General features: G+C 54.4%; 96 protein-coding genes, 1 tRNA gene and 1 pseudogene (1 of these 98 only partly in view). 44 read left to right on the top strand and 54 right to left on the bottom strand.

What is annotated here, in order from left to right:
* Nucleotides 1-390 precede the first annotated feature (390 nt).
* Both VK738_04895 and VK738_04890 read left to right on the top strand, forming a co-directional pair.
* Nucleotides 391-564: a hypothetical protein gene (locus tag VK738_04895; protein HTD21966.1), complete on the top strand. Its 174-nt coding sequence runs from the start codon at nucleotides 391-393 to the stop codon at nucleotides 562-564.
* Between the two features lie 76 nt (nucleotides 565-640).
* A complete protein-coding gene (locus tag VK738_04890; GenBank protein ID HTD21965.1) occupies nucleotides 641-1192 on the top strand; it encodes a hypothetical protein in 552 nt (183 codons plus the stop codon).
* 13 nt (nucleotides 1193-1205) lie between these two features.
* Here VK738_04890 and VK738_04885 read toward each other — a convergent pair whose 3' ends face one another.
* The 3 genes from VK738_04885 to VK738_04875 form a co-directional block, all read right to left on the bottom strand.
* Nucleotides 1206-2498 (bottom strand): L-fuconate dehydratase, encoded by a 1293-nt coding sequence (locus VK738_04885; protein HTD21964.1) that lies wholly within the window; start codon nucleotides 2496-2498, stop codon nucleotides 1206-1208.
* A 24-nt stretch (nucleotides 2499-2522) separates the two neighbouring features.
* Nucleotides 2523-4424, bottom strand: a complete 1902-nt coding sequence (locus VK738_04880) for an ABC transporter ATP-binding protein (GenBank protein ID HTD21963.1) — start codon at nucleotides 4422-4424, stop codon at nucleotides 2523-2525.
* Nucleotides 4425-4961: 537 nt separating this feature from the next.
* Nucleotides 4962-5753, bottom strand: a complete 792-nt coding sequence (locus tag VK738_04875) for a hypothetical protein (protein ID HTD21962.1) — start codon at nucleotides 5751-5753, stop codon at nucleotides 4962-4964.
* A 341-nt stretch (nucleotides 5754-6094) separates the two neighbouring features.
* On the opposite strand from VK738_04875, the gene VK738_04870 reads away from it, so the two are divergent.
* Complete coding sequence (locus tag VK738_04870) at nucleotides 6095-6418, top strand: hypothetical protein (protein HTD21961.1); 324 nt, start codon at nucleotides 6095-6097, stop codon at nucleotides 6416-6418.
* A gap of 921 nt (nucleotides 6419-7339) precedes the next feature.
* Here VK738_04870 and VK738_04865 read toward each other — a convergent pair.
* Together VK738_04865 and VK738_04860 are read right to left on the bottom strand one after the other, a co-directional pair.
* Nucleotides 7340-10705: a TonB-dependent receptor gene (locus VK738_04865; protein ID HTD21960.1), complete on the bottom strand. Its 3366-nt coding sequence runs from the start codon at nucleotides 10703-10705 to the stop codon at nucleotides 7340-7342.
* A 623-nt stretch (nucleotides 10706-11328) separates the two neighbouring features.
* The gene (locus VK738_04860; GenBank protein HTD21959.1) at nucleotides 11329-11619 is read right to left on the bottom strand and encodes a hypothetical protein; all 291 of its coding nucleotides are present in this window, start codon (nucleotides 11617-11619) and stop codon (nucleotides 11329-11331) included.
* Between the two features lie 341 nt (nucleotides 11620-11960).
* On the opposite strand from VK738_04860, the gene VK738_04855 reads away from it, so the two are divergent.
* Nucleotides 11961-12707, top strand: coding sequence for a hypothetical protein (locus VK738_04855; GenBank protein HTD21958.1), 747 nt, complete (start codon nucleotides 11961-11963; stop codon nucleotides 12705-12707).
* A gap of 11 nt (nucleotides 12708-12718) precedes the next feature.
* On the opposite strand, the gene VK738_04850 is transcribed toward VK738_04855, so the two are convergent.
* Complete coding sequence (locus VK738_04850) at nucleotides 12719-13882, bottom strand: NAD(P)/FAD-dependent oxidoreductase (protein HTD21957.1); 1164 nt, start codon at nucleotides 13880-13882, stop codon at nucleotides 12719-12721.
* A gap of 171 nt (nucleotides 13883-14053) precedes the next feature.
* On the opposite strand from VK738_04850, the gene VK738_04845 reads away from it, so the two are divergent.
* The gene (locus tag VK738_04845; protein HTD21956.1) at nucleotides 14054-14680 is read left to right on the top strand and encodes a YkgJ family cysteine cluster protein; all 627 of its coding nucleotides are present in this window, start codon (nucleotides 14054-14056) and stop codon (nucleotides 14678-14680) included.
* 562 nt (nucleotides 14681-15242) lie between these two features.
* On the opposite strand, the gene VK738_04840 is transcribed toward VK738_04845, so the two are convergent.
* Together VK738_04840 and VK738_04835 are read right to left on the bottom strand one after the other, a co-directional pair.
* On the bottom strand, nucleotides 15243-16109 hold the full coding sequence (locus tag VK738_04840; GenBank protein HTD21955.1) for an alpha/beta hydrolase: 867 nt from the start codon (nucleotides 16107-16109) through the stop codon (nucleotides 15243-15245).
* Nucleotides 16110-16135: 26 nt separating this feature from the next.
* Nucleotides 16136-16918: a TrmJ/YjtD family RNA methyltransferase gene (locus VK738_04835; GenBank protein ID HTD21954.1), complete on the bottom strand. Its 783-nt coding sequence runs from the start codon at nucleotides 16916-16918 to the stop codon at nucleotides 16136-16138.
* A 72-nt stretch (nucleotides 16919-16990) separates the two neighbouring features.
* Here VK738_04835 and VK738_04830 point away from each other — a divergent pair, with 72 nt between their 5' ends.
* Nucleotides 16991-17191 (top strand): hypothetical protein, encoded by a 201-nt coding sequence (locus tag VK738_04830; protein ID HTD21953.1) that lies wholly within the window; start codon nucleotides 16991-16993, stop codon nucleotides 17189-17191.
* A gap of 191 nt (nucleotides 17192-17382) precedes the next feature.
* Here VK738_04830 and VK738_04825 read toward each other — a convergent pair whose 3' ends face one another.
* Together VK738_04825 and VK738_04820 are read right to left on the bottom strand one after the other, a co-directional pair.
* Complete coding sequence (locus tag VK738_04825; protein HTD21952.1) at nucleotides 17383-18657, bottom strand: DUF4349 domain-containing protein; 1275 nt, start codon at nucleotides 18655-18657, stop codon at nucleotides 17383-17385.
* 7 nt (nucleotides 18658-18664) lie between these two features.
* On the bottom strand, nucleotides 18665-19300 hold the full coding sequence (locus VK738_04820; protein ID HTD21951.1) for an RNA polymerase sigma factor: 636 nt from the start codon (nucleotides 19298-19300) through the stop codon (nucleotides 18665-18667).
* A 393-nt stretch (nucleotides 19301-19693) separates the two neighbouring features.
* Here VK738_04820 and VK738_04815 point away from each other — a divergent pair, with 393 nt between their 5' ends.
* The 4 genes from VK738_04815 to VK738_04800 all read left to right on the top strand — a co-directional run bounded on the left by VK738_04815 (nucleotide 19694) and on the right by VK738_04800 (nucleotide 22723).
* Nucleotides 19694-20188, top strand: a complete 495-nt coding sequence (locus VK738_04815; protein HTD21950.1) for an STY0301 family protein — start codon at nucleotides 19694-19696, stop codon at nucleotides 20186-20188.
* A gap of 70 nt (nucleotides 20189-20258) precedes the next feature.
* A complete protein-coding gene (locus tag VK738_04810) occupies nucleotides 20259-21071 on the top strand; it encodes a YbaY family lipoprotein (protein HTD21949.1) in 813 nt (270 codons plus the stop codon).
* 262 nt (nucleotides 21072-21333) lie between these two features.
* The gene (locus tag VK738_04805) at nucleotides 21334-21900 is read left to right on the top strand and encodes a hypothetical protein (GenBank protein HTD21948.1); all 567 of its coding nucleotides are present in this window, start codon (nucleotides 21334-21336) and stop codon (nucleotides 21898-21900) included.
* 52 nt (nucleotides 21901-21952) lie between these two features.
* A complete protein-coding gene (locus tag VK738_04800; protein ID HTD21947.1) occupies nucleotides 21953-22723 on the top strand; it encodes a hypothetical protein in 771 nt (256 codons plus the stop codon).
* A gap of 58 nt (nucleotides 22724-22781) precedes the next feature.
* Here the strand turns inward: VK738_04800 and VK738_04795 are convergent, their stop codons facing one another.
* The 13 genes from VK738_04795 to VK738_04735 all read right to left on the bottom strand — a co-directional run bounded on the left by VK738_04795 (nucleotide 22782) and on the right by VK738_04735 (nucleotide 36314).
* Nucleotides 22782-26051, bottom strand: a complete 3270-nt coding sequence (locus tag VK738_04795) for a CHAT domain-containing protein (protein ID HTD21946.1) — start codon at nucleotides 26049-26051, stop codon at nucleotides 22782-22784.
* Nucleotides 26052-26654: 603 nt separating this feature from the next.
* Nucleotides 26655-27026: a hypothetical protein gene (locus VK738_04790; protein ID HTD21945.1), complete on the bottom strand. Its 372-nt coding sequence runs from the start codon at nucleotides 27024-27026 to the stop codon at nucleotides 26655-26657.
* Between the two features lie 99 nt (nucleotides 27027-27125).
* Nucleotides 27126-27950 (bottom strand): hypothetical protein, encoded by an 825-nt coding sequence (locus VK738_04785; protein ID HTD21944.1) that lies wholly within the window; start codon nucleotides 27948-27950, stop codon nucleotides 27126-27128.
* Between the two features lie 80 nt (nucleotides 27951-28030).
* Nucleotides 28031-29512 carry a radical SAM protein gene (locus VK738_04780; protein HTD21943.1) on the bottom strand — a complete coding sequence of 494 codons (1482 nt, stop codon included), beginning with the start codon at nucleotides 29510-29512 and terminating at the stop codon, nucleotides 28031-28033.
* Nucleotides 29513-29641: 129 nt separating this feature from the next.
* Entirely contained in the window at nucleotides 29642-29965 is a 324-nt protein-coding gene (locus VK738_04775; protein HTD21942.1) for a DHCW motif cupin fold protein, read from the bottom strand.
* A gap of 93 nt (nucleotides 29966-30058) precedes the next feature.
* On the bottom strand, nucleotides 30059-30760 hold the full coding sequence (locus VK738_04770) for an aspartate/glutamate racemase family protein (protein ID HTD21941.1): 702 nt from the start codon (nucleotides 30758-30760) through the stop codon (nucleotides 30059-30061).
* A 55-nt stretch (nucleotides 30761-30815) separates the two neighbouring features.
* Nucleotides 30816-31070, bottom strand: coding sequence for a hypothetical protein (locus VK738_04765; protein ID HTD21940.1), 255 nt, complete (start codon nucleotides 31068-31070; stop codon nucleotides 30816-30818).
* Between the two features lie 393 nt (nucleotides 31071-31463).
* Nucleotides 31464-32846 carry a hypothetical protein gene (locus VK738_04760; protein HTD21939.1) on the bottom strand — a complete coding sequence of 461 codons (1383 nt, stop codon included), beginning with the start codon at nucleotides 32844-32846 and terminating at the stop codon, nucleotides 31464-31466.
* 10 nt (nucleotides 32847-32856) lie between these two features.
* Nucleotides 32857-33240 carry a hypothetical protein gene (locus VK738_04755; protein ID HTD21938.1) on the bottom strand — a complete coding sequence of 128 codons (384 nt, stop codon included), beginning with the start codon at nucleotides 33238-33240 and terminating at the stop codon, nucleotides 32857-32859.
* A 71-nt stretch (nucleotides 33241-33311) separates the two neighbouring features.
* Complete coding sequence (locus VK738_04750) at nucleotides 33312-34514, bottom strand: pyridoxal phosphate-dependent aminotransferase (GenBank protein HTD21937.1); 1203 nt, start codon at nucleotides 34512-34514, stop codon at nucleotides 33312-33314.
* Between the two features lie 114 nt (nucleotides 34515-34628).
* Nucleotides 34629-35288, bottom strand: coding sequence for a hypothetical protein (locus VK738_04745; protein HTD21936.1), 660 nt, complete (start codon nucleotides 35286-35288; stop codon nucleotides 34629-34631).
* Between the two features lie 89 nt (nucleotides 35289-35377).
* Entirely contained in the window at nucleotides 35378-35716 is a 339-nt protein-coding gene (locus VK738_04740) for a hypothetical protein (protein HTD21935.1), read from the bottom strand.
* 10 nt (nucleotides 35717-35726) lie between these two features.
* The gene (locus VK738_04735) at nucleotides 35727-36314 is read right to left on the bottom strand and encodes a sigma-70 family RNA polymerase sigma factor (protein HTD21934.1); all 588 of its coding nucleotides are present in this window, start codon (nucleotides 36312-36314) and stop codon (nucleotides 35727-35729) included.
* Nucleotides 36315-36366: 52 nt separating this feature from the next.
* On the opposite strand from VK738_04735, the gene VK738_04730 reads away from it, so the two are divergent.
* From VK738_04730 to VK738_04715, 4 genes are all read left to right on the top strand, one after another.
* Nucleotides 36367-38301: a hypothetical protein gene (locus VK738_04730; protein HTD21933.1), complete on the top strand. Its 1935-nt coding sequence runs from the start codon at nucleotides 36367-36369 to the stop codon at nucleotides 38299-38301.
* A gap of 177 nt (nucleotides 38302-38478) precedes the next feature.
* Complete coding sequence (locus VK738_04725; protein ID HTD21932.1) at nucleotides 38479-39030, top strand: sigma-70 family RNA polymerase sigma factor; 552 nt, start codon at nucleotides 38479-38481, stop codon at nucleotides 39028-39030.
* A complete protein-coding gene (locus tag VK738_04720) occupies nucleotides 39027-39503 on the top strand; it encodes a zf-HC2 domain-containing protein (GenBank protein ID HTD21931.1) in 477 nt (158 codons plus the stop codon). The genes VK738_04725 and VK738_04720 overlap by 4 nt, the downstream gene beginning before the upstream one ends.
* Nucleotides 39487-39945, top strand: coding sequence for a zinc ribbon domain-containing protein (locus tag VK738_04715; protein ID HTD21930.1), 459 nt, complete (start codon nucleotides 39487-39489; stop codon nucleotides 39943-39945). The genes VK738_04720 and VK738_04715 overlap by 17 nt, the downstream gene beginning before the upstream one ends.
* Nucleotides 39946-39996: 51 nt before the next feature.
* Here the strand turns inward: VK738_04715 and VK738_04710 are convergent, their stop codons facing one another.
* Nucleotides 39997-40788, bottom strand: a complete 792-nt coding sequence (locus VK738_04710; protein HTD21929.1) for a helix-turn-helix domain-containing protein — start codon at nucleotides 40786-40788, stop codon at nucleotides 39997-39999.
* Nucleotides 40789-40931: 143 nt separating this feature from the next.
* On the opposite strand from VK738_04710, the gene VK738_04705 reads away from it, so the two are divergent.
* Entirely contained in the window at nucleotides 40932-41234 is a 303-nt protein-coding gene (locus tag VK738_04705; protein ID HTD21928.1) for a DUF962 domain-containing protein, read from the top strand.
* A 56-nt stretch (nucleotides 41235-41290) separates the two neighbouring features.
* Here VK738_04705 and VK738_04700 read toward each other — a convergent pair whose 3' ends face one another.
* On the bottom strand, nucleotides 41291-42304 hold the full coding sequence (locus VK738_04700; protein HTD21927.1) for a zinc-binding dehydrogenase: 1014 nt from the start codon (nucleotides 42302-42304) through the stop codon (nucleotides 41291-41293).
* Nucleotides 42305-42497: 193 nt separating this feature from the next.
* Between VK738_04700 and VK738_04695 the strand changes: the two are divergent.
* Together VK738_04695 and VK738_04690 are read left to right on the top strand one after the other, a co-directional pair.
* Nucleotides 42498-42932, top strand: a pseudogene (locus VK738_04695) (DUF6526 family protein).
* Nucleotides 42933-43461: 529 nt separating this feature from the next.
* The gene (locus VK738_04690; protein HTD21926.1) at nucleotides 43462-46389 is read left to right on the top strand and encodes a hypothetical protein; all 2928 of its coding nucleotides are present in this window, start codon (nucleotides 43462-43464) and stop codon (nucleotides 46387-46389) included.
* Between the two features lie 631 nt (nucleotides 46390-47020).
* Here VK738_04690 and VK738_04685 read toward each other — a convergent pair.
* The 12 genes from VK738_04685 to VK738_04630 all read right to left on the bottom strand — a co-directional run bounded on the left by VK738_04685 (nucleotide 47021) and on the right by VK738_04630 (nucleotide 65409).
* The gene (locus VK738_04685) at nucleotides 47021-47314 is read right to left on the bottom strand and encodes a hypothetical protein (GenBank protein ID HTD21925.1); all 294 of its coding nucleotides are present in this window, start codon (nucleotides 47312-47314) and stop codon (nucleotides 47021-47023) included.
* A gap of 389 nt (nucleotides 47315-47703) precedes the next feature.
* Nucleotides 47704-47778 (bottom strand) — tRNA-Ile (locus VK738_04680).
* Between the two features lie 113 nt (nucleotides 47779-47891).
* The gene (locus tag VK738_04675) at nucleotides 47892-48401 is read right to left on the bottom strand and encodes a carbonic anhydrase (GenBank protein HTD21924.1); all 510 of its coding nucleotides are present in this window, start codon (nucleotides 48399-48401) and stop codon (nucleotides 47892-47894) included.
* A 171-nt stretch (nucleotides 48402-48572) separates the two neighbouring features.
* Nucleotides 48573-51284 (bottom strand): HEAT repeat domain-containing protein, encoded by a 2712-nt coding sequence (locus tag VK738_04670; protein ID HTD21923.1) that lies wholly within the window; start codon nucleotides 51282-51284, stop codon nucleotides 48573-48575.
* Between the two features lie 110 nt (nucleotides 51285-51394).
* Nucleotides 51395-52774 carry a sigma-54 dependent transcriptional regulator gene (locus VK738_04665; protein ID HTD21922.1) on the bottom strand — a complete coding sequence of 460 codons (1380 nt, stop codon included), beginning with the start codon at nucleotides 52772-52774 and terminating at the stop codon, nucleotides 51395-51397.
* A gap of 938 nt (nucleotides 52775-53712) precedes the next feature.
* Entirely contained in the window at nucleotides 53713-57525 is a 3813-nt protein-coding gene (locus tag VK738_04660) for a carboxypeptidase-like regulatory domain-containing protein (GenBank protein ID HTD21921.1), read from the bottom strand.
* 544 nt (nucleotides 57526-58069) lie between these two features.
* Entirely contained in the window at nucleotides 58070-59890 is a 1821-nt protein-coding gene (locus VK738_04655; GenBank protein HTD21920.1) for a HAMP domain-containing sensor histidine kinase, read from the bottom strand.
* Nucleotides 59887-61326: an ABC transporter substrate-binding protein gene (locus tag VK738_04650; protein ID HTD21919.1), complete on the bottom strand. Its 1440-nt coding sequence runs from the start codon at nucleotides 61324-61326 to the stop codon at nucleotides 59887-59889. The genes VK738_04655 and VK738_04650 overlap by 4 nt, the downstream gene beginning before the upstream one ends.
* Nucleotides 61292-62602 (bottom strand): hypothetical protein, encoded by a 1311-nt coding sequence (locus VK738_04645; protein ID HTD21918.1) that lies wholly within the window; start codon nucleotides 62600-62602, stop codon nucleotides 61292-61294. The genes VK738_04650 and VK738_04645 overlap by 35 nt, the downstream gene beginning before the upstream one ends.
* A 266-nt stretch (nucleotides 62603-62868) precedes the next feature.
* Nucleotides 62869-64245 (bottom strand): SPFH domain-containing protein, encoded by a 1377-nt coding sequence (locus VK738_04640; protein HTD21917.1) that lies wholly within the window; start codon nucleotides 64243-64245, stop codon nucleotides 62869-62871.
* 149 nt (nucleotides 64246-64394) lie between these two features.
* Entirely contained in the window at nucleotides 64395-64577 is a 183-nt protein-coding gene (locus tag VK738_04635; protein ID HTD21916.1) for a hypothetical protein, read from the bottom strand.
* A 76-nt stretch (nucleotides 64578-64653) separates the two neighbouring features.
* On the bottom strand, nucleotides 64654-65409 hold the full coding sequence (locus tag VK738_04630; GenBank protein HTD21915.1) for a L,D-transpeptidase: 756 nt from the start codon (nucleotides 65407-65409) through the stop codon (nucleotides 64654-64656).
* Nucleotides 65410-65620: 211 nt separating this feature from the next.
* Between VK738_04630 and trpE the strand changes: the two genes are divergently transcribed.
* From trpE to VK738_04580, 10 genes are all read left to right on the top strand, one after another.
* The gene (gene trpE, locus VK738_04625; GenBank protein ID HTD21914.1) at nucleotides 65621-67105 is read left to right on the top strand and encodes an anthranilate synthase component I; all 1485 of its coding nucleotides are present in this window, start codon (nucleotides 65621-65623) and stop codon (nucleotides 67103-67105) included.
* Nucleotides 67106-67247: 142 nt separating this feature from the next.
* Nucleotides 67248-67922: a VWA domain-containing protein gene (locus VK738_04620; protein ID HTD21913.1), complete on the top strand. Its 675-nt coding sequence runs from the start codon at nucleotides 67248-67250 to the stop codon at nucleotides 67920-67922.
* Between the two features lie 30 nt (nucleotides 67923-67952).
* On the top strand, nucleotides 67953-68738 hold the full coding sequence (locus tag VK738_04615) for a PP2C family serine/threonine-protein phosphatase (protein HTD21912.1): 786 nt from the start codon (nucleotides 67953-67955) through the stop codon (nucleotides 68736-68738).
* A 12-nt stretch (nucleotides 68739-68750) separates the two neighbouring features.
* A complete protein-coding gene (locus tag VK738_04610) occupies nucleotides 68751-71312 on the top strand; it encodes a hypothetical protein (GenBank protein ID HTD21911.1) in 2562 nt (853 codons plus the stop codon).
* Nucleotides 71313-71578: 266 nt separating this feature from the next.
* Nucleotides 71579-72523: a bifunctional 5,10-methylenetetrahydrofolate dehydrogenase/5,10-methenyltetrahydrofolate cyclohydrolase gene (locus VK738_04605; GenBank protein ID HTD21910.1), complete on the top strand. Its 945-nt coding sequence runs from the start codon at nucleotides 71579-71581 to the stop codon at nucleotides 72521-72523.
* Nucleotide 72524: 1 nt separating this feature from the next.
* The gene (coaE, locus tag VK738_04600; GenBank protein ID HTD21909.1) at nucleotides 72525-73151 is read left to right on the top strand and encodes a dephospho-CoA kinase; all 627 of its coding nucleotides are present in this window, start codon (nucleotides 72525-72527) and stop codon (nucleotides 73149-73151) included.
* 5 nt (nucleotides 73152-73156) lie between these two features.
* The gene (locus VK738_04595; GenBank protein ID HTD21908.1) at nucleotides 73157-74311 is read left to right on the top strand and encodes a trypsin-like peptidase domain-containing protein; all 1155 of its coding nucleotides are present in this window, start codon (nucleotides 73157-73159) and stop codon (nucleotides 74309-74311) included.
* Nucleotides 74312-74452: 141 nt separating this feature from the next.
* On the top strand, nucleotides 74453-74794 hold the full coding sequence (locus VK738_04590) for an MmcQ/YjbR family DNA-binding protein (protein ID HTD21907.1): 342 nt from the start codon (nucleotides 74453-74455) through the stop codon (nucleotides 74792-74794).
* Between the two features lie 124 nt (nucleotides 74795-74918).
* Nucleotides 74919-75584 carry a hypothetical protein gene (locus VK738_04585; protein HTD21906.1) on the top strand — a complete coding sequence of 222 codons (666 nt, stop codon included), beginning with the start codon at nucleotides 74919-74921 and terminating at the stop codon, nucleotides 75582-75584.
* Between the two features lie 153 nt (nucleotides 75585-75737).
* Nucleotides 75738-76772, top strand: a complete 1035-nt coding sequence (locus tag VK738_04580; GenBank protein ID HTD21905.1) for a HEAT repeat domain-containing protein — start codon at nucleotides 75738-75740, stop codon at nucleotides 76770-76772.
* Between the two features lie 121 nt (nucleotides 76773-76893).
* On the opposite strand, the gene VK738_04575 is transcribed toward VK738_04580, so the two are convergent.
* Both VK738_04575 and VK738_04570 read right to left on the bottom strand, forming a co-directional pair.
* Nucleotides 76894-77400, bottom strand: a complete 507-nt coding sequence (locus VK738_04575; protein ID HTD21904.1) for a nuclear transport factor 2 family protein — start codon at nucleotides 77398-77400, stop codon at nucleotides 76894-76896.
* 157 nt (nucleotides 77401-77557) lie between these two features.
* The gene (locus VK738_04570; protein HTD21903.1) at nucleotides 77558-79306 is read right to left on the bottom strand and encodes a protein kinase; all 1749 of its coding nucleotides are present in this window, start codon (nucleotides 79304-79306) and stop codon (nucleotides 77558-77560) included.
* Nucleotides 79307-79579: 273 nt separating this feature from the next.
* Between VK738_04570 and VK738_04565 the strand changes: the two genes are divergently transcribed.
* From VK738_04565 to VK738_04555, 3 genes are read left to right on the top strand one after another with little or no spacing between them, the layout of a single operon-like run.
* Entirely contained in the window at nucleotides 79580-79978 is a 399-nt protein-coding gene (locus VK738_04565; protein ID HTD21902.1) for an anti-sigma factor antagonist, read from the top strand.
* A gap of 45 nt (nucleotides 79979-80023) precedes the next feature.
* Complete coding sequence (locus VK738_04560) at nucleotides 80024-80881, top strand: response regulator (GenBank protein ID HTD21901.1); 858 nt, start codon at nucleotides 80024-80026, stop codon at nucleotides 80879-80881.
* 21 nt (nucleotides 80882-80902) lie between these two features.
* Nucleotides 80903-81643 (top strand): DUF4197 domain-containing protein, encoded by a 741-nt coding sequence (locus tag VK738_04555; protein HTD21900.1) that lies wholly within the window; start codon nucleotides 80903-80905, stop codon nucleotides 81641-81643.
* A gap of 189 nt (nucleotides 81644-81832) precedes the next feature.
* On the opposite strand, the gene VK738_04550 is transcribed toward VK738_04555, so the two are convergent.
* From VK738_04550 to VK738_04540, 3 genes are all read right to left on the bottom strand, one after another.
* Entirely contained in the window at nucleotides 81833-83824 is a 1992-nt protein-coding gene (locus VK738_04550) for a VWA domain-containing protein (GenBank protein ID HTD21899.1), read from the bottom strand.
* Nucleotides 83825-83965: 141 nt separating this feature from the next.
* The gene (locus VK738_04545) at nucleotides 83966-84427 is read right to left on the bottom strand and encodes a hypothetical protein (protein HTD21898.1); all 462 of its coding nucleotides are present in this window, start codon (nucleotides 84425-84427) and stop codon (nucleotides 83966-83968) included.
* Between the two features lie 58 nt (nucleotides 84428-84485).
* The gene (locus VK738_04540; GenBank protein HTD21897.1) at nucleotides 84486-84944 is read right to left on the bottom strand and encodes a TonB family protein; all 459 of its coding nucleotides are present in this window, start codon (nucleotides 84942-84944) and stop codon (nucleotides 84486-84488) included.
* 832 nt (nucleotides 84945-85776) lie between these two features.
* Between VK738_04540 and VK738_04535 the strand changes: the two genes are divergently transcribed.
* Together VK738_04535 and VK738_04530 are read left to right on the top strand one after the other, a co-directional pair.
* Nucleotides 85777-89001: an Ig-like domain repeat protein gene (locus VK738_04535; GenBank protein HTD21896.1), complete on the top strand. Its 3225-nt coding sequence runs from the start codon at nucleotides 85777-85779 to the stop codon at nucleotides 88999-89001.
* A gap of 394 nt (nucleotides 89002-89395) precedes the next feature.
* Entirely contained in the window at nucleotides 89396-91240 is a 1845-nt protein-coding gene (locus VK738_04530; GenBank protein HTD21895.1) for a TIM-barrel domain-containing protein, read from the top strand.
* 5 nt (nucleotides 91241-91245) lie between these two features.
* Here VK738_04530 and VK738_04525 read toward each other — a convergent pair whose 3' ends face one another.
* From VK738_04525 to VK738_04490, 8 genes are all read right to left on the bottom strand, one after another.
* A complete protein-coding gene (locus VK738_04525) occupies nucleotides 91246-93003 on the bottom strand; it encodes an ABC transporter permease subunit (protein HTD21894.1) in 1758 nt (585 codons plus the stop codon).
* Nucleotides 93000-94811: an AAA-associated domain-containing protein gene (locus tag VK738_04520; protein HTD21893.1), complete on the bottom strand. Its 1812-nt coding sequence runs from the start codon at nucleotides 94809-94811 to the stop codon at nucleotides 93000-93002. The genes VK738_04525 and VK738_04520 overlap by 4 nt, the downstream gene beginning before the upstream one ends.
* A 721-nt stretch (nucleotides 94812-95532) precedes the next feature.
* Complete coding sequence (locus VK738_04515) at nucleotides 95533-95835, bottom strand: hypothetical protein (protein ID HTD21892.1); 303 nt, start codon at nucleotides 95833-95835, stop codon at nucleotides 95533-95535.
* 112 nt (nucleotides 95836-95947) lie between these two features.
* The gene (locus VK738_04510) at nucleotides 95948-96202 is read right to left on the bottom strand and encodes a hypothetical protein (GenBank protein HTD21891.1); all 255 of its coding nucleotides are present in this window, start codon (nucleotides 96200-96202) and stop codon (nucleotides 95948-95950) included.
* An 86-nt stretch (nucleotides 96203-96288) separates the two neighbouring features.
* Complete coding sequence (locus VK738_04505; protein HTD21890.1) at nucleotides 96289-96489, bottom strand: cold shock domain-containing protein; 201 nt, start codon at nucleotides 96487-96489, stop codon at nucleotides 96289-96291.
* Nucleotides 96490-96755: 266 nt separating this feature from the next.
* Nucleotides 96756-97664 (bottom strand): hypothetical protein, encoded by a 909-nt coding sequence (locus VK738_04500; GenBank protein HTD21889.1) that lies wholly within the window; start codon nucleotides 97662-97664, stop codon nucleotides 96756-96758.
* Between the two features lie 32 nt (nucleotides 97665-97696).
* The gene (locus VK738_04495; GenBank protein ID HTD21888.1) at nucleotides 97697-98284 is read right to left on the bottom strand and encodes a hypothetical protein; all 588 of its coding nucleotides are present in this window, start codon (nucleotides 98282-98284) and stop codon (nucleotides 97697-97699) included.
* Nucleotides 98272-98910: an RNA polymerase sigma factor gene (locus VK738_04490; GenBank protein HTD21887.1), complete on the bottom strand. Its 639-nt coding sequence runs from the start codon at nucleotides 98908-98910 to the stop codon at nucleotides 98272-98274. The genes VK738_04495 and VK738_04490 overlap by 13 nt, the downstream gene beginning before the upstream one ends.
* Before the next feature lie 279 nt (nucleotides 98911-99189).
* On the opposite strand from VK738_04490, the gene VK738_04485 reads away from it, so the two are divergent.
* Nucleotides 99190-99873 carry a response regulator gene (locus VK738_04485; GenBank protein HTD21886.1) on the top strand — a complete coding sequence of 228 codons (684 nt, stop codon included), beginning with the start codon at nucleotides 99190-99192 and terminating at the stop codon, nucleotides 99871-99873.
* A 46-nt stretch (nucleotides 99874-99919) separates the two neighbouring features.
* Here VK738_04485 and VK738_04480 read toward each other — a convergent pair whose 3' ends face one another.
* The 3 genes from VK738_04480 to VK738_04470 are packed head-to-tail and all read right to left on the bottom strand — an operon-like array spanning nucleotide 99920 to nucleotide 103828.
* Nucleotides 99920-100288, bottom strand: a complete 369-nt coding sequence (locus VK738_04480) for a response regulator (GenBank protein HTD21885.1) — start codon at nucleotides 100286-100288, stop codon at nucleotides 99920-99922.
* A 6-nt stretch (nucleotides 100289-100294) separates the two neighbouring features.
* Entirely contained in the window at nucleotides 100295-102832 is a 2538-nt protein-coding gene (locus VK738_04475) for a response regulator (GenBank protein HTD21884.1), read from the bottom strand.
* A 9-nt stretch (nucleotides 102833-102841) separates the two neighbouring features.
* Nucleotides 102842-103828, bottom strand: coding sequence for an HD domain-containing phosphohydrolase (locus VK738_04470; GenBank protein ID HTD21883.1), 987 nt, complete (start codon nucleotides 103826-103828; stop codon nucleotides 102842-102844).
* A 553-nt stretch (nucleotides 103829-104381) separates the two neighbouring features.
* Between VK738_04470 and VK738_04465 the strand changes: the two genes are divergently transcribed.
* From VK738_04465 to VK738_04430, 8 genes are all read left to right on the top strand, one after another.
* On the top strand, nucleotides 104382-105116 hold the full coding sequence (locus VK738_04465; protein ID HTD21882.1) for a PilZ domain-containing protein: 735 nt from the start codon (nucleotides 104382-104384) through the stop codon (nucleotides 105114-105116).
* 33 nt (nucleotides 105117-105149) lie between these two features.
* Complete coding sequence (locus tag VK738_04460) at nucleotides 105150-105536, top strand: response regulator (protein ID HTD21881.1); 387 nt, start codon at nucleotides 105150-105152, stop codon at nucleotides 105534-105536.
* A 240-nt stretch (nucleotides 105537-105776) separates the two neighbouring features.
* Entirely contained in the window at nucleotides 105777-107216 is a 1440-nt protein-coding gene (locus tag VK738_04455) for a TonB family protein (protein HTD21880.1), read from the top strand.
* 741 nt (nucleotides 107217-107957) lie between these two features.
* Nucleotides 107958-108317 carry a hypothetical protein gene (locus VK738_04450; GenBank protein HTD21879.1) on the top strand — a complete coding sequence of 120 codons (360 nt, stop codon included), beginning with the start codon at nucleotides 107958-107960 and terminating at the stop codon, nucleotides 108315-108317.
* A 397-nt stretch (nucleotides 108318-108714) separates the two neighbouring features.
* Entirely contained in the window at nucleotides 108715-109278 is a 564-nt protein-coding gene (locus VK738_04445) for a hypothetical protein (GenBank protein HTD21878.1), read from the top strand.
* Nucleotides 109279-109290: 12 nt separating this feature from the next.
* A complete protein-coding gene (locus VK738_04440; GenBank protein HTD21877.1) occupies nucleotides 109291-110886 on the top strand; it encodes a hypothetical protein in 1596 nt (531 codons plus the stop codon).
* A gap of 30 nt (nucleotides 110887-110916) precedes the next feature.
* Entirely contained in the window at nucleotides 110917-111348 is a 432-nt protein-coding gene (locus tag VK738_04435) for a hypothetical protein (GenBank protein ID HTD21876.1), read from the top strand.
* Between the two features lie 41 nt (nucleotides 111349-111389).
* Nucleotides 111390-111977 carry a DUF416 family protein gene (locus VK738_04430; GenBank protein HTD21875.1) on the top strand — a complete coding sequence of 196 codons (588 nt, stop codon included), beginning with the start codon at nucleotides 111390-111392 and terminating at the stop codon, nucleotides 111975-111977.
* A gap of 1022 nt (nucleotides 111978-112999) precedes the next feature.
* Here VK738_04430 and VK738_04425 read toward each other — a convergent pair.
* Nucleotides 113000-113122, bottom strand: coding sequence for a hypothetical protein (locus tag VK738_04425; protein HTD21874.1), 123 nt, complete (start codon nucleotides 113120-113122; stop codon nucleotides 113000-113002).
* Between the two features lie 230 nt (nucleotides 113123-113352).
* Between VK738_04425 and VK738_04420 the strand changes: the two genes are divergently transcribed.
* From VK738_04420 to VK738_04410, 3 genes are all read left to right on the top strand, one after another.
* Nucleotides 113353-113715 carry a hypothetical protein gene (locus VK738_04420; GenBank protein HTD21873.1) on the top strand — a complete coding sequence of 121 codons (363 nt, stop codon included), beginning with the start codon at nucleotides 113353-113355 and terminating at the stop codon, nucleotides 113713-113715.
* Nucleotides 113715-114497: a hypothetical protein gene (locus tag VK738_04415; protein HTD21872.1), complete on the top strand. Its 783-nt coding sequence runs from the start codon at nucleotides 113715-113717 to the stop codon at nucleotides 114495-114497. The genes VK738_04420 and VK738_04415 overlap by 1 nt, the downstream gene beginning before the upstream one ends.
* 105 nt (nucleotides 114498-114602) lie before the next feature.
* A protein-coding gene (locus VK738_04410) for a hypothetical protein (GenBank protein ID HTD21871.1) crosses the window boundary here: on the top strand, nucleotides 114603-115343 show its 5' portion. The gene runs 756 nt beyond the window's last position; the window shows 741 of its 1497 coding nt (coding positions 1-741); its start codon is at nucleotides 114603-114605; its stop codon lies beyond the right edge, outside the window.

Raw genomic sequence — 115343 nt, 5'->3', positions numbered from 1 at the left:
TCCTGACACCTAGACTAAGGGATAGTATCCCGCTCCCGCTCTTCCGCGATATATTCCGCACGCTTTGAATACCCTCATCGCAATTGCGATTAAGCTGCTTGAAACGATGTTCGTGATCGGCGCAGTGGGTTGTATTCTGACAGTGATCCCCACTACGGCCTACCGGCTCGTCATGGTTCTCTTCGAGCCAACTACTCCCGAAGAAGACGTTCAAATGCAAACGCCAGCAAAGCACGAGGGCGTGGCATCATCTTCCCTAGACTCGCCCTTGCGGCGCAGAGCTTGAAAAACAATCTAAGAACCCTGACATTTTCCAAAGCTCACCGGCACAAAACCATGCTGTGGAGATAAACTTGTCGGCTAAACTGGTGTAGGGCTGAACTCCATCGAATGAAAAAATATGCGTGGGCCATCGCACTCGCACTCATAGGCGTAGCCGTGGCTGCGGTCCGCTCCAAGTGGAACATCCTGGAAATCCTCTCTGGGGCTTTTTGGGGTGCGGTTCTCGGTTTTCTCATCGGTGTGGTTGCGGAATTAGAGGAGGAGATCAAGGGGAAAAAATGATTTTGCAGGTTCCTTCGCAGGTACCATCTGCAACTTCGACTGCAGCCGGCAACTTCCTGATGTAATCTACTCGCACATGAACTTCCCTGCGCTCACCGGCGTGCAGATTGAAGCGGTAGCAACCGCCGTAGCTGACTATATTGCGCAGCAACGGTCGAATTATGTGAAGGAGAGCATCCCCTTGACAGCCACGCAGAAGGAGCCTCTCCGCGCCTTTTTCCCCGCATTCATTCTGGAATCGGCTCGATTTGTGGAATTGATGCCTGGCCGGTATATTACCAATCCTATTTTTTACGGGGATCTCAACTCCATGGGCTTCAGCTCGAGCGTGCTCCCCAATTTTCGCGAGATGACCGCGGTAACGTTTCTGGATGTTGTTGTCTCCTATGGCGTCATCAGCGAGCAGACCAGGTTTCATGAGCTGGTACACGTTGTCCAGTTCCAGAAAATGGGGCTTCACAGATTCGCATCAAAGTACGTCACAGGATTCCTGGGTGGTGGCGGCTACGACGGCGTACCTCTGGAACGCAATGCTTATGAGTTGGACGCCCGCTTCGCTGCTGATCCCTCCAGGTCGTTTTCTGTAGACGCTGAAGTCCAGTCGTGGATCACCTCCGGCAGGTTCTGAGATATTGTCGGCCTCAGCCGCGAGCCCATGCGGGACCATTAGGGAACTCATACTCGTCAAGCGATTCCGGTTTCATGGTCGCGCTGTACCCCGGAGCTGTGGGCGCAACGTAGCGACTGTTGACGACCTTGACTGGATCTACGAAGTGCTCGTGCAAGTGATCAACGTATTCGATGATCCGGTCCGCGAGCGATGCCGAGACGGCAATATAGTCAAAAATGGCAAGGTGTTGTACGTACTCGCATAATCCCACGCCGCCTGCGTGTGGACACACTGGCACACCGAACTTGGCGGCCATCAGCAGGACAACCAGCACTTCGTTGACGCCACCCAGCCGGCAGCTATCAATCTGGCAAAACCGGATCGCGTTAGCCTGAAGCAGTTGTTTGAAGACCACGCGATTCTGGCACTGCTCGCCAGTTGCAACGCCAATCGGTGCGATGGCGCGCGCGATGGTTGCGTGGCCCAATACATCATCGGGGCTGGTGGGCTCCTCAATCCACCAAGGATCGAACCTCGCCAACTGCTTCATGTTTTCGATGGCCTCGTTCACACCCCAGACCTGGTTCGCATCCATCATGAGTTTGCGCTGCGGCCCGATTTCTTCGCGCATGATTGTGCAACGGCGGATGTCATCCGCAAGATTTGTGCCCACTTTGATTTTGAAGTGGGTCCAGCCATCGGCAACTCCTTCGCGGCATAGGTTGCGGAGTTTTTCGTCGGAATATCCCAGCCACCCGGCGGAAGTTGTGTAGGCTGGGTATCCCTGCTGGCGCATCTCAGCTTCACGGGCTGCACGTGTGGGCGAATTCTTTCGCAGGATTTTCAGCGCATCTTCGGGTGTGAGGGCATCTGTGATGTAGCGAAAGTCAATGCAGGCAACAAGTTCCTCGGGAGTCATATCTACCAGGAGCTTCCACAGCGGCTTTCTTTCCCGTTTTGCATACAGGTCCCAAACCGCATTTACGACTGCCGCCGTGGCGAGGTGTAGCGCACCTTTTTCCGGACCGATCCAGCGCAGTTGGCCGTCGCTGGTGAGTGAGCGCCAAAATGCTCTCAGGTCAGCGACGATTGATTCCAGAGTCTTCCCCAGCACGAAGGGTTTCAGCGCCTCAATGGCTGCCACGCAAACTTCAGTTCCGCGGCCGCAGGTGAATGTGAGGCCGTGTCCTTCGATTCCGCCATCTGTGAGCAGCACGACATAAGCGGCAGAGTAATCCGGGCTGGCATGCATGGCGTCAGAGCCATCAAGATTGCGGGAGGTGGGAAAGCGTATATCGTGCGCAATGACTTGTGTGATTTTCATACGCGATGAAGTGACGCAAAGATTTTACCGGACATCTCCGCGCACAACACGGGATAAGTTGGCGTCGTCTCCGCCATTTCGTGTTTGGCCGTTCTCATCCAATGCAGGCGGAACCACGTCGCCCTCGCCCGGGGCGAGAAACAAGTTGCTCTCGACGCCGTGCTGCTTGGTATAAAGATCGTAGTAACGCCCCTGAGCAGCATAGAGTTCTTCATGTGTGCCGCGTTCGACAATTTTTCCCTGTTCGACGACCAGGATCTGATCGGCCCGCCGGATGGTCGAAAGCCGGTGCGCAATCACGAAGGTGGTGCGCCCCTGCATAAGATAAGAGAGGCCTTGCTGGATCAGCGCCTCGGATTCCGAATCAAGGCTCGAAGTTGCTTCGTCAAGAATCAGTATCCTCGGATCGGCGAGAATCGCCCGCGCAATAGAAATTCGCTGGCGCTGCCCGCCGGAGAGCTTTACACCGCGTTCTCCCACAACGGTGTCATATTTGTCGGCAAATGTCTCGGCGAACTCATCTACGCGCGCAATGCTGCAGGCGCGCATGATCTGCTCTTCGCTGGCTTCGGGGCGCGAAAAGGCCACATTCTCGCGAATGGTGCCGTCAAACAGAAATGATTCCTGCAGAACTACTCCTAACTTCGTGCGGTAAGAATCAAGGCGCACGGTGCTCAGGTCCACTCCATCCAACAGAATGCTTCCCGCACTCGGCTTATGAAATGCCGTAATCAATCCGATGGTGGTTGATTTGCCCGAGCCGGAGGAGCCTACGAGAGCGGTTACCGTCCCGTGCTCGGCGTGAAATGAAACATCCTGCAGCACGGTCCGTTTGCCGTCATAGCTAAAGCTCACGTTGTGGAAATCTACATCGCCAACAATCTCCGGTAGCGCCACAGTGCGCTGGGGATCTTCATCTTCAGGATGCTGGGTGAGAATCTCGTGGGTACGCTCCAATCCCGCTAACGCTTCAGTGAGTTGGGTACCGATGTTGACGATTTGAACGATGGGTATAACCAGGAAGCCCAAAAATAGAATATAGGTGATGTAATCCCCAGGCTGCAGAGTGCCCGCGATAATGTGGTGCGCGCCCACGTACATGATCACCGTTCCCACCAGACCAATCAGAAGGCTGGAAGAAAGGCTCATCACCGAAGTAGCGGTCAGCGTGCGCATTACGTTATCGAGCAGGCGTTGCACGCCAGCGGAAAAGACATTATGTTCGCGCTCTTCGGCGTGGTATCCCTTGATCACGCGCACTCCGCCGAGCGATTCTGTGAGTCTTCCGGTGACCTCGGCATTGATCTTGCCCCGTTCGCGAAAGATGGGACGAATGGTGCCAAACGCTTTGCTCAGTGCAATCCCAAAACAGATCAGGAATGAGAACGTCAGCAAGGTCATCACCGCGCTGATTTTGAGCAATACCACGAGCGCAATACTCGCAGTGAGCAGGCCTCCGGCAAAGTCAACCAGTCCGGTCCCCAGCAGATTCCGAACGCCCTCCACGTCACTCATGATGCGCGAAACCAGCGTGCCCGCCTTATTGGAATCGTAAAATGCGACCGGCAGGCGCCCGATGTGTCCCTGCACCTTCTGCCGAAGGTCGGCAATCAGGCGTTGCGCCGCCTTGGAAAGCAGTTGCGTGAGCGCAAATGACGTAACGCCCTGAACGGCAGTAGCCAGCAGGACCAGCAGGACCAAGGACTTCAGCAGCTCAGAATGATGCTTGCCAATAACGTCATTGAACAGGAAACGGTTGGAATACGGCAGCACGAGCCCGGAAACGCGATTGATGATCATCAGCAGGAAACCAAGTGCGAGCAGGCCTCGGCGCGGACGTATCAGTTCCCATAAATCGGGGAGAACTGTACGAAGGGTTTCACGGTTGAGCTTCGGCTTGCCCGGCGGCTTTGAATTGGCACTCATTTACATTCCAATCACTTCTTCATTAAGACGTTTTCAGACCCATAGTCAGTGTACGGTTTGCTGCATCCTCGCACTGCACTCCCCATTCTGTTTTCCCGTCCAGGTAGTCGGAGCGAGGGGAATAAGCAGGTAGTCGATGGTCAGCCTTAAGTCATTGAAACCAAACAATATACGCATAAAATATGCACCACTTGCAGAGGTGGTGTTCCAAGTGTTGTCTTGACCCCGACTCGCGCTGCGCCCGCGCGATCTGGCGCCCGCTTCCCGCTCACCTTTTATTCTAATTATTCTAAAGGCTCCGCAACGCTTCTCTTGGTTTCGCTGCTGCGCCTTCGAATCCAAGCGCACCTCAAGAAAATGATAGACGACAATGTCTCGAAGACCAACAGTTTGATACCTCTTTGATATCTCTATTTTGATATCTCTATCTCATCGCCAACGTACAGCAACTGTAGAGGTTTTTAGACTCATCATTGAGCCACTTTGGTTCATTCTTTTGAGTATAGATAGAATGGATTGCGATTGGGAAATCGCCGCCTACGGCTTTATGCGGATTGTGCGCATAAACTCCTGGGTTGCAGCCCACCAGCCGGTTGTATCGTCCCAATCGTATCTGCTGGGGCTCCACAGCACAGCGCCGCCGGCCAGCCGGTGCGCCGTCTCCAACTGAAATTTCCAGTAGCTTGCGTCAACGTACTGGAATTGCTTCGCGGTGCCATCATGGTACTGTGGCCAAAGATAACAATACACAGGCTTATCGGGATCCAGCCGATGCGCTTCGGCCACGGCGTCTTCAGCGTGCTGCTGCCACGCCTGGCGGTCATCGTCAAAGGTGTAGAGAGGCGGGAAGAAAGCGTCAACGTGGCGGGCAAGCTCGTGTGCGTATCCAAAATCGGCCGCTGCTACCTTCGATAACGTGTTGGTCCCATAGAAACCAATCGTTTTCCCCGGTGCAGCCTCATGCGCCCATACCGCAAGAGTTGCCAGCACTTCCATATGCTGATGCGCTATTTCCGGAGAGCCTTTGAGAGGCAATTTCTCAATGTCAATCACCAACGGTCCGGGGTTGCTGATGTGCTGGCGCACAAGCGTCTCAAAAGTTTTCTTGTCAGGCAGCTTGCCGTAGTTTTCGTCGTTGGGCCAGATTTTGTTCTCGTAAAGGATGTTGGAGACCAGCAATCCGTTTTTCGTGGTGTCCGGCTTGCCGCGATAGAACATATTGTCGTAGACATTGAAGGAGCGGTCGTGCCCGGCAGCTATAACCTGGCTTCGGTAAAATGCGGCCAGAGCAGCGACAACAATCATCAATGAGAGAATCCGCGATTTCATGGTGTTTATCCTTCGCAGTTCCGCCGTGGGCAAATCAACAAAATAGTGATCGCCATCATCATATCGTTGCAGGGCCTGTTTCTGCCTCCCACATCCTTATGAAAGCCACCCTCTTCACCCAAACTCTTCAGAAAATGCCTTGATGCAGCCTGGGCAACTGAAGCATTCTCGGGGTGCTTCGACTCGGTACGTTTATCTAAGGCTCCGCAGCAAGCTGCTGCGCCCTCACCGTCTGTTCGCGCGGGACAGCGCTCACATCCGGCTCACCCATTCGCCCTCGCTCAGCATGACATTGAATTAAGAATAGAATACTGTCAACAAGGTTACGTAGTGAACAACTTATGGAGATCAAAGATATAGGAGCTGCAATCGCAACCAGAAGATATTTTGTGGTTGGAGATCGGCACAACGAAACAAAAATTGAGATTCTGGTCGGAAAACCACAACCTTTCCCAAATGCAAGCGACTTTTTTTGCCCTGTTCAATTGAAAGGGGCAGGCATCAATAAATTGAGTTATGCAGCCGGCGTGGATGAAGTACAAGCACTACAACTGGCTTTGAAGTTGATCGGAGCAGAGCTGGATATCCTAAATAAGGAATACCAGGGAACCCTGCGATGGATAGGAAATGAAGATGGGGACCTTGGTTTCCCAGGAATCGATTGACATGGTTGCTGCGGGCAAATTAACAGAATAGTGATCTACCCCATCCTATCGTTGCAGGCTTGGTTATCCGGCGATTGCATTCCCGCACCACCCGGCTTACTTTTCCATTTTTAAAACAGATTTTCATTTTAAGATGAGGATCAGCTTTGAACACATTCTTTTAATAGCCTGTAGCCCCACAATGGGCGTCTAACAGTTATTGTAGAGGCTCAATGTTACATGAAGGTTTCCCCCCAGCGCATGTGAGAGAAAAATGAGTATTCGATGAGGAAGGAGGGAAATATGTGCGGAAGTATTGTTGATAGAATCTGCATATTGTGTACATCAGGAGCGGTGCTTGCAGCGTTGTTGCTGATTGGGCTTACTTCGGCGCTATCACAAGAGACGGATTACTGTGCTGCTCGGATAGCGAAATTGCGGCAGGATCTTCCCGCAACAGATACTGTAGCGCAAGCCCTAGCTCGTGGCGAGACTGGTTCCAGCAAGAGGGAAGATTGGAACGACGAATTGCAAAAGCTTGGGATACGGGTTGCGATTGTGCACATGACCTACCTTCAATCATCATCCGCTCAAGCGTTTTGGATAAAAGACATTCAGTATTTGAGGACAAACAAGGGTACATTCGATCGAATTGACGCAGTAATAAAGGCCGAGCCGCCAGGTTTCGCGAAGCGGCTGGAGCAAGTAGCAAGGGTGGCCCTCGAGAAAAAGATGCCGAAGTACAACGGACCGCTCCACCAATTGGGCCTATTAGTTTACGTACACGAAGACGAGTGTCTACCAACCACGATTCGGGCATGGGAAGACTATTGCTTCCTAACAACTCGCTGCCCAAAGTTCTAAGGGTTCCGGCAAAGCAACCTTGTTAGAAAAGGGGAGCCCGGAAACCGAGCCCCCTTTGATTTATCGGTAGAAAGTTTCTTAGAAGGTCAAGCGCACGCCAAACTGCAGTTGGCGCCAGCCATCCAATGGCTGCAATGAAGTGAAGCCCAGAGGTGTGGTGGGCGACAGAGATTTGCTGCCTTGAACGTTAAAGGTGGTAAATGTGGGGACCGTGCTAAAGCTCGGGCCCACGGTGTTGTTTACGCTGGCGAAGTTTGAGCGGTTGAAGAGATTGAACCCTTCAGCAATCAACTGAACCGCGAATCTTTCTCCTAGCGGGATGCGCCGCGCGATGCGCATGTCAAAGGTCAGGAAGTCGGGACCGATGCCGCTGTTGCGCGGCGCGCCAATGGGACGATCGTTGGTAGGATGGCGATCATTGTTCACATCCGCTCCCGCCAGCAGATTGAAAGGGTGCGAACTGTTGTAGCGGACAATCGGCGCAATCGAGAATCCGCCGAAGATGCAGTCCGCCAGGTCAGCGCAGTCGTTCTTCCATGGGGTCTCAAGGACGCCGGCAACCACCAGCTTGTGCCGCTGATCAAAGTCAGAAACAGAGCGCTCCGGGCGCATGCTGCCGGTCTCGTCAAACGGCGAAAAATCGCTGTTGAAATCGGTTGTGGTATCAATTCCCTTGCTGTAGGTGTAATTCGCCATCATGGTGAAGTGATGACTGAAGCGTTTTTTGATTTCCAAAATACCGCCGTTGTAACCCGCCGACCCCAGCGAGGAGTAGACGTTGTTCTGCAGAATCACGGGATTGGCGAAACAAGGGTTATTCACCGCCACCGCGCATTGCGGCGCTCCCCAGTTGCGGAAGGTGACCATCTGGCCATTGCCCAAGGTTCGGCTGACGAGCGGCGCGGGCAGCAGGTTGGTATCAATCGCAACCGGAAGCTGGATGGTGTGAACGTAGATGTAGCTGGCGGAAACGGAAAGCCCGGGGAGAAGCTCACGCTCGACTCCGAGTGAAGCCTGCTGCGAGTAAGGACTCGGGTAGTTGGGCTGGGCAGAGAAAAGTACGGTAAGCGGCGGAAGCGGCCCTGTATTGCTCGTGCTGATGCCAAACTGGGCCAACATGGCGGGTGTAATGCAAGCCTGATTGGGAGCCACCGCGTTCGTACAGCCAAACACACCTTGTGCAAACAAAGTCTGGAAGACGGCTGCCGAGGTGAGCGCGGGATTTCCGGGAGCACCGGTGAGCGGGATCAGCAAATTGGCAATCTGCCGGTGGTTATTGATGTTGCCCAGGGTCTTGGCCACGTTGGGAATCTGGTAATAAACGGGAGAGTAGAAAATTCCATATCCTGCGCGGATGACCGTCTTGTGGTCGCTGAACGGATCCCAGGCAAACGAAAACCGGGGAGCAAAATTATCTTTATCCGTACTTACCGTCCCGTATTGCTTATCAACCTCATAGCGCAGGCCAAAGTTAAAGGTAACGTTGGGAAAAGCCTTCCATGTATCTTGCCAGTAGAAGGCAGTGAGCGGCCGCGTGTTCGCGTCAATGGGACCGATAGCAGGATCAACAAAACCCTGCTGATAGAACGACGGCAGCCCAAAGGAAAACGATTGCAAACCGTTGAGCGTGGCCGGGTTCACGCCGACGAGTCCGCAAGCTGCCGGAACCTGCAGGCAGGGGCTGAGAATGCCGCCGGGAAGCTGGCTAAATTGGAAACGCCCAGGCAAGAAGGTGTGTGACTCGGTATGGTTGCCGCGGAGCAGCTCGTAAGCACCAAACTTCATGGTGTGGTTGCCACGAATCATGGTGACGTTATCGGCAAACTCGTAGCGGCGCATGATGGTAAGGCTGGCCAGAAAGATGTTAGTTCCCAGGCTGGCGTAGCCAGGAAGATCGAAACCAGGTCCACCATTTACATTGGGAATTACGTTAAAGTTAGAGTAACTCGCCTGAGCCCGGGCTTCATTCAAAGTATTCGGGCTAAACTGGTGGAACCAGGCCGCCTGCAGGGTATGGTCAAGCGAACGGACACCGCTGCCCCGCGAAATGCCGGTCAGAGAGGTCACATCGGGATTGGCTTCGCGGTCGCGGCCATAGCTGTAGCGCAAATAAAGCAGGTTGCGATCGCTGAATTGATGGTCCCATCGCCCGGAGGCAAGATACTCTTCCGTGTTAAAGGGAAACACTCCACCGTTGGTTTCAAACTGGTTCACGAGAAAACTATTTCGCGGACTCGTGGCCGGATTGATGGTCAAAACGTTCTGCAAGATCCCCGCGCAAACGGCAGCGGGCAGTGCAGGCTGACCGGTGAGGCAGGGAACTGGGGTGCCGCCTTCGGCAGACAGTCCGTTTATGATCGCTATCTGATTATTCTGAGTCAGCACCCCGTTATCGGGAGCAAAAATACCCGAATTGGTCAGCAGCGGGACCGCGGTCTGCCTATGATCGCGCAGGCCTTCAAAAGACAGGAATACGAAGCTTTTGTCTTTTTGAAGAGGGAAGCCCAGGGTTGCGCCGAATTGCTGCCGGTTCAATGATTCTTTGACTGGCTTGCCTACAGCAGTGGTCGAAAACCCGGTGGCCGCCGACAACTGGCCGGGCTTCAGGGCGCTGCTTATGGCAAAGCGGTCACGGGCATCGAACATATCATTGCGGAAGAAACCATAAAGGCTGCCATGCAGGTTGTTCGTGCCGGACTGGGAAACAATGTTGATGCTGGCGCCCGAGGCCGATCCCAATTCCGCCGAATAATTGCTGCGATTAATTTGGAATTCCTTGACGGCATCCTGGCTCAGGGTCAGACGCACTCCGCCGGCGTCATCATTGGCTTCACCGCCATCTATGGTTACGGTGTTACCGCGGCCATTGCTTCCGTAGAAAGAGAGTCCGCTTTGCGGTGTCTGTTTTACGCGAAATTCGTGGTCTGAAGCCAACCGGGTGGAATCATTCACGCCCGGCATCAGCAAGGTATAAGTAAGATAGTCGCGGCGGTCAATCGGCAGGTCGGTAATGAGTTGCTGGTTTACCGTGTCTGCCTGGTGCCCTCGTTCGGTTTCCACTACCGGAGGTTCCGTAGTCACTTCTACGGACTCTCCCGCAGTCGAGACCTTCAGGTGAAAATCCAGGACCACGGTTTCGCCAACGTTAACTACAATGCCTTTCTCTACCTGCCCCTGGAATCCGCTCGCAGTCACGCTCACGTCGTAAATTGCCGGTGAAAGCCCGGCCAGGCGATATTGGCCTGTGCTGTTGGGGCTGGCGGTGCGCTTGATGCCTTTCTCCGCTTCGGTTGCGGTTACGGTCGCGTTGGTCAGAACTGCGCCAGAAGGGTCAGTTACGGTGCCGGTGATGTCACCCGAGGCACCCACTCCCTGTGCATAGCCCATGCCCGTAAGCAGCAACAACCCCAGAGCAACATTGCCCAGCAAATTGCAAAGTTTCATAGACTCTCCTTATGATTACGACAGCTCATACAGGCTTACTCCTGAGAGCAAACCGCAGTTACACACGTTCTGATTTCTTCAGTGAATCAAAGATTTTACCCTAACTATCACAAAACGCTCGGAGATTTTCTAACCAGCGCGGGGGGTTACTATCTGTGGACATTATTAAAATACCAGTACGGAACAGGTGCCAAAACGGATTTTTAGCCGCAATTTCTCAAATAATCTTGCGTTAAGCAGGAAAAATCCGCCTTGGTTTTGCGGCAAGCCAGGGGGGTTGGAAGGTCGGGAAAGAACTGCCCGGTCTCGTCTTGTGCGAGTTAAAGGAGCACAAGCCTTTGGAGCCGTGGCAAATGTCAGCCTCGGTCTGCAGAACCCGTATCTCTGCTTAATGGACGGCACAGTCCATACGCATCCATAATTTCTGCGCTGAGCGCCTTGATGGCTTTTTCTCTCTCAGCATTTCGAGCTTGCAGATTTCGATCGATTGCTTCGCTTCGAGATTGCACGTCTGCCTCCCTGCGAGATTGGATTGGTTCATCCATCTCTGCTTTGTTCTCCTACCTAGATGGTGCATTTAGAGATGGTTTCGTATCAGGCCGGCAGTTGTTTTCTGAAGGGTATTACGAAGGCCAGGCGATCACCAGGTAAACCAGAAACAACACGATGACCAGGGACCCGAAAGCATTGATCAACGCTCTCGACCGGTACTCCTGGGTCTCGGCGAGAAAGGATTCGACACCGGATTTTGGGCGGGCATTGATTCCGGTATACAAGTGGACCAGCCCGTAGGAAGACACACCCAAAATCGCAACCACGAGCAGCATACGAGTTGCCGCTGCATCTGAGAACCTGTGCTCAATGATCTTATAGGCGGCCACGAATAAGCCGATGACCGCAACACTCGCGGACATCAGCGTTGCGACCCAACGGGGCAAAGGCCTCGCGAAACATGGAGGACGCGCACTCCCGATTTTGAACAACCTCCTCTTGGGAACCAAACAGCCGTAGATTCCCATAGTGAAGAGGACACCACCGAGCGCATATCTCCACCATTGGTCAGAGAAATCCATCCTATAAGCCCTTGGACAGAAGCTTAGATCAGAAACCGCACTGTTTCATAAAAATTTATCCGAAAATACAGGGCTATGCGATAGGATAGCTACCCGCGTATGCACGCGGTAGCAGCTCCGGAAAAGGCGCCTCTGTAATGGGACTTGTAGATTATCCTGTGTGGTTTTTCATCTCTCTGTTTGTGCTTCTGCTGGCCGTGGAGGAGACAGGATTCCGGCTGAGATTTCGCTCCAAGGTGGAGGTGGATGATAAATTCCATGGCCAGATCGTGGGCGCGCGAGACGGCATTGTGGTGCTGCTGAGTCTTCTGCTTGGCTTTATGCTTCCCATGTCGCTGACCCGTTTTGATCTGCGTAAACAGTTAGTGGTCCAGGAAGCCAACGCCATCGGGACGGCGAGCCTGCGAGCGCAAATGCTGTCTGAGCCGGTCCGCAGCAAGTCGCAGGAGCTGCTTGCGCAATATGCCGATGCCCGTTTGAAGTTTTTTGTAGCCGCACTGGACACAAAAGAATTAGAAGCGGCTCAAGCGCGATCGAAGCAGCTACAAGACGCATTATGGCAACAGGTGCTGCCGGTCGCGCAGTCAACCCCGAACGCCATCACCAGCGTGTATATCCAGTCACTGAACCAGATGATTGATTTGAGTGAAGAGAGCCTTGCTGCCCGGGAGAACCGCGTGCCTGGCGCCATCTGGTTTATGCTTGCGTTCATCTCTCTTTTGGCATGTTTGACCTCCGGCTACAGCCACCGGAAAAGGTTCCTGTTGTCGATGTTGGTCACGCCGCTGATGATCTCCATTGTTATGGCACTCATTGCGGACCTGGATGCTCCGCGCAGGGGGCTGATCCTGGTTGGCCATCAAAGCCTGGAAAGAGTGCAATCTGATCTCAATGGATCTATTAAACCCTCGTTCCAGGCTGCACATTGAAGCGATCCCTTTCATAGCGCTCTGCCCGCCGCCGCGCCCGAGGCCCAGGCCCATTGGAAGTTGAAGCCGCCGAGATGGCCGGTGACATCTACCACTTCGCCGATAAAAAACAGTCCTGGTACCTTTCGGCTTTCCATCGTCTTAGCGGATAACTCATCCGTATCTATTCCGCCGGCCGTGACCTCGGCCTTGGCATAGCCTTCTGTGTCTGCGGGCGTGACCTTCCATTCGTGCACCTGCTGCTCAAGTTGCGCGAGCGCCTGATTGCTCCACGTGGAAGGTGCGTGCAGCTCAAGCCAACGCGCCGCCATCCGGTTCGGCAGCACTTGCTGAAAAGCAGAGCGCGCCGCGGTGAGATTTCTGGTCCTGGCTTCGCGAATCGCAGCCGTAACATCGCGCTCGGGCGCCAAGTCAATCTGGATCGGCTTGCCTGCATTCCAATACGAGGAGATTTGCAGAATTGCCGGCCCACTCAATCCCTTGTGCGTGATCAACATCTTCTCCCGGAATGAATGATGGTCGCTGGTGGCAATCACCTCTGCTGAAACACCGGTCAGATCGCAATAGCGGCTTTGATCTTCACTTCCAAGCACCAGCGGCACAAGTGCTGGCCTGGTTGGCTGGATCTTCAAGTGGAATTGGCGTGCCAGGTCATAACCTAACGTAGTAGCACCGATTTTCGGAATGGACAGCCCACCAGTCGCAATCACCAAAACCGCTGCACGAAATTCGGCGGTTTCTGTGCGCACCACAAATTCATCCGTGCGTTGCACCTCACGGATTTTGCTGTTGGTAAAAACCTGGACTCCCGCCTGGCGACACTCGGCTTCGAGCATGTCAGTTACATCGTGGGCTGAGTGGTCACAGAAAAGCTGTCCGAGGGTCTTCTCGTGGTAGGGGATGCGATGTTTTTCGAGCAGCGCGATGAAATCTGAGGGCGTATAGCGGGCCAATGCAGATTTTGCGAAGTGCGGGTTGGCGGAGATAAAGTTCTCCGGCTTGCAATCAATGTTAGTGAAATTGCAGCGGCCGCCACCGGAGATGAGTATCTTCTTGCCAATGCGATCGGCGTGCTCCAGCACGGCAACGCGGCGTCCACGTTTGCCGGCCTCGATGGCACACATCAATCCTGCGGCCCCGGCGCCGAGAACTAAAGCATCAAATTTTTGGATCAATGGACGCCCAAGTTTTGTTGATCAAAAGTTTTATTGATCGAAGTCTTATGGATCAAAGTAGCTCCCAGGTATGCTCGCCAATCTCCAAATTCTAATATGCGGCGCGCTGGCGGATGAAACTCGTGTGCTTTTTCATTCTGCTGATATCCTTCGATGCAGTATCCTCTTTAAATGCAGGTTGGCGCTCGTCCAACTCGGGACCATACCTTGGTCCAAATCGTGGATTCGGCGCTTGCCGATGCCACCCGGAGAAGCGGCCATTGGCTTGTCTGTCGTCCCGGTTGCACGCAGTGCTGTATAGGTCCCTTTCCTATCAACCAGCTCGACGCTGCCCGGCTGCAGCAAGGACTCCACGATCTTGAGAAGCAGGCACCTGAACGTGCCGCCCGAGTGCGAGAACGCGCACGCGAATCCGTCGCGCGGTTGTCACCTGAATTCCCCGGCGATCCGGTGACAGGCTTGTTGTATGAGGGCGACTTGCATAAGAGCGGCGGGGCTGCAGAAAAGTTCTTTGAATTTGCAGATAACGAACCTTGCCCCGCTCTCGATCCTCAAACGGGAACCTGTGAACTCTACGAAGCGCGGCCTATGACCTGCCGGGTTTTTGGACCGCCGGTGCGCTCGGAATCTGGATTAGGTGTTTGCGAACTTTGCTTCCGAGGAGCGACAGACGAGGAAATTGCAGCCTGCGAGATGCATCCCGACCCTAATGATCTGGAATCTGCCTTGGCACAGGAAATAGAGCAAACTAGCGGCCTGAGCGGGAATACGATTGTGGCCTTCTGCCTGGCGTCGTGAGCGAAGGACTTTTGCGGTTGCTTTTTCTGGGCCAGTTACTTTTCTAGTAAGGTCTGACTTGTACCGCAAAGTCGCCCCCCTCCCCCACTTGCTAGCAAGTAGTTTGAACCTCTGAAACAGCATGATCGCCGCGTATTTACTGGGGAAAGTCGTGGCTGCGGCGGGCACTAGCTGAGTCAGGCCGGGTATCAGGCGGCGTTCTCAAAAGCTGCATATTGCAGCCCTTGTTCTGAGTGCCGGTATCGAGACTGAGTACTTGTTTTCTGATTTTCAAAGACAGGGGTTATTGATGCGTGCATAAATAAATGTCCCTACCCAAAAAAGCCGGGACTCAAGCCCAAAATTCTAAGAACCTTACCCCCTGGCTAAAGCCGGGGGGCTCCCACCGTGCGCCGCAGGCGACGCAATAGGACATAACTTTTGCGGGCATCGATAAATCCGACATTCTGAAATGCTGACAAGAATGATGACACACAATGTGCGGGAAATCAGGGTTTGATATCACTGTGATATCACTTGTCGTTTCGCTCACCCATGGCTAAGAGTTTTGCGGGAAACAGCCCTAGTGGGCCGGCTTCAGCAAGCCCTGCAAGTCAAGCCAATCGCGAAACCGGTCGGGCCAGGTGTCTACGGGCAGGCCCTTCTTGTGCATACCGAATCCGTGGCCACCACGGGAATAAATGTGCAGCTCGGCTGAGATTCCTGCCTTTTTCCAGGCTTCATATAAATGAATGCTGTGCTCGAGCGGCGGCACGGTCTTATCGTCATCGGCTTGTACCATGAATAGCGGCGGCGCGTCCGCAGGAGCGGTGAGGTCGTCGGGGGTGCCGGGGTAGAGAAACGCCGCGAAATTCGGACGGCTCTCGGCGTCGTGCTGCACTGTCGCACCGGCGGCAACATATCCGCCCGCCGAGAAACCGAGGAGCACGATTCGGTCGCGCGCGATGCTCCACTCTGAAGCGTGCGCGCGCACCAGCCGCACCGCCTGTTGGCCGTCGGCGATGGCCAGGGGGATGACTGCCTTCTTGCGCTCTGCCGCCTTGGCAGGATCTTTTTCATCTTCATCCCCGGTGCGCATGACCCGGTACTTGAGGACGAACGCCGTCACACCAATCGAATTCAGCCAGCGCGCCAACTCGGCTCCTTCGTGGTCAAAAGACAGCCAGCGAAAACCTCCACCCGGGCAAATAATCACGGCGGTGCCGTTAGCGGTTGCGGCATCCGGAAGAAAAGCGGTCAGCGTAGGATGCGTCACATTGCTGATGCGCTTGGTTCCATCCTGCACTGTAATCTGGGTCTCTTCGTACTTCGAGTTTTCCGATCCCGGCGCAACACCCGGCCAGAGGGGAATCACCTTGGGCTCAGCCGCGAAGGCTACAGTAGCCAACAGCGTGCAGAAAAACGGTAGAGCACGGAAATACGGTTTCATAGCAGAAGGAGTCTACCATGCTCTCCTCACTCCTTCGTCTCTTTCCCGGGTCGCATCTTCCACAACATCTGCCGCAACATGCCGAGCCAGACCTCGGCGTCGCTGGCGGGTAGATTCAGCCGACGGACCAGACGGCGAATTTTTTCTTCTGACAGAGACGCAGAGCGCGGCTTCAGGTAGCCGCTGGCGCGTAAAGCCTCGAGCAGCACTTCAGTGATGCGCTCAAGCTGGCCGGCGGTCGCGGACTCCGGCTTCTTCGTTTGCCGTGTAGTTTGCCGTGCAGTTTTTAATTTCTCGGGTTGTCGTTCGCTTTGCGCATCGCGCACCAATTCATACAGGCAGATCGCCACAGCCTGTGCCAGGTTCACGGAGATATGCTCTTCATGGGTCGGAATGCGCATCAACCAATGGCAGTGGCTCAGGTCCTGGTTCGAGAGGCCGCGCTTTTCCGAACCGAACAAAAGTGCAACGCTGCCAGATGCAAGTTGCTTGCGGATAAGGCGAGCACCGTCTTCCAGACGCCTGAGGGGATGCTGCAATTCCCGATGGCGCACTGCAGTTGTTCCCACTATAAGGGTACAGTCGGCCACGGCCTCGGCTACGCTCTTATATTCTTTCGCGCTCTTGAGCAGCGCTGACGCGCCCACAGCGGAGCGGGCCTCGCGAAATGCCAGCTCGTACGGATTCACCACACGCAGATGGCGGAAGCCGAAGTTGCTCATGGCGCGAGCCGCGGCGCCGATGTTGAGCGGGTTGCGCGTAGCTACCAGAACAACACGCAGACGGTCATGTTCAGGCGGAACCGGCAAGAGTGCTTATTTTACGCCAGGCGGGGAACTTTGCCGCCAGAGTCGCCGTATCATATAAGTGAGGAGAGAACCATGTTCACCTTCCTGTTGTGGTGTATTTTGCTGGTGCTGTGCTGGCCGCTTGCGTTGCTGGCACTGGTGGCCTACCCGTTGATCTGGCTGCTGCTTTTACCCTTCCGCATTGTTGGAATTGCTGTGGATGGCGTGCTGGGCCTGGTGAAATCCATTATTCTGTTGCCGGCGCGCGTGCTGCGCGGCCCGGCGCGGGCGTAATGCTTCGAAAGAGGCTGCGGAAAGATATTTATTTTAGCGGCACGGCTGAAGCCGTGCCCTGACAACCACGCGCTAGCGCGCGTGAAACAGTTTTTTTCTCCATGGCAATCGTAAAGTTTTTCCGCAGCCTCTAAGGACGTCAACTGAGCCAGCTTGTTTCATGAATGGTCGCAGATTCACGGAGAAAAGCTCTAAGCATTCCTTCTTCGCCATCTTCTCCATGCGATGCGGACCGCAAAGAACAGCAGGCCGCCCCAGAGCAGAAGCACCGGTCCGTAGGAAAACAGGAACAACACTAAACTGACCACACTTCCTGTGACCGTGCTGTAGCCGTCTACGGCGGCGTTGCGAATGCGGGTGAAGGTTGAAACCGGAACTGCCTGAAGCTGGTTCTCGTATTCCTCCGTCAAGGTCGCGTTGAGCGTCGCAAAATCCACCTGGTGCGCCAAGTTCTTTCTTTCGGCTTCCATCTGTTCGATCTCGCCGCGGACACGCTCTATCTCGACCTCGACGGCCAAGACATCGGAGAGCTCCCCGGTGCGGTGGCGCAGAATCTCGGTCAAGCGCTGCTCACTGTTCCTGGCGTTCGCGAGCCTGGCCACCAGGTCGACATACTGTTGCGTGACTTCTTCGCCGCTTTGCGATTCAACATCTACCCGGCCCAGTTTCTTTAACTCCGCCATGGTGGCGTCGAGTTGATCGGCAGGCACGCGCAAAGTCGCATTCAGAGTGCGTCCGCTGCCGGAGGGGGCGGTGACGTTTAACTGGCCGACGTAGCCACCGTGCCGCTTCAGGATTTCTTCCAAACCGGTTCGCGTTTTGTCGAATTCTTTGGTCGTCAACGTGAGCCCTGCTGTACGTACAATCATGGGGCCAGCCGGGACCGTTGAGCTGCCTCTTTCGTGCTCGCCTCCGCCGCCCGTCCTGCCATCTTGTTCATCAGTTCCGCTTTTGGTTACGATTGTCACCCCAGCTTCCGGCTCCTTCAGCTCAGGCAACCCTGCGGGTTGTGGCGCTACGGTCTTATGCGTTTCTACAAGCAGCCCGCCAATTCTCTGCTGTGCGAGTTGTGTGGGAGCATACTGGGCTCTTGGAAAGAAGAACACGCCCAATATGAGCAGCAGCACAGCCAGACTGGCGACCCCGATACCAGAACCCCAGACCCAGCGCGGCAACCGGGGCATCTTTAAGGCATCGCGCCAACCCCGCCGGCCCACATTAGCAGCGTCAATCTTCTGTGCCCGTTCATCAAGCACGGCAGTAACACCTCGTGTGATCCGCGAATCTTCGGATGGTTCCACCTGCCACGCCATGAGTCTTCGCGAGACGCTTTGCAGATCGCCAGCAACGCTCTGGCACTCGCGGCATTTCTTGAGATGCTCGGCCGCGGTGGCTGCCCGGTCCAGCGAGAGTTCGCCATCCAGGTAGGCCATCAATTCTTCTTCTGCAATGGGATGTTTGCTCATGCTCATTTCACTCCTCGTCTTTCTCCGGCCTTACTTCTGCCGTTCTTACTGCTGTATTGCCCATTGCTCCGCTGGTTGCCACCGCGCCGTGACTTTTCATCTCCGGTTCCAGATAGCCTTTCAACGCCATGCGCGAGCGAAACAGCCGTGAGCGTACGGTGTTCACCGGAAGGCACAGCAATTCGGCAATTTCGGAGTAGCTGAGCTGCTCGTATTCCCTCAGCATCAGGATCTCGCGCTCCCCCGCGTCAAGCTTGCCCAGGGCCTGCCTGACCCACAGTGCTTCCTCGGTGGCATCATCGGTTGTGGGTTCTGCGTCGGATTGGTTTGCTGGAGTGTTCTTCTGTTTGCGCCGCTCGGCGGCCACCAGCTTCAAGGCAATGCCATAAAGGTAAGTCCGCACCAGCGCCCGCGGCTCGTAGCGTGCGGTGGCGCGAATCACCGCGAGAAAGGTTTCCTGCGCCAGATCCTCGGCACGCTCCTGGCTTTCCAGCCGCCGTCGGAAAAACCCATAAAGCGGTCCGCAATAGCGGGCGAAGAGTTCTTCAAACGCCTCTCGCGATCCGCGTTGAAATTCCAGCATTAAGGCTTCATCGCTGACCATGGTTGCCCGTGCATCTCCTTCCGCTATCCGGTAAGTCACTTCTATAACCTGTAATGTCTTAAGGAACGAAAAAGTTCCCGGAGGTTGCATTTTTTTGGGGCTGGCGGTGAGCTTTATCAGGGCTAGGCTAAGCGCCGACCTTCGGCTAGGTGCCGCCCCTCCGGGGCTCGGTCTCTCTGTTGCAGCCTACCCAGGGCTTCCGCCCTGGGCTAAAATCTACACCGCGCCTCTGGCGCTTGAGCATCACAAAAACGAGATACTGCAAGACCTAAAAAGGTATAAACGGTGCATGCAGCCATGTTCTTCTTTAAACATCATTTATAGAAAAACTCGATTTTCACGATTTTTTGGCGAAGCCATGCTTTGGTTGACGCCGTTCTGTGCCTCGCGAATAATGACTTGTACATTCACCTTAATTAACGAGGAAATCCCATGGCTTCAACCAGGCAGTGTTGTTTGCAACGCATTTGCTCACGCTCTTTTGATTTCGGTGTCAGGTATTGGCTCGCCGCATTCATTTTGGCTTCGCTTATCTTCGTCTCTCCCAGATTAGTAAGCGCTCAAGAGGGCTATTGCCCTGCGTCTATCTCGGTGAAACAGACGATCGAAAAGACTCCAGAGGGTTGGACTGCCGGGCAGGACAAAACACCCCACAACTTATCGGGGATAACGTTTTACGACGGGCCTCCCGAGCAAGAGGCCAGCCTGGCATACGATAGTTGGACGAAGCGCAATGGCTTGGCGTACGGGGTGTGGCATTTTACTGCCAACTCATCTCCCGGCACCTGGCTGAGCTGCCACTACTCATCGACCAGCGTCGTGCTTTCGAAAGGGCTTCCCGCAAGCACCTCCGAGTGTACCGTCACCTACAACCCAAAAGTATCCGTGGATGGCTTGCCGGAGGTCCAAAAGATAGCCTGCCACTAAGCGAGTCGCCCAACCCGCTGGATCGCATCTGACCATCGTTCCCGTTCTGGGATTGAAAGGAGAACTCCAAATGTTCCGACCAACAGTAATCGTTACGACTATGATCGCATCCGTCATTCTGGGTGCATCTGCCTGGGGCCAAAGCGGCAAAATACCGACTGCCGTTACCGGCACGGTCACATATCGGCAACGCAGTGTGCTTCCACCCGATGCAATTGTCAATCTGCAATTGCAGGACATCTTCCTGCAAGATGCACCGGCAAAGCTGATCGCAGAGGTCAACATTCCTACAAAAGGAAAGCAGGTGCCGATCGCCTTCCGCATCCCCTACACTCCGGCAAATATTGACCCGGTGCATACCTATGCCGTGGAAGCCACGATCCTAGTGAACGGAAAGATGTTGTTCACTTCCACGACATCGTATCCAGTCATCACGCATGGTGCGCCCATGGAGATCTCGATCATTGTGGAGCCGGTCGCTGCCGAAGCTGCTTCCAATACGAACAAAACACACCATAGTCATACAGCTAGAGCAAAGCTCGAGGGAACAGACTGGAAGCTGATCGAACTCGGCGGCGCTCCCTTCGTGGTTACGCTGGGAACTGGGAGCGCGGATTTACAGTTAAATCCTGAGGGGAAGAAGGTGGCGGGATCGGGCGGTTGCAACCGGTTTATGGGAACTTACGAAGCGGGCAAGAGCTCGCTGCACTTCTCGGCCATCGCATTGACGGAGATGGCTTGCCCGGAGCCTGCGACGAAGCAGGAGCACGATTTCGTCGAGGCCCTGCAAGCGACTACGCGCTATCGTATCATGGGCAATACGCTCGAGCTGCGTAATGGAAAGCGGGTGCTCGCGCGCTTGCAATCGCAAAGCGCCGAGTGACTCGGAGTCCGGCTGGCCAGATCAACAAAAGAAAATATGGCTGCAGTTTTTCTGCGCCACTCCATAATTCGGCGTTCATTTCTAGAATGGGAATTTCCGTGCATTTGTTACCGCTCAAAGAAAAAGGTTGTTCAGGCGGTATTTCGCGGTATTTCTATGTAGAATTTCAATACAGAACTCACGACCCCAATCGCAATATCCGAGAAAAGGGCTGGAAGCCATGCCCAACATAACAGGTGTTTTTTCTTAGGGAGCAGCGTTCATGTCCCGTCAGGAGTTTGGCCCTTCAACTCTTTCCCGAAGCGAGTTGCTCGCCATTTTTGATTCCGACCCTTGTCAGGCCGAGGAAAAATACATTGCCTTGTATCGCAGCCTGACAAGGTACTTCGAATGGAACCGAAAATCAGATCCCCAAGATATGGCGCAGGAGGTCCTGAAACGCGGCTTTAGCAGGCTTCAGGAAGGGAAGAAAATAACGGCGGAAAACCCCGCCGCCTATTTTTTTGGGATTGCACGGAACGTGGTGCGGGAGGGTTGGAAGGCACGCCAGCCCGAGCAACTCGCTGATGTGGATATACTCAAGCCGCCGTCTTCGTTCTACAACCTCGATCCAGCCGAGCAACGCGTCTTTCTGAGCGAGTGCCTGGGCAAGTTGCCGAATGAGGAGTTTGAAATGTTGATGGCATACGTTCAGGGGGAGGGAGAGGCGTGGAGTCGAAAAGCCGGTTTGCAGCCGGGAGCCCTGCGGCTCCGGGTTCACCGTATACGGAGGCGATTGGAAGAGCTGGCCAGCTTGCGTGCCAGGGGTTCAGGAAGAAAAGAATCATGAAACACAAGTACGTCTTGAGTTCATATATATGGTAGAAGGAGAACAAGACAGAGTGGCAACGCTCGATCCTGACGCACAAATCATCCGCTATCTCCTCGATGAAATGGAGCCCGAGGAACGCTCCCTACTGGAAGAGCGCTTCAGTCAGGAACCCTCCCTGGTGGAACAAGTTTCTTCGATCGAAGATGACCTGATCATGAAATACGCATGTTCCAGGTTGGAAGAGAGTCTGGTTCCTCGTTTTGAAGAGGTCTATTTGCAGACTCCTGCGCGGCGGGCCCGGGTTGACTCCGCGCGCATCTTGCGCCAGGCCCTGGATGCTGCAGCTTCAGCTAAGGAACAGCAGCACCCACGCCCGGTTCTTCGCTTGCGTTGGGGTTTTGCGCTGGCTTTTGCCGCAGCCATGATCTTCCTGGTGGCCGGTCTGCTGCCGCTCTGGAAGAGCACTCCCTCTCGGCCCATTACTACTTCGGGCGACAATCAACAGATTGCGTTTGTTCTTGAACCGGGCCGTGTTCGCTCAGACAGTGGAGTACAGATCACAGTACCGGGCACAACCCGTGAAGTTCAATTGAAGCTGATGTGGCCTTCTTCAACGGCAAATGAAAACTATCGTGTGATATTGGGAACACCGGAGCGGCCGGGGATTTGGAGCGGGGCCACGGTTCACAAAGACGCAGGTGTCGTCGCAACTGTACCGGCCAATGTGCTGACCGCTGGAGATTACACTCTCAAGCTTCAGATCGCACGCGCCGGCGCCCATTGGGAAGATGTAGCAAACTATTATTTCCGCGTAGCGAAACCAATCGCATCCGGAAAATGAGCCATCAACTCGCTGCAATGACACAATCTATAAGTGGCAAAATAATGACTGAATGCTCTTACTTCCACTCTCCGTGGATTTGGAAAGCAGCCCAGTAATAAGGCGCACGCCAGCGCTGCTGCTTCCACATCGCGATTTGGGCCTGTCGCAGTGCTGCTGCGGGCGGCATTCTTTGCTGCTCCATCGCTTTATAAAATTCACCCATAAGATTGGCTGTGGCAAGATCGTCAATCTTCCACAAACTCGCTACAACGCGAGAGGCCCCGGCATACATGAAACCCCGTGTCAGTCCTATCAGCCCCTCTCCTTGGATTTCTTTCCCCAGGCCAGTTTCACATGCGCTCAGTACGACCAACTCCGCCGGCAGATTCAAGTTATAAATATCCTGCAGTCCAAGAAAACCATTCTGCGGTCTTCCTTTTGCATTGACCAACGACAACACCAGGCCCGACAACTGCGGATGCTGGCTGTTCAGTATTCCGTGGGTGGCAAAGTGCACGATTCGATATTGCGCCAGACTTTTACTGACCGCGGTTGCGCGGCTCGCGTTAAAGTCGAGGGCCACCATGCCTTCTCCGGCAGGGGTCATTGTCATAATGCTGTCGGCCTCTTGCCGTGTCAGTGGCAGCCGTGGGAACGGTACTTTTCCTTGCGTTCCCAAACCTACGTCTGCTGCAGAGCGCGTCAACTGGCCGTCAGATAAATCTTCTTCATCATTTTCTTCTCCCCGCATGGCCATGCGGTTCGGCCCCTGCTCTTGATCTGTTGCTCGCTGCAGCCGTACGTCTGCGTCGTCAAAAACAGGGTCGGCGAGCACGGCAACTGCCTTGGGCGCCCTCTCCCGGCCCATCCTCTCCTGCCGCAGCACCGATAAAACTGACGCCGAAGGCAAATTTACAATTTCGTGTTTCACAATGAGCGGGACTGCTGGTCTGCTGACAGCCGTGGATGCTTTCGGAATCGGCAGAGCTGCAAAGGGAATGTAATGCAGCGCGCCATCACTGACGATCAGTAGCCGTTTCGCTTTGAGCTCGCCGGCTACAGGTCCCAGTATCATTCGGCTCAGCTCGCTCGCCGCCTTTGGATATTCTACTTCGGCTTTCTCCACCCGGGCCTGCCACTCCAGGAAGTCCTCGCCTTTCTTGCGGCTGTTTCGTGCGGTCAGAGAAGAGTACACTTGGCGCGCTGCCCCTTCGATCAAGGCGCGCTTGGGTAACTTGTACGCAACCAGCGTGTTTGGAGTTACAGCAAAAACATAGCTGCGCTCTTCACCCAGCGAGTATTCCAGCAAAAGTGTGCCGTCATCGAGCAATTGCTTCTGGATTTCCTTGGTGCTTAGAGGCCGCGGCTGGGTGAGCGCAGCATAGCCGGGGCTGCTCGCTCGAATTTGTCCTTCCACATCCTGGTATTTCTCCAGAAGCTCCTTGATCTCTTTGTCAATTGCAATGAGCTGCTCTTGTGAATGGGTACTGTTGAGAAACTGGAGTCGCCGGTTTGACTTGGCAGTATACAACTGTTGCAAGGAGCGTTCCTGTTCGAGCAGGTCCGGGGTCACTCCGGTGTGGATATCTATGCGACCCATAGCCAGGGTTTCCAGCAACGTTCGGGCCCGTGAGCGCTCGAGTACCTGAAAGGCAAGCTCAGGCTGTTGCTCGGCGATAAGGAGCTCTATGTAATCCTCGTAATAGCTGTCATATTTAGCGCGAAACCGGAATCGGTCTTCATCCACTCCACCCAGGCGGGCGGTTTGACTCTCCAGTGCAGTTAAGGCTTGATCGAACAGTTGCGCAGCAGCATCGGGCCGCTGTTTCTGACGCATGATGCTGGCTAGAGCAGCAAGTGTTGCGGCATGGTACTTACTGCCAGACGCCAGCTTTTCCTGGATCGCCAGAGCTTGACGGTAGTACTCCTCGGCTTTAGCCAGATCACCGCGGCTCTGAACTACATCGCCTAACCCCTTAAAGGTAAGGGCAATGTATAAGCTTCCAGGAGCTACTTTCTCCTCGATCGCCAGAGCTTGACGATAGTATTCTTCCGCCTTGGCTCCATTACTCCGGTATTGAGCAAGATCACCGAGACTCCCAAGACTCATTGCAGCAACCAGAGTTTCAGGCGCGAGCCTCTTTCGAATAGCGAGCCCTTGTTGGTAGTATTCCTCTGCCTTTGTTGGATCGCCTCGATCCAGAACAGCATCTCCAAGGTCCGTCAGAACGTGTGCAGCCCTGAGACCATTGGGATCCAATTTCTCCAGAATTCCCAAAGCTTGCTTTAAGTACTCTTCAGCTTTGGCTGGATCACCGCGTTGAAGAGCAATCAGTCCAAGATTGCTGATGCTTGCTGAGACACTGAGACTGCCAGGGGAAAGTTTCTTTTGGATTGCCAGCGCACGCCGATAGTAATCCTCTGCTTTAGCCAGATCACCACGTCCATAGTAAACATTCCCGAGGGCATTCAAGCTTGAAGCGGCGTAGAGGCTTTCTGGAACCAACTTCTCCATGATCGTAGAAGCCTGGCGGTAGTACTCTTCACAGCTTGCCAGATCGTTTTGATTCCACGTCGCCACGCCAAGATATTGGAGGTTTAGCGCGATACTGACAGTATCGGTTCCCAGCTTCTGCCTCTCTAGCAGTGCCTGTCGGTAATACTTTTCTGCATTTTCCCAATCGCTTCGATCTCTGTAAGTGCTGCCCCATTCCTGAAGTAATCGAGCCTTGAATGCCGCCCCGGCTTCTTGTGCCTGTTCAATAGCCTTTCGATAATAAGCATCGGCTTCCTCCCATTGCCGTTCTCCAGCTAAAAGATCGGCGGCATGAAACATCAACCAGGAGCTAACCCATACTGGTTGGGATTTTTGCGCCTCGACTGCGGCCACGCGCCAACGTTCCGCCGCCTGCGCCGGCTTGCCGGCCTTGGCCAATTCCTGGCCTTCTCGATAAATCACCAGCAGGACCTCGGGAAGATTCGGGCGCACCTTGATGCCCCAAGTATCAGTCTCCAATATCCAAACCCGGGTTTCCGTGCCTCTTAGTCCTTCAATGCTTACTGCTCCCCGGGAGGCCTGCTCGATTTGTATTTGGAGCAGATCAAAGGGCGAATCCATTTTGCCCTTGGCGTCATCACGGGTCCAATCTAACAGTATGTCGCCTTCCTTAAATCCCGCTTTGTCGGCAGTAGAGTTTTTGTCAACCTTTTCGACTACGATTCCCCTGGTGGGTTCTCCCAAAGCATCTGTAACCGAATGTTTCAGATTAGACGCAGTTTGGCCGAAAGTACAAAGAGTTAATAAAAAGAATACAGTCTGGGAAATGACGAGGTTGCGTAACTTCATTCGCATAATCTGCGTAGGAGAATATGTCTGAGCTTCCGTTTAAGCTATCTGTCTGGACGACCAGGCGCAAATCATCCCGGAAAACGGAAACTGGGTTGCCTTAATAAAAAGTTTGGGCCTCCATAGTTGGCTCACACAACTATCACCCTATTTTAGTTTAGGGTTTATGAACTGCCCTATGCGAAGCCCATTCCGAGAGCCTTTCCTCAGTGACAAGGGGGACACGGAGGTGGAATTTGGGGACAACCTTGTACGCTCGGATCACATTGTTGGTCGTCCGAATTGGGAGCGGTATCATAATACGCAGGATGCAGATGCGCACGAGGTTGCGGCTTCTGCGTTCCTGCCGTACCAGCCAGTAAAAGGATTAAAACAGATAGAACTACACCAAAGGTTCGTTTCATAGGAGCTCCTTAAAGTGCTGGGGATAAGTTTTACCTAAGACAGTAATGATGGTGCAGCAGAACTATGGAATTGTCAAAATATTGTAAATAATGTGTAAAGTCATGTAAATTTTGATGCTTTGGCAGCAAACTGGAGCCGGCGAAAGGAATGCTCTATTCCCATTCCCGATTTGGGCTCTAAACCAGAATGGGGCCACCTTTACGCTTGCTGCTGGGCGAGCCAAACTTCGGCTTCGTGGAAGTCCCGAAAGGGCCGGATTTGCGTTACTTCCGCCAGCAGGGTTTCCACCATACGCAGTATCCCGTAATTGACGTCACTGGAAACCACGATGGCGGTTGGCCCCAGCCGCTCCTGTTTCGCCAGGTTTTTCAGCACGTCAATCAGTTGATAGATTTCTTCGCAGGAAAGTGGAACCTTTGCGGCGCGTGCATCAACCAACTCGGGGTACGCCAAGCCGCGCGCGCGCCGTTCTTCTTCAAGGTGCTGTTTGATCTCCGCCAGGGTAATTGACCCTTCCGCCTTTACATACGCCCAGCTTCGGTCATGATCAACTTTGAGAGTTATAGACATTTGCGTCGTTCCGATGGAATGGATCTTTGATCAGGAATTTAGTTCTTTGTCTTCAGGGCATTCGTTCTTGCGTCAATGAGCTTTCAACCCAAGGACTGCTTAGAACGGTGAGCATCCGTGATCAATCAAGAATTGTTTGACAGGTCCCTTGCCCCCTGCAACCACGTAGAACATGCGATTGAATCGCGCTTCTCGATCAGCCTGGCTTGTGCCCTTGCCAGGAGGCAGCTTGAGGTAAAACATGTAAACATTCTTGCTGTTCTCAAGGTACAAACTTTCTTCAACTTGAGTCTGGGCAAGTTTGCATGCATCAGTGGCGGATTTGCCCTTATCGCTCTCGAGCTTTTCCTTGAGCCTCTGGGCCTCTTCTTTCATACGCTTGAGTCTTACTTCATATTGTTCAGTGTCGCCAATTTCACGCATTGCCTCGGCCATGCTTGAGGTAAAAAGGACGTGCGCTTCGGGAAGCGGTCCAAGAGCAAGCTGATATTCATGAAGAAGCTCATGGACGTCATACGGGCCCAGCTTTGAATCGGACCTGAATTTCACGGAATACTGGGAGAGGTAATCCACCGCGCAATGTAATGCCAGGCCGCCCTCACCTTTGGGGTGGGGCCAGTTGTCATCATCATAGATCGTAAACTTGAGTGAGGGGCAGATCTCTTCCAGCTTGATGCCGGTGATCTTGCGGTAGGCGGGAAAAACCTTGCACGCCTGATTTTCAATGAAGGGTCGGCAGAGTTGCTGCGTCGCCGTATCTTTAATGTGAGTGCAATCAATCTGGAAGGTGATTGGAATCTTCGTCTGTTTGAGGCAACTGGAAACTGTTATTTCACTCTGAGCTATAACACGGGAGGGAGCCATCCAGGTCACGCAGGCGATTGCGAGAAGGGCCAGGATTCGTCTTACGGTTGGCTGTCGCACAAGAACAAGTTATAAACTTTGTCCGCGACTTCCGCAACCAAACCCCCATCTGGCAAATTACTCACTCGTAGCATCAACTTCTAAACTCCGGCCGAGACCACCTGGCCGGACGTCGTGACGGGCGCTTCGCTCCGTGCGAGTTGTTGACGGAAGCGGACATGCCGCAAGCGAGTCAGCTCCACCAGCGGCGACCACACGCTATGCACAAGATCGTGCTTGATCAGTTGATGCCAGAAACGGTTCGAGCGCTTGTAGAGATATGACATGGCCAGATACAGAGGTGCTGCGCGCCAATCTTTGGGCCGGCGCCGCCAGATGGAGGCGTGCGAGAACAACCGTTCGTAAATCCAACCGTAACCCTGCTCCAATTCTTCTGGAGTCATGTGCTTGGGTTGGAATACGGTGTGACCCGTGTCGTAGAGGGTCCAATTCTTGTGCAGCAATCGTCCCTGGGCTTCCATCTGCCGGAACAGAGGCGTCGCCGGATACGGAGTGAGAATATGAAAAGTCGCGCACTCCAAGCGGTTTTCTTCAATCCATTCCGCGGTGCGCGCAAAAACATCTTTACGGTCATGGTCAAAGCCCAACACGAACGAGCCGTTCACCTGGATGCCGCAATCGTGCAGCATTTGCACCCGGCGGGCATAGTCTGAGGTCTTCGGAGTCTTTTTGTGCGCCTCGGCCAGATTGTTGTCGCTGAGCGATTCGAACCCGATAAAAACACCGGTACATCCTGCCAATGCCATGTTGCGGATGAGGCTGGGATCATCGGTAACATCAATCGAAACTGCCGCGCTCCATATCTTGTTCAACGGACGCAGCGCAGTGCACAGAGCGTGCAGATAGTCCCTGCGCGAGCCCAGGTTGTTATCAATAAACACGGCGTAGGGTTCCCGGTTTGCTGCAAATTCGTCCGCCACCTGCTGCGGGCGCCGCATACGATACGGCATGCGCAGCCCTTCGGTTGCCAGATAACAAAAGCCGCAACGGTTATGGCAGCCGCGCGTCGCAATCAAGCTGGTCGTGGTCAGGAAGCTATGACGCGGAAGAATAGAACGCCGTGGCGCGGGATCGTCGCAATAATCATTCTCATACGTTGCAATGTAGCATGGTTGCAGTTGGTCCGCTTCTACATCGCACAGGATTCGCGGCCAGAGTTGCACGCCGTCGCCCAAAGCTAAGGCATCGGCGTGAGGCGCACAGTCCTCGGGACAAGAAAGAACATGAAGCCCTCCGAGTATTACCTTCGCGCCCCGTGCGCGGTACCAGTCTGCCAGTTCGTATGCCCGCTGGGCGAAGGTGAGGTGAACGGTAATGCCCACCACCTGCGGCATCGGGTCAAACGGTGGACGTCCGTCCAGCAGGTTTTCGTCCCAATATTCCACCCGCCAATGCTCAGGCGTTGCCGCCGCGAAGCTGGTCAGCGCCAGGGTCGGCGTCAGTACGTGCTTGCCAAAGCTTGCGTGCGGGTCCTTGGGGTAGAACGGATTGATCAGCAAAGCGTAATGCTGCCGTATCGGCAGGCGCGAGGCGCTTGCCTCCAGCTTGGGCCCTATGATCATCTCTCGCGGAATCCAGCGCTTCTTGGGGGGTCGTTGGAATGGTTTGCCAGGAGGAATCATGATAAGTACTTTATGTTATAAAGTACTTATAGTCAACGTAATAAAATTCCTCCTTAAGTTTTAGGAATTTCAATCTACGATGAAGAGTTTTGCGCCGGCCCGGGTTGAGCTGCGGTGCGGTGAACTTCCGTCGCTCACCTGGTAGCTGAACCCGGGCTTCAAAGTGAAGCTCTGGCCATCGGCAGTTTTGGTTTCGAGCTCGCCTTCCAGGCAAAGGATGATGTGGCCTTTGGAGCACCAGTGGTCTGCGGTATAGCCCGGCGAATATTCCACCATGCGCACGCGAATCTCTCCCACGGTCTGGGTACGCCAAAGCGCAAAACCGCTTTCTCCCGGATGCTTTGTAGGAGAGACCTGGCTCCAATCAGTGGTTGATAATGGAAATCCGTCCATTTTCATGGATTCAGTATAAAAGGCACGGCTTATGGCAACAAACCAGTACCAGCCAAGTCATCGCTCTCGACGCCTACGTCTGACGACCGAGGACTAAGCACCATTCTCAACCGCCAGTTCGACGGCTTGCGCAGCATGAATCTGAGTTGTATCAAAAACCGGAAGTGACGAGTCGGCCGGTTTGATCAGCAGTGTGATTTCTGTGCAACCAAGTACGACACCCTCACAGCCATTTGCTTTCAGCCATTCAATAATCCGTTGATACTCTTTGCGTGAAGAGTCTAGAACCGTGCCGTGGCAAAGTTCGTCATAGATAATTCGATGCACGACGGCGCGGTCTTCCTGGTTGGGGATCACGGCTCCAATACCATGCCTGGACTCAAGCCGCTCCCGATAAAATTCATCTTCCATGGTAAAGCGGGTCCCCAGCAGGCCCACTTTTTTCATACCGGCGCTTTTGATCGCCTTTGCCGTCGCATCAGCAATGTGGAGAAATGGAATTTTGACTGCGCTCTCAATATTGGGTGTCAATTTGTGCATCGTGTTCGTACATAGCAGGATAAAGTCGGCCCCGCCGCCTTCCAGTTGGCGGGCCGCGTGAGCCATTTGAGCGCCCAGTTCCTCCCAGCGTCCTTCACGTTGCAATACTGCAATCTCGTCGAAATTCACAGTTACCATGAGGCTCCTGGCATTATTGTGCCCGCCCAGCCGTGCTTTCATTCCCTGGTTGATAAGCCGGTAGTACTCTACCGAAGATTCCCAACTCATGCCGCCGATGAGTCCAATTGTCTTCATGATTTCTAACATATCAGTTTTTGAGGTTGGTGGTTAGACCGTCACGCGGAAATGACTATGCGGCCCATAGAGTGAATAGCTCGGATCCTTTTTTACATAAAAAAACGGGCTGGAACTCACGATTCCAGCCCGTTTCAAAAACAACTTTGCCGCGATTAGCGGGAACCACGATCATAGTCGTGATCACGGAAATGATCACCATGGTCGCGGTCCCTGTCATGATCACGGTCCCTGTCGTGATCGTCGCGGTCCCAGTCGTGTTCATCGTGCCATTGACGGTCGTGGCCGTTCCAATAGCTATGGAATTCATTCCAGCAATGCTCTCGTTGTTCGTTCAGATCGCGTCGCCGGTCATTCGCTTGATGGCTATATTCGCCGTGTTTGCGGATCGCCTCATCAAGCTTCCATTCGGCTTTTTCCACGCGTTGCTGGCATTTCGCACGGTCCCTGTCCCTATCTCTGTCTCGGTCATCAGCATGTGCGCGCGGCACACCAACAAAGAAACAGAGTGCACCGAAGGTTGCAACAACCGCTATTCTTTTTGCGAATCTTGCAAAGTTGAATTGCATGTTCAAAGAGTTCCTCTCAATTCTCTCCGGCCATACTCTCTAAGATGCGTATTCCGCTTTTAAAAGTTGAAGAATTTGTAAAGTTTTACTGAAAATTTGATGAAGTTCCCCATAAAACGCTGAATACATTAAATTTAATGCGCGTTTTCCTGCGAACTCAAATGGTCTTGCTGACGAATAAAGAAATGCCACTTATCTATATTCGCCGGGACTGCAACGTCGAAGAATCCGACCATCATTTCGTTGTAAGTTTGGTCGCCCCACTCGACCGGGCTGTCTGGGTCCGGGTTATGCAGATTGTTCCTTGAATTGTCATACCACGCCACCGCTTGCAATTCGGTGCCTGCCTTGAGCACGCGTGGCTCCGCCAAGCGGTAGCTCAACTGCCAGTAGAAGTTGTAGTTCACGCGCAGCAGTGTCTCCACGCTGCGGTCCGGATGAATGATGTTGTACTCAAACCGCTTCCCGCGCAGATGCATATGCGGAAAAAAGCTGAGCAGTGTGGCGTCGTTGGGTAGAGTGCCGTGCACTTCCACGCGGTAGTTTTCTGCACCCGCTGGAATAGGGATGGCATCGTGATCGTTAGCCAGTTGCAATGTAAATATGCGTTGTTTGGGTGGCTGCCTGGCGAAAACAATTCCGACACTCGTCCGGTCGGTTGCGGCATGTCCGTTGGTTGTGTAATGCATCTGGAAAACCAGGTCGGAGTGCGCCGGAACAAATTTCGCCATGCCATCAGGCCAACGGTCAGGCGAGCTGCCGGGCGCGTAGACCAGAAGCATGTCGCTGGTGGTCGCGTGCGCCTCGCGCCGGAGTTTTTCATCTCGCAGACTTGACGCCGTAAACGGCACACCCAGCGGAGCACTGCGCAGCCACTCTGAATCTGGCGGACGGATATACACCACCGCATGATGCACATGCTCCCGGCTTGAGGGTTTGACCTCCGACATTTGTATCCACTTGTCTTCGCTGAAGCCGGTGGGCACGATCTCGTACGTATATTCCACGTCTCCGTGAGCAGGAATGGAGACCCGTTTTGGCATTTGCACTACAACGTCGGGCTGAGAAATGTTCCAGCCTTGCGTCCAGTGCAGCGCAGGTGGCGCGTCGTGGGGATCGCCCGCAGGCGCATGGGCATCAGCCCACACCGAAAGCGTAACAATCTGCTGTGGTGGTGTCAGTGACGGATCGTCGGAGAAGCTTCCGTATGCAGGATCGGCAAACCAAGGCGGCATCTTCTTCGCACTCACCTCTTCGCGGATCGCATCCGCCCAGCGCCGTGTTTGCTCGTAGCTCACGAGCGGCATGGGGGCAATCTCGCCCTGGCGGTGACACATCTGGCAGTGCTTCTGCAGGATGGGTAATACGTCGCGATAGAAAGTAGGCGTTGTTGTAGCAGTCTTGGCCGCTGGTGTGCTTCCCAACCGAAACAATGTCGCACTCAGCAAAATCACAAGCAATGATTGGCGGCCGTTTCTAAGGAACCTGGAAGCCGGAAACATTTTCCCGAGACTCATTCGACCTTCTCTAAGGTCGGCGTACGGGAGTTTGATTGGGGCTCGGAGGCAGAATCTTTGGTTCGCTGGAATCGAGGTGGGGGCTGGAGGTGGAACTGGATTCGGAGCTGGCATGCTGGCTGGTGATGAAAAGAACCGCGGCCGTCCAGGTTGGGAACAAATCGAGACCGGGCACGAGTTTTGCGAAGAACGAGGGCAGGAGGGCCCAGTGCCATCCCATGAGTTTGACGAGAATCGCACCGGTAATTACATCAAGGATGTCATCGGCGGGTGAAAGAGCGCCAGCCAAAAAAAACGGAAAGGCAATGATCTGAATGAAATCTGCAGCCGCGGCAACAATCCAGGCCGGGCGATTCTCTGGGGCCTTGAGGGCTTTAATAACAAGCTCAAACATCGGAGTACCACCATTCTCAGTTACACATTAAGAATACAGTGGTTGGGGGTTGGGAGGGAATAAGGTTTTGGCTATTTCTGTTTCTTGCCAGCTATCTTCAGCACAACCGGATCCAGGCGGTCGAAGGCCTCCTGTAAAATGCGCCGCGAGGTAGCAAAGCAGATGCGTACGTGTCCGCTGGCTCCCGGCCCAAACCAGCAGGGTGCGCCCGGAACCAGGGCAACGCGAGCCTGTTCACGCAACTGTTCACACAGGCGCTCCGCGTCGTCGCTGACACTTCGGACGCAAGGAAAAATGACGTACGTTCCCTTGGGCGGATCAACGGTCACCCCCGGCCATTTCGATAAGCGCTCAACCGCATAATCGCGCTGCCCCTGTAAATGCCTGATGAACTCTGAGAGCCACTCCCGGCCATCTCGAACTGCGGCGATCACAGCTACTTGTGACAGAACCGAGACGCCGAAAACAGTGCTCTCAGCGTCAGAAGCAGCTACGATCCCTTTCTTCCACTCCGGATCGGTGCATACAACGCAGCCTACTCGCAATCCCGCCAGGGCGAAGTTCTTGGAAAAACCATAGACGGTGACCGTGCTGCGAGCGATCTCAGGCGAGAGCGCAGCCAAGCTGGCGAACTGATGGGGTGGATACACAATATCTGACCAGATTTCATCCGAGAGAATGCGCAGGCCATGCCGTAGCGCCCACTCTGCGACTGGTTGCAGCCATGCGCGTGAGTAAACCGCTCCCAGCGGGTTATGCGGATTGCACAGCCACAACATCCGCGTGCGCGGCGTGAGGCGAGCTTCTAACGCGGCAATAAACTCTTCTGCGGTTGTTGCCGGCTTTACGCCCACACGTACCGGAATGCCGCCGGCGCGTTCGATGGTGTGCTGAAATAAAAAATCAACCGGATCAGGAATCAGCACCTCATCGCCGCTCTTCAAGCTGGCGCGTGCTACCACCGCGATTGCCGCAGCAGCGCTGTCCGTAGCGAAGACCGCCGCAGGTGAGCAATCTATCTGGCGCCTCGTACGCATCCAGTCGGCCACTGCTTCACGAAATTTGGGCAGTCCCTCCGGCGGAGTGTAACTCAGCACTCCGTCACGCACGTAGCGAACCAGCTCCTCTTGAATTGCCGGGCAGATTGGGAAGTCAGGATCGGCCGCCGTCAACGGAATCACGTCCGCCGGCTGTTGTGCCCAGCGCAGGTTATACGCCCGCTCGCGCAAAAGGCCCAGCGGGACCGCATCATCGGAAAAGAAAGTATTGCTCACTTAGTGTAACCGGCCTGCGAAATAGTTCTCTAGGAAACCTGTCAAATCGTGATGTTGGGCATTATAACGTTTCGGAAACTCTTACTTTGATTTCGACTCGACTATCTGCATCTTTTACAAGGTTGGCGATGCATGGAAAATAATCGCTGTTTCCGGCAATGGCGATAGCATAATCGGCAGCGGAAGCACGAACTCGGCCCGATTCAGGATCTCATTCTTTGTTATCGAGCTCATCTCATCCATATTCACTTGCCAGCACGAATGACCATCGGTAAAAAACATCTGCCCGTCGAGACTGACGATCAAATAACATCCGTCGTTAAAACCTCCAGCGTCGTCGAGGTCGGCGTAGGACTCCCGATAGAAATCGAGTGCATGGTGAGAAGAAATCTCTGAGAGCACATGCCGCGCATGGGCCTGCAAAAGATTTTGCGTGCGCTCAGGACCCAGAGCTGTCTTGAGGGTTCGAAGCTCGTCAATGGGCCCCCGGCGTGGTTCTCGCATAAGCTCCCACTGATTGGGATAGATGGTCAGGTGAGCATCACGCAAATCTACTGACACCGGTGTGTTGTTGTCATTCGCGATCCTTACGTGGATATAAAACCGGTCAGAATCTTTGGTCTGGTAGAGCCGCCGTTCAACCTCAATCCGCACGCCGTGAGAATCACTCAACCCGTGCCACTCGGCCCCGAACTCTCCAGTGATTGCGGCTGTGCAGCCTCCGTGCGATGGCGGTCGCGGAATTTTGACCGCCTGAGCCACGGTTGTTGCCACGAGTAGGAGTGCTGCCAGCCAGTAACGCATAGGAAAAGCCTAACAGATCGAAACGTAATCAGTCAGAAACTGCCCTGTCGCGAAACAACTCACGCCTTCGGTGCCGTCGTGGGAGGTCCAAAGGGGCCGCAACGGCCGCGCATACCTTCTTTGAATTTCTCACGTTCTTCCGGGGTCATCTGCTCCCAGCGTTCCATTATGCGTTGCCGCCAGTGCCCGCCAAAGCCAGGACGGCCTCGGAACCCGCCGAACAGGATCTTGCTCAGCACCAGAATGCCCAGTGCCTGCCAGAAGTTAATCGTGTGCCATCCAAACAGCTCAGGCGTCAGCCAGTTCCACAATTTCATGACCACAAAACTGAATACGGTGGCGGCCAATGCTACAAATATCAGGATTTTCAGTATTTTTAACGGCCAATATTTTCTCATGTTCTCTTCTTCATCCTTTCGTAAACTCGTCGTAGATTGTCTGCAGCCGCTCGCGCAAGTGCAGCACCGCATAACGTTTGCGCGCCCGCAGCGTATTCACATTCAAGCCGGTCTCGGCAACAAGCTCTTTGAAGCTTCTGCCCTCGATCTCGTGAGCGATGAATACTTCGCGCTGTTCTTCAGGCAGTTCGCGCAAAGCATCGTCCAGCTCTTCTACCAGTACGCTTCGGGCGTAAGCCGCTTCCGGTCCCGCATCAGCGGAGGGCAGCAGGTCTTCCAACCGCAGCGCCTCTCCATCTTCTGCGACCGCTATCGGGTCGCTAATGAACGCATCCGGTTTCTTCTTGCGGAACAGATCTATGATGCGGTTGCGCGCCACCCGGAACAGCCATGCGCCGACCTGCTCGATGGGCTTCATCATCCGGTAAGCTTCCACCAGTTCGTAGAAAACCTCTTGCAGAATGTCTTCGGCGTCGCCCGGGTCGCTGACACGTCTCCGGATAAAATTCCGCAGCCTGGGCTGCTCCCGTTCAATCGCTTCCGAGATCCGTTGCTCTTGCTCGGCTGTCATGCACTCGACGCTCAGCGTCTCTTTCATCTACTTGTGTAGACGAATGGGCCGCTCGAATATTGTAAGAAAGCTTACAATCTTGACCATGAAAATTGCCCTGCTGGTTTTGCTCGCGGTTGTGACCGTTCCTGCCATTTTTGCCGCCGACGAGCCCTTTGCGCCGCTTCCCCCCGTTGACCTATCGAAATTGAATCCTAGTGATTTCACCGATGCTGAGATTGATCTGCCGTTTTATCTCAATAATTTCCACCAGGTGGCTGACAGCGTAGTGGCCACTGGGGCTGACCGTGGTTTTATTGGCATCTCCGTCTGGCGCTCTCCGAAAGATAACCACCCTTATAACGCTCGCATCATGGAGAACATCCTTTCGCTGGCGTATTTTTATACAGCGAAGAGGCCATGGAACCCCTACTACGGCTCGGCTGCGTTGCGCCAGCGATTGGAAGCGGCGCTCGACTTCTGGTGTCGTCTTCAGAGTCCCGAAGGAAAGTTCAGCGAATATGGTTCGCAGCAATGGAACCTTCCGGCTACTGCCTTTGCCACCAAGTTCATGGGTCAGACCCTCACCTTGCTGAAGGACGGCCCCCCTATTGATCCCACTCTGTTGCAGCGCGTGATTGAAGCTGACCGTAAGGCCATCCGCGTTGTCCTCACCGATCCGGATTTCTACCTGCACGGCAAAAGCTACTCCAATCAATTCACTAATGTCTGGGCGGGTGCGCTCGAGTTTTTCAACCTCTACCCTGATCCCGAATTGGAAAAGCTATTCTGGCCTCGCGTTCAGGATGGCATGCGCGACTTTCAAAGCCCTGCCGGATTTTTTTACGAGGCCAATGGTCCCGATTGGGGATACAACTCTTATACCCACCAGAGCAATCTGCGCAGTGTTTACCATTACACTCGCGGCACGGACCGCGCCGGTCAGTTCATCGAGCACGAACGCCGCTGGTTCGAGTGGCTCTCCTGGAACGCAGTGCCCGAGCCCGATGGCGCCGGATGGGTACTCAACCGCGCCATCGAGACCCGCCAGAAGAAACCTTTTCTTCCTGAGTTGACCGAGCCCATGGCTGAGCAGATTCCTATTGCGCGCGCCTTTGCTCAGACCGATGCTGAGCGCCTGCAAGAAATCTCTGCCACGCGCCGTAATCTAGTGAAGAATTGGCCCAAGGTTGCCTCGCTCCAGACCGGCGAGTTCTGGAGTTGGTCACCGTATACCTTTCTGCATCGCGCTCAATTCGACTGTCGTCCTACTCAGGCGCAGCGTGATGAGGCGCGCAACCTTCTGCCCTACGTTGCGCGCACCAACTTCACCCACCAGTTGATGGATAGCCGCAATCCCATGGTCTACACGTACGTGCGGCGTCCCAGCTACTACGCCGTCTTCAACTCCGGAAAGCGGCTCTTGAAGCAGCAGCGCTACGGCCTCGGTCTGCTTTGGAGCGCGGAGACCGGCGCTGTTCTGCAATCACAAACCGGAGATGACGATGCGACTTGGGGAACACATTCCGGTACTAACGTCTTTGAGGCCGATGATCTGCCCGCCACCTTCGAAGCGGATGGCCAGACTGTTGCCCCTGCGCCCGGCTCGCGTGATCTAAAATCTGGCGATCTCGTGGTGCACTATCCACTTGGCAAGGAGGGTGAGAAGACAATTCGCTTCGAGGCCAATTCCATCATTGTTGCTGTTCATCATCCTGGCCCATTTACCGAAGTGCTTCCGCTGTTGAGTGCCAACCCTGCCGGTATCATCGTAGAAAAAAGCCAGCTCAAGCTTCCTTCAGGGGACGGCACATTTGTGATCTCATTCCGTACAAAACCAGAAGACAAAGTGGCAATCCAACCCGTTTCACCTGCTGTTCCCGAAGCCGGTAGCTCAGAGACCGGCAGCACAGATGGCAAGATCGCAGGCAAGCAGGTCGTGGTCGTGCGCATCTCTGCAACTGACGAATTGCGCTATGAGATGATGTTTGCTCCCGCTCCGGCGCCGGCTCCCCAACCCAAACCTGCACCGTAGCTGTGACTAGGGATTCCAGTTGGGAGATAGCTGGCCACCGACGTTGCATAACGGACCCATCCCAAGACAGATTACATCTGCCCAAAACGCTGCCCAATCAATTGAATCCTTTTCCAGCCCTCGTCCGTATACATTACGGATATGAGCTTTGCCAGGACCATTTTGTGGAGCTTGCGATTGAACGTCGAAAATGAAGTTGAGCGGCTCAGGAAGCACGACCTTAACGCCCTCGACTCTCTCATTCCGCTCTATCAGCACCGGCTTTTTCGTTACCTGCTTCGCATGGTCGGCAACAACAGCGTGGCCGAAGATTTATTTCAGCAGACCTGGATGCGGGTCATTGAAAGAATTGACACTTACAAAGAGTACAGTGAATTCAGTGCCTGGTTGTTTTCGATTGCTCACAATCTGGCCATTGATTATTGGCGTGTGCGTCGTCCTGAGCCTTTGGATGAGGACGCTCCTGCGAACGAGCACTTTCATGACCGCTCCGTGGATGCCCTTTCAGCCATGATCTCCAGCGAACGGGCGGTTGCTGTCGCAATCATCGTGGAAACGCTTCCGCCGATATACCGCGAGGTGCTGACCCTGCGGTTCGAGGAAGAGATGAAGATCCACGAAATTGCAGAGGTCCTGCAGCAGCCCTTGCCAACGATTAAGACGCGGCTCCACCGGGCGCTCAACTTACTGCGTGACCGTCTGGCTCCGCGAGGAGTAGCAGCTCAATGAATACACATTCCAAAGTCCGCGATTTGCTGGCGCTGGCGGCAAGCGGTCTGCTGAGCGACGCAGAAGAAAAGTTTGTCCACCAGCATCTTCAAGAGTGCGCCGAGTGCGCCGCCGAGCTTGATCGCTGGCGTCTCATTACAGGCGCTCTCAACCAGCGGCCTGCGCCGCCGTTTTCCGCCTCATTGGCGCAACAAACGGTTTCGCGAGTCAAAGATGCATGCTCTGCTCAATCGGAAAAACGGGTCAGTGTTTTTTTCCTCTCGGTTGCGATTGGGTTTGGGTGGTTATTTTGCCTGGTTTCGGTCCTTTTCTTTGCGGCCGCAATCAATCATTTTAGTTTTTCTAATATAGGAAGCGCGTCAATCGCCGTAGCGCTGCTTCTTTCCACCGTGTTCACCATCATCACGGCAGGCGTTGCCGCCTGGGTGCTGATGGGAGCAGAAAGGAAGACACTGTATGTCTCGTTTGCATGATGAATTGCAGGTTGTCCCCAACGCGGGCAAGATTCTGGCAGGAATTGCTTATTTTGTTGTCGCTGCAGCCATTGCTTTAATCAATTGGCAAAAGGTTATGGACATCCATAGTGCGATACCGGTGTGGGCTTACATTTTGCTGGTTTGCCTGCCGCCACTGATTCCCGCAGCTTACATGCTTCTGTTGGCCTATGTCTTTGGCGATGCCAGGCGTAGAGATATGAACTACGTTGCCTGGACCTTCCTGGCTTTCCTGGTTCCCAATGCGCTGGGCATTGTGATCTATTTCCTGATGAGGGCGCCGCTGGGCGCCCCTTGCCCAAACTGCAAGTCAAAGATTGACTCACGATCTGCGTTCTGCCCACGCTGCGGCGTTAAAATTGTACCGGCGGGTTTTCCAAATCGGGAGAGAGAAGCGGCCAACATACCCACCTCTGCCTGAGGCTCTTTGTCCATTCGATACAAATGTCTTGTGGATGCCTGTCGCCAATCTCTAATCGCAGTTTGGCTTAACGGAATTATTTGAATTCAAAGCTGGGAAGCGCGTCGGGCTGGCCCCTGCAAATTCAGAAAATTCATGGATCAAGTGGGCCTGGTCCACGTAATTCTGTTCCGCAGCCACGTGCGTCCATTGACTGACGGGTTGTTTCCCAGCGTGACCGAGTACGGCCTGAAAGCGCGCAATGCGGGCCAGCCGCTTGGGTGAGATTCCAATCCAAGTACGCAGCAGGCGTTCGAGTTGGCGGGCGCTGACGCCGCAGCGCCGTGCAAGCTGCTCCACCTGAATCGCTCCCGCAGACTGCTCAATAAGGCGCAGGGCCAGCGTTACGCGTTCATCGATGCGCTTTGCCGCGAGGTATTTCAGCAGGAAGGATTCCAGCAGATCGAAGCGTGCTTCCGTCGAGTTCACTTTTGCAATTTGTTCTGCGAGCTCATCCGCGCATGCTCCTAAGAATTTGGCCAGCGGTTCGCGGTAACCTACAAGCTGATCGGCGGGCGCTCCCGTCAGCAGAAAGCCCACGCCCGGACGCAGCCTGATGCCGACCACATTGCTCCGTTCCGTAGGAGCAGAACGCACAGTTTTCAATCGCGGACCGGCCACTATGCAGCGCGGTGGAGCTGCATCCGGCATTTCGATCACCAGGTAGGCCGAAGCGTCAGGCAATGTTTGCACACTGGTTCCGGGTGCGTGCACCAGTGCCCAGAAACAGCCCAGGTAGGGTTGCAACTCAGCCACGGGCGGGCGCGAAACCAGATTTGTGCCTTCAACGATTGCGCTCAGCATCTAAATGCTCATATCTCGCTACTCAAGTGCTAGCACTAGGATGTCGCATTTTAACAATTCCTGCAATGCGCACGGCGTCGTAATTTGTACCGTAATTTTGAAGCTACAAAGCTGCATACAAAAGGCGGTATAATCTTTCCGTTATGTTAGGCGGACGCACCAACGAGCAATGGATCGCCCAGTATGCCAGCAGCCATCAGCATCCCGTGAACCGGGCGTGTCACACTTTTGGCATCCCTACAATTGTTATTTCGCTCGTACTTTTCCTGGCCGCCATCTTTTTCCATCCGCTGTGGATCTATGCCACTGCCCTCTTCATCTTCGGATGGGCGCTGCAATTCATCGGACACGCCTTCGAGCACAAAGCGCCTGAGTTCTTTCACGACTGGCGTTTTCTGTTTGTTGGAGTGCGTTGGTGGGTCGCTAAAATGCGCGGCAAAGCGTAGAAACAGCGCAGCCAAGCTTAGAAAGATAAAGCTACAGGGTACCGAGTACACTGCTTCTACGGAACCAGCAAAACTTTTCCTGCCGTCATATTGGCTGCGTACTGCTGCAACGCGCGCGCCGCTTCTTCTAAAGGAAAGCGCGCCTGGAACTCGGTCTTCAACTCGGTTGCAAGCAACTCCTGTACATGACGCGCCACTCGCAGCCGGGTCAGCATATTTCTATGGCGCAGCCAGCCGCTAAGCCAGAAACCTTCTACGCGCTTGCCTTCAAAGATCAGCGATCCCGGGTCAACCTGGCTCGGGGCCAGCGACAAAGCTCCGTAAACCAGCATCCGGCTCCCTTTCGGTTGTGCCCGCAGCACGCGCGCCGTCATCTCTCCTGCTACTGCATCCAGACCAAAGCTGGCTTTGAGTTGCTGGCAAAGCTCGCGCAGCTTCGCGTCGAATTCCGCCTCGCTGCTGTTCAAAACGTGCTCGGCACCCATGGAGTGCAGCAGTTCAACCTGTTCCGTGCGCCGCACCACGTTGATGACCGGGATAGAGAACTTCCGCGCCAGCCGTAGCATCATGCGGCCTACTGCGCTTGCTGCCGCAGTTTGCACAACCGCACCGTGTCCCCCGCGCCGTGCTTCCTCGACCAACGCCCAAGCCGTGAACGGATTGACCAGCATCGTCGCACCCTGCTCCATGTCCACCTGTTTACGTAGTGGCACGCAGGCATGCGCTGGCGTGAGCAGATATTCCGCCCATGTGCCTCCGGTGATGCTCCGGTCAGCAGCGTGACATGCGACGCGCCGTCCCTTGAGGAAGCGCGCCATCATCCCGCCTCCCGATTCCACGACTGTGCCGCTGCCTTCGAACCCCGCAATGGTGGGTAACGATTTTTTCACGCCATACAGGCCACGCGTGAACGTGATGTCTGACGGATTCACCGGCGCCGCCGCCATGCGCACCAATACTTCACCTGGTCCTGCACGTGGAACTGGAATTTGAGCTACAACGATGCTCTCCGCCCTGCCGTCATAGGCTAGTAGCTGCACCGCGCGCATTGTCGTAGGAATAGAACTCATCTTGGCTCTGAACCTAAATTTGCATGTTTAAGCTAATGCTTTTCGCGGGAACTGGCAACCGGCTGCTGGCAACTGAGAACTAATTACCGTTACTGTGCGTTGAGGGCTCAAGGCTGAAAACCGCCGGTCAAGATTCTGAATCCTGCTCTCAGGGTAAACATCTACTGCTCGATTAATTTGTGGAGGAGAAATTATGGCTGAAAAACCGCAGACATTTGCCAATCATAAGAGAAACGATACGCCATTTCACTTTTTCATGGTTCCCGTGGCGCTCATTTCTGTGATCGTCGCTGTCGTGCAATTTGTGCGCTTTCCCGCATTGGGTAGCGGATAGCTGCTCGTGATCGCACTAGCTGCCTTGGTGGCCGTATTTAAGATTCGTTTGTATGCGTTGCGGGTGCAGGACCGCGTCATCCGGCTGGAAGAACGCATTCGCCTGGTGTCTGTTTTGCCCGAGCCGTTGCGCTCCCGCATCGGTGAGCTTACCGGCGCACAGTTAGTCGCCCTGCGCTTCGCCTCCGACGCCGAGCTTCCCTCGCTTGTCGAACGAGCTCTTCAGGAAAAGCTCAGTCGCGCCGATATCAAGAAGGCCGTCGTGAATTGGCGTCCCGACTATTCGCGCATTTAGACTGCTTTTAACTGATGCTGGCTGGAGACATGCATCTGGGGCACGACTTCTAGTTGTGCTCCACAAGCGCCCGCGTTTTTCGTCGCCCACTTAAAATCCACGGAAGCCCCCAGTTTTCATAGTTTGAAATATTTCATAATTCAAAACTGTTGTTTTCAATATTGAAAATATTAATGGCCTGATATATGTTTTGCCCCGAAGCGGGCTTGTTTTCATTGCGAGACGGGTGTCGCATTGTGGGATGCTGCTCGTCGGGTCCGTAGCGAAGTTTGGCGGTCTGCAGAGTGGGCCAGCCTTCGTTTAGTTTGTAAGAGACTCAGTTCGCTGAAAATAATCGAGGAATTTTGATGGGGAAGTGTTGTTGCTGTGGTTGGTATCAGAGCGCAGTCGTCTACTGGCAGGTTCTGGCTGGTATGCGTCAGTTACACAGAGGTATGCGGCAAAAGTGAATCTTGTTCGATCAGGCAGCTTTGTTCGTCAGGGAGCAGGGTAAGAGAACAAAAAAATCACATGAGGAGAACCTCGTACCATGAGCAACTTATCTCGAAACAACTTGTGTCTCAAAATCACTGTGCTCATATGCGCGTGCGCCATCATGCTCCCTTGCGCCGGAGCGCAGATGGCGGTAGATAGCTTTGACGGGCCGGTAACGCAGAACGAAATTAATTCTTTCAAGTCGTATATTCAAACCCTGACACCTGCCACAGACAACATCGGCAATAATTGGGCGCAGGGACACAGCGGCGAACAAACCAAGGCCATGGGCCTGATGTATGAAATCACTGGCGACACCGCCATTCTCGACCAGATGATTAAGTTTTGTGACGCCGTGCTCTCCGAGCGCAATGACCTGGCCCCGGCGCCGGTTGGCCAGCACGTAATTTGGACAGGAAGAATTGACCCCGTGTGGCCGAACAACACTACAACGACGCCGATCGGAACAGGCGGTGAGCAAGGCGATCCGGTTGGCCATCTGGGAAACTGCGCCCGGCTCATCCTTCAGACTCCGTCCATCTGGAACACGACGGTGTCGATTGGCGATCCTCACGGATACGGCGCCATCTACCTGGCCCGGGCTAAAACGTTTGTCGCGGGGGCCGATGCCGCCATTGATGGGCACATCCTCAAATCACTTCTCGACCTCTCCAACCAGAACCGCCAATATTTTTCTAAGGCAGGCCCGTACCAGCCCGGCAATGCGGTGCCTTGGAACCAACAGATGATGTTCAACTACGGCTTCCAGAACCTGGCCGTTGCCCACCAAATCCTGGGCGACGATCCGGCGCGGGTGGCGCGTTACGACGGATTGGTGCAAACCAGCATGAATTGGTTCTTTGGTCAGGTAAGCAAGTATCAGGATAGCGCCGGCAACACGGCGTACAACTGGGGTTATTCTCCCTCCCAAAGTGGCGGCGAAGACTCCAATCACGGCAGTCTGGATTGTGCCGGCTTCTCTCGGGCTTACGCTTCGGGCCGGTATGGCATCTCCTCCGCCATAATGACTCCCTTCGCCAACATGTTTGTGGATGTGATGATCATTGGGCCTCAGCATTACGCAGGACGCGTTGACGGGACAGACGGTACCGGACACGGCGCACCTACAACCTACATCCGAAGCGGCTATCTTTTGCTGGCGGAGTTTCGGCCTGATGCTTATCACAACATGATTGGCGCCGACCTCACGGCCGGCGGCACCACAGGCAGCATTGATCAATTCTCGCGTTTTGAGTGGGTGAAAAATCGGCGAGCACAGGGAACCCAGAATTTTTCTCTGTCAATCTCTCCCGCATCGCAAACTGTCATCGTTGGCGGAAGTACGACCTACACGGCCACCGTGACTCCGAGTAATGGATTTAACGGCGCGGTCAGCCTGAGCGTGGCCGGATTGCCCGCGGGAGCGACCGGCAGTCTTACTCCGACTTCGATCAGCGGCGGTACTGGTTCTTCAACACTAAATGTTTCTACCAGTAGCTCGACTCCAAATGGAACTTACACACTGACCATTTCGGGAACCAGCGGCAGCCTTTCGCACACGGCGACGGTACCACTCGTCGTGAATCTGCCGCCGAATTTCTCCATTTCGATGGCGCCAGCATCGCAGACCGTGGCCGCCGGCAATAGCGCCGGCTACACGGCAACGGTCACTCCCAGCAACGGCTTCAACAACGCGGTTGGCTTGAGCGTGAGCGGGCAGCCCACGGGCGCGTCCGCCAGCTTCAGTCCGGCCTCCATCACCGGTGGTTCCGGAACGTCGACGCTGAGCGTAACCCCAGGCTGCGCGACCGCTCCAGGCACTTACGCTCTGACTATCACAAGCACGAGCGGCAGTTTGACCCACACCGCGAGTGTGAGCTTGGTGGTCACCGCTCTTCCGGACTTCTCATTGTCGGCGAGTCCGACTTCTGACACAGTTAATCCAGGTAGCGGCGCGAGCAACACCATAACGGTGTCCTCGCTCAATGGCTTCAACAGCAGCGTCTCCCTGAACGCAACCGGGTTGCCCAGCGGAGCGAGCGTAAGCTTCTCTCCCAATTCGATCGCAGGCTCGGGAACATCTACGTTGTCGCTTACTACCAGCAGCTCGACGCCACCCGGCAGTTACAACGTGACCATCATCGGCATGGCCACCACCGCCTGTGGAATGCTCTCGCATTCCATCACCATACCTCTGACGGTCAACACGCCGCCCCCGCCCGATTTTTTGCTGTCTGCTTCGCCATCATCGCAGACGGTTACGGCGGGCAGCGGAACCAGCTACACGGGGAGCGTGGGCGCGCTCAACGGCTTCAGTGGATCCGTATCGCTGAGCAATGGTAGTTTGCCCGCCGGAGTTACCGCCAGCTTCAACCCAACGTCGGTAACGGGTTCAGGCAATTCCATGCTGAGCGTTTCCACGTCGGCCTCGACAGCCCCGGGCACCTACACGCTTACCATCACGGGAACCAGCGGTAGCTTGAGCCACAGCGCGACCATTCCGTTGGTGGTGAACGCCGTGAGCACCTGTTCCATGGCGACTGCTAACAACACGTGGAACGGCACGGCATTCCCCTCGCACGGCGGAACTTTTATGGCCACGTTTGACGCCACACCATCGGTTTCGGGCCAGAACTCGGCCGTGGGACTGTCAAAGGGAGCGCAGACCGCCTTCAGCGGTTTTGCCAATATTGTCGCTTTTGCAACCTCGGGGATTATCCAGGCGCGCAGCGGCGGCAGTTACGTGAACTCGACCGTTCCCTTTACTGGCGGAGTCAGCTATCACTTCCGTCTGGCAATCAACGTCACCACACATATGTACTCCGTGCTCGTGACGCCCGCCGGCGGATCGGAGCAGACAGTGGGCACCAACTTCGCCTTCCGCACCGAACAGAACACTGTCACCAGCCTGGACCACTGGGGCAGTTGGGTGAATTCCAGCTCCAGCGGTACGCTGCAGGTGTGTAACTTTGCAGTGCAGTAAAACATTTCGGTGCAGTAATTGCATGCTAGGGTGAGCGGACATTCGGAGCGATCCAGTGTCCGCTCATATTTTTGGCAACTGAACTTTCTCTGTGTCCCTCTCTGCCTTCAAAATCCTCAGTAACTCTCCAAGGCTCTCCACCCCGTGCGCCCGCAGAACAGCAAGCAACATGTTGAGGCATGAGTTGAGACTGCGGCGCTCTCGGAGTGTAAGGGAGCAAAGATAGTCGTAGTTGGCCACCTCGGCGCGAAAATGAAATGGTTGTTTCCTCTTTTCAGGCTTCATAAATTCAGTTCCCAATCTCCATCCCCCAGTTCACAAACACTCAAAAAACTATTTGGCGATTAATATTCAGAATTTGGTTAATAACTAAAGGCCGAAAAATTCGGCGCTTCCGCCGTTCTTGCCAAAGTCCCTCGAGGAACACTTTCCATCGGGCAATGGTGAACGCCACGAACAGAATCACTTGCGTATCCAAATGCGCCCTCGCTTCATCTTGAAATCACCCTCTTTTTTCAGGCTTTCAAGTTCAGTCACTTACTTGCTTCCAGCCAGAACAACGCGGCTACAATCACTACCAGCGCGTAAAAGACGGCCTGCGCCAAGCGGTCGGAAATGTTTCTCTTGCATGTCATCGCTGTACCTCGCGCACCGCATCGCGGCGATGGTCATGCACCGGGTCGCTGCCTTCGCCGGCTGCCTCTCCCTTTGCTTTTTCGCAATACATGCCATGAAACGCCGTACACTCTTCACAGTGGATTTCACCGCAATCTGTGCATTTCTCGCTGTGGAGTTTGCAGACATGTACCTTGCACTCGGCGCAAGGTTGGCCCAGGTGGTCGCAATCGGGAACGCTGCAGATGCGCTTTTCAATCAGGGCCATCAGCTCTGAGATAACGGTGCCCGTATAGATGCGCGCGTTCATATGCCACCTCCTGACTGCTCTTTGTTTTTGCAGCAGAGCGGAATGTAGCTGACCGTCAACGAATCCAGGCAGTGGACGGATGACAATCCTGGATAGTTGGCTGATGATCCTAGGGAGTAAGTATTAGGTGATGAATTGTGACAACCGTCTGGTGATGGTCCCGGTCTGTAATCAAGTAGCAATTGGGAGATATCGACCTGCCCAAACCACCTGCAGATACTATATGGCCCTGTGAATTCTTTTTCAGTGGGGGTCTTGTATGAACTAAGGGATGAACTTCCCTTGTTCACAATGTCAATATTTCGTTGCTTGCAGCCTTTTGCCTGCAGCTTGTGGTGCTCTATTGTCACTGCACAACTCCTTGTTGCAGTGACCAGTTCGTGTTCTTTTGGTGGGCCCGGCAGGATTCGAACCTGCGACCAAGGGATTATGAGTCCCCTGCTCTACCGCTGAGCTACAGGCCCTCAATTACGTTTTACGCACACAAGGGTTACGAACATTGTAGCGGGAGCGAGTGGTTTTTGCTGCAAGTTGGGGCGCGTAGCAAGATATGTGCTGTATTACTCGAAACTTTCGATCAAGCGTTGCAATTGCCCATGATTTCGCGCAGTCGACCACTGCTCACATCATAGACAAATCCACGTACTGCAACCTCTTTGGGAATCCAGGGATGTGTGCGCAGTTTTTGCAATTGATGTCGTACATTTTCTTCGATGTTTTGGAATGCGTAGAAAAAGGCAGGGGCAACGGCTGCGGTCCCGGTGCGATTCTGGATTCTTGTACGCAAATCCTGTTCGGTCGTATGCATCAACCCGCAATCGGTATGGTTGATGACCATAATTTCTTCTGTACCAAGCAGGTAGTGCGACACTATCAGCGATCGTAAGCTGTCGTCTGTGACGATTCCACCGGCATTGCGGATAATATGTGCATCTCCGGTCTTCAATCCCAAGGTACGAATCGAAAGCCGCGTATCCATGCAAGTGAGAACTGCCAGCTTGCGTTCTGGGCGAGGGGTCAACTTACGCAAGTCGTGGGTGCGAGAGTAGATTTCATTAGCTTCCAGGACGTCATCAATTACGCTCATGGCCAACACAGTCTAACAAAATTCAATTTTAAATCTGGAACTCCAGCAGGTCTTGAGGGTTTTCACGTATTGTGGTTGTTCTTTGTTTGCTTAACGTTGCATTTCTTGTTAGATCCAATGGTAAGGCCGATTATTGAAGATTCATACGCGACGGTTTCGTTCTACCTGCGCTTATTCGATCTCCAGCGCAGCTTGTGATTCGCGCGCCATAGGGTCACGTGGGACTCGACTAGCAACCTCGGCGAGCGCCTGGTATGCCACCGGCAGGTTGCTTTTGCTCAGCGTTTTGATGGCGATCCGCCGAATGGAGGCAGGGATTTTCTCGTTTTTCAAGATACGGGCCAGCGCATCGGCGGAACCATCTTCAGGCACGGCAGCCAAAACATGCATGGCGTCCTCTTTTTCGCGAAGCCTCTCTTCCTGCAGGGTGATAAACACCTCTAATCCTGGGACGCTTTCCGGAGACTTCATAAAACGAAGTTCCTTCAGCACTTCTTCCAGCACATGGGGCTTGAGTTGGGGTAGTGCGTCGGCCAGGGCTGCGGCGCGGCCGAGAGCTTTGCTTTTGACAATCACCAGAAAGGCGGCTTCTTGCACACGCTCGTCGTTATGCCGCAGGGTTTCACGCATGTCCTGAATGATTTCAGGATCATGGGTTTCTGTCAGCACGAGGCAGGCATTGCGCACTACATACCAGCGCTCGTCACGCAGCTTGCTGCGTGCTACATCGTGGGCCACAAGACCCATCTGGCCGATCAGGCGGATGAGCGCCAGCCGGTTCGATGCAACCTTTTCTTCTTCCAGCCGCTGAAAGATTTTTTCTGCGCCGAGCCGGCCCATCAATCTCAGAATGGAGACAACCATGCGTTGTCCATACCGCCGCAATGAATACAATTCCACGAGCCGCTCGATACTACGTGGCCCCAGCAGGTTGCCCAGAGCCTCTCCGCAGCAGTCTTTATGCAACTGTGGACTACGAAGACGGGATTTCTCCAGGTTCTGCGCAATTTGAAAGATTCCATCAAAATCTTCGTAGGGCGCCATGCAGTGTGCTGCAGTCGCCAGGCAGTTGGCTATATGCGTGTGGTACCAGCCGCGGAATGCCTCGTCAAAGAGCGGGCCGGTCAGGCGATCTGCCACCTTTTGCATAAAATCCTTAGTCTGCATGCGTGCGATGCTTTGCAGCAGTTCCGGCGCTCGCGCCAACTCCACGACCTGCAACTCATGCGGGCTCAAGTCGAGAATGGCGAAATAATGTTCCACCAGGTCTGTGGCCTCTGTCAGTTCTCCGCGGCGGACGGTGTTTTTTACATGTGTGGCCAAGCGTTTGAATTCGGCCGCCGAATAACGATGCAAGCCCATGAGCTGTTTGAATTTTTCTTCGTCAGAGAACTCAATCCAACGCAGGTCTTGTTGAATTCGACCGTAGAATTCGGGTGGCAGATCGGCTTTTTCAAACAACCGGGAGAGCTTCTGCAACATGCGCTCCACTGTTAAAGTGGCGTCCAGGCTTCGTTGCAGCACGCGGACAACCTCTGCCTCGGCTATGGCAGTATCTTCCTGCTGCGCTATTGTAGAGAGGCGATTCGTGGCCCATTGCGCGGCGACGTCTTCCATGAAGTCGGCGGCGATCTCGCGGGCTGGTTTGCCTTTGAGTGCGGCGCGTTTTTCCGAGGAGAGAGCGGGCAATAAAACTTCTGGATTAAATTCTTCCAGCATGTGTGCAAGCGCTGTCAGAGCTTGTGCAGGATCGGCGGATGGGTTGGAGAAAGAACGAATAAGCGCTTTTTGCGCGATGTCCAAAACCTGATTTGGATCGCTGGCAATAGCCGAAGAAGCCACGCGAGAGAATCCCAGCCCAGGAGCTGCACGTCCCGACCCTGAGGCGGCGCCTGTCCCCCCATCTTTACCTGCAATGGCTGTGCTCTCTGAATTACCTGTTCCCAATCCGGGTCCGCCGCTTCCTACCTCCGCAGCAATGAAGTCGGCATTGGAGCCAATTGACTTAATTCCTGGAAAGGGCTCAGGACCTTCTGAACCAGATGCCCCAGCGAGACCAGACGCTCCAGTTCCTGCTGCTCCGGAACCTCCAGAAAACGCTGTGCCCCCAGGACCGCCTCCACTGGTCCCTAAAACGGACTCGGCGAAACTGCCGGCTGCTCCCGGTTCGGCGCCTGTACCTCCTCCTGCTCCAGTGCCGGCACCCCCTCCTGCTCCGGCACCAAGACCTATTCCCACACCGCTGTTATGTTGAGCTTCCCCCGCTGGAACTTGGCTTGAGCCAGCTATGCCTCCAAGAGACATCGCACCTCCGATGCCCCCGTGCCCTCCTTCTTCACCACCGCCTCCCATTCCTACTGCTTCCATCAGCAGATCGAGTCCAAGGGTAGGCTGTGACTCCATGGCCAGACGTTGCGCCGCGAGCAATGACTCCGGGTCGCCCTCCAGCACGGTTTCTTCCATGCTGCTGGCTCCCTTAACGCCGGCAATTACGCGTACGCCTTCGACTCTGTTGCGCTCGTAATAACGCCTGATACCACCGTTGGATTCAATGTTTTCAGGAGTGTCGCAAATCACGCCCAAGCATCTGCGGAATCCTCCCAGTGTGATCCCGGCAGGAAAGGTCACGGCGCCTATCCCTCGTTTGGAGAATTCGCTTTCCAGGTTCCGCAGGGTGCGGTCAGGAGTAAGCACGTTGTTGAGTAATACGCGATGATCAATGAATCCAAAGGTGAATTGCTGGACCTGTTTCACTAACGCATTGAGGGATTCGTAACTTTGGCGTACGGCACTATCTACTGCACGGTGGTCAACGGTGAACATGGAGGCCAGCCGGAAAACGGACTGCAACACCCGGCCAAACTTGAGGCCTTCAATCTTCAACCTATTTTTATCTACCACCATAAGTGCGAGGGTAACGGGAGTATGGGGAGGACTGCATAATGAAACAATTCAGCCTGTTTTTCAAGTACTTTATGGCTTCTTAAAAAGCCTTAATTTTCACTCCCCTTCTTTGCGGCCTCCAAGTCAATACCCAGTTGCTGGCATTTCTTATAAAAATGACTGCGTTCCAATCCCAAGGCACGGGCGGTGTTGGTGATATGAAATTGCTGCCGTTTCAACTCCGCCAGCACCTGGTCGCGCTCATAGGCTTCGACTCGCTGGGCAAGCCCCCCGGCAGCAGACGTGTTAGAAGCCTCCCCTGACGACGTAGCTTGCGGCACGGCCGTATGAATCGCTGCAGCATCAATATCATCAGATGCGGCAAAGAGCAAGATGCGTTCCACCGCATTACGCAATTCGCGGATATTGCCCGGCCAATTGTAAAGTTGCAGTTCGCGAATGGCCTCTGGAGAAAAACTTACCGGTTTCCATCCGTTTTGCTCCGCCAGTTGACGGCTGAAGTGCTCAACCAGCAAGGGAACATCTTCCCGCCGCTCGCGTAGAGGCGGCAGTATCACTGGAAAAACGAAGATGCGATGATACAAATCCTGCCGGAATTTTCCCTCGCGCACCAGATTTTCCAGATTGCGGTGTGTGGCCACAACTACACGGACATCCACTTTAACCGGCGCTCCGCCACCCACGCGCTCAATTTCACCTTCTTCCAGCACGCGCAGTAATTTTGCCTGCATGGCTGCGGGCATGTCGCCGATTTCATCCAGGAACAGTGTGCCGCCCTGCGCTTGCTCAAATTTGCCTACGTGGCGCGAAGCGGCCCCGGTGAATGCTCCTTTTTCATGTCCAAATAATTCGCTCTCTACCAGCTCAACTGGAACTGCGGCACAATTCAACGTAATCAATGGACCTGCTTTGCGCTGGCTACGCGCATGCAGTGTGCGCGCAACCAACTCTTTGCCGGTGCCACTCTCGCCCAAGATGCAAACCCTGGTTTCGGTAGGAGCCACGCGCTCAATTTGCGCCAGGATCCGCTTCATAGGCTCGCTGGTGAATATCATTTCGTGCTTGCCGAGTTTCTGCCGGAGCTGACGGTTTTCTTCTTCCAGGCGCTTGAGGCGCAAAGCATTTTCTACGGTGAGCAGGAGCTTATCTGAAGAGATTGGTTTTTCCAGAAAATCAATGGCGCCCAGCCGGGTAGCGCGCACGGCCATGGCGATGTGGGCCTGCCCGGACATCATTACCACGGGCGTGCTCATACCCAGGGCTTTGAACTCTTCCAGAAAAGCCAGGCCATCTTTGCCGGGCATGACCACATCAGAAAAAATCAGATCGAATTCTTCGGTCCGGAGCACTTCCAGAGCGCGCGTGGCGCTGTCACAGACCGCAGCCTCGTGCCCTGCCAGCCGGAATGCGCGAGCCAGCGAGGCCAGCGTGTTGGGGTCGTCATCAATAATCAGCAGTCTAGCTTTCATCTTGCAATCACTCTATTACCGCGACTTAATAATCGCGCCCAAAAAACATGTTCCCGGTCCGTACCCGCCAAGTATTACTCCCACACCCCCCATTACTTGGAGTAGTCCAAGGCTTGATAAGTCACTACAATTCAACGACATACGGCCCTCTGGAAGTAGTGCCTACAAGTTATCTTCCAATTCTAATCATCATTATCATCCTAATAACCGGCTTTTATCTACAGGCTTGGCTGTAAACCGCTCCGCCGTTACGCTAAGCTTAGATTACACAGACCGGTTTTTATGGGGTCCCCTGCCAGCCTCAGCCATTTACCTTTTAGTAATTTTCAGCGCATGGCTTTCCGGCCCAAAAAGTCGGCGCCCACCTCCCACTTGCTGCAAGTGGTTGGAACCACCTGAACAGCCCGTGATCACCGCATATTTACTGGGCAAAGTCGCTTTTGCGGCGGGCACTTGCTGAGATAGTCTGCGGTGTTTACTAGATAGATATCATCCGCGGATCGGTTCTGAGTTACTGCCTTTGCGAATTTTCAAAGAGCTTTTTATCTAAGGGCTACGCGGTAAAACCGCTTCGCCCTCGCGCTGCGCTCGCGCTATCCGGCGCTCGCTTCGCGCTCACCCTGTATCTAAAAGGCTACGCGGTAAACCGCTTCGCCCTCGCCCCTCCGCATTCTGGATGCGCGATACACTTCCGAAAACGATGGTACTCCATTTTTCCTCAGGAACTAAGAGTTTGATACCACAATGGGACCACATTAACATTTTCGATTTAAGAATTACGATTTACGATTTGATATTCAACGATTGCAGAAAGCCTGCCCGCCATTCTAGACGGCTCGCTGCTCACCCCAAGAACAAAGCCGTCAAGCCGATGTGGCTTGACGACTTTGTTATAGCTTAGGCGCCTGATTGTAACCAGGCAGCTTGCGGCCGGGTTATTAGAATGTGACCTTCAATCCAAACTGCAACTCTCTGGCGGTGGTGCCTTGCGCCAATTGCGTGATCACCCCTGCCCCGGAGTTGACTAACAGGGGTGAATTCACACCGTTGGTGTTGATCACAAGGGTGTTGTTTCCGCCTTGTGGAGAATCCCAATTTTGGATGTTGAATACGTTGAAGGCTTCAGCGCGGAACTGCAGCGTCGTACGCTCGGTCAAGTGAATGTTCTTGCTCAAGCCGAAGTCCATGTTGACCACGTGCGGTCCGCGGAAGGCATTGCGCCCAACTGTCCCAAACGATCCGATGGGAGTCACGAAAGCGCAAGGGTTGAACCAGTTAGCGATCGCCTGGACCCGATCGGGGGCCTTTCCGCCCTGGGAGATCGTGGTTGCACATCCCGGGTCGGGATTGGCCGGCACCGGCCCTGCCTTGAAGGGATCAGCGCCGGGAACGAGGTTGGGACGGAGGTAGCTACCCGGAGCCCCGAAGTTTCCACCGAGGGCAGCGAAGTCACCGCTGACGCCGATGTTAAAGGGCTGGCCGGAGCGGGCCTGAAGAACATAACTCGTCTGCCAGTCTCCCAATATCCAGGAGAGAGGACCGCTCTGCAACCACGTCTTTCCCCTGCCGAAGGGAAGCTCGTAGATGGCTGACCACGAAAGGAAATGCGTGATGTCATACGACGATATTCCGTAGGCGCTCTTGCGATCGAAGAAGTTCTGGATGGTTCCATTGCCTCCACCCAGCCCATTTTCGGCGCTGCCGAAGTAGCCGCTGCTGGTATCCAAGGATTTGCTCCAGGTGTAGGACACCAGAGAGCTGAGGCCATGGGAGAGCCTGTTCTGGAATCGAGCTTCCAAAGCATTGTAGTTGGCATAGCCAATGCTGCGAGCATAGGTGGCGGAGGAGGTCACCCAGGGCATGGGCCTGAATTGATCTATGGCGAGACGGCAAAGGTTGCCAGGTGCGCCGTTGGCACAGGGCATAGAAGGAACGTTGGCAGAGTTGGCGTTCCCGCTGTAGACCAACCGGCCGCTGTGGCTACCGACGTAGGCAGCCGAGACCATCATCTTGGAGGTCAACTCGCGTTGCACTTCCAAGTTCCACTCGGTGGCGTAGCCATCCTTATAATTAGGATCGTTCTGGTTTCCACCCTGGTTCCAGGGGTTGCCGGTTACGCCGGTGTAGGGAGGCAGCGGGTTGGCAAAACCCAGAGCCTGCTGCTGAATGATGGTCATTGCAGGCCCACCCAATCCCTGATAGATGGCGGGGCCAAAGGCGCAGGTAGGAGGGGTGGTAGCGTTGCCGTTGGTGCAACCGTCAGCGCTTGCGTTGAACGGGCCAGCATCAGGCCAGAGATTGGCTTCCAGGGTGTTCTGCGCCCATTGGCTGCGGGCGGTCATGGAATCCCAGTAGACGCCAATGCCGCCACGCACCACTGTTTTAGGCGTAGCCGACCATGCAATACCGAGCCGGGGCCCCCAGTTGTCTTTGATGGGCGGCGGAGCAAAGTCGCTCCTGCCCATGAAGACGAGGCTGTTGGCATGGGGATCGCTCAGGAAGGCATCGGGGATGCAAGGCGCCTGGCCGGCAGCACTGCATGTGGGAAGTTGACTGGAGCCAACCAGGTAGTGCTGACCGGTCAGGTCATAGAAGCTCCACAGCCGGTGATCGAGCGTCTGTACGCGGGTGGTGTAGTCATAGCGCAGACCGGCGGTCACGGTTACGTTGGATCTCATCTTCCACTCATCCTGGATGAAGGCGCCCCAACCCGCGAACTTGAACTTCACCTCGCCGCCATGAGGCACAGGAAGCTGTGATGTAGAGCTGGTGGAGAGGCCCAGGAGCGCCGTGGCCATGTCTATTCCCGTGTTGGAAACGCTGAGTTGGGATGTCGGCCCAGGAGCGAAAGTATAGGTCTGGAAGGTATTGAGCTGGATGCGGCGGGTGTCAATGTACATGAAGCCGGTCTTGATGTTGTGGTTGCCCTTCAGCCAAGTGAGGCTGGGGGCAATGCTCCAATCAGGGTTCTTGCGGGGGGCGGAGCCTCGAATTCCAAAGCTGCCGCTGCCGCCGTTGGTTAAGTTGCCAACGTTGACCAGTATGCCGTGGTACTTGTCTGTATTCAAGAAGCCAAGCTGCGACAGGCCAGAAACACCTGCAGGGTCATCGTTCTGCTGGCTGGCGTCAACCCCGGGCCGGTCGGCAACGCCGCCACGGACATCGAGGATGACATGGGGGTTAAAGGCATGCACCCAGTCGCCGCCATAGTTGCGGCCCTGCGAGCCGCCCTGTGTGGAGCCCAACTCACCAATAGGAGTAAATATCGAATTCCGCTGCTCGGTGTAGCGGAAGAAAACGTTATCGGCATCGCGGAAGCGGTGGTCAATACGGACCGAGAAGGCATCGGATTGGTTCCGTCCCGGGCGGTTGCGAATAAAGTTGACGGTTGGATTCTTGGGATCGGAGAAATTCGGCGTGGCCGCATACGTTTTGAAAAACTGCTGCATGGGCCCAAAGATCAGCGCCTGCGGAATCTTGTTGCAAGCTACGCTGCCCGCGGGCGGAGCACCGCCGGGCGTGAACTGGTACATTTGCCCGGCGACGAGCGGCAAAGGATTGCCTGCGGCATCACAACGGAACTGGTCGCGCACGAAGGTTACGTTGGGCGCCACGCCTGTTGCCCGCGTAGAGTAGGGGTTAAAGATATTGTGATAGAAGGTTGGGAGCTTGCCATCAGGACCGGGTTGAGTGAAATCACCGTTGATTTCTGCCAATGTGGGCACGCGTGAGGTGGCGCCATCGGCTTTGCTATAGCGCCAGCCATCGTACCCCACGGCAAAAAAGGTTTTGTGTTTGATAATCGGTCCGGTGACAACGGCGCCAAACTGGTTTTGGCGGAATGGGGCCGGGGCCTTGGGAAAGAGTTGGCCCGGTTGACACCTGCCGGGCGAGCATTTGGCGTCTACGAAGCTATCGCGTGCGTCGAAGTAGTCATTGCGTAAAAACTCGAAGGCCGTAACATGAAGACCTTCACTGCCGGCCTTGGAGACCACATTGACGATGCCGCCGGCGGCGCCACCGTACTCCGATTTAGCGTCGTGGCCGACGATCTTGAATTCCTGGATCAGATCGGCATTGGGAATGACAACGTAGGTCGGCCCACGCACATTGGTGTTAATAATCCCGTCATAGTAATAGAGCTTGGAGCGGTTCTGCTGACCATGGAACGAGGCATCGGAGAATCCTGACCCGGGCAAGCCGACATTGCCTTCGCAGCAGCCCACGCTCTTGTTCTGGGCGGTGGAAACCGGGGTGACACCCGGCGTCAGGGTCAGCAACTGGGTGAAGTTTCTGCCGTTCAGCGGCAGCTCCTGCACAGTTCTCTCGTCGATTACGGTTCCCAATTCGGTCGTGGATGCTTCGATGAGGGGGGCGGCAGCCTGCACCTCTACGGTTTCGGTAATCTGGCCTATGGCAAGCTTGAGCGGTTGCGAAATTGTGGTGTTGACCTGCACTTCAAAGGGCGCAACTGCGGCCGTTTTGTAGCCCTTGGCCTCCACCTTCAGAACGTATGTCCCCGGCCGGACGTTGACGAACACAAAGTAGCCGGTGGAATTTGTTGAAGTTTGATCCTGTAATTTCGTGCCCTGATTAATGAGTTTTACAGTCGCTCCCGAAACCACCGATGCAGATTGATCTGTCACTGTTCCATTGACTTCGCTTGTGGCTGTCTGAGCGAACGTCATTCCAATGGTTAGAAAGCAAGCCGCCAGAATGGCGGCCGCGATACGAGCAAAATGCCTTTGCATGATTTTCCCCCTAAACAATTTTGTAGAAGCAGTGCCAAGTTTTCATTGGCGGTCTGGGGATCCAAAGGCCACGAATGGGACTTCTTCAGTTTATTGGCCCTGAGAAGTTTTCCTTTGAACCTGCGAACCCGCACAAATCGCTTTTTGCAATGAAAGCGTTTTCAACGTATGAACGATATAACACGATGACAGGGAGTTCAACTCAAAAACTTGGTATTTCATTAGATGAAACGTGGTTTGGTCTGCTCTATTTGGTTATTTGCTCGCCTTGAAGCGGGAGTGATTACAGTCACCCTTGTTGGTGATGTGTATTTATGTCTGTCTGATTGACGAGCTTTACATCTGATTGCTGGTTGGTCAGAAATCAGCTTATATAACCTAGACCTGTTTAGTTTTTTCCGTACGTAAAGAACAGCATCGCCTAGACAAGAAAACGCAAGATCCTTCGCGCCAAAAAACGGCGCTCAGGATGACAAGATGCAAACGGAATGGCGAAATAGGACATACAGTAATAGTTAAACGGTAATTAAGGTATAGGAAGGACCTACAGCGGGTGTTTGGGCAATTCCATCACAAAAGTCGTGCCTTTGCCGGGGGTGCTGTTGACCCAGATCTTGCCATGATGGTCGCTTACAATCGACTGCACAATGGCCAGTCCCAGTCCGGTACCGTATTGCTTGCTGGTGTAGTAGGGCGTGAACAGGCGCTGGCATTCTTCTTCGGTGAGTCCGACGCCGGAATCTTCCACCTCAATGCGCACAGTTGTGTCGTGGTTGCGCGTGCGCAATGTCAATGTTCCATGTTCCTGGATGGCATCCTGCGCATTCAAGACTAGATTGGAAAGCGCCCGGTGCAGCAGATCGGGATCGGCGTCAATCTTTTCTTTATCCAGGGTCGCATCCAGCTCCCAGCGTGGAGTGATCAGGGGACGATCTTTGGAGCTGAATTGCGGCTCGTAAACTTTCACCGCTCTCTTCGCCGCTTCATTGATTGAAATCGCCTGCATTTGCGGCGCGGGCATCTTGGAAAAATCACTGAAGCGCCCAATGATGGTCTTCAAATTGGCGACTTCTGCCAGCAAGGTTTCCGCACCCTCCTGGAAAACTTCCTCAAATTGCTCAGGACTGCTTTCTTTTGCACGCAGCATATTTTCCACGGTGATTTGCAGGGGAAACAGAGGGTTCTTCAATTCATGGGCGAGGCGCCGTGCCAGTTCACGCCAGGCCGCAACACGCTCGCTTTGCAGCAGGCGCTCGCGTTGCTCGAGCAACTCGCGCGTCATGCGGTTAAAGGCATAAGCCAGCCGCCCAATTTCATCGTGCGCGGAGTCATCCACTTGCGTGCCAAGATGGCCGGCGGCAACTTCATCGGCGGCAACCGCAAGCCGTTCTACAGGACGCGTCACACGTGCCGCGAGCCACATACTGAGCAAAATGCCAAAAAGAATCCCGCCGCCAGCGACGGCCAGCGCAGTCCACTGGATGCGGCGAGTGAGGTGCAGCAGTTCCGCACGCGAGCTGCTCACCAGCAGGACCCCTAACACATCATTATTTCTGCCGGACAACGGGATTCCATAAACCGTCTGGGTAACCGGCGAAGCCCCAGACGAATCAGCCCACGCAACGGTGGCGTGCTGTTCACTGCGTTGCTGCTGCACACCGGAGATCAAATTGTTAAGTTGTGACCAGCGCGGGTCGCTTTCATCCCAGGGGACAACACCCTGGCTGGTCAGCAGCGTTGCTGACGCCGTGGGCGCGAGCGGAGCGCGATAAAGCCAGGCATCCATGCCGCGAGGCAGGGCCAGCGTTGCCATAAATTTCCGGTCCAGGCGCTCTCCGCCAGCGAGATAGAAAATCTTGTCGGCGACTTCGACGGGGCGCACGGTGATGATGGCCAGAGTGTCTCCGTCGGGAAGCTCGATTTGTTTTAGAAAAGCGGATTGTGCCTTCCACTCGGCAAGTGAAGCTTGCGCGATCCATGCTTCCTTGAATCCAAAGCGCGCCGGCCATTGCTTAGAGGAGATGATCGTGCCATCCTGCGCGGTCAGTTCCAATAGATCGTCGAGCCGACCTGCGTTCAGATGATCGGCTTCCTGCCAGAAGGCGGAGTAATCAGGCGCGGAGGCCATGTCCACGGCTATCCGGCGCATCTCGTCTGAATCAGCAATGGCCTCAACCTGCCGGGTTATATCGGCTCCGCGCTGGGAGAATTCCTGGTGAAACTGGCTGACCAGCGCCTCGGTGCGGTCTTCGTCAATACGTTCGTAGGCTCGCGTCGTGCTGGAAGAAACCAGCGCAGCCACAAGAAAGACCGTGAGCGCAATGGTGATCGTAAAGAGCGCGACCAGCCTGGCCCGCAAACTCACGGACGGCCTTCCGCATGCGTATCGGAACCTTGAGGAACTTCAAGCCAAATGTCAGCCATGCTCGAACCACCTTCGCGGGACTGTACCCAGTTCTTGACCCGGCCGCTCAATCCCCACGCTTCGGGTACCTGTGCGATGGGAACAACATGAAATCCATTCAGCAAATCGTGTTCCGAGCGGTAGATTGCGGCTGGCGTATTGGCATCGCTTGCTTTCGGTGCATCCGCGGGGAGTGCATTGGCAGATGACAATGCTGCGGCGAGGTTGTTCAACGCTGTAGAAGCATCCATGGAAACAAAGCGAACCCGCACAAGCTGAAGATCGGCGGTTGCGCCTCGAGCCGTCAGATTTTCACCCAGGGCTTGCATGTTGAGTCCGGCCTCTCGCACATTCACGGCAACTCTTTCGGCTACAGCTTTCGCCAGCGGATCAGAAAAATCATAATCAAGAATGAGCGTGGTGGGAACTACGATCTCGGCGCGCAGTTGCAGAGCACGATCCATGTTGCGCGCCGCGGGAAAAAGAAACGCATAACCGCTCATCCATTGCGGCAGCAGGGCGCCGGAGGGCTCTCCCGCTTTTTGCAGCAGTACATTATTTATAGCTGCTCGATCCAGCGCGCTGGCGATGACCTCACGCAAACGTTCTTCCTGGACCGTGGGTTTGCCCGGGTTGAACACCAGCACCAGTACTTCGTTCGGTGATGACGTCACCACGCGCTTGCCCTCTTGGGCCGCGCGTCGCGCCTGATCAAGGCCAACTTCAATCAGGTCAGTACGCCCCAGCTCCAGATCAACCATCTGATCACGCAAAGAGCGGCCCAGGGTGATCTCAATGGAATCGAGATACGGACGCGCATCCCAGTAGTCGTCGTTCGCCTTTAGAGCAAGCTGCTTGCCCGGCTGCCAGGAGGTAACTTGAAAAGGCCCTGTGCCGGCAATGGAAGCGCCTGCGCCGTGGGCGATGGCGTATCGCATTTGCGCCAGCTCCGCGGGTAAGTTTGGCAGCGGCGAGTCTGATTCAAAAACCAACGTATCGTTGCCCTCAGCATGCACGCGCCAGCGAGGACTAGGAATCTTCAACAAAGATTCGACTGCTTTGGACGCAGTAAATGGGATCCCATCGTGGAATTTGATGTACGAACGCAAACTGAACTGCCAGCTCTTGAAGTCAGGTGAATGTTGCCAGGTAACTGCCAGCGCCGGCAATGGAGAGCCTTTTTGATCGAGCCTGACTAACGGCTCGAAAATCAAAGAAGAGATATGCTCCTGCGCGGCCTGCTCGGAAAAAACTTCCGGCGCCGACGGATCGAGCGAGGGCACCTGTGCGCGCAACTCGACGCGCAGTGTCCCACCGTAATGCGGCCGGGTGGCAGCATGGCCGAGGCCTGCCAGCCACAGGCTAATGGCAAGTAATAGAAAGACTGAACGCTTCATATTTTCCAGTGCTCAGATTTTTGGACACAGCGATGGCGCTGCTGCCATCGACAGCAGCCCACAATGCTGTTACCGGACCGGCGAAATCCACAGGCGCTGCCACCGGCATGAGTGCAACACCTTCGGCTTCGGCTGCCTGAATGGAATCCGATTGCGTATAGTCACCCGACGCGGTCAGCAGGATTTGCCAATTGCGTCCACAGCCAGATTTAATGCCGGCAATATTGCTTCCCCAGCCATTCATTCCCCCTGATGCGTTACCGCTGAAGTGCAGCAGGCTGTTGGTTTGCGCAAAGAACCACTCTTTGGAATCTTGCTGTGCGGAAGCCGCCGAGAAAAACGCCCCTGTGCTTGTGGCGCCCCCGCTTGTCACGCCGGTAAAAAAATTTCGTGCACCGAAGAAACCCCGCGGGCCGTCGCTGGTCGCGCCCAACGGCCAGGGATCATCCGCACTGTGGCATTCCATGGTCAAACCTGAATCGGCAGAGCCGCTGCATTTCATTCCGGGCAAATACGCTTCGAATTTGCGGTCGTGGCCTACAATGAGGCGTCCGCGCAGATCGCGCGGCCACGGCCGCGAGCGCGCAATGGGTTGCGCCTGGTCCAGCTCCCAATGCGATTGCTGCATGTGGTAGAGAGAGACCATAGAAGAATCCAGCACCAGGAGCGCGTTGGGATTTGAACCTCCGCCGAGAATTGCTACATCCAACACCTGGGTAGCATTGGGCTGCGACCAAAGAAAAGTTTTATGCAGTGTCATTGTGCTGGAGACGCCGGGGAGAGGCGGGGCCTGACGGGTAAAAACCGGAATCAGGACCGCATCACTGTTATTGCCATGGCGGATCTCCGCCACCCACAGCCAGCCCTGCACATTTTGTGAGAGCGTAAGTTGTACGTCGGCAACGGATTGATCGGGCTTAACAATCCGCAATCCCGAAGAATTGAACTGCGCTTCTACCGTGTGTCGAATCTCAGCTACATCGCTGCCCGACAGCGGAGAGGTGTTTTTTACGGCAAGCGAAACGTTGGAAGGTGAGCCGACTTTCTCTGCAATCTGATGGGCAAGCTCGCGAGCGGCTTCGTTCCAATTTGTGGGAGCGGATTGTGCTTGCAATTGCGGCAGGAGGAGCAGTATCAGGAGAACACACGCATGTAGTGCTCGAAATGCTTGAGCATCATCGTGGCGTTTGAATTTGTCATTCCGAGGAGTGGAGCGACGAGGAATCCCTATCAGCTCCAAAGATTTCAGGCTCGCGGACAGAGAAGCTATCGGCACAAAAGGGATTCCTCCACTTCGTGTCGGAATGACAAGGACGAGACTCTTTCTATAGTCTCTGAAATCCTGCCCTGATACGCGTCTCGATGCTGCCGTTTACAACTTCGGCAGAGCCCAGACAATAAATATGGGGTTTCTGAGGTCAACGAGCGCATCATAGCATGTTGCTCACTTGGGCTGACTGCTCTTGCCCGGCTGCGGATGACCCCACCACGGCGAAGCAGGATCATCCGGTTGGATTAGCCAGGGCAACCTCCACTAGGCGCTCAGCGACTTGCAGTGTTAGTGGCGGAATCTTCAGCAGGATCATCCTGCGCGGGGGCGGCCTGAGGAGAAATTGTTCCGCCCGGTGTTCCGCGCAGGAGATCTCCCAGGAAGAACTTGCCATCCATGGGAACCATCATGATCTGGATCTTGTCGGAGAGCCGCTCCGCCATGATCTTGTTAATGAGCAGCGGATTCTGCCGCAGGGCTACGGCCTCGCTCTTCAGCCGCTCGGAATCGGCGGCCGCGATCACGCGGATGCGATCGGCCTCCGCCCCGGCCAGCAGCTTGCGGCGTTCGGTCTCTGCTTTGCTATCAATGACCTTGGCTTCGGCCGCAGCTTCGGCGTTCTTGATCGTGGATTCTTTGCGTGCCTCGGCTTCCAGGCGGCTTTGTTCAATCTGCTTCTGCTTGAGCGGGAGCGTGTATTGCATGGCATCAGCCTCGGCCTTGGCTTGCAACACACGCACGCCCGCGTCGCCTTCAGCGCGCTTCACCTCCTGAACCTTGGAGGCTTCAGCCTGCAGCTCGGCAATCCTCACCTGCTTTTCCTGGATTTCGGTTTCTACGCCCATGCGCTCGGCCTCCTGCTCTTTCAGCAACAGGCCTTGCAAGCCTTGGGAATATTCCGGCGGAAGCTGGATGTCGCGCAGCATGACTTCATTCACCACGATGCCGTCCGCTCCCAGTTTTTTCGTGATTTCATCCGACGCCAGGCGGCGGATCTCTTCGCGCTTCACTGCAAAAACTTCTCGCACGGTGTAGTTGGGAATAAGGTCGCGGAAGGTGCTGGCTACGACCGAAGGTACCAACTCGTCTTCGACTGAGGACGGCAGATTATTGTGGATGAACGCCAGCCGGTTGGCGTCTAAACGATAACGCACGGTGGTTGCAATTCCGATGGGCAATCCTTCGCGCGCCTGCACGGTGAGAATGCCGTTCTTCTTCGCTTTGACCTTTGTTTTAGCCGGTGCCGCAGCCTGCTCTTCCGTGCTCTCTTCTTCCTCGCCGCCGGCGGTGAAGATTTGTTCGCGCGTGTCATACAGCACTACATCTTCCAGCAGCGGCTTGACGAAGTGCGCGCCTGGATAAAGCGTCCCCGGCTGCGGTCCGGAGATTTGGCTGACGCGTACGCCGGCCATCCCGCTGGGAATCACAACAATTCCTTGGGACACGAGCATGGGCAGCAATGCCACGGCACATAATTTTGCCGCCCATGCCCAGCGCACCGGCCGAGGGATAGGCAGGTTCTCCGTACTGCCCTTGGCCAGTAAACGGCGATATTGAAACAACAAAGAAAAATCAAAAACGGTTAAGGCTATAGCTACGGCGAAAAACCCGAAGCTGATGGTTGTGAGCAAATATTTGAGCGCCAGCATGTTTCTTCTCCCTAAACTTGCGTAACTTCGTGAATAGTTCTCAGTTCTCAGTTCTCAGTTCTCAGAAAAACCCGCTGCAGATGAACCGGACTTATCGCGCCCAATCCGGCTTGCCTTGCAGCTTGCAACTTGGACCTTGGACCTGCCTCCTACATTCCCGCGCGGCGCATTGCTTCCAGGTCGCCACGGCCGGGTTCCACAGCTCGACGGACGAAACGTGGTCCGGCGAACATCAGCCGCAACAATCCGCGAAAGAGCATTCGTTCCATCAAGATTGCGATGCTCAGCGAAAGTGCCATTCCGGTTGCGATTCCCATCAGTGCGTTGATCATTGTCTTTTCTCCTTTTTCTTTTCTGCCTTCTTCGAAGGCAGATCGATTGCAGATTCGATCTTGTTCGTGGTTGTGCCTATCGGCCGCCGCCTGCGTCAGGCTCCTGGTTCTGCGCTACTTCAACCGGCTGTTCCGGCTGAAGGCCGCCGAAAATCTGCGCCATCTCTTCTGTGCGTTCGCCGTGGATCTCGACCACGTCTCCGACGCCGGCAAGCTGAAACAACTCCTCGACATCGTGCTTGCCCATGCGGATGCATCCATGCGACGCGGCATGGCCGATGGATTGCGGCATGTTGGTGCCATGAATTCCGTAATGCTCTTTGTCCAGGCCCATCCAGCGGCTGCCCAGTGGATTTCCTTTGCCGGCCGCGACAACCTTGCCGTGATGGCTATAGGTAGGGCCTACAATCTTGTGCGCAATGTGAAACTCGCCGGTGGGGCTGGGGGTAACGTCCGCTCCCACCGCGACCGGATAAATCTTCTGCACCTTGCCGTCTTCGAGCAACGCCAGCTTGCGGTCAGGAATACTGATCAAAATGCGATGCGGGTTCCGGTGCTCCACTTTTTTTGCCGCCGTTTGTGGCAGGGGCGCCGGCTTGCTTGCCGGCGCCGGTTGTGGGATGGGAATCGCAGGGATCGCAGTGGTTGAAACTACAGTGGAACTCGTTACATTCGGATTCACCGTCGGCACTGTAGGCACGGTCTGAACCAAAGTCAGAGGAAGACTCAGCGCCACGAAGGCAGCTACCGGCAGCCAATGATCTTTAAGAAGCCGAAGCCGATTTCCATCAATCGCTATCTGAAATTTTTGAATTTTGCCGCTCGCTCTCATCGCCGTTTCTCCTGAATCGCGCTTGCGTTAGGAGAAAATGCAGGTCAGCAACCTAAAGTTAAACTGTTGAAAGTGAATGGGTTAGACTTTTAAAGTAGGGCGATTTTTGTGTCAGGAAATCAGCACCGTGTGGGCAATGACACGTCTCTGCTCTCTCCGTGTCTCCGTGCCTCCGTGGTGAACCGACCCTGTTTATAATCGAGACACTCGCATGCTGACCCCTGACTACAAACAGTTTCAGTGTCTTGCCAAAGAAGCCACGCTGGTTCCGGTGGTGAAATCGGTGCATGCCGATCTATTGACTCCGGTTTCGGCGTTCCTGAGCTTTGCCGCTAAGGAGCCCAACGCCTTTTTGCTGGAGTCGGTCGAAGGCGGGGAAAAGGTCGGACGTTATACGTTCTTGGGTGCGCATCCTTATATGGTGTTGCGGGCCGGGCCCCAAGGGATTGAAATCGAGCGCGGCAAAAAAACCGAGCGACGGCAGGGCAGCGTGTTCCAGGTCCTGCGCGAGCTGTTGCGCGAGCACAAACCGGCTGCCATCCCAGGCCTGCCGCCTTTTATTGCGGGCGCAGTCGGATTCTTTGCCTACGATACTGTGCGGCAGCTCGAGCCCATCCCCTCGCTCGCCAAATCGGACCTGAAGATTCCCGATGCAGCTTTCATGTTCTTCGACCGCTTGCTGGCCTTCGACCACGTGCGCCACCAGATTCACATCATCGCAGCCGCCGACGTGCGCAAAGGATCGTTGAAGCAAGCTTACGATCGCGCTGCTCACGATATTGCCGCCATTGAAAAGAAGCTGGCGGCTGGAATTCCCGCACAACATCGGAAGAAGGCAAAGAAATCCAAAGTGCCGTCTGCCAAGCAGATCTCACGCACCATCCTGACGCGCGAAGAGTACATGAACAACATCGTGAAGGCCAAGGAATACATTGCTGCCGGCGACATCTTCCAGGTGGTGCTGTCGAATCGCCAGGAGTTCACTCTCACCACCGAGCCTTTCGATGTATACCGTGCACTGCGGGCGGTGAATCCGTCACCTTATATGTACTTTCTCCGAATGGGCGAGCGAACCGTTCTGGGCTCTTCGCCTGAGATGCTGGTGAAAGTCGAGGGCAACAAGCTGAGCTACCGTCCCATTGCGGGAACGCAGCCGCGCGGAGTGGATGAAGCGGAAGACCAGAAGCTTGAAGCCAAATTATGCGCTGATGAGAAAGAGCGCGCCGAGCACGTGATGCTGGTTGACCTGGGGCGCAACGATCTGGGCCGCGTGAGCCAGTATGGCTCCGTGCAGGTGAGCAAGCTTATGTTCGTAGAGCGTTATTCGCACGTGATGCATTTAGTTTCTGCCATTGAAGGCAAACTGCGTCCCGAGTTGGACGCGCTCGACGCCTTCGCCGCCTGCTTCCCTGCGGGCACGCTGAGCGGCGCGCCCAAGGTGCGCGCCATGCAGATCATCGAAGAGCTGGAGCCGGTGCGCCGTGGCATCTACGGAGGCTCCGTGCTCTATGCCGATTTTGCCGGGAACCTGGATTCCTGCATTGCCATCCGCACCATGCTGGTCGAAGGCAAGCGGGCCTACGTACAGGCGGGAGCCGGCATTGTAGCCGACTCCGTTCCTGAAACCGAATTCGAGGAGTGCAGGAACAAGGCGCAAGCATTATTGCGCGCAGTCGAGTTGGCGAGCAAGACGTAGCCGCACATTCAGCATTCGCTCCTTTCGCTACTGCTGGCCTCCAAGCAGCCTGTCATGCGAGATTCAGGGTTTCGTTTATAATTGTGCAACTTCCCATTTTGTAAATTCCACGCACGCGGCCCTCGTGCTATTGGAGGTAAGTATGTCTACTAAGCCAAACCTGGAGCAATCGGTTGAGTTTGCAGAAAACCCCGAGCCCCGTTGCCCGTGCGTGCTTCTGCTCGATACCTCGGGTTCCATGCAGGGACCGCCGGTTGCTGCGCTCAACGAAGGCCTGCGCGTATTTAAGAATGACTTGTCAAAAGACCCGGTCGCATCGCGCCGCGTGGAAGTCGCAGTCGTCACCTTTGACAGCGCAGTCAACGTGGTGCAGGATTTTGTGACCGCCGATCAATTTCAGCCGCCTTCCCTCACCGCCCAGGGTGTGACCTATATGGGCGAAGCGATCCAGAAGGCACTCGACATGGTGCAGGCGCGCAAAGAGCAGTACAAGGCCAGCGGCATCGCCTACTATCGCCCTTGGGTATTCATGATCACCGATGGCGAGCCCCAGGGAGAACCTGAGGATGTTGTGGTTCGGGCCGCACAGCGGATCAAAAATGACGAAAGCCTGAAGCACGTTTCGTTTTTCGCCGTGGGCGTGGAGAACGCCAACATGGAGCGCTTGTCGACTATCGCGGTGAAAACCCCTCTCAAACTGGCAGGACTCAACTTTGCGGAATTGTTCGTGTGGCTCTCCGCCAGCATGCACGCCGTTTCCAAATCGAAGGTCAGCGACCAGGTTGCCCTGCCTCCTCCGGGCTGGGCCAACGTCTGAAACCACAATTGATATTTGGAAGCTAAGAAGATGCCAATCGGTCCATGGCGAGTCTTAGGGGCATCGGTACAGGGAACCAGCCATCAGCAGAGCGGCCAGCCGTGCCAGGATGCTCACAGTTGGCGCGTCTTGCCTGGCGGAATCCTGGTGGCTGCGGTGGCCGATGGCGCCGGCTCTGCTCCTCTCAGCGAAATCGGCGCGCGCACCGCGGCAGATGCAGCCGTTCAGGCAGCGTCGTCGAGCATCACGGCTTTGAGCATCACCGCTTTGCCGAAGTTTGAAGAGCAGCAGGGCAAAAAGCTGCTTTCCTTGGCCCTGGAGGCGGCTCGCGCAGCAGTTGAACAAGCGGCTGCGAAAGAGAACCATCCTGTCGCTGATCTGGCTTCAACTCTGATCTTAGTAGTAGCTGGCCCGGATTTTGCCGCCGCCGCGCAAGTGGGCGACGGCGCCGCTGTGATCGAAGACAATCAAGAGCAGATTCTGGCGCTGACCAAACCGCAGCGCGGAGAATTCGTCAATGAGACCAACTTCCTGACATCGGCGGAATATCTTTCCTGTGCGCAAATCATCGTTTGGCAAGGCCGGCCGCAAAGTCTGGCTCTGTTTTCTGACGGCCTGCAGTTGCTGGCGCTGGATATGCAGCCCTATCAGGCCCACATTCCTTTCTTTTCTCCGTTGTTCCGTTTCGTGAAGAGCTCGACCGATGAGGCGGAAGCGCAGGAGCAACTGACTTCATTCTTACGCTCACCCCGCATCACCGGACGGGCCGATGACGACCTTACGCTGCTGTTGGCAACCTGTGGCAAGCTGGCTTGAGGATTTATTGCAATGCGTCTGCAACGGGCAAGTAGCGGCAGGCCGCTCAGCTTCAGTAGGGCCTCGGCACTGACCTGTGGTGGCGAAGGCTGCATCTATCCTGTTCCTCAGGATTTTTCGCTTCTCGCCAAGATCTACCACGAGCCCAACCAGGAGCGGGCACGCAAGCTGACCTGCATGGTGGCCCATCCTCTTGATGATCCCATGGCTTCACATGGACACGTTTCCGTCGCCTGGCCCATCGACTTGCTGCGCGACGTTGACCGGCGCGGCCAGGTGGTTGGGTTTCTCATGCGCCGGGTCAGCGACCTGATTCCCATCGTCAACTTCTACAATCCTGGAGGCAGGCGGCAATCCTGCCCGCTGTTCAGCTGGTATTACCTGCATCAAACTGCCCGCAATCTTGCTGCAGCTTTTGTCGCAGTACACAAAGCCGGCGATCTGGTTGCCGACGTTAACAGCCGCAACATACTCGCCTCTCAGCGTGCCCTGGTCACGCTGGTGGATACCGATTCTTTTCAGGTGCATGATCCCGAGGGTAACCGCGTCTACCGTTGCCCGGTGGGAACAGCCGAGTACACCCCACCCGAGCTGCAAAACTGCGATCTCTCAACCGTGGACCGCACCAGCCAGCATGATTGCTTTGGCTTGGCCATCATCCTCTTTCAGCTTCTGATGGAGGGAACGCATCCCTTTGCCGGCATCTATCTGGGTTCTGGTGATGCGCCGCCTTATGAAGAGCGCATTCGCTTGGGACACTTCCCCTACTCGTCGAAAAACATGGTGCCTTACCGGCCCATGCCGGTTTCTCCGCCGTTCAACATTTTGTACCCATTGCTGCAGCATTTGTTTATTCGCTGCTTTGAAGACGGACACCGCAATCCCGCCGCCAGACCGGATGCGCAGGCATGGCAAAATGCGCTGGAAGAAGCCGAAGCTGCCCTGATTCCGTGCCATATTAATATCCAGCACCGTTACGGCAAGCATCTGACAAGCTGCCCGTGGTGTGAACGAACTAAACAGTTGGGAGGACGCGATCCGTTTCCTTCCGCCCAGGCCGTACAAAGCGGGCAACACTTGCAACCCCGTCCACAGGCCCACCGAAGGCACATCTACACCAAGCAGACTCAAGCCAGGCCGGCTGGGCGCCGGGTGCAATACACGTACGCTGTATCTTATGCACACCATACCCCTCCATCACCACTGGCCCCACAGCCGCGCCTGCGCACTCCGACTTATTTCCCGCTAACGCAAAGGGGAAACAAATGGCTTCTGACAGCTTTAACTTCCGGCTTCAGTATCGCCTGTTTAGCTACTGACGATTGGAAACGGCGCATTCTCTATGGCTTGGTTGCGCTCTGCGCGGGCGTGGCGCGATGGCTGGTTACGTACCGTCCACGATGGCCCAAGCCTTTGGGCATCAACTACACAATACTTGTGCTTATCATTGCCGCCGGTATGATTGTTCCCCAGGCCATGGATGTTTCAGCGTTTGGCCTGTTCATGATCGGAATCGGTGTTGTATGGATTACCAAAGACTTTGGAAGACTTCGCATGGGCTTCATTGCGGGATATGGTGCCTTTGCGTTAATCGCGCTTCTCACTTCTGCCCTGCTTGCCACTGACCACTCGCCAACCGTTAAGCCTGCTCCAGCAGCAGCGCCTACCGTGACACTGCCGGTGGACCGTAGCCCATCTTTGCGGGCGCTCCCAGCCCATATCAGCACCGTAGAATCGGTGGCATGGAGTCCTGACGGCACAATAGTTGCCAGCGCGAGCTTGGACCGGACTGTCAAGCTCTGGAATGCGCAGAGCGGGCAACTGCTGCGGATTTTGAATCATGACAGCTACGTTTATGCGTTAGCCTGGAGTCCGGACGGTAAGATCTTGGCGAGCGGGAGTTGGAATGGGACCATCAAACTCTGGAATGGAAACGGCAGCGAATTGTTTTCTACGCTCAATCACTCCGCCGGAGTGACAGCGTTGGCCTGGAGCCGGGATGGCACGACCCTGGCCAGCGGCAGTTGGGATGGAACTATCAAGTTGTGGGATGCAAGCAGCGGAGCATTGCGTACGACCCTCAGCCATACGGGTGAAGTCACATCGTTGGCCTGGAGTCCCGATGGGCAAGTACTGGTCAATGGCAGTGCGGATAAAACCATCAAGGTCTGGGATACGGCCAGCGGGAAGCTGATACGAACTGAGAGCGACAGCCCTGACGCGTCGTTATCGTTGGCCTGGAGTCCCAACGGCCAGACCCTGGCCAGCGCAGGCCCCGGTTCCACGATCAGGCTGTGGGATATCTATGACGAGCGCTCGGTGTGGGCCTATCGCACACTGGATTATGGCGGCACCACTCCGGTACGTGCCGTAGCCTGGAGTCCTGACGGTAAAAGGCTGGCCAGCGCACCCGATAACCACATAATCGCGTTGTGGGATGTCGCCAGCGGAAAACTGTTGCACATCCTGCGGGACCATACCGGCGAAGTGGGATCGCTGGCCTGGAGTCCCGACGGCAAGACGCTCGCGATTGCCGATGATAATAAGGTCACGTTGTGGGATATAAATCCTTAGCCTTCTTCGTGTCCTTTGTGGTTAGTTTTTTGCTCTGTTAGAGCGTGCAGCCGCTAGCTGTTTGGGCCGCATCAACAATTAAGACCCGGCTTAGTATTACAATTTAGATTCGTTTGCACAGAACTCCAAGCCCTTCCCGATTTTCTGTTGCTGACGATGGAAGCAGGATGCACCCGCCCACACCCTCAAGCGGGATACCAGGTGGAACCGTGTCCCTGTCAGACCATACTATTTTGAGAGAGCTTCTAAGGTTTTATACTTAATCTATGTCTGCAAAAATATTGGATGGCAACAAAATAGCCGCAGCCATCAAGGCTGAAGTTCAGGAACAGGTGCATAAGCTGGCAGAAGCCGGCGCGCGCCCCGGGCTGGCTGTGATCCTGGCCGGTCACAACCCAGCTTCAGAAATTTATGTTCGCAGCAAGGTAAAGACCTGCGAAGAAATGGGCATCTACAGCGAGAAGCTCACGCCCCCTGATACGGTGACTACCGAGGAGTTGCTGGAGAGCGTGCATGAGTTGAACCGGCGCGACGAGATTGATGGCATCCTGATTCAACTGCCGTTGCCGCCGCAGGTGGATGAAAAAAAAGTTCTGCTGGCAGTTTCTCCGGAAAAAGATGTGGATGGATTTCATCCCGTGAATGTCGGCAATCTTTCCACCAAGCGTCCCGGATTGGTGCCCTGCACGCCGGCGGGCTGCATCGAAATCCTGAAGCGCAGCGCAATCGCCATAGAAGGGCAGAACGCAGTCGTGGTGGGCCGCAGCGATATCGTAGGTAAGCCGGTCGCCATGCTGCTGCTCAACCACAACGCCACGGTGACGGTCTGCCACTCGAAAACGGGCGACTTGCCTGGGCTCTGCCACACAGCCGACATTCTGGTTGCCGCTATCGGACGTCCCGGTTTCGTCACGCGCGACTTTGTAAAGCCGGGGGCGGCAGTGATTGATGTCGGAATTAACCGCATCACCGACAAGGCCGAGTTTGAAAAATTCTTTAAGGGAAATACCCAACGCGAGCGCCAGTTTGCCGAAAAGGGCTCGACCCTGGTGGGCGACGTTCATCCCCAGGTTGCCGAAGTTGCCGGCGCGTTGACGCCGGTGCCGGGTGGAGTTGGGCCTCTGACCATTGCCATGCTGATGTCCAATACGGTCAAAGCCATGAAGCTGCGCCGGGGCCAGGCGAAGCCCCAGATGGTGGGGTCGCGCTAATATGCTACGTGTCGGATTGACAGGGGGATTGGCCTGCGGCAAAACTACGGTTGCGCTCATGCTGGCGAGCCACGGCGCTCATGTAAATTACGCCGATCAGATCGCGCGCGACCTGATGCAGCCCGGGCAAGCGGTTTATGCCGAAGTGGTGAAACATTTTGGCGTTGACATCGTCGAACCAGATGGCAGCATTAATCGCCGCAAGCTGGCGGAAAAGGCCTTCGGCGGAGGCAGGGTCCAGGAGTTAAATCAACTTGTGCATCCCGCCGTGATAGACCGTGAAACCGAATGGATGGACAGCTTCGCGGCCGATGATCCCGATGCCATCGTGGTCATTGAGGCGGCATTGATCCTCGAAGCAGGTGTGCAAGACCGCTTCAACAAGATTGTGGTCGTTACATGCACGCCGGAGCAGCGCGTGCATCGCTTCGCCGCCCGCGCTAAACTCTCTTTGGAGGAGGCCCGTTTCGAAGCAGAGCGCCGTATGGCGGCCCAAATTCCAGACGAAGAAAAGGTCAAGGCGGCCGATTTCGTTATTGAAAACGCCGGCACACTCGCCGAGTTGGAACGGGAAACCGAGCAACTGTTTGCAAGTTTAAGAGCTTTCGAAGCTCAATGCAGGGTTTGAGAATTATGAAGAAGCTGTTACGCATATTCGTTTTGGTCGTCCTCCTGGTAGGCGGCTTTTATTACTTCACCACGCATCATCACGATTTCGGCCAGGCCATTCCGCTGAGCGCAATCGTGACTCGCCCGGCGCATGTGGAAATTATCGAGGCCGCCGAGCCGCAGACGTTTGACGCTGAAGAGCAAACCAATATCAACGTCTACAAGAAAGTCCTGCCCTCGGTGGTCAACATCACTTCACGTACCGTGCAGTTCGATTTTTTTTATGGAGAGGTGCCGCAAGAGGGACAGGGCTCCGGGTTCATTATTGATCGCGAAGGGCACATACTGACCAACTACCACGTAATTGCCGACGCGCGCCAGATTGAAGTCACCACCTCCGAAAAGAAAAAATATCGCGCCCAGGTCGTGGGCACCGACCGGATCAACGACCTGGCGGTCATTCAAATTCACGGAGACTCAGTTCTTGAGCCTGCGACGCTGGGCGACTCCAAACGCCTGGCCGTAGGACAAAAAGTTTACGCGATTGGCAATCCCTTTGGTCTTGCTGGGACCATGACGCGAGGCATTATCAGCTCCATCCGTCCGGTGCGGGGCCCCAACGGCAATTTCATAGATGAAGCCATCCAGACCGATGCCGCCATCAATCCCGGCAACTCCGGTGGACCGCTGCTCAACTCGCGCGGCGAAGTTGTGGGCATGAATACGTTTATTTTCAGTGAAGCCGGACAAAGTGCCGGCCTGGGCTTCGCGATTCCCATCAATGCCGCCAAGGCCGTGCTCAACGACCTGATCACCATCGGCACAGTGCGCCGGCCTTCGCTGGGGGTGGCCACGCTGCCTGTCGGCCCCGAGCTTGCTGACCAGATGGGCCTAGCTGCCGAACATGGCGTGCTGATTCTGCAGGTTGTCGCCGGCGGCGCCGCTGACCGCGCCGGATTGCGCGGCGGCACCGAGCGCGCCTACCTGGGCAACATGCAAATCATGCTGGGCGGAGATCTTATTGTTGCCATTGACGGTGAAGACATCCAGGACCAGCAGGATATGGCGCACGTCATGAACCGGCACCGCGCCGGCGATACCGTACACGTGACCTTCTACCGCGGCAAACGCAAGATGGAAGCTGATGTAGCTCTGGGTGAGCGGCACGAACAGGCGTGAAGAAGCAGTACTCGGTACTCAGTCAAAGGGTTGGAAAAAGTTCGACCTTTTCTCAGCGTAATTCTTGAATCTTCGGATCGAAATTGTGCCATCCAACTGATGCTGAGTACTGAGTACCGGGTACTGAGTACTGTTTTTCCGATGAACGTTGAATCCATCCGCCGCTACTGTATGTCGTTTCCTCACGCCACAGAAACCGTGCAGTGGGGTGACGATCTGGTATTCAAAATTGCCGAAAAAATGTTTGCCATTGTGGTTTTGCGGCCACCGCACCATCTTGCCTTCAAGTGCGCACCGGATAAGTTCTTCGAGCTGACGGAGCGAGAAGGAATTATTCCCGCCCCCTACATGGCCCGCGCCCAGTGGGTGAGCGTGCAGCGCCATGATGCCCTGGAAGCCGGCGAGCTCAAGGAACTCATCCGCAATTCCTATGACATGGTAAAAGCCAAACTGCCTAAGAAGGTGCAGGCAAAATTGAAGTAATGTCACTCTGAGGTATAACTAAGAAATTCTGCTGGCTCCTAAGCAAATTCCGCTGTAAACTGTCTCCTATAAACCCTCTTTAATCCCCCCTTAGAAGCACTCCCCCTGAAAAACGGAGGCTCTTGTGTTCACACAACGTTTTATTTTCATTGCTCTATTTTGCGCCGTACTAGTGGGGGCATCGCCCTTGGTCTGTCAGACATCTGATCCGCAAGCAGATGTAGCCCACCCGGATTATGGGACTATCACCGAGAAGCACTATGTGAACGGCTATTTCGGATTTTCTTATCGTTATCCCGAGGGGTGGGAGGGCAACGTGACACAGCCTTCCAGCTCCAGCGCAAGTTATATGTATACGCTGTTTACCGCTCTTCCCGGGGCCTCAGCGGCAGCCGCCGGAGACATGCGTTACATGAGCATCAACGTTGATGTTCTCAAACCCACCGACACCCTAAAGGTTTTCATGGATGCTTCCATTAAACTGGCGGTTGGGCATTCAGGGGCTTTCGATGCTCTGCACACCGACAAGCACTACACCTTTGGAGGCAAACAGTTCTACCGGATCGATCTGGTCTCCAAGCCCGCTCCCGGCAGTCCTGCGCTTTACCGGACGATGGTTTTCACCTTGCTTCCCAACTACGCGGTCACGTTCTCTTTCATGGCTACCAACCCGAACGACATTGAAAGCTTGATTCACAGCATGGAATCGCTTAGTTTTGCTGAGCCCGCGAATCCGGCAAGAACACCGATACGCGCGTCTACAGGAGCGGCCCAGCCTCAGGCACGATGAGTTGCATTTTGGCTTGATTTGGAGCAGCAAAATTTGTAGCTGCTCCCATTGCAAGTTACTCCTTCTCTACCGTTCTTAAGGGTAGTGCCTGACAACTTGGGCCTTACTGAAGTAACTTTACTTCGTACGGCAGCAGTCATAGGCTTTAACTTTATGGATATTCCTCGCTCACCCGATGGACCTGAAAATCCCGAAGCAAGAACAATCTCTCCCGATATGGGCATCGAGCGCCGGCCTCGCCCGCGCATCAACCTGCGCCGGGTCGCGGCCCTGGTTGCGGTCATGGGTTCGACTCTTTTCCTGATTTCGATTTTTGCGGTCCGCTCCGGCGCCATGCAAGCCATCATAGACATCCTGACCGGGCATCAGATTCCAGTTGCTGGGCCGCCGGTTGCGGCTACGCATTCCAAGCTTTCCGAGCACGAGGTGGAATACATCAACAGCCGCGAGCCCCAGGAGCAGATGGAACGCCTGCTTGCCGCCGCTGTCAATCACGACGTGGGCGCCACCGAAATGATTGAAGAGAAGGTAGCAGGCTGGCACGGACATCTGAAGCGCAGCCAACAATGGCAGACCCTGAGCGACACCGCGCTCTACTCCAACGATCTGCGTGTGCGCGCCGCTGCCATTGAAATTGAGCTCGCCGTCAATCAGGTAGACAAATCGCGCGACACCGCCATGACCTTATGGCGTGCAGGCGAAGATAACCCTAAATCACGCCCCTTTAGCGCCTGGGAGTTGGGTATGCTCGCCAATCGCGGCGTGGAACCTGAACTCATCCACGAGTGGCTTCAGAGCTGGTCCCATGATCCCGACCAGCAGACACGCTTCTGGTCCGTCGAAGGCCTTGCCCATATTGGCACCGACGACACTATTAAGGATTTCCTCGACGTCCTGCGCAATGACCCTTCCATGGACGTACGCGAGCGCGCCGGATGCAGCCTCGCCAAAAGCGGCATGCTGACCCGCGAGCAGCGCATGAAGGCTGTCCCCGGACTAATTGAGCTTAGCGATGACGCCGACTTGAATGCGGTTACCCGCAATTGGGTCTATCAGGCGCTTCGCGAGATTACCGATGTCAACCTGCCTAACGATCCCGTAGCCTGGCGCAATTGGTACTCGCAACACGGAGCTGAACAGACCGAAAAGTTCAAGTCGGAAGGTAATTCCGTTCTGGGGAACAGCTAGTTTAGGGAACGGTTAAGAGATGCGCGCGGAGATCGAAGGGCCTTGGGTTTTTGACGATTCTTCAATCAGCGTTGATCCGCGCTCATCCGCGGCGAAAAATTACCCTTTGTGTCCTTCGTGGTTAATCTTTTTTAGGTGGCTGGAACGGATAGTTAAGCGACCGAAAAATCTTCCATTTGCCGCCACGATGCTGTCGCCTAAATAGGTCAACACCCCGGTTCTTCTCCAGCTCTGTCACCTTGCCTGAGGCATCAGTTTGCCGCAGTACCCAGGTCGAGCGCACAAAGCCAAGATCTCCCGAGCATTCAAACTCTTCGAACTGTGGCACCCATTCGAGTTTGTTGTCTGGCTTGGTGAATTCATCTTTATATCCGCGTTCGAGATCGGCAAAATTCTGGTCAGGAGATCCCTGGAAGCTGAAAATTACTTCTGGATCGAAGATTTCCATGGTTTTGGCGAGGTTGTGCGATGCATACGCTGCCGTCCACTCCGACCATTGCTGTTTGATCGCCGCCAAATCTGCCGTCGGACACATTCTAGCCTGGGAACTCTTTGCAGAAGATTGTGCGTAGAGTGCAGAACCGGCGCACAGCAGCAGTACAACCTGCAGGTTTTTGGCTAGTTTCATTTGAAGGCTCCTACCGAACATCTTGGATCTCAGAAATTGCGATTGGAGCCTGCTCACAAAATCAGAGTACAGCAATCATGACCGAGTGTTGACGGAGAAAAGTTTGCCTCTGCGTTTCTCCGCGTCCTCTGCGGTTAAATTTGCTGAATGCTGAGTGCTATTTATTTTTCGCCGCTCGCGCTTTTTGCAGTCCCGCCTTAGCGGCCTGGTTGCCGGGATCAAGTTGCAGGGCATGTTGAAAGGATTGTGCCGCTCCCTGGTAATCTTGCCTCGAAATCTGCCCGTAGCCGTCGTGCAGGTATTGTTCAACCGCTGCCTGGTTCCCGCGACCCGAAGAAGACGCGTTGCCCGACGATGAAGTATTGTTGCTGGCCGGACCGGGGGTCGGCGCCGGGTGGCTGTTGTTCGGCTCCGGATTGGTCGTGTTCGGTTTTTTGTTTTGCTCCGAACGCCATACCGGTTCCTGTTGTTCATGGGGCGCCACCACTTGAATCTCATTCAATACGTCGCGCACTCCCAGGACATCCCGCACCAGGTTCACTGCAATTTCCGAATCATAAGGCTTGCTCACCGTGCCGGTGAGTGTGACTACGCCGTTTTGCACGGCGGCATGAACGGATGCCTTTTGCAGTGGTTCGGAATGAGTGAGCGCCTCATTCACATCCTGCAGGATTCGCGCGTCGTCCTGTGCAGTCTGTATGGACTGGTTATTTCTGATTGCCAAAAAATGCCTGACTGCTCCAACTACGAGCAGCAGGCCTACAACGATGCTACCCACCACCGCTAGTTTTTTCCAATCGAAAGACCCTGGCGCTGCTGGCCTGCCGCGCCGTAGTTTGGTCTCGTCGAAAACCGTCCCTCCCGCTGAAGGCACGTAAGTACCGGTTGTGTGCGAAGGCGTCAGTACGGCTATGCTGCGTGGTGAGGGCACGGGAACCGCTGGGGCTGTGGCGAACGGCTGCGTACGCTGGGAAATAGGGGCTGGCCTGCCGCCTGGTGGAGTAAGAATGGATGTTCCCGTTTCCGGTCTTACCACGGGAGGAATTGGGGCGTTGAGCAAACGGTTGATCGCGTTCGTCATCTCCTCCGCCGATTGGAACCGTCTAGTGCGGTCTTTTTCCAATGCCTTCATGATGAAGGCAGAAACGGATTGGGAGACTCCGGCCGGCGGCGTGGGCGGCGTTTGCAAATGATGGATCAAGTAGCCAATAGGTGTATCGGAATTGAAGGGCAGTTTTCCCGTGATCATCTCGTGAAGCAAAATACCCAGGGAATACAGGTCAGAGCGCCCGTCAATCTGGTCGCCAATTTTGCCCGAAGCCTGCTCGGGCGAAACATATTGTGGCGTTCCTACCACCATGCCGGTTTGGGTGGCATTGCGGCCTCCGTCAAAGTGGCCGTCTGCCTGCATCTTGGCGATGCCGAAGTCCAGTACTTTGACCAGGTCTTGCGTGCTCTCCACCTGGCCCGGTTGGGGCACAAGCAGAATGTTATCGGGCTTGATGTCGCGGTGAACGATCCCCAGCTTGTGGGCTGCTCCCAGCGCGGCCGCTATTTGTTTGCAGATGTTCAGGGCTCGGGGAATCGGGATGGGATTGCTCCCGTAGATCCAGGAGCGCAAGTTCTTGCCCTGCACGTACTCCATGACAATGAACGGTCGCCCATCTTCCGTCGTATCGAAGTCGTCGAGTTGCACGGCATTGGGATGGCGCAGTTTACGCGTGATGATCGCTTCATTTTTGAAGCGCTTGAGAAAATCGGGGTCGCTTAATAACTTGTTGTTGACCACCTTGAGCGCGCGGATTTCGTTGAAGGTCAGGTGCCGCGCCTTGTATACCGCAGCCATCCCCCCGATGCCCACTTTTTCCATGACCTCATATTTATCGCGGATAATCATGCCCGGCATGAGATCAGAAACTTGCCGTAGAGATTCTCGGTCCTTAGGGCAGGAGTCTAATTCGTTGGGATAAATGCTATGACAGGTTTCGCAATACTTCATCGGTCTGTGGTCTCACGTGCAATGGGTACAAAGTCCATCGCGATTGGAGCCAATATGGACCCGGGGAGAATACTCCTATAATGATATCCCTGAATCCGCTGTAAGCCAAGTCTCAACCGCTGGCTGAATGACATGAAACTGGGTGGTAAAATTCAATTCTACCCTAAGGAATGAAGCTTCATGGCCCTTACCTTGCAAATAAGCTCCCTGCGGCAGGTTACCGTGCTGGTTTGTCAAGGAATTATTGTCTTTGGTGAAGAGGCCGATTCGTTGCGTGCCCAGGTAAAGGAACTGCTCCGTCAAAACGAGCCCTCACTCCCGGGCCCATCCGTTGTTCCGGGCCTGTCCCTTGTTCTGGACCTGTCCCTTGTTCTGTATATGGATAGTGGTGGTTTGGGCGCGCTCGTCGGCCTGCTGACCTCGATACGAGCCGCAGGCGGAGACTTAAAGCTGGCTGGTCTGAATGAGCGCATTGAGCGCGTCTTGAAAACCACACATCTGAATCAAGTTTTTCAAATTTACGCCAGCGTTGAAGAGGCGGTGAACGCTTTCCACGCCGGTGCTGCGGTTCAAAAGTAACGGTTTTTTTATGACAGCTTAAATTTTAAAGATGATGGTTCAAAAATGAATGACGCTCCTGCTTCCCAATCGCCAAGCCGTGTGCTGGTCATCGAAGACGAGCCCTCGATACGCGTGCTTCTGAATAGAGTTCTCTCTGGAGCAGGCTTTGCGGTAGAAGAGGCCAGCGACGGACTCGAAGGTCTGGAGCGGCTTTCCCGTCACGAGTTCGACGTAGTGCTGCTTGACGTCTGGATGCCGCATATGAACGGCTTGGATGTGCTGACTGAATTGCATCGGCGCGGCTCTACGCAACGGGTCATCCTCATGACCGCCGATCATGCGCCCGAAACGCTGCTGCATGCCGTGCGCGAACAAGCCAGCCAGTACATCAGCAAACCGTTTTCATCAGAGGAGCTGCTGGCAACAGTCCAAAGAGTTCTGGCGTGTCCAGCGCAGCCGGCGATTGAGGTGCTCTCCGCCAAGCCAGATTGGGTCCAGCTTTTGGTCCCCTGCCAGCGCGAAGTTGTGGACCGCATTCAGTCGTTTCTTATGGGGCTGGATTCTGACCTTCCCCACCAGGTTCGTGAATCCCTCGGCCAGGCCTTCCATGAGCTTTTGCTGAATGCCATCGAGTGGGGAGGTAAATTCGATCCCAACGTTAAAGTACAAGTTGCCTGCCTGCGGACTCGAAGGATGGTCCTTTATCGCATTGCTGATCCCGGCGCCGGCTTTCGCTTTGACTCGCTCAAGCATGCTGCCGTCAGCAATCCAGAAGAGGATTCCATTGAGCACATCAAGATACGCGAGGAAAAGGGCATGCGCCCGGGAGGATTCGGCATCCTCATGACCCGCTTCCTGGTGGATGAGTTGCTCTATAACGAGAAACAAAACGAAGTGATCTTTATCAAGTATCTCGACTAGCGTTCCGCGAAGGAGTAGCCAATGAAAAAGTGGGTTCTGATGATCACGTTGATGACGGCGGCGATATCTGTCTGCTGCCTTGCTCAGTCGTCGCTGGATGACCTTTTGAAGAAAGCCCAACAAGCCACCCAGTCCAAAAATGCTAACGGCCGCGGCCTCAGCACCGACAAAATTACAGCCGGCCTGAAGCAAGCCCTGCAAATAAGCACAGGCAAAGCGGTAGCCGCTACCGGAAGGCCCGATGGATTCCTGAAAAATGCCGCGATCAAGATACTGCTGCCGGAAAAGTTGCGGACCGTCGGCAACGGGTTGCGCATGGTCGGGATGGGAGCGCAGGTGGATGAACTCGAGGTGGGGATGAACCGTGCCGCCGAGCAGGCCACTCCTGCGGCCAAGCAAATCTTCCTCAATGCATTGACCAGAATGACTTTCGATGATGCGCGCCAAATCCTCTCCGGAGGCGATACCGCCGCCACGGATTATTTCAAGAAGCAGAGCTCGGAACAACTAACTTCAGCCTTCACCCCAGTTGTTCACAATGCCATGGAAAATGTAGGCGTGATCAGGCAATATGACCAGCTCATGCAAAATCCTATGGCTGCTTCACTTTCAAAGAACCAGAATCTGAATTTGGATTCCTACGTGGTGGGTAAGACCCTGGATGGGCTGTTCTACATGCTGGGAGAAGAGGAAAAAAAGATACGCCGCGATCCTGCGGCACAGACCACAGCATTGCTCAAACAGGTATTCGGCAGGAAGTAAAAAGTTTAACCACAAAGGACACTAAGGAATAAGAAAAAAAAGTACACGAAGGGAAACCGTGGAATTATTGTTATTCGTGCCCAGCGTTTCTCATTAGATTTTCTAGCCGCGACAGGTTCCTTGCTTTTTTCTCTGTGTGCCTTTGTGCTATTCCTTTGTGTCCTTTGTGGTGAAACTTTCGCTCTTGCTTCACTTCGGTTCCGGAGTCTTAACTTCCGCAATCACGGGCACATTGACCTTGCCATCCGATGTGCCGATCAAACCGGTATGGGCATCGCGAACCGCAAAGCGGAGTTGGTAGCTTCCCGGCTGCAATTCGAGCTGATTCTGGCAGGGGAGACCGGTTTTCAAACTCTTCTGATAGGTTTCCGGCTTCATCGCCGTCTGTACGCTTGAAAGTACCGAGTTCACCGGCTTGCCTTTTTCGTTATAGGCTTGCACCACGCATTCCAGGTCGGCGTGCTCCAGCCCATCCTCACCGCGCTGTATCCGAAGAGCATGCGGGGAGATGGCATAGTTAACCGTGACCTTGTTTTGGCTCTGCGGGGTAGGCGGCATCACGCCTGCCTCGAAAAATAGAGAGGTTAAAGTCGGCCCGCCCAGCCGCAAAGCATCGCCCAGATCGCGATCACGTTGCTTGGTGTTCGGCTTGATCTCAACCGGCTGCGGATCAGCGGCGTAATACCCTAACCGGTAGCGCAGCTTCACTCCTCCACGCGTTGCCTTGACCTGCACCTTGCGGAATTTTCCATCCCATTTTTTGTTTTCGGGATAGTAGCCCAGCAAGTAGTACGTGGAACCGTCGGTCACGCCATCGTAAATCGCTTTATCAAGGTCGTTACGGTTGTAAAAAGCTTTTCCGCCGGTATTTTCAGCCAACAGATTCATCGTGTCATGGGCGGCCGTAAGCCTGCGCGATTCTCCCTGCAATGCGTTTCCGAATGCTGCCGGATTTCGGCTGTAGCCGCCGCCACCGTTAGCGGCGCTGAAAGTGCTGAAGGTGGCCAGGCCGCGGGGATCAACCGGATAGATGGCCACCTGCGAATCGGTCAGGACCTGCGCAGTTTTAGCGACCTTCTGTCCATGATTTTCCATCTCGTCAAAAGGCGACCCGGAATCCTCTTCCAGCGAAATATTGGGATCGATGGAGAGTGGAAAGGCCGCCGAAATCCAGATAAGATTTTTTCTTCCCTCGTAACCAGCCAGCGCATGGGCAATGGTCTGCAATGCCTGCAGGCTGTACTCAATCCTGACTGTTCTTCGGGTTTGCTCCAGTTCACGCTGCGCATTTCCCGCACCTGGGCCCGCTCCTGCCGATCCAGGAGTTTCCAGCAGCGGGGATTCCGCCAGCAGAGAAGACTCCAGCTTTGTTTTTTCCACGGCTTCTTTGAGCGCCGCATGATCGGTGCTGAAGTCATGCACCATTCTCAGCCTGTCTCCCATGATGTAGATTGCCGTGGGTTCATTGGGAGGCATGTTGTCCAGGTAGTGCAACAACTTCTGGCGGGCATACGCCTGATCGGTAAGTGAGGTATTCAGTACATCCATCACAATCACGCTCATGGCGCTGCTCGAAGGAAATAACGGAAGATTGGTAAACACATTGGGCGGCAGCACCGGCATTTTTTCATTGGGATCGGGAGCAAAAGGATGCTCAAATGCAAAAGCCCGCACCTTCTGCGGCTTGCCGTCTTCGAGCAATGAAAAATCAGTGGCCTTCAGGTCGCTGACCGCATGGCCGTGGTCATCAGTCGCGATCACATCAATCACCACCAGGCGCGTGTGCACCTGCAGGACTGTCCCGGACTCGTACGTAGTGGTTGGCGATACTGCTTTTACCCCGGGCTGTTTTCCCGAGGTTTGGGGCAAACTCGGGCTCGCTGCTGGCGTTTGCGAGGGTGTAGCTGGAGTTTGGGAGGAAGTCGCCGCCGATTGTGAGGACGTTTCTCTAGGCTGCGACGCTGTAGGCTGCGACGCTGGCGCAGGAGTGCTTTCGTCCTTCTTTTGACTTTGGTCTTTTTGATTTGGATCGCCGGGTTGCTTCTGCTCTGATGAAGATCCGGATGATGACGATGACGAAGTAGTTGCAGCGTTGCTGTCGGTCGCCTGTTGGCCAGAAGTTGCCACAGCCAAAAGCCCTAAGCCTATAAAAATCAGGAGGATAACGAATGGTTTACGCAAGGGAGTAATCTCCTGCTTCATTGAAACACAAAATGAAGTGAAAAGTAGTGGATTGAGGTCTGATTTTCCCGCATTCTGTGCCTTTGAAGTCCTGCGGGGATTCATGCCCCTCCAAAGAGGCCGGTGGTGAAACAAGGGTCGTCAAGGCAGGTCTTTGACTTGCTCGAAATAGGAATCAACCCTTACAAGATGGTCGTTTGTGTCAAAAAAGAGGACAACACTTCTGTCGAATTCGTCATTGGGAACATCTTTCCATCTCTTAACCCAGTACCCCCACAGCACTGCCTTTGGACGAAGTACAAACAGGCCTTGGGAATTAATATTTGTTTGAAAGTCGGGGTTCCCGATCCGCCTAACCACATCCTCCTTCGAGTCGCCGAGCCGAACAAGAGCCATGTTCGAGACAAGGCTTCTTGTCTCATTCGCACGAAGCTGAAAGTAGCAACACGTGCCCGGTGGCGGATCTTTCAACCGCCGCTCTGCTCGCGGGCCGAGCGCCACCGAGTTGCCACTTTTATAAGTCCTCAACGGAATTAACATGGCAGCCGGAACAACGACTGCGAGTACCGCACCCATCACAGTGGCAACCATTTTGTGTTTCATAGTTTTATCTCAAGAACTCAATGTAAATGCCGATAATAAAATCCCGTGCCCTGCAGAGTTATTTTGCTGCGGTTGACGTGTCTATTTGTATTGGGCAAGCTGTGACCGTAGCTAGGTTGGGCACTTGAAAATGAAACGTGCTGGGAACCCTGCCCTTGATTTCATACCCCGCACAATCTTTGTTGATCCGAAAATCATATACGATCAGCGCTTCCCTTTGTGGGTTGGGGCTGAAGCGCCACTTGCGAGCATTGGAGAGCGTGTCATCCGTCAGGAGATTGTTCATCAGCCCGATCTTCGGTATAGCGCTAGCCGATATTACCTTCCCTGTATCATCAAGTTTCACCAGCACTACGACGCGACCACTTATACGGGCGGCGCGGGCTATGGCCGGGTAGCTTAACGCCTCTAATTCCACGACGTTTTGGGAGACGTTTCCAGTTTTTTGCTCCTGCGCCGGTGACATACATGACAGCCCTGCCGCCAGCGTCATCATCACGCATTTTAGTCTTAACATGAGTTATCACCTTTCAATTTAGCCTGCCCATTGTTACGGGTGAGCCCGAACCACACGAGCCGACGGCGAGACGAACAGCACACAAAGTAATAACCCTAGACACATGTTGCTTCCTTCAAAGGCTGAATATCGGGCTAGTGCTCCGAGCGGGGTGAGCCTTCTAACTCCGCGTTGGTGTCTACATAGCCGCATAAGGCTGATTCCCAGAGGTGTCTTCAAGATCAGAACGCTATCGAGATGTTTTCTTGCAGCCAAGCTTCACGAAGAATTTGCTTCTCTTGGTTATCGCCAGCCATTAAAGCCCTATTAAAAGCGGGACACAATTTCAAAAATGGCTGTTGTGCCAGAATGAACTTGGGTTTTGAAAACCGTTTAGAACTTTAAGAAGCAGTCTGATAAAACTTCCTTTCAGGAAAAGGCAATAAACTATTGCCTCCGCAGTAGCTGCGAAAATCTACTATTTACCAAATAGTTAATTGCCAACTTGCCTTACGAGGTTCTAGCATAGCTGGGAACTAAGCATCGACTTCGCCTGAACTACTGCTTCTTTCCTCCCTGGAGAGCAAGAGGGTCAGGTCATTGGGAAAGCTGGAATCCGCCTTCCCATAAAACACCAAACCTAAACCAACTCGGCCCTGTGTTGAATAAGTTGACCGTCATGTACTGTTTCCACCATTCAAGATTTCTAGGAGAGAAAGCGCAAATGTTTACCTATATCCGCTGCTCGCAGGTAATCCGTTCAATCGTTTTAACCCTTTTCTTTTTCGGGTTGGTCGCTCTGCCGCAGGGTGCTTACTCTGCCCCCGGTAAAAAGAACGCGTCGAAGAAAAGCGTGACGAAAGAGTCCCGGGCCGAGAAAGCCCAGGAAGCACAGCAGAAAACTTCCCAAAACTCCGCGAGCGCACAGCCGGCAGCTCAAGTCGGCGAGAATGAGGAAAACGACCCCGACGTGCCGGCTTTCTTGCGAGGCAAGATAGATAAGCAGACGTATCTGCAGTTGCGCTCGGAATATATTGGCCGCATTCGTGGTATTGACCCAAATAATCCCCCCGATCTCCACATTCGCATGGATGCCATCCGCACCATGGAACAGCAGGAGCAGCAGATCTACGGAAACCGAAACGTATCCGCAGCGCCGGGAACCATTGTTCCCTTTACTCTCAGTTTCCCCTGGACGGAGCTTGGTCCTTCTCCAATTCCCAACGGGCAGACCTCGCCCAGCGAGGTTGCGGTCAGCGGACGCGTTACCGCGATTGCGGTGCATCCTACCAACCCCAATATTGTTTATGTGGGCGCAGCCCAGGGCGGGGTCTTCCGCTCGCTTGACGGCGGAGCAACCTGGACGCCCTTGCTGGATAACGCCTTGTCTCTGGCGGTTGGCGCCATTGCCATTGCTCCCTCGCAACCCTCAACCATCTATGTGGGGACCGGCGAGGGAAACTTCGCGCTCGATAGCTTTTTTGGTGTAGGCGTATACCGCATTGACAATGCCGATACCAGCCCCGTGCTGGTTGGGCCTCTTAATAAAAACGGCAGCAACGTTGATGTTTTTACCGGCCGCTCGATTTCACAAATCCTGGTTCATCCTACCGACCCCAATACAATCTTTGTGTCTACCACGTCGGGTTTTTCCGGTCTGAGCGGAAGCACGGCGGCGGTTCTGCCTGCGCGTGGTCTGTACCGCTCCACCAACGCCGCCGGTCCGGCGGGGTCGGTTACATTCGCAAAACTCACTGTGGCCACGGTGAGCGGCAACCGCAGCATTACAGATATTGCCATGGAGCCGGGCAATCCCAACAACCTTGTCACCGCTGTTTTTGGAAATGCTGCTCCCGGCGATGGCGGCTACTACCGCAGCACCAATGCTGCGGCCGCAGACCCGACAACAGTAACCTTTACGCAAACTTTGCAGTTATTTGCGGTCACCATGAAGTTTGCCATTAATAAAGTGACCTCCACGGTCACTGTGCTGGCCGGCAGCGGCGATGGCGGCGGTGCCACTGGTACGGTGCGGATTTCCACCGATGGCGGCGCTACCTGGGGAACTCCGGTTGCTGCTGCCGCAAACTATTGTGACGGGCAGTGCTTTTACGATGCTGTGGTCGCCCTCAAACCTGATGATGCCAATACTTTCTTCCTGGGCGGAGGCGGCAATTTACCTCTGCAAAAGACCATCAATGGCGGGACCTCATTTACTTCGCCTAATGGCACCCTGCACGCCGATACTCATGCTATTGTCTATGCTCCTTCTGACTTCACTGTCATGTATGAAGGCAACGATGGCGGCGTTTGGCGTTCCGCCGACGGCGGCAATACCTGGACCAGCCGCAACACATCCGGATTCAAAGCTACGCAATTCCAGAGCCTGGCCTTGCATCCCAGTGACCGTAATTTCATGATCGGCGGCACTCAAGATAACGGCACACCCATGATGCGGGCCGATGGAAGCTGGTTCCGCGCTGACTTCGGCGATGGCGGGTACGCCCTGATTGATCAGAATGCCGCCGATACTACGAATGTCGTGATGTATCACACCTATTTCAATCAGACTGGCAACTTGATTGGTTTTGCCCGCACGAAAACTACACCCTGCGCCACCGAAGCCCAATGGTCTTTTATGGGCATTTACGGAGGACTTGTAGATCCAACCGTGCACTGCGACGGCACAACCGATTCGTTCAACGGCATTTCTATTAACGACAATGTTCTGTTCTATGCCCCGATAGCTTTAGGGCCAGGAAATCCGAACACGGTTTATTATGGCAGCGACCGGCTCTACCGTTCTGCCAACCAGGGCACGACGATGCCACTGGTCAGCCAGGCTCCCCTCACGGCGAATGGTATTCCCATTAGCACGATCGCCATCGCGCCCCAAAACGATAACGTCCGCATTGTGGGCCTGGCCGATGGCCAGATATTCGGCACTACCACCGGCTCCTCGACCCTAACCGATATTACCGGTCCCATCCCGGCCTTTTATGTGGCCCGGGCTGTGATTGATCCCAACAATCAAAACACCGCTTACGTCACGCTCGATGGCTACGGCTTGCCGGCCGGTCAGCATGTGTGGAAGACCACCAACCTCAGCGGCGCGCCCCCTACCTGGACAGCCTCGGGCAACGGTATTCCCGATGTTCCGACGAATTCCATAGTCGTAGATCCGCTGCACTCCAATTTTGTGTATGCCGCCACGGATATCGGTGTGTACTTCTCCAGGGACGGAGGAACCACCTGGAACCCCTATGGCACCGGGCTTCCGCGGGTTGCGTGTTTCGATATCGCCATCCAGAGCCCAAACCGTGTGCTCCGGGTTGCCACTCACGGGCGTGGCATGTGGGAAATTGGGATTGCTCCCTTTGCCACGACCACAAATGTGATTTCTTCAGCCAATCCATCAGCCTTCTCAACCTCTGTTACTTTCACCGCAACCGTGAGTGGTCCTCTAGGGCCGCCCACCGGCACGGTAACCTTCAAGGATGGAAGCACGGTCTTAGGGACCAATACCCTCTCCGGCGGGACCGCAACCTTCGCTACCAATGCGCTTAGCATAGGCGCACATAGCATCACGGCCGTTTATAGCGGAGATCCCAACTTTCTTACCAGCACCTCGTCTGTACTCACGCAAAATGTGACCGGCGCCGCAGGATTGACAGCCGACATCAGCGTCACCGTCACGCACGCGGCGAATAATCCGGTGGTCATTCCATTTGGAGGCAAGGTAGCGATTACCGTGACCGTGACCAATAACGACGCCACCAATCCGGCCACGGTTGCACTTACCCTGAGTACTGTTGCCGGACCGCTCGAACTGGATTCCGTCGTTGTACCCGGAGGGGCGAGTTGCAATCCGCCCAGCGCCGGCACCATACAGTGCAGCATTCCTGTGCTCGCGGCCAGCACCAATGCGGTATTCACCGTCAATGTGAGGCCGCTCTTCAGTGGTGTACGCACGTTCACGGCAATCGCTGCTGAAGCCAGCAATACAACCGACGCAACCACGGCAGACAATACAGCAAGCGACACCTTCAAGGTGCGCTTCAAGCCATTCCGGAAGTAGGGTTTAATAAATGAAGTAGGGTTGGATAGTGCAGCTTTGATGCTAATCGGTTGCCCCAGGGCCGGAAGGTTTTTCCCGTCGGGCACTTTGTGTTCCTTCGTGTTATGTTCCTTCGTGCCCTTTGTGTTAAACCCTCCCGCGGAACGAGGTGGAGTGTGGTATTAAGTCGGTATCAAACCGTTGGTCCCTGAGGAATTGTCGCTTATCATTTCGCTTGAGGTCTGCCTGGGGATCTAGACATTGATGTCAGGGGGCATGAATCGAGCGCTAGGGGGACTACTAAAACTGCTTGAAGTAATGGTGGCTTATGTTATTTAATTTCAATGACTTAACACTGAATGGACTACTTCAAGTAGTACCCCCCACCCCCCACTACTGACACGGAGGAAAAAGAATGGCTGACCGATTCGGGAAAGGAAACGCCATGCACCACCAGCATCGCCGTCTACTGGGGAATGTTGTGCTCCTGTGTTTATCATTGTGCTCCCTGGGAGTCGGAACTGTTTTAGCGCAGAGTGACACTCCGGCTGGAACGGCGCAGACGGGCGCCAGCTCATCTGCCCCAGTGGCATTCAATGGCAATCCGGTTTTGCCGCCCCAGTGGGCCTTCGGTGTACTTTACGGCAGCTATCACGATCAGGCGCAGGTGCTGAGCGACATGAAGCAGCTTCGCGAGAATTATAGCGGCGACCTTTACTGGATTGATTCAAGCTGGCTCAGCGGCAACTATAACCAGGAACCGGCCCGCTACATCTGCTTCACCTTCGATCCGCAGCAGTTCCCTGACCCCACCCTTATGATCAGCACTCTGCACCAGAACCACTTCCACTTCGGCGTGTGGGAGTGGCCGTGGGTTGATCAGGAGTGTCCGCTTTACAAACGGGGTGTTGCGAAGCATCTCTTCGTTGAAGATTCGACCGGCAATGTAGTGAACGGCAAAGGCTGGCACGGCAACAAATTTACCGGGGTCTTCGACTTCACCAACCCGGAAACGGTCGCATGGTGGCGGGGACTCAACGAGCCGTGGACTGACGTGGGACTTAACTTCTTCAAGCTCGACACCGGCGGCGGGTATCCCAAAGACGGCGTGCTCCAGGACGGCAACAACAGCCAGGACCACTACAAGACCCTGTATCGCAAGATACCTTACGAGGTTTCTGCTGAAGCCAACCGCGGCCGCGGATTTGTGCTCACGCACACGCAGAAATCCCCTAACGCAGATCAGTATCCTGGCATGTGGACTGGAGACTCACATGCTACCTGGGAGGGACTGGTCGCCGAGATGCGCATCGCATCCGGTCTGAATACTCCCGACACCACTGCTTTCTGGTGCGGTGATACCGGCGGATATAACGGAGTTCCTGATGACGAGCTATACATCCGCTGGCTGGAGTACACCACGTTTACCCCTTGCCAGGAGTTTTTCGGATCGAAACCCACTCTGACCGGATCACGCTTTCCCTGGCAGTTCAGCAAGCAGGCGCAGGATATCTTCAAGACCTACACCCAACTGCGCTACCGGTTGCTGCCCTTCAGCTACTCCAACGCGCAAATCCAGTACCACGAAAAGCCGGTACAGTACCAGGTGCATTGGATTGGTTCGGCCCAGATCGTCAATGGCTCGGGCGACAGCCAGGTCCTGGTGCAGCCCGTTACTACTGCGGGTGCAACCACCGCATCTGTAAGCTTTCCCCCAGGATCAGGTTGGATCGATTATTGGACGGGAACAATCTACAAGGGCGGGAGCACTCAAACTGTCCCCGCTCCCATTGACCGCGAGCCTGTCTTCATCAAAACAGGCTCCATCATCCCCATGGGCTCTGTGATGCAGTGGGTGAACCAGGTGCCCGCTGATCCCATTACGCTGGATATTTATCCCGCGGGCTCGACCAATTACACGTTATACGAAGATGACGGCATCAGCACCCAGTACGCAGCCGGAGCCTTCTCCACCACCAAGTTCACCTCTGACAACCGCCTCAAGCGCGAGGTGGTCACTATTGGCGCGGCCAGCGGCAACTATAACGGCAAACTGCTGGAGCGAACGTATGTGCTGAAAATCAACCGGCAGGCGTTGAGTCCACGCAAAGTCGCGCGCGACCGCAAAGCGGTAAAAAAGTTTGCTTCGCAAGCGGACCTCGATGCCGTCTCTGAAGGCTGGTTTTACGACGCAAAAAACAAAACGGTGTGGATAAAGTTCAGAATCTTCACTTCAACGGCAACGACAGTGGTGTTGTAGCCGTGCTAGGCTTCGAGTTTAAATCTGGTCGCCGCCAAACGATACATGCGCCGCCAAACCAGGCGATTGATGGTAACTACAATCGCGGCCATGCAAACCGTAGCCGCAAGAAGCAATCTGAAATTGCCATTGTCGGTGGCCTGGCTGATCACCGCACCCAGACCGGTGGTAGAGAATGTTTCTCCTTTGAAGTGAAAGTATTCTGCCACAATGCTCGCATTCCAGGCGCCGCCCGATGCAGTCACCAGGCCGGTGACCAAAAAGGGAAAAATGCCTGGCAGGATCAGCTTCCGCCAACGCTCAAATTTGCTGAAAGAGAAGACATTGCATACTTCTTTCAAATCGGTGGGAATGGCGCTGGCACCGGCAATCACATTGAACAGGATGTACCACTGCGTGCCCAACAACAAAAGCACAATCGAACCTGCGCCCAGCCCGCCCCCGAAGCGAACCAGCGCGAGAAGAACGATGGGGAACAATGCAGTCGCCGGTACGGATGCAGCAATTTGTGCAATCGGCTGAGCCACACGCGCGAGCCTGGGACGAGATCCAATGGCAACCCCCACGGGAATTGTCCACAAGGCGCCGAGTACCAGCGTGAGATTTACTCTCAGAAAGGTTGCGGCCGCTCCAACAACCACGCTCTTCAACTCTTCACGATGCAGCCCCGCCAACAGAACAGCGCTATTGAAAACTGCGTAGGCGATTCCAACCAGCAGTGCGGCTCCCAACGCCCACAAAAGCCACGTCCGCGTCTGGGTTTTTCCGCCGCTCGATTCCGGACGCAAATCTCTGTGCGCAAAATGCAATACAAGGGCCTCTCGCAATGGTGTTACCGATTTGCGCGAGAGAAAGGCTATCAGCTTTGAGCGGCGAATCAGGTCCAAAATGGGAGAGCGCGGGACGTCAGTGGCTTCGACATTCTCGAACTTGAACTTCTGGGCCCAGGCGATCAGCGGCCGCCAGACGAGCTGATCGGTCAATATAATGACCACCAGCATCGCGCCCACACCCCAGAGAATTGCACGCGTATCGCCGGCGCTGGCCGCGGTCTGAAGATATGCACCCAGACCGGGCAGGCGAAAGTCACGGTTGCCCAGGACAAACATCTCGCAGGCCATCAGAAAAAACCAGCCGCCGGCCACAGACATCATGGAATTCCAAACCAATCCGATCACAGCGTAGGGCAGCTCCATTTGCGTGAATGACTGCCACCAGCTAAAGCGATAAAGCTGTGCCGCTTCCCGCATTTCTTGCGGAATGCTCTTCAGCGAGGCGTAGAAGCTGAAAGCCATGTTCCAGACCTGGCCGGTGAAGATCAGCAGGATGGCGCCAAGTTCCAGGCCCAGTTGTCTCCTGGGAAATAGCGCAACCATGGCCAGCATTACGCCCGGCAGAAAGCTCAGCACAGGAATGGATTGCAGCACATCAAGCAGAGGAATCATGAAGCGCTCAGCCCGCGCGTTATACGCGGCGATGTAGCCATAGATTAAGGTGAATGCCAGACTCAAAAAATAGGCAATCGAAATGCGCATCACCGAATAAAAGACATAAACAGGAAGAGCACGAGGATGAAGATCAATCTCAACCTGAGCGGTAAGAGGGCCGCTCCAATAACGACTGATGGCAATAACGCTGTAGAAGAGGGCGAGCCCAAGGCCAAAGATCGGGAGATCAGTCAGAAAAGAACGGCTGGAACGAGGGATTACCCCCCAGGGAAGAACGAGGGAGCGAAGGGCGGCTGAGGTTGATTGCCGAGTCATGAGGATTTGACTTCCGAAGACTTGTTTTCCGCGGCGGCGCTTTCCCGCTCTTGGCCGGTCTTCTCTTCCGGATGCAATATCAACTGAAGCCTCTCGTTGCCAGAATCATAGGTGAAGAGTTCGCAATCGCGCCCCCAGTGGAGCGCAGTTTCAAGTTGACGCTCAACTTCATTTTCAGGATAGTGCTCGTCAAGCAGGTCGCGGAAAAGTTCCAGAGGAATGGTGTGGTCGGCTTTTGCGCGCAGCGTACTCTCGATTTGCTGGAACAGAAGCACATTTTTCAGAGATGCATGGCGAAATAAGGTCTTACGGGTGGCAATATCGGCTTCAGCAAAGCTGCGGCCTTCAGGAGTAATCTCCACGTCACCTTGCTCCAGCCGGGCAAAGCCAAGCAGCGCGGCAGCTTCGATGATGGGCAGCAGATCCTCAATATCCATCAGCAGTTGCTCGGCAAGGTGGTAAAGGTCTTCCGCGCCGCCGCGGTCCACAAGCAACTCCAGCAATCCAGCAATGCCTCCGGGGCGGGCATGAGGCAACGGCTGGTAGATCCGCTTCTGGCCGACTTCGGGAGGTGGAGCAAACGCAACCTCTGGCTTGGTCATCACCTTGTAAATGTAATCAACGTACAGGAGGAACTGCGGCGACTTCCTCTCACGCGGCTGCGCCAGCGGAATGCGGAAATCTGCCCGAATGTGGGCAGGATTGCGTCCCAGCACGATCACTCGGTCGGCCAGCAGTACGGCCTCTTCAATATTGTGAGTGACAATAAAAATTGTTTTCGTATCAATTTTCTGGTTGAGCCAGAGCTCCAGCAGTTCACCGCGCAGACTTTCAGCGGTGAGCACGTCGAGTGCAGAAAAAGGCTCGTCCATGAACAGCACTTCGGGTTGAACCACCAGGGCCCGCGCAAAGCCGACGCGCTGTTTCATTCCGCCGGAAAGCTCCTTGGGGTACGCGGTTTGAAATCCCTTTAATCCAACTGTATCGAGCACGTGCAATGCCCGGCGACGGCGCTCGGGTGCAGTTACACCACGGGCCATCAACGGAGCTTCAACATTCTCCAGAACAGTAAGCCAGGGGAACAAAGCAAAACTCTGAAAAACAATCGCGACATTGGGAGTTGCCTCTGCACAGGGTGTACCATGCCACAGAACACAGCCCGAAGAAGGCGCAGCCAATCCCGAAAGGATTCTGAGAAGAGTTGATTTACCGCATCCGGAAGCCCCCAGCAATGCAACCACGGTCCCCGAATAAATCGAAATATCCAGGGGCGCGATCACTTGAACGCGAGTGCCATCAGGCTGGAGAAATGATTTTTCGACGCCGCGGGCCTCAATCACCGTCTCGCTGGTCTCGCGCTCGCGCCGGACAAGCGGCGGGCCTGGGAAGGGAGCGGTGACTTCCGCTTCAGGAGGGACGATGCGGGCTTCCGCAGCGTCGTCTGTCTGCGGTGCGGCATACTCGCGGCCGGCGAGTTCATCCATCAGGCGCTGCCAAACTTCTTCGGGAAGCTCATCAAAAAGTTGCATGCGCTGATCTGGCGCCATGTGATCAATAATCTCGCGCATTTCCTTGGGAGGGCGCGTGTGCAGCAGAATGTATTGGTGATAGTAAGGGAATTTTGTAATCACAGCAGCAGCAAGTTGTACCGGCAAAAGGCGAAAGAGCGTTTGCTGATGCTCATCGGATAAGCTGCCAATCAAGTCAGCGGCGAGAGACACGGGCATCTCTTTTACCAGTGAGACCAGATCTGACCATTGTCCTTGTCCCAAGAGCGATCGGAATTTGTCATTGTGCAAGGAGTTCATCCCCAGATTCTCCGCAGACTGCACTTTCCACCAGTTGAGTCCGATTCTTTATATGCTTGTTTAATGATAACGGGGAGGGCGCACCCATTGCTCAAGGGATCAGGATTTTTTACGAGAAACTAACTGACATTGTACGGCAGTTGTTGGAGAAGTTGAGTCTTGGCCTGGTCGCGGAGACAAACCCATGATACGTATGGGCTTCTGGAAACTACTTTGGCAGCATGAAGCTTCTCCAGCCAAATGCGCCGATTCAGACTGCCAGTAGAAATAGGAAGGTGAACAGTGCGGCAGGATACAGGAACGACAGCAGCCGGGCCAGCTTTCGTGCACGCGGTTTAGGACCGGTTGCGTATGGATTCCCAAGACCCAGCCTCGCGAAGAATTCGCCGGGCGCAAGCCTTTCCGCTAAAGGTTTGAGCCTTTCATTTGTACCCTCAGCCGTGCCGGCGTAGAGGCCCGCAAAACTTCGACCCGCAGCACATTCGGATGGCGCAAACACTTCTTGCTCAGTTTCGACTCTACTGTTTTCGCTACGATCGTACATAATAATCTCCCTACACACACGGAACCGCGATGTTTTGTTCTTCAAGGCTGCTTTTCATCTATTGATGTATGGTGCAGGGAGAGGAGGAAGCGTTACAAAGGGGGAAGGTATCAGGAGTTATTTATGTTCCGGGGCCACGACGTTATGGCGTAGAGAGAGAAATCCAAAATCCCGTGCTCAGCGCGGACGCAATTTCATGCCATGAAAATGCTTCTTCTTGGGATCGGGGCGTTCTCCAGGCGGAAGAGCCTCTTTCACGTCCATCGTGCGGCCATCCAGAGTGGTGCCATTTAGATTTTGAATGGCCTCATTTCCCTCTTCATCATCGCTCATGAGCACATAGGCGAACCCGAGCGACTCTCCGGTATCGCGATGACAAACAAGTCCGGCTTTGAGCACTTTTCCATATCCCTCAAACAATGTTTGCACCTGAGTGGCGTTGGTCAGCGAAGTTAAATTTCCGACGTAAATTTTTTTCATGGGGTTTCTTCTCCTTCGCAGGTGCTGGAGTTGCTATGTACCCGGGCCGCTGATGATGAGAGATTTTAATCCTTTTTGAGGAAGTTTACAGGGCGAAGGGTTTTTCACGCCGTTATTGATCATCGAAAGTCGTGGACGCATCCGGTGGAAGTTGAGTTGCATCTTCATCATGAAGAGTGCTTTCGCCATTATCCGAGCCATTGGGCTCTGTTTGTTTTTCCAGTTTACGCTGTTTCTTGCGGGCCGCCTTTTCCAGTTGCTTTTCTCGCCGAGCGCGTTCTTTTTGAAGTTTGCCGAAGCTGCTACCTGACCTGCCAGACATACATCCTCCAAAGTTTGGATTCGGCGGGCGGCCGCCATAGGACATGAGAATATTTATTTATAAAAATAAAACCAAAAATGCCAACAAAAAAAGGCGACTCACATGTAGTCGCCTTCCAACGGACTTAACGATTAAAGAACCTGCACATTCTCGGCCTGAAATCCCTTGGGTCCTTTGACCACATTAAACTGGACCTGCTGGCCTTCCTGCAAACTGCGAAAGCCATTGCTCTGAATAGCGGTGTGATGCACAAATACATCGTCACCACTCTGGCGGCTGATAAAGCCAAACCCTTTAGCATCGTTAAACCACTTAACTGTACCTTGTTCCATTTGTTTCTTTTTTCCTTTTGATTCGATTTACGCTGAAAATGAGTCGGAAGATACTACAGGGCAGGGACTTGCTGATAAGGCGAGAACTGCTCACAACCAATTCAAATTGACGTATCTAGATGATAACACAAAGGCTTCGCCATATTGATGCCTTACTCGATTAGGCGCCAATGCGACAGGCCTGCCCCAGATCCGCGCAACTCGTGGTGATGAAAAAGCCCGGCTGGGTCGCAGGCCCAGCCAGGCTGAGAGGGGGAAACTAAACCCTATTCTCTGGGTGGAGCCGCTTCAAGATGAATGAGGCCTTTGCGGTCCTGCGGCCCAAGAATCTTGTAGTCGCTGGGCACCTGAAAGAGAGATGGGTCAGGCTCGCTGCGCTTGATACCGGTGAGCTGATACGTGGTCTCTCCGAAGCGGGGGTCGCTATGCTTACTGAGCACCACCACTTTTAACTCCGGTGACATCCAGGTCTCAGAGATGATCTCAATCGGGCGTTCGTTGCCGATGGCGCCTGCGGCAATGGTGCGGGTCTCGCGAGTACCGGTACAGGAAACCCCTTCGATCACCTGGGTGCCCAGGTCTTCGCGCTTCGTTTCGCCGAACTCCGCTTTGAACCCAGCACCCAAAGGTCCGGTCTGCGTGCTGATGATCTTGACCTTCTGGTCAGCTTCGGCTAATTCCTTCGGTTCTTTCCCCGACAATATGACCTTGCGTTCGTGCATGATTACGTCAGTGTGCATAACATCAGCAGTTTGCTCTTTGAGATTGAGCATGTAATTCGTCTTGCTCACCGGATCGCTGATCATGACGTTCTTCATTGCATCGGGCGGCAGGGGACCAATCCCCATGGTCAGCTCGTGGCGGGTCCTGCCCTCGCCGTCGCGGGCAAGAAATGCGGTTGACTTGTTCACAATACGATTGCCATCGCCCAGCGTCTGTGTGCTCTCAGTAACCGCCGTAGCACTGTAAGGAGCTCCCTTCACTAACTCTCTGTCGCCCACGTTGGTTGCAAAGACATAGTTATAGCTATAGCTGGAGATTGCGGCGCCTCCAGGCCCAGCAGACCCACTCTGAAAAAACATTACGCCGGGTGGCGGGGGTGCAGGTACGATTTGGGCAAAAGCGCCAAGGGTCAGCAAAAAAACGACGGCAAGTAACAGGCAAATTCTTTTCATAGCACTCTCCTTATTAAAAGCAGAAAAACTCTCTATTGCACCAATCGCACACCGTAAGGGATGCCATCCTGGCCGACCACAAAATCGGCCAGAACCCGCCGGTTGGGGACATCCGCGCCCACCGGCGCTCCTACCAAGCGAAGGTCCTGGATCGGCATCTCTACCCGAATGATCCGCAGCTCACCTTCTGTAGCCGCGGGATCATAGGATGGAAGCGGTAGAAAATCGCCGTCCTGCCGCGCCTCAAGCTGGGCATCGCTGTGATGTGGAATACCGCGCCCGGGTACGTGCTTCACAGCCTTCTTCGTTTCCTGCATGCGAGGCACGTTCGCAGTCATTGTCTTCTCAACCGGGGACGCCGGAGCCGGATTATGCTTCACTACCTGCGGCGCTGGTTTCTGCGATGTTTTGGTGAGCAGCCATGCCGCGGAAGAAAGGCAGACGATTACCAAGGCGGCGATTGCAGCATTTTTTACTCTGCGCCGCCGATGGTGGCGGTGAAATGCGCTCGACAGCGCTCTGCCAAGTTCTGGTGGCGCATTGCGGGGCGATTCTTGCGCCAGATGCCGCAAGGCATCAACCAGCCGCTCTTCCGATTCGAATTTGTTTATTTCACGCATTGTTTACTCTTCAATTTCGCTTTCAGTAGATTCCGGGCGCGATGAAGGCGCGATGCCACAGTGCCAGGTGAACACCCCAGCGCCTCCCCGGCATCGGCATAGTTCAGCTCTTCCAAGTCGCACAAAATCACAGTTTCTCGATATGCTTCCGGCAGTGCCTGCACAGCTTTGCGCAGACAGTCGAGCATCTCTGCGTTGGTCAGTCCATCGAGAGCATCAATGCCATTTGCGACCAGGCTCTCTTCGCTTTCCATTCCCTCTTCTTCCAGCGGCACTTCCAGGCGCGCATGCTGCAGACTTCGTCGGGTCAGATTGCGCGCCATGCCGAACAGATATCCGCCAACTGAGCCTTTCGCGGGATCATAAGCCTTCGAATTGGTGATCAGCAGCATGAAAACTTCTTGTGTAGTCTCTTTCGCTGTTGCGCTGTCGCCGCCCATATGTAACGCAAAACGGTAAATCAATCCTTGGTAACGCTCGTAAAGGGCCCGGAAGGCCGTTTCGTCGCCTTTGGCGAGTTGCCGGAGCAACTCGTAGTCGCTGGATTCCGCTTCGCTCATCGGTAGGTTCAGCGCTTTCGCGTTTGCTCCTACTTTCCATTGCGCGAATTTGGCGAATGCTTCCATTATTTTTTCGGGCGTGGACTGTACATTTAAGACGAACCAGAATCGCCGGGGTAAGGGTATCTTGCGTAAGAATTTCCCAATGGCTCATTCCAGGTGCAGACTATCTTTCTATCAGGTGGGACCGTTGACCCGGTCTGCAGGAAGCGATGTACATCCTTATTATTACATCCGGATTTTTACGGCTAGTTATACAATCTTCTCTTATACTCAATCGAACTGGCCAGTCCCAGGGAGCCAGGTGAGCCGTTGGACAACAGGTTCGTGGTCTAGGAACTTCACATGTCGCTGAAAATACTCGTGGTGGAAGATGACCCGCTAATGCTTGATTTGATGGCCCAGGTTTTGGCGAGTTTTGAGGCACAAGTTCGCCCGCTTGGCGACAGCGAGGAGGCGGCGGCTCTGGTGGAACGTGAAAGATTTGATGGCATTTTCCTTGATCTGCAAATGCCAAAAATGAATGGATTTCAACTTGCGGGCAAGATCCGGCAATCGCCGTCGAACCGATCGACGCCCATCGTCATCGTCACCGGGCACGATGATCCAAAAGTCATGGCGCAGGCTTTCGCCGTAGGAGGAACATTCTTCCTGCAAAAACCCGTAGACAGACCCAAGCTAGCGAAGCTGTTCAAAATTGCCCGCGGCATCATGTTTGAGAACCAACGCCGTTACATTCGCGTTCCACTTCAGACTGAAGTGACATGCGAAATTGGTCCTAAAACTGTTAAAGGCACGGGGGTTAACATCAGCGAAGGTGGGGTTCTCATTGAAATCAGCGGTATCGGCGGGCCCGGAACAACTGTACTATTATCCCTTCGTGTGCCGGGGCAAAACTCAAACAGCAGCATAACTGGTGCAGTTGCCTGGGTGGATGAAAGGAAAGGACGTACGGGGATTCAATTCACAACTATAACCGCAAAGGACAAGCAGTTTATCCGCGAGTTCATCACCAGTTACCTGTTATGAGCCTGAATGGTTTCTTTCTGTTTCCTTATTAGTCTTGTGTTTTAACTCACAGGATGTTCAGCATCTGTTGAACTTTCTTGCGGAGATCGGCGATGCTAATCGGCTTGGTCAGGTAGGCGTCGAAACCTGCATCCAAAGCCTTCTGGTCGTCGCCGCGCATGGCAAAAGCTGATAGCGCGACAACCTTGAGACCGGCCAATTCAGGGTTCCCACGAATTTTCTTCACCACCGAAATGCCGTCGAGAAGAGGTATTTGTATATCCAGCAGAACAAGATCGGGAGGGGAGCCGGCAAGTTGCTGAAGCACCTCATCACCATTCTCAACCAGAGTCACTTCGTACCCAAGAACACCAAGAGTATCGTGAATCATCTCACGCAAGACAGCATCATCATCGGCAACCAGGATACGCTTCATAATTATTTATGCGGAAGTGGAAGTTTTGGCCACTCGCACGGCCTTACGAACTTCCGCAAGCAGAGTATCTTTCCAGGGAATGCCCTTGCTGAAGAAAGCATGAGTCTGGCGTGTCAACAGTTCAATTTCCTGATGACTCAAATCCTTCGCGGTCAGTACAAAGATGGGAATCTCTGACCAAACGGCGTGGTCTTTCATTTTTTGGATGACTTCAAAGCCGTTCATTTCAGGCATTATCAAGTCCAAAAGCATAGCCCGAACCGAGAACTGGGACAGTTTCTCCACAGCTTGCCTGCCGTTAGTAGCAAGAACGGGATCGTATCCTACCGAACGAAGCATTTGCTCCAACACACCCAAGGTTGCAGGCTCATCATCCACGATCAGAATCTTGTTCGAGGTCCCCGCCACAAGTCCGATGTGCTTTGCGATCTTTGATATCAAAACCTCTTTGGTAATTGGCTTGACCAGGTACTCAGCGGCCCCAAGTGCGAAACCTGCCTTCTTCTCATCCACTACGGACACAATAATGATGGGAATATCAGCAGAGCCGGAATCATGCTTCAATTGGAATATCGTCTCCCAGCCATTCTTGCCGGCCATGAGCATATCGAGGGTGATGGCATCGGGGCGTAACTGCTTGGCCAATATGATTCCGTCTTTTCCAGAGCTTGCAGTCACGACCTGATAACCTTCGGGTTCCAGAAAAGTCACAAGCAGTTCGCGGGCCGCCGGCTCATCGTCAATCACCAGAACTAGAGGCTTTTCACGCTTGCGGAAGGCTGGAGCAGCAGCTTTCTCCTTCGCTACTGACATCCATTTTCCAGCCGGGAGAGTAAAACTGAAGCGGCTACCTTTGCCGGTCTCGCTTTCCACCCAGATTCTGCCTCCGTGCCGTTCAACTATTCTTCGGGTGATGGCCAGCCCTAATCCAGTACCTTCCTTGACCCCTTTCGTGGTTACACCCACCTGCCGGAACTCATCAAAAACCACTCTTTGATCTTCGGGCGAAATTCCAATTCCGTTATCGGTGATGGAAACACGGACGAAACCTTCTTCCTGTGCCGCTTCGATGCGTATCTTTCCCTTGACCGGCGTAAACTTTACAGCATTGCTGACAAGGTTGTAAAAGACCTGTTTGAAGCGGACACGGTCGGCATAAAGCGCAAGCTCAGGGCCAACCATGCTTTCCACCTGAATTTGTTTTCTCATGGCAAGAGGGTTGATCGTGGAGAGAACTTCGGGCAAAGCGTCCATCAATACAAAGTTTTCAGGTTGCAGTTCAAGCTGACCGGCCTCGATCTTGGAGAGATCGAGAATGTCATTGATGAGGTCGAGTAAATGATGAGCTGCCTTACGCACGTGTTCGATATAGCGTTGCTGCTTTTCGTTGAGGTCACCGGCAGTCATTTCAGCCAACAACTCTGAAAACCCTATAATGGCACTCAAAGGTGTGCGCAACTCATGGCTCATGCTGGCCAGGAATGCGCTTTTTAATTGCGTGGCGCGCTCGGCCTCCAGACGGCGCAACTCGAGCTCTCTATTTTGTTGTTCGATCAGTGCCTGGTGGCGATGCCTTTCTTCCTCTGCATGCCTTCGCTCTGTAACATCAATCGCCAAAACATAGTCTGCTGGACGGCCAGCAAAAACGAGAGAATATGAGGTGACTTCTACATCTATCAAACTTCCATCCTTTTTGCGATGCCTCCAGAGACCAAACCTGCGTTCTCCATTGGAAAGAGAATCCAAATTCGCGAGGAGCGCCGGAATATCTTCCTGCGGACGGATATCCTTAATAGTCATGGCTAAGAATTCTTCCCGGGAGTAGCCGTAGTTCTGGACTGCCGCATTGTTGACCGCCAGGAACTGCAAGGTGTCACGGTCGTAAATCCAAATAGGATAAGGGGTTAATTCAAATAACTTGCGGTACCGCTCCTCGCTCTCACTCAAAGCGCTTACCGCTCGCTTGCGTTCGGTGATGTCGCGGGCTACGCCGACCTCACGATAGGTCTCACCCTGCTCGTTGCGGACGGGAAATGCGTGAGCGGCGAACCAACGAACGTCACCGTCGGGCCGAACGATGCGATATTCCTGGTTGAAGGAGCCTTTTTCTGTCTCGGTCGCATTGAGCATTCGCTCACGATCCTCGGGGTGAATGAACTCGACCCATGACGATGGTTCTTTGTAAAGACGCTCGCAACTGTGCCCTGTAACCCTCTCATAGGCTGGACTGACATAAATGGTGTGGCCGGTTTGGATATCGCGTATCCAGAAGATATCTTGAATATTCTCCGCCATCTGTCGAAAGCGCCGCTCGCTTTCGCGCAGAGCTTCTTGGGCGCGGGTGCGGCCTTTGATATCCCGTTGCAGCGCGTAATACACCAGAACCAGCAGCACAAAGATCAAACCGATCATGGCGATGTTGCGGTAAGAAAGAAATAGAAGGGGTAGGACAACTACACCAGCGACACTCAGTCCCAGGGCGATTCTTCTCTCAATGGGCTCGGTAGGAACTTTTTCCCCGGGCATGGCGGACGGTTGATTCATGAGGACTCATCAGGCGCATGCACTGGCGCTACTGATTGTGCCTTGTTCTCTTTGGGGAAGTCCGACTTCAAGCTGGAATTGCTGAAATAGATCACGGTCCCACCACCCACGTCTTACTTCATCTTCCATGGTGGTGAATGCTTCTGCAGGAGACAAAGCTTGCTTGTAGGGACGCTCCGTCGTCAGTGCGTCATACACATCAACAATCTGAAGAACCCGGGCGGTAAGTGGGATATTGTCGCCTTTCAGGCCGTCGGGATACCCTGACCCGTTGAGTTTTTCATGATGATGGCGAATGATGGGAAGTACAATACGAAACGATTTGAGGGGGCTGCATATTTTTTCACCTGTGACCGGGTGCTCGCGCATCACCTGCCATTCCTGCTCGGTCAGCTTCGCAGGCTTAAGCAGTATCGTATCGGGAACCGCCACTTTGCCTATATCGTGAACCACGCCAGCCCGGCGCAATGCAATAATCTGCTCCTGATTCAACCCGACACGCGTGCCTAAGCGAGCGGAACACTCCGCTAAACGCTCACAGTGTCCATGGGTGTAAGGGTCTTTGGCTTCGATGCTTCGCGCCAACGTAAAAAGAACCGATTCCGCCCGTTCCAATTCGTCAGTGTAAGCTTTCAGATTCAACAGCGAATGCACTCGAGCGACCAGTTCTATACGCTCGAGGGGTTTGCTCAGAAAATCGTCCGCTCCGGCTTTGATCCCTCGCACCCGGTCCTCGACCGCGGAAAGACCGGTGATCAGAACAACAGGGGTTAACCGTTTTTCCGGATCTCGCTTGATTTGCCGACAAACCTCAAAACCATCTATATAAGGCATGGCCACGTCGGACAAAACCAAGTCCGGTTTGGTACGCACAAACTCTTCCAGCGCGTGGCGTCCGTCGGATGCTGTAACGATTTCTAACCCTTCCGCCTGCAGTATTGCTTTTAGAAGTTCACGATTCGATGGGTCGTCGTCTGCCACCAGAATCTTGGCCATGGCTAAAACGCCTCCAGGGAGTTGACTTATGTAAAAATATTCGCACCTATCCAGAGGGAGGGGAGGAGGTGATAAATATTACTACACCGCATTGTGAGTATCACTTTATAACGATAGCTTGCCAAGTTACCAACGTAATTCCCAGGCCTTTTTACAACAATTCCCAAAATGACACGATTCCTGAAATAGAACAATGAAAATTGCGCCCAACATTCGCTAGGGAGATTTTTGGGAATCCAAGTCCAGACCTCATGATTAGCAAACTCCGTTTGCGAGATTAAACCGCGCAGAAGATCCCGAACCGGGGCTTTGACCAAGGTATCTAAGGGAAAGGTTTGCTTGGATATCCAGTTTTCAAATTCCACACAGTTATCTGTCTTGTCTAGAAACTGGACAAGCTTTTCCCGAATCTGTAATACCTCTTTTTGGGAAAGTGCACAGGATAGCCCTAAGATGTTGGTAAATTGGCGGTTACGAGCGTGTAAGCAGTTTGGCCGCTCACGTGCCAACAATAGAGTTTAAGTCTTCATAAAGTGAGGTATTAACGAACGATATGACACGCCTCGAAGGTCTTCTGCTCACCAGTGATGCCCAAGTGGTCTCTGTAATGAACCAAGTGCTGGATAATTTTGAGATTGAAACGCAAGTCTGCAGCAAGCCCGACGCTGCGGTTGATGTGGTCACTCACCGCAAATTGGACACATTGATTCTGGATTGGAACAGTGATGATGAGCCTACTCAAGTCATGAGCGCATTGCGCAAGTCTCATCAAAATGCCAAGTCCACGGCAGTGGCCATCGTCGGCGGAGCTCCGGAAATGCACGAAGCGACAAGCGCCGGAGCGAATTTTATGATCTATAAGCCTATGAGCGTTGATCAGGCTACACATTGCCTGCGGGCTGCGTACGGAAACATACTGCTGCAGCGCCGACGGTCAGCACGCTATGTGGTTGACATCCCGGTGACCGCAAACCTTATTGGAGTAGGGCAGGTGGAAGGGAAAATTATTGACCTCAGCGCGGGTGGCCTGGCGTTCCAGTGCCCACAACCAGTGCAGACGGACCAACAGATATCCATTGGATTCAAGCTTCCGGGAACTTCTATCCTGATTCATGTAAACGGCCGGGTGGCTCACGTGGTGAACAAAGACGGCCGGACCCGTGCCGGCATGTGCTTCTCTTTCGTCCCGCAAAGAGAGTTTGCTCTGCTTGAACAATGGCTGGCAACTCATTTGGCCAAGATGATGGACGAGATGATTTCCAAAGAACATAACGACCGGGTGAACTAAGACAGAAAAACTGTAAAAGGGGAAATAGATATTATGCATGCTAAAGTTCTGCTAATCGACGATTCCAAATTCCTGCGGGCCGCATTGGAAAAGACTCTATCCGGAAATGGATTTGAGGTCCGAGTAGCCAAAGACAGCGAAGAGGGACTGAGATTAGCGCAGCAAGAGGGAGAATTTGATCTGATCCTGCTGGACTTGTTTCTGCCCAAAATGACTGGGGAAGAAATCTTGAGGCGCCTCAAAGAGAATCCGGTGACGGCCGGTATTCCCGTAATGGTGCTCAGTGGAACTACCTATTGTCTACCGAAAGCGACGCTCGATCTGATGGCAGTTGTAGCCAGCATGGAAGAATTGTATGAATCTGGAGCAACACACAACGCCCAGCACAACGCTGCCCACGCAATCGAATATGAGACATAAAGCTCCAAGCAAGCAATTCCAATATTTTCAATGTTTACTAAGTGGTTATAGTTACTAAAGGGAATATACAAGACCAGCACTTTCGTACTGTCCGCCATGGCTTGAGGATGTTTTTCGGGAGTATAGTGGCCCTGTACCCCCCTGGTCCAACGATGTTGGGCAGCGCCCGCACAGCCTGTTTCAACATCGGACGCAAGTTAAAAATCAATAAAGATGCAGGTCTCTGTAGCGGAGGGGACCATGAAGCAGCTTCTATGTTTGCTCGCCATTCTCGCGGGAATGTTGTTCATCGTTGCGCCTTCTCTGGCGCAGGATGCGGAATCCCATCCTGACACCGGCATCATTTACGGACAACAATATGTGAACAGCTATTTTGGATTTTCCTACCGCTTTCCGGCAGGGTGGTCAGGCAGTGCGACACGACTCACCATGGCAAGCCAAGTGTATCCTTTGTTTGCAGCCAGCTCCGCAAATGCGGGAAATGGAAGTTACATCGCAATTCAGGCGGAGCCTTTGCGGCAGAACGGCAACATCAAAACCGGAAAAGATTTTTTAGCCATAGCCGCCATGCCCAGTGGATTTGAGACGCTTCCGGGAGACAAGCACTACATCTTCGGCGGCAAAGACTTCGACCGGATTGATCTGAGATCGACCTCACCCAACAGTGTATTGGTTCGCCAGGCGCTGGTTTGCATCGTGCTACGCGATTACGTCATCACATTTCAGTTCAAGGCCACTAATGATAATGAACTGGAAGATTTAGTAAACACTATGCTATCCCTCAGCTTTCTTGATTCCGGACAGCCTCCGGCGACGGCCGCAGCAACGACTACAACTGCAGTTCAAGCACGGACTCAGCGTGCAACGACGGCGCCCATGCCTGCCCTGGTACAGCCTACTACTTCGGTGAACACAGCCAGAACAGACACCATTGCTTTCGGTACAACACAGACAAATGCGGCACCGATTGCAGCAAATCCCCAGCCAGTGAAATCAACAACACCAACGGCCACAACCTCATCTGCTGCCACGGGCGCTCCATCAGCACTCATCAAGATGGAGTCTCCGCCCCACACACTCAGGGGAGACACTCTGCCCGCAACGACTATTTCCGAAGCGGAACCTCAACCGCTCGTTAAGGTGGCATCAAAACCGGACGCTACAAAGACTGCAGTGATACAGGCAGTCATGCCAGCACCATCGGCGGAACTGAATACTACAGCTGCCCGGAATACACAGGCCTCGACATCAGTCAGCAAAACCGCTGAACCCACGAAGACTCAGACCGCCGGAACGACCGCAGAGCTGACGCCCACGGCGATACGGCCTTCTGCCCCCATCAGCAAGGCTACCTCAAGCGCGATAGCCGGCAAGACCACTACTGAAATCACGCGAGTTCAAATTTCAGCTGCAACCCTTGAGAGCTATGTCATCCGTAAAGTCCCTGCCATGTATCCCTTGGCTGCCAGACAAGGAAGAGTGGAAGGACTCGTCGAGCTCACTATTGTGGTAGACGAGAAAGGTGAAGTGCAGGACGTCAAAGCAGTGAGCGGACCAGGGATATTGGCCAGAAGCGCGGAAGAGGCACTCCGCCATTGGCGCTTCAGACCTATCATCGTAGACGGCAAGGCGACACCCATAGAAAGCCGAGTCAGCTTGAACTTCCAGCTTTCCCGATAACCTTACACAAAAACATTAAAACGTTATTGTCAGATTCAGGCCTGTTTGGTCTCTTCCCGGCAGAAAACCGACGCGGCGAAAACCCAGAAAAGTTGGCCCCCACCCCCCACTTGCTGCAAGTGGTCGGAACCTTCTGAAATAGGCACGATCGCCTCGTATTTACTGGGGAAAGTTGCTGTCGTATTGGGACACTTGCTGAGCTGTCCCGTATCGTCTGCGGTGTTTACTGGATATATATCATCCGCGGGCCGTTTCTGAGTGCTCAGGACCGAGTACTGCTTTTGCGAATTTTCAAAGACCTCTGGGGCTCTTATTCTAAGGCTCCGCACTGCTTCCCCTGGCTTGCGCTCAGGGTCGTCACGCTCACCCTTCGCCCCGCATTCTGGAATGCTGGGCGTAATCCGGATTCATGATGGTCCAATTTCCCAATACAATCAAGCAAAATGCGGCCTATTTTCGCGTGTGGTATCACTGTGGCACCAAAAGGTTTACATCATAAATCGCGTATGCGATAAATGATCCAGGTTAAGGGATTTTCATATTCTCCTTGGACACCGATGACGACCGTGGCCGGGCCACCGGCTGCGGTCGTCGTAAGCGGACCTTAACCTCGCGGGCGCAATCCTCCGCCCCTGCTGTGCGCAACGGCCATCTGGCAGGGAGAGGTGTGTTCAAAACCTGCCCTGCCAGCCTTGTTCTTATTTTCACCTTGGATAACACGAAAGCCCCAGGAGATACACTTTGTCACGCCACGCTAACAGAGTTCCCATCTATTCGATCAACGGCGGTCCCAAGCCAATGATCTACATAAGCAAAACCGAAGCTGCCCGTCTTGAAGAGCTGGGTGAAGTCCGACGCATTTCCCGGTTGAAGGATCCCAAATTGGTCATGCGCTTCCGGGCACTGCAAAAGAATCCCAAGCGTACAAACTGCTCGATTACCAGCCAGGAGACCGAGCTTCATGCACTTGCGCAGGTGCTGCACAGCGACGGGAAGGAAGAAAGCCACCGCCTCAAACGAATTGCAGAAAAGATCTCCGCATGGCCGTTTGAACAAGACGACAAAGCAACGCGAGTTGCCACGAAGGGCTTGCCACGATGATTCCCACTTATTCCCCATCCGCGCCGCCGGCTGTTGCTTACGAGCTAAAAACCTGTGAATGGTGCGCCCGCAATTTCACGCGCCAGGTCGGGACACAAGAGAAATATTGCCGGCAGTGTTCCACGCAGAAAGTTGCGGTCGAAGAGCCGGCGCCCGAGAAGCGGAGCAAGCCGGCGAGGAAGCAGAAGCATCGGACGCGGAAATTAGAGCTTGTGTGGGAAAACCCATCGCCACGAAAAGCAGATTCGGCCGTAGAGGAGCTAAAAAATGCTTGGGGCTTGCACTGACTGCGACCAGATCACCGATACCGAGCAATATCCCTATTTCTTCTCTCTCTGTTCAGAGTGCTGGGAGAAGTATAAAGCGGGCGTCATGGAATTATGGCAGGACATGAATTATGGCAATGACATTTGGAAAGAACCCACTAAGCCAAGGGCCTAGACCAGCGCAGCAGACCGGAACTCAGCCTCTGCCCAGCTACTATCCGCCGCCGGGCGAGCTCTATGGCACGAATCCGGCACTGCTGAATATCGCCATGCGGCGGTATCTGCTCGAGCAGAGCAAACGGGCCCAACCCGGAACGGGAGTTATCGACGGCGGTACGAATACTTTGGGCAGTGGATTGGCGAGTCCACGCCCGCGACTTGGGGCTGGCGTTTTAGGAGGCGGCCTGAATACCGGTACGAGGTTGGGCACAGGCAGCGGTCTTTTAGGAAGCGGGCTGAGAAGCACAGGGCCGATGCCCAATACGGGAATGGGGCACGGTGGGCTGCGTCAGAATAGTCCACTCCTGGCGGGGAGAACGGCGATGCTCAGCGGACCGCAAAACGGAGCCATGCGAGCACCAGTACAGGGAATGGTTCGTTTTCAGGATTCGCGGGGCGGAATTCATGACATTCCGCACGAGAACCTGGGCAAGGCGCTGCAGCGCGATCCGGGCCTAAGAGTCCTAGGCAGGTAGGAGCAATACTCCATGCCAGATGGGCAAGAAGAGCAATTGGATTTTAGCGACATTGGAGGACAGCGGGTTGCGCCACCGCCAGTGCAAGAATTTGATTTTTCTGATCTGGGCGGGCAACGCGTCGGCCGAGTTGATGCGCAACAGCCATCCGGGGGATTTTTCAGCGGGTTTGGCGATCTGGGGCCGCTTTCCGTACAGAACCATCCGGGGTGGTTGAAAGAGTGGCCGACTACTACAGCTACTGCGACATCGAGACAGCCACAGAGTGCCGGTGTCTCAGCAAGTGAAAATCAGCAAACAACGCCATTGGATTTTAGCGACATTGGAGGACAGAGGGTCGGGGAGGCTGGTGGACAACTGCCATCCGGGGGCTTTTTCAGCGACTTTGGGGACATGGGTGCGCGCGCCCTGCAAGACCCTCCTGACTGGCTTAAACAGTGGCCTGCGCCAGAGACAAGGCTATTCGATTTTAGCGACATAGGAGGACAGCGTGTCACTGGACCTAGTGGACACACGTCCATCACGCCGACTCAGCTACAACGCCAAGCAACGCCGGCGACGTCGAATGATTTTTCCGACATCGGAGGTGTGCGTGTAAATCCCCCGCAACCGCAAAAGTCTACCTGGGAGCAACTTCTCGATCTCAATGATGCAATTGATAACGCCGAGATGCGCACTGCCGCCGGAGCCGGCAAAGACATCTGGGAAGCTGCCAAGGGCGTTGGCTCTCTGGTTAAGCCGCCAGATTTCATGCTTCACCCTATAGACCAGAGGCCCAAAACTTTAGGGGAAGCTATCAGCCAAGGCTTGCAAGCCGGAGCCTACACAACTGGCCTCACTACAGTGGGGCGTGCCGCGAAAGGGTATTACGACGCAACTCGCGCGAACATTGACCGCGCAGAGCAAGCAGGGCAACAAGGCGACTACACGGGCGTTGCTATCAATTCCGCTGCAGCCGGCTTGCCCCTGGTCGGTCCGCTGATTGGCGGGCTCTATGAAGACGCCCAGACCAACGATTTGCCCACGATGGCAGGTAAGGGGATTTCGCGCATTGGGCAAGCGATGTCAATGGCGCCGGAGCGAAGCTTCATCCCTAACCCGGTAAGCCTGGTCACGAAAGGCGCCGGAAGTGCACTTTCCAAAGTCGGCGATGGAGCCGACGTTTATCATGTTGCTCCACGTGTAACCACTACTACCAGTGACGTTCCTTCAGTTAGCAAAATATCAGAGGGCACATCGCCAAAGCCGGAAATCGCTTCGGAGCAAAGGCCAACGATGCTGCAGGAAAAGGAGGCGCCTTCCACTAACTACCGTGAGACCTTCTTTAAGGCTCACCCAGAACTTAGAGGAAAAGTCTGGGTCCACCACGCTATCGAACAACAAGTTCTAAGGAAATTTCCCGGCCTTTTCACGGAGGAAGAAATCCATGCCCTGGAGAACCTGCGCGGCATCCCAAAGGAGCTTAATCCTGACCTGCACCTCAGCCAAATAAGACAGAAGTTGAACGAGTTTTATGAATTAAATCCAAATCCGACACGTGAACAATTCTTGCAGAAAGTTGCAGAAATTGATGCGCAGTTTCGCTCGAAGTTTAAGCCACCCAAGTAACTAGCTGGAATCATGATATAAGGAATCTCAATGGAATACTGTGTCATTAAACCAGAGGTGGCAGGTGGATGGGGTGAGCATACGGTAGTGTCTGACCGCAGTGCCCATCCGCCAGTTTTGAGTAAACTGCACTACGAATTCGATGGGTGGCTCGGCGATGTGCTTTTGACCAGCTTTCCCGTGTTTATTGTTACTGAATCGGCGAAGAAAAAACTCGAGGCAATGGGAGCAACAGGTGTGAAGTTCGATGAGGTGGAAGTCAGTACCTCAGAGCAGTTTAGGGACATTTATCCCGAGCGCAAAGTGCCGAAGTTCGTTTGGTTGAAAGCCGATGGAAAAGCTGGGCGCGACGATTTTGGGATCGCACCTATCTGCCGACTCGTCGTTTCGAAGCGAGCTTTGGATGTCCTGAGATCGTTGGGGATTTCCCATGCACGCGTTGAGGAGTTCATAGATACATAAGCCGAGGTAAAGATCTAAATTATCCTTGTAAGATGGCAGTGATGCTTCGTTTCAACGAAACCGAACTTTTACAAAAGATCGACCGTCTTCCGCGGCAGCTTCGAGCGGCGTTTGCTGCTGCATGTGCTGAACGGATGCTGGTTTTGTATTCAAGGTTTTCGACGCTAACAGGCAGAGGAAACCCGGCGACTCTCAAGAACATTCTTAGTCATCTCTGGAATGACCTTGCGGAAAACCGGGTGTCCGAGACGGAAATTCAGGCAGCAATTGAGATCTGCATGAAATTGATTCCGAAAGAAAAGGAAAGTCCATGGGTGCCAGGACAAATTGTGGCCGACGATGCGCCATCGGCGGCAGTCTATGCGCTTGAGTGTCACCGAACTGGCTCCGCGCAGGAAGCTGCTTGGGCGGCACAATGCACCTGTGAGACGCTTGAGGAGTATGTTATGCGTCATGAGAATATCAGCATCAATGCTGTAGATCTCAATGATCGTCTGTTCTCTCATTCACTCGTACAAACTGAACTCGCACGTCAGCAACGTGATCTGGCTGAATTGCTTCACAAAGCAGTGACTCTGAACGAACTACGGCAAAGATCTGAGGAAGAAGCAGCGCAGTTTCTGCCGTGAGTGCTCTCTGCTCTGATCTGACATAGATGAACACAGAAAGGCTGATATCTTGTGGATCCTATTCTGAAACTATATTGGCAATGCTAGACTTCTAAGAGAATCAAGCAAAATGCGGCCTATTTTCACGTGTGGTATCACAGTGGCACCAAAAGATTTACATCATGAAATCGTGCATGCGATAAATGATTCAGGTTAAGGGATTTTCATAACCTCCTTGGACACCGATGACGACCGTGGCCGGGCCACCGGCTGCGGTCGTCGTAAGAGGACCTTAACCTCGCGGACGCAGTCCTCAGTCCCTGCTGTGCGCAACGGCCATCTTGCGGGGAGAGGTGTATTCCAGACGTGCCCTGCCAGCATCGTTCTTCTTTTCACCGGGGATACCAGCGAAAACACCAGGAGATATCCATTTGTCACGCCACGCCAACCGAGTTCCGATCTATTCGATCAACGGCGGTCCCAAACCATTGATCTACATAAGCAGGAAGGAAGCCGCTCATCTCGAGAACTAAGAAGCAAAGGGTCGCGTACCGGTCCGCTCGAACCGGAGGATTTGGAGGCCCTCGGACATGAAGTCGTGATTTTGCCGGATGCTACCGTTGAGAAGCCATACGGATGGATATTCCATTACGAGTTGAAAGAGTACCTTGAGGGAAAGACTCCGCATCCCATGATAGGCAACTGTCCCTTGCTTGTAGAAAAATCTGGGAAGATAGTTCTATTTCCGACTTCTCTTTCCCTGCGGGAATCCATCCGGAGATATGAGGCAGGATTGCCTCTGGTTCCATCGCGCAAAAACGCCAAGACGAGGTACCTGGCCAGATAAATCGCGGGCTTTTGGTCACTCGCATTCGTGACCCATTCACCAAAAAGTGGGCTACAGATGTTTTACAGCGCGTTAGACTGAAAACTGCATCACACAATGCCGTTCTTTTCGCATGATGGTATCAAAGTGGCACCAAACGATTTACATCATCTCTCAATTATGCGATAAATAAACCAGGTTAACGGTTTTTCGTTCTCTACCGCATGACGACCGCGGCCAAGCCATTGGCTGCAGCCGTCTGAGCGGGATCAACCTCGCGGGCGTAGTCCTCAGCCCCTGCTGTGCGCAACCGGCCATCTGCAGGGAAAGGTGTACTCAAGCTCCACCCTGCCGGACGAAAAACATCACAAGCGCATCGCTTGAGAACAATCATTACTTTGAAACCAAACTCACGGTTCAAACCATTGGTACGCAGAAAACATCGCTGCTCATTTTGCGGAGGATGCTTTCTCAAGCTACGTCACCGCCTGAAACACGCAAAGGACTGTGACGAACGTTTGCTGCGCAGTAAGAAGCGCAATCTATCCCGCATTGCCCGGAAGAGAAAACATGCCAAATTACAGTAATGCTTCCCCGCCATTTGCAATTTACCCAGGAGACTCAGTAACACTTTTCAATAATGAGAACCCCACACCTCCCCAAGCCAGCCAGCAAGTCGCCATTGGAAACGTTTATGGGACTGACGACGTGGGAGTAAGCGTTCTTATTACATATGCTTCTGCCCCAGCCTCGGTGCAGGTTGACGTGCAGATTGCGGACACCGACGCCGACCTTAATTACTTTTCCATCTTCTCCAGTTCGAACACAGCAGGCGAGAACGTAAACCTGAACGTTCAGCGGCATAAATTCCTGCGCGTGAAGAAGGTCAGCCAGAGCGGCGGCGGCGCCGTTACAGCGGTGGTATCAAGATAATGCCATCCGTCAACGACACAACTCCATCCGGCGTATCCTCCACTTCGAACAACGTGGTTTCGTTTGGGCCGATCTCGGTCACGGTCCCAAATGCGAAATTCCCGGCAGCGTATGCGATCAGCTCCGCTTCTGGGAATGTAGACCTTTACACCGTACCAGCCGGGCGTAACGCGCTCGTGCTGGAAACGATGTTTACAAACCCAATCGGCAACGCCAGCGCGGTTACATGTGTCGCTCAATTTAAAGATACCAGCGGCGTGTACCACACCTTCGACTTCATAGCGAACAACGTTGCAGCGGGGTCTGTCGGCCACGCAAATTCAATGGCTCCGTTTCTACTTCATGCGGGCGAAAAGTTTGCGGTGAACAACAGCGCCGCCGGGCTTTCGGTGTGGGCGTACATCGTTGAGTTTGACAATTCGGCTCCGATCTTCGATTCTCGCCTTCTGTCGTTGAGCGCCGGAGCCAACACGGTCTTTACTGTCCCAGCAGGCAAGACCGTATCGTTGATAGGCTTCCCCTCAGCTCTGCAGCTTATCCAGACTTCACTGATTTGGTACTGGAACAATAGTGGCACTGCTCGTACCGTGGCAGTCAACGTTGTGCCTAATGCCGGAGCACCCGCAAACGCCAACGCGATCTTTAATGCAGGCTCGATTGGTAATTTATCGATGCTGCAAACCGAGTTTATGGGGACTTTGGACCCTGGCGACTTTATCAGCATCAACACCGACGCGGCCACGGCCACGCAGACCGCCTGGGTAATCTATACGACCCAGTAATGTCAAGAATGGTTTCGAGCAGGACCGAGCCGAACATTTAAGGAACATTCTGAAGTGCCTTCGCAGTGAACAAGAGGAGTGATTTTGGATGGCTTTGGACTCTCAATGTATTTCCCTTTTCAGCCGAAGCAACAGCAGCTTCTGGAGCTTTTTGAAAAATCCAAGGCGGGCTGGATTGGCTATGGCGGCGCTCGTGGCGGGGGCAAGAGTGTTGGAGCGCGCATGGTGCAGATTTACCGGCGCTGCCTGCATCCGGGGACGCGCGGGCTCATCTTCCGGCGCACCTATGGACAGCTTTACGAGAACCACATTGAACCTCTCTTCCGCCAGTTTCCAGAGCTTCGTAAGTTCTACACGGACAAGTACCGTGAATTACGAATCCCATTCGGGGACGGAGTTTTTTCCAGCGTCGTCTTTGGCTATGCAGAACACCCGAAGGACATCTACACCTACCTGGGAAAAGAGTACATGGACATATGCGTGGACCAAGCGGAGCAGCTTTCCGAAGACGAACTACTGCTGCTGAAGACCTGCAACCGCTGGCCAGGAAAGGGCAGCGACGAATGCAAACTGGGGTTATTTCCCAATCCGGGAGGCGTGGGCCATGCATTTCTTAAGCGGGTATTTCACGACAAGCAGTACAAAGGAAATGAAGACCCCGAGGACTACGCCTTCCTGCAAGCCTATGGCTGGGACAACGTGGAGTGGTGCCGGCCTGCCCTGGTGGAAGATGGATTCACCAAAGATGATTACTACGACTGGGAAGACAGCAAGCGCTTCGAGTATTTCATCACGCGCTCGGACTACGGACAAAGGCTCAACCGGCTTCCGGAGAGCCTGAAGATC

This window comes from Terriglobales bacterium (genome assembly GCA_035487355.1).
Taxonomy (GTDB): Bacteria; Acidobacteriota; Terriglobia; order Terriglobales; family Acidobacteriaceae; genus QIAW01.
This window is presented reverse-complemented; position numbering and strand designations above follow the sequence as displayed.

Bases quoted from the DNA above. Each gene is read 5' to 3' on its own strand.
- trpE (HTD21914.1), top strand. From the start codon at position 65,621: ATGCTGACCCCTGACTACAAACAGTTTCAGTGTCTTGCCAAAGAAGCC.
- VK738_04780 (HTD21943.1), bottom strand. From the start codon at position 29,512: ATGATCATAGGGCCCAAGCTGGAGGCAAGCGCCTCGCGCCTGCCGATA.
- VK738_04615 (HTD21912.1), top strand. From the start codon at position 67,953: ATGCCAATCGGTCCATGGCGAGTCTTAGGGGCATCGGTACAGGGAACC.
- VK738_04460 (HTD21881.1), top strand. From the start codon at position 105,150: ATGCATGCTAAAGTTCTGCTAATCGACGATTCCAAATTCCTGCGGGCC.
- VK738_04685 (HTD21925.1), bottom strand. From the start codon at position 47,314: ATGAACGCGCGCATCTATACGGGCACCGTTATCTCAGAGCTGATGGCC.
- VK738_04880 (HTD21963.1), bottom strand. From the start codon at position 4,424: ATGAGTGCCAATTCAAAGCCGCCGGGCAAGCCGAAGCTCAACCGTGAA.
- VK738_04490 (HTD21887.1), bottom strand. From the start codon at position 98,910: ATGGAAGCATTCGCCAAATTCGCGCAATGGAAAGTAGGAGCAAACGCG.
- VK738_04830 (HTD21953.1), top strand. From the start codon at position 16,991: ATGTTCACCTTCCTGTTGTGGTGTATTTTGCTGGTGCTGTGCTGGCCG.
- VK738_04580 (HTD21905.1), top strand. From the start codon at position 75,738: ATGGATATTCCTCGCTCACCCGATGGACCTGAAAATCCCGAAGCAAGA.
- VK738_04510 (HTD21891.1), bottom strand. From the start codon at position 96,202: ATGTCCTATGGCGGCCGCCCGCCGAATCCAAACTTTGGAGGATGTATG.
- VK738_04845 (HTD21956.1), top strand. From the start codon at position 14,054: ATGCAGGTTGGCGCTCGTCCAACTCGGGACCATACCTTGGTCCAAATC.
- VK738_04465 (HTD21882.1), top strand. From the start codon at position 104,382: ATGACACGCCTCGAAGGTCTTCTGCTCACCAGTGATGCCCAAGTGGTC.
- VK738_04575 (HTD21904.1), bottom strand. From the start codon at position 77,400: ATGAAACTAGCCAAAAACCTGCAGGTTGTACTGCTGCTGTGCGCCGGT.
- VK738_04555 (HTD21900.1), top strand. From the start codon at position 80,903: ATGAAAAAGTGGGTTCTGATGATCACGTTGATGACGGCGGCGATATCT.
- VK738_04455 (HTD21880.1), top strand. From the start codon at position 105,777: ATGAAGCAGCTTCTATGTTTGCTCGCCATTCTCGCGGGAATGTTGTTC.
- VK738_04560 (HTD21901.1), top strand. From the start codon at position 80,024: ATGAATGACGCTCCTGCTTCCCAATCGCCAAGCCGTGTGCTGGTCATC.
- VK738_04735 (HTD21934.1), bottom strand. From the start codon at position 36,314: ATGAAAGAGACGCTGAGCGTCGAGTGCATGACAGCCGAGCAAGAGCAA.
- VK738_04635 (HTD21916.1), bottom strand. From the start codon at position 64,577: ATGATCAACGCACTGATGGGAATCGCAACCGGAATGGCACTTTCGCTG.
- VK738_04875 (HTD21962.1), bottom strand. From the start codon at position 5,753: ATGAAATCGCGGATTCTCTCATTGATGATTGTTGTCGCTGCTCTGGCC.
- VK738_04665 (HTD21922.1), bottom strand. From the start codon at position 52,774: ATGAAAGCTAGACTGCTGATTATTGATGACGACCCCAACACGCTGGCC.
- VK738_04415 (HTD21872.1), top strand. From the start codon at position 113,715: ATGCCATCCGTCAACGACACAACTCCATCCGGCGTATCCTCCACTTCG.
- VK738_04515 (HTD21892.1), bottom strand. From the start codon at position 95,835: ATGAAAAAAATTTACGTCGGAAATTTAACTTCGCTGACCAACGCCACT.
- VK738_04700 (HTD21927.1), bottom strand. From the start codon at position 42,304: ATGAGTTCTATTCCTACGACAATGCGCGCGGTGCAGCTACTAGCCTAT.
- VK738_04690 (HTD21926.1), top strand. From the start codon at position 43,462: ATGAGCAACTTATCTCGAAACAACTTGTGTCTCAAAATCACTGTGCTC.
- VK738_04520 (HTD21893.1), bottom strand. From the start codon at position 94,811: ATGAACTCCTTGCACAATGACAAATTCCGATCGCTCTTGGGACAAGGA.
- VK738_04445 (HTD21878.1), top strand. From the start codon at position 108,715: ATGGCAATGACATTTGGAAAGAACCCACTAAGCCAAGGGCCTAGACCA.
- VK738_04565 (HTD21902.1), top strand. From the start codon at position 79,580: ATGGCCCTTACCTTGCAAATAAGCTCCCTGCGGCAGGTTACCGTGCTG.
- VK738_04475 (HTD21884.1), bottom strand. From the start codon at position 102,832: ATGAATCAACCGTCCGCCATGCCCGGGGAAAAAGTTCCTACCGAGCCC.
- VK738_04440 (HTD21877.1), top strand. From the start codon at position 109,291: ATGCCAGATGGGCAAGAAGAGCAATTGGATTTTAGCGACATTGGAGGA.
- coaE (HTD21909.1), top strand. From the start codon at position 72,525: ATGCTACGTGTCGGATTGACAGGGGGATTGGCCTGCGGCAAAACTACG.
- VK738_04605 (HTD21910.1), top strand. From the start codon at position 71,579: ATGTCTGCAAAAATATTGGATGGCAACAAAATAGCCGCAGCCATCAAG.
- VK738_04530 (HTD21895.1), top strand. From the start codon at position 89,396: ATGGCTGACCGATTCGGGAAAGGAAACGCCATGCACCACCAGCATCGC.
- VK738_04650 (HTD21919.1), bottom strand. From the start codon at position 61,326: ATGAAGCGTTCAGTCTTTCTATTACTTGCCATTAGCCTGTGGCTGGCA.
- VK738_04545 (HTD21898.1), bottom strand. From the start codon at position 84,427: ATGAAACACAAAATGGTTGCCACTGTGATGGGTGCGGTACTCGCAGTC.
- VK738_04790 (HTD21945.1), bottom strand. From the start codon at position 27,026: ATGTCTATAACTCTCAAAGTTGATCATGACCGAAGCTGGGCGTATGTA.
- VK738_04795 (HTD21946.1), bottom strand. From the start codon at position 26,051: ATGAAGTTACGCAACCTCGTCATTTCCCAGACTGTATTCTTTTTATTA.
- VK738_04710 (HTD21929.1), bottom strand. From the start codon at position 40,788: ATGCTGAGCGCAATCGTTGAAGGCACAAATCTGGTTTCGCGCCCGCCC.
- VK738_04760 (HTD21939.1), bottom strand. From the start codon at position 32,846: ATGAGTCTCGGGAAAATGTTTCCGGCTTCCAGGTTCCTTAGAAACGGC.
- VK738_04815 (HTD21950.1), top strand. From the start codon at position 19,694: ATGGCTTCAACCAGGCAGTGTTGTTTGCAACGCATTTGCTCACGCTCT.
- VK738_04705 (HTD21928.1), top strand. From the start codon at position 40,932: ATGTTAGGCGGACGCACCAACGAGCAATGGATCGCCCAGTATGCCAGC.
- VK738_04720 (HTD21931.1), top strand. From the start codon at position 39,027: ATGAATACACATTCCAAAGTCCGCGATTTGCTGGCGCTGGCGGCAAGC.
- VK738_04480 (HTD21885.1), bottom strand. From the start codon at position 100,288: ATGAAGCGTATCCTGGTTGCCGATGATGATGCTGTCTTGCGTGAGATG.
- VK738_04860 (HTD21959.1), bottom strand. From the start codon at position 11,619: ATGTCCGCGAGTGTTGCGGTCATCGGCTTATTCGTGGCCGCCTATAAG.
- VK738_04825 (HTD21952.1), bottom strand. From the start codon at position 18,657: ATGAGCAAACATCCCATTGCAGAAGAAGAATTGATGGCCTACCTGGAT.
- VK738_04620 (HTD21913.1), top strand. From the start codon at position 67,248: ATGTCTACTAAGCCAAACCTGGAGCAATCGGTTGAGTTTGCAGAAAAC.
- VK738_04505 (HTD21890.1), bottom strand. From the start codon at position 96,489: ATGGAACAAGGTACAGTTAAGTGGTTTAACGATGCTAAAGGGTTTGGC.
- VK738_04775 (HTD21942.1), bottom strand. From the start codon at position 29,965: ATGGACGGATTTCCATTATCAACCACTGATTGGAGCCAGGTCTCTCCT.
- VK738_04885 (HTD21964.1), bottom strand. From the start codon at position 2,498: ATGAAAATCACACAAGTCATTGCGCACGATATACGCTTTCCCACCTCC.
- VK738_04895 (HTD21966.1), top strand. From the start codon at position 391: ATGAAAAAATATGCGTGGGCCATCGCACTCGCACTCATAGGCGTAGCC.
- VK738_04595 (HTD21908.1), top strand. From the start codon at position 73,157: ATGAAGAAGCTGTTACGCATATTCGTTTTGGTCGTCCTCCTGGTAGGC.
- VK738_04805 (HTD21948.1), top strand. From the start codon at position 21,334: ATGTCCCGTCAGGAGTTTGGCCCTTCAACTCTTTCCCGAAGCGAGTTG.
- VK738_04590 (HTD21907.1), top strand. From the start codon at position 74,453: ATGAACGTTGAATCCATCCGCCGCTACTGTATGTCGTTTCCTCACGCC.
- VK738_04755 (HTD21938.1), bottom strand. From the start codon at position 33,240: ATGTTTGAGCTTGTTATTAAAGCCCTCAAGGCCCCAGAGAATCGCCCG.
- VK738_04865 (HTD21960.1), bottom strand. From the start codon at position 10,705: ATGAAACTTTGCAATTTGCTGGGCAATGTTGCTCTGGGGTTGTTGCTG.
- VK738_04640 (HTD21917.1), bottom strand. From the start codon at position 64,245: ATGCTGGCGCTCAAATATTTGCTCACAACCATCAGCTTCGGGTTTTTC.
- VK738_04890 (HTD21965.1), top strand. From the start codon at position 641: ATGAACTTCCCTGCGCTCACCGGCGTGCAGATTGAAGCGGTAGCAACC.
- VK738_04630 (HTD21915.1), bottom strand. From the start codon at position 65,409: ATGAGAGCGAGCGGCAAAATTCAAAAATTTCAGATAGCGATTGATGGA.
- VK738_04570 (HTD21903.1), bottom strand. From the start codon at position 79,306: ATGCCGGGCATGATTATCCGCGATAAATATGAGGTCATGGAAAAAGTG.
- VK738_04430 (HTD21875.1), top strand. From the start codon at position 111,390: ATGCTTCGTTTCAACGAAACCGAACTTTTACAAAAGATCGACCGTCTT.
- VK738_04435 (HTD21876.1), top strand. From the start codon at position 110,917: ATGGAATACTGTGTCATTAAACCAGAGGTGGCAGGTGGATGGGGTGAG.
- VK738_04770 (HTD21941.1), bottom strand. From the start codon at position 30,760: ATGAAGACAATTGGACTCATCGGCGGCATGAGTTGGGAATCTTCGGTA.
- VK738_04420 (HTD21873.1), top strand. From the start codon at position 113,353: ATGCCAAATTACAGTAATGCTTCCCCGCCATTTGCAATTTACCCAGGA.
- VK738_04525 (HTD21894.1), bottom strand. From the start codon at position 93,003: ATGACTCGGCAATCAACCTCAGCCGCCCTTCGCTCCCTCGTTCTTCCC.
- VK738_04765 (HTD21940.1), bottom strand. From the start codon at position 31,070: ATGAATTCCATAGCTATTGGAACGGCCACGACCGTCAATGGCACGATG.
- VK738_04495 (HTD21888.1), bottom strand. From the start codon at position 98,284: ATGCGTGAAATAAACAAATTCGAATCGGAAGAGCGGCTGGTTGATGCC.
- VK738_04500 (HTD21889.1), bottom strand. From the start codon at position 97,664: ATGAAAAGAATTTGCCTGTTACTTGCCGTCGTTTTTTTGCTGACCCTT.
- VK738_04610 (HTD21911.1), top strand. From the start codon at position 68,751: ATGCGTCTGCAACGGGCAAGTAGCGGCAGGCCGCTCAGCTTCAGTAGG.
- VK738_04675 (HTD21924.1), bottom strand. From the start codon at position 48,401: ATGAGCGTAATTGATGACGTCCTGGAAGCTAATGAAATCTACTCTCGC.
- VK738_04660 (HTD21921.1), bottom strand. From the start codon at position 57,525: ATGCAAAGGCATTTTGCTCGTATCGCGGCCGCCATTCTGGCGGCTTGC.
- VK738_04470 (HTD21883.1), bottom strand. From the start codon at position 103,828: ATGGCCAAGATTCTGGTGGCAGACGACGACCCATCGAATCGTGAACTT.
- VK738_04715 (HTD21930.1), top strand. From the start codon at position 39,487: ATGTCTCGTTTGCATGATGAATTGCAGGTTGTCCCCAACGCGGGCAAG.
- VK738_04840 (HTD21955.1), bottom strand. From the start codon at position 16,109: ATGAAACCGTATTTCCGTGCTCTACCGTTTTTCTGCACGCTGTTGGCT.
- VK738_04540 (HTD21897.1), bottom strand. From the start codon at position 84,944: ATGTTAAGACTAAAATGCGTGATGATGACGCTGGCGGCAGGGCTGTCA.
- VK738_04485 (HTD21886.1), top strand. From the start codon at position 99,190: ATGTCGCTGAAAATACTCGTGGTGGAAGATGACCCGCTAATGCTTGAT.
- VK738_04870 (HTD21961.1), top strand. From the start codon at position 6,095: ATGGAGATCAAAGATATAGGAGCTGCAATCGCAACCAGAAGATATTTT.
- VK738_04740 (HTD21935.1), bottom strand. From the start codon at position 35,716: ATGAGAAAATATTGGCCGTTAAAAATACTGAAAATCCTGATATTTGTA.
- VK738_04810 (HTD21949.1), top strand. From the start codon at position 20,259: ATGTTCCGACCAACAGTAATCGTTACGACTATGATCGCATCCGTCATT.